Source organism: Caenispirillum bisanense (assembly GCF_039523075.1).
Classification (GTDB): domain Bacteria; phylum Pseudomonadota; class Alphaproteobacteria; order Rhodospirillales; family Rhodospirillaceae; genus Caenispirillum; species Caenispirillum bisanense.
On sequence record NZ_BAAAEP010000002.1, the window covers coordinates 55210 to 165655 of the forward strand.

The window sequence follows — 110446 nt, forward strand, 5'->3', positions numbered from 1 at the left end:
ATGTGGGCGAACTGCGGCGCCTGCCAGCCCATGGCCTGGTACAGCTGGTACTGGCGGAAGGTGTTGGTCAGGTGGTCGTCGCCGCGGATGATGTGGGTGATGCCCATGTCGTGGTCGTCGACCACCACCGACAGCATGTAGGTGGGCGTGCCGTCGGCACGCAGCAGCACCATGTCGTCCAGCTGGCTGTTGGCGACGTGAACCTCGCCCTGCACCATGTCGGGGATGACGGTGGACCCGTCCTGCGGCATCTTCAGGCGGATGACGCCCGGCACGCCGGCCGGCGCCTCGGCCGGGTCGCGGTCGCGCCAGCGGCCGTCATAGCGGATCGGCTGACCGGCGGCGCGCTGCGCGGCGCGCATCTCGTCCAGTTCCTCCGGCGAGGCATAGCAGTAGTAGGCCTTGCCCTCGGCCAGCAGCTGGCGGGCGACTTCGGCATGGCGGGGCGCGCGGGCGAACTGGTGCACCGGCTCCTCGTCCCAATCCAGCCCCAGCCACTCCAGGCCCTGGAAGATCTTGGCGGTGGCATCGTCGGTGGAGCGGGCGCGGTCGGTGTCTTCGATGCGCAGCAGGAACTTGCCGCCGGTGTGGCGGGCATACAGCCAGTTGAACAGCGCGGTGCGCGCGCCGCCGATGTGCAGGTACCCCGTGGGGGACGGGGCGAATCGCGTTACGACCGTCATGAACTCGCTTCTGGCCTATTCTTTAGAGTTGGCGGATCCGACCCGCACCGCCGGGGGAAGCGGACGGTTTCTGTCAGGCGCGCGTCCTTGTATCATACTCCGTGCGCGCTTGCAGCATGAGGAATCTGGTGGAGGCGACGGAGTATCTTCCGCTGCGGCCGGACGGGGCCGCCTCAGCCCTTCCAGATAAACGGAAAATCCGCGATCTGGCAACGCCTTGGCGTGCCTTTTTGCCATCTCCGCTGAACGATCTGGCGGCCGATCGCGAGCGCTGGGTGCTGTGGCTGCCGGTGGCCTTCGGAAGCGGCGTGGGGGGTTATTTCGCCCTCTTTCATGAGCCACCCGCATGGGTGGGATTTGCGGCACTGATCTTAACACTGGCCGCCGTCGCCGCAGCATGGCGCCGGGCACCCGCGGCGGTGGCGCTGCTGCTCGGCCTGGTGGCGGTGACGGGGGGATTCGCGGCGGCACAACTGCGCAGCCATCTGGTGGCGGCGCCGGTGCTGTCGCAGCAGCTGGGGCCGGTCGCGGTGACTGGCACCGTGCGGCTGGTGGAGGACAAGGGCAACGGCCTGCGGCTGACGGTCGCGCCGGTGTCGGTGGAGCGTCTGTCGCCGGCGCGGCTGCCGGCCACGGTGCGGGTGACCCTGCGCGGCGCCGGGCCGGTGCCGGAGGCGGGCGAAACGGTGCGGCTGCGGGCGGTGCTGATGCCGCCGCCGGCCCCCAGCGCGCCGGGCGGCTTCAACTTCCCGCGGCAGGCGTGGTTCGACCGGCTGGGGGCGGTGGGGTACACGGTCGCACCGGCGGAGATTCTGGCCCCGGCCGAAGGCGGCGACGTGGCGGCGGCGGTGCAGCGCCTGCGGGCGGCGGTGGCGGCGCGGCTGGGGGCCGCCATTCCCGGCCCGGAGGGAGACATCGCCGCCGCCCTGGTCACCGGCGCCCGCGCCGCCATCCCCGAGGCGACCCTGCAGGCCTACCGCGACTCCGGTCTGGCGCACCTGCTGTCCATCTCCGGCCTGCACATGACCCTGGCGGCCGGGCTGGTGTTCGTCGGCGTGCGGGCGCTGCTGGCCATGGTACCGGCAGTGGCGCTGCGCTGGGACGTGAAGAAGCTGACCGCGGCCGGCGCGCTGCTGGCGGCGGCGTTCTATGTGGTGCTGTCCGGCGCGGCGGTGCCGAGCCAGCGCGCCTTCATCATGACCGCCATCGTGCTGACGGCGGTGCTGGTGGACCGCACTGCCATCTCGCTGCGCACCCTGGCGTGGGCGGCCCTGGCCGTGCTGCTGACCCAGCCGGAGGTGCTGGTCGGGCCGAGCTTCCAGATGTCCTTCGCCGCCGTCACGGCGCTGGTGGCCGGGTACGAGCTGCTGGCGCCGCGCCTGTCGGCGTGGCGCAGTCGCGGCCGGGCAGGGCGGCGCTGGCTGCGCACGGCGGCGGTCTACGTCGACGGGCTGATGGCTTCGACGGTTCTCGCCTCGCTGGCGACGGCGCCGTTTGCCGCCTATCACTTCAACACCGTCGCGGTGCATTCCCTGGCCGCCAATCTGGCCGCCATGCCGGTGGTGAGCGCGGTGGTCATGCCGGCGGGGATCGTCGGCCTGCTCGCCATGCCGCTGGGGCTGGAGGGAGTGCCGCTGTGGGCGATGGGGCAGGGGCTGGCGGCGGTTTCCTGGGTGGCGGAGACGGTGGCCGCCTGGCCCGGCGCCACCCGGCAGGTGCCGCCGCTGCCCGCCTGGGGTCTGGCCGGAGTGGCCCTCGGCGGCCTGTGGCTGTGTCTGTGGCGGCGACCGTGGCGGCTGGCCGGACTGGTGGCGGCGGCGGTGGCCTTCTCCAGCGCCTGGTGGTGGCCGGGGCCGGACATCCTGGTGAACGACGAGGGATCGGTGATGGCGGTGCGCGGCCCGGGCGGCGGGCTGATCCTCTCCCCCGGCCGCTCCGACGGCTTTGCCCGCGACCTGTGGCAGGAACGGTTCGGCGCCCTCGACCCGGTGCCGTGGCCGAAGAGCGGCGGCGCCACCGGCCCGGCGGTGCCCTTCACCCTCGAAAGCCCGCCGCACCTGGCCTGCGATGCCGCCGGCTGCATCTACCGGGCGCGCGGCCTGGCCACCGCCCTGGTGCGCGACCCGGCGGCGCTGCCGGAGGATTGCTGGGCCGCCGACGTCATCGTCGCCAGCATCAGCGTCACCCGCTGGTGCGACCACGCCCTGGCGGTCATCGACCGCCGCGCCCTGTGGCGCCAGGGCGCCCATGCCATCTGGCTCGGGCCGCAGCCGCGGGTGGAGACGGTGGCGGCCAGCATGGGCGGCCGCCCGTGGTCACCCTTCCGCCACTATCGCGACGGCCTGCGAACGGAGGCCGCCGGAGACAGCGGTGCCGAGCGGCCTCAGTAGTGGCGCAGCAGGCCGACCAGCCGGCCCTGGATCTGCACCCGGTCGGGGCCGAAGACGCGGGTTTCGTACTTGGCGTTGGCCGGCTCCAGCGCGATGGAGGAGCCCTTGCGGCGCAGGCGCTTCAGCGTCGCTTCCTGGGCGTCCACCAGGGCGACGACGATGGCGCCGTTCTCGGCGGTCTCGCAGCGGCGGATGATGACCGTGTCGCCGTCCAGGATGCCGGCTTCGATCATGGAGTCCCCTTCCACCGTCAGGGCGTAATGCTCGCCGCCGGTGATCAGGCTGCCGGGCACCGGCACGGTGGTGGTGGTGTCGCGCAGCGCCTCGATGGGCGTGCCGGCGGCGATCTTGCCGTAGAGCGGCAGATCCACCGCTTCCGCCGTGGTGGTGGCGGTGCCGGGGAGCGGGGCGAAGTGGCCGCGGATGACGTTGGGCTGGAAGCCGCGCGGCTCCTCCGCCGTCGCCGCCGCCAGGGCCAGCTGCGGCGCCGCTGGCTGCGGGGCGGGGACGTCCAGGCCGGCGCGCGGGCCGCCGATGTTCTCCGGCAGGCGCAGCACTTCCAGCGCCCGGGCGCGGTGGGGCAGGCGGCGGATGAAGCCGCGTTCCTCAAGCCCGGTGATCAGCCGGTGGATGCCCGACTTCGACTTGAGGTCGAGGGCATCCTTCATCTCGTCGAAGCTGGGGGAGACGCCGGTGGCGCGCAGCCGTTTCTCGATGAACATCAAGAGTTCGTACTGCTTCCTCGTCAGCATGAGGCAAGACTCCCGGCTCAGGCGGCTGCAGAAAGGGACTGGGAACAAAGACGAAACGATCTTTGGTTGTTCTAGTTTGGTTCGTCCCCTGCCGTCAAGTGAAAAACCTGAAAATCCGCGCGACTCCGCAGCCCGGGCGGCCGCGGCAGGGCCATCAGGGCGCGGCCCAGTCGCCGGATTTGCCGCCGCTCTTGCTGACGAGTCGGATGTCGGTGATGCGCATGCCGCGATCGACCGCCTTGCACATGTCGTAGACCGTCAGGGCGGCGACGGAAACGGCGGTCAGCGCCTCCATCTCCACGCCGGTGCGGCCCTTGAGCTTGCAGGTGGCGGTGATGTCGATGCCGTCGCCGGCCAGCTCCAGGTCGACGGTCACCTTGGTCAGGGCCAGCGGGTGGCAGAGGGGGATGAGGTCGGGCGTGCGCTTGGCGCCCATGATGCCGGCCAGCTGCGCCACCGCCAGCACGTCGCCCTTCTTGACGCCGTGGTCGGCGATCAGCCGGGCGGTTTCCGGCTGCATCTCGATGCGGCCGCGGGCGACCGCCACGCGCTCCGTCTCCGCCTTGTCGGAGACGTCGACCATGACGGCATTGCCGGCGGCGTCGAAGTGGGTGAAGCCGCCCATGCTCACGCCTCGACCGGCTGCAGCAGGGCGCGGGTGGCGGCGGCGACGTCCGGCTGCTTCATCAGACTTTCGCCGATGAGGAAGCGGCGGGCGCCGGCAGCCACCATGCGGGCGAGGTCGCGGTTGGTCTTGAGGCCGCTCTCGGCCACCAGCACGCGGCCCTCGGGCACCATGGCGGCCAGCCGCTCGGTCACCGCGAGGTCGATGGTGAGGGTCTTGAGGTTGCGGTTGTTGACCCCTAGCAGCGGCGAGCGCAGCACCGTCAGCGCCCGCTCCATCTCCGCCTCGTCATGCACCTCGATCAGCACGTCGAGGCCGTGGCGGTCGGCGGCATCCTCCAGTTCGGCGGCCTGGGCGTCGGACAGCGCGGCCATGATGATGAGGATGCAGTCGGCGCCGATGGCGCGGGCCTCGGCCACCTGATAGGGGTCGATGAGGAAGTCCTTGCGCAGCACCGGCAGGCCGCAGGCATCGCGGGCGGCGGCGACGAAGCTGTCGGCGCCCTGGAAGTACTGCTCGTCGGTCAGCACCGACAGGCAGGAGGCGCCGCCGGCCTCGTAGGCGCGGGCAAGGGTGGCGGGATCGAAGTCCGGCCGGATCAGCCCGGCGGAGGGCGACGCCTTCTTGATCTCGCAGATGAGGGCGAGGCGGCCGGCGGCGACGCTGCCGTCGAGGGCGGCGGCAAAGGCGCCGGCCGGCGCCTGCTCGGCGGCCCGCGCCTCGACGGCGGCCAGCGGCGCCGCGGCGCGGCGGGCGGCGACCTCCTCGCGCTTGGTGGCAAGGATCTTCTGCAGCACGTCAGACACCGGCGGTCTCCGTTTCCGTCTGGGGTTCGCCGCGGGTGATGCGGATCATGTGGTCGAGGGTGGCGGCGGCCTTGCCTGTGTCAAGGGCGGCGGCGGCCTGGGCCACGCCGTCGCGCAGGGCGGCGGCGCGGTCGCTCACCACCAGCCCGGCAGCGGCGTTCAGCAGCACGATGTCGCGGTAGGCGCCGGGGCGGCCGGCCAGCACGTCGCGGATGGCGGCGGCGTTGGTTTCGGCATCGCCGCCCTTCAGGTCTTCCGGGGCGCAGCGGCGCAGGCCGGCATCTTCCGGCGTCACCTCGAAGCAGGTGACGCGGCCGTCCTTCAGCTCCGCCACGAAGGAGGCGCCGGTGGTGGTCAGTTCGTCGAGCCCGTCGGAGCCGTGCACCACCCAGGCCCGTTCGCTGCCGAGGCGGCCGAGCACCTGCGCCACCGGCTCCACCCAGCGGTGCGCGAAGACGCCGAGCACCTGCCGTTTCGCCTCCGCCGGATTGGCCAGCGGGCCGAGCAGGTTGAAGATGGTGCGGGTGCCAAGCTCGGTGCGCGTCGGGCCGACGTGGCGCATGGCGGAATGGTGGCGCGGCGCCATCATGAAGCCGATGCCGGCCTCGCGCATGGCCTGTTCCACCCGCTCGTGCGGCGCGTCCAGGTCAACGCCCAGCGCCTGCAGCACGTCGGCCGAGCCCGACTTGGAACTGGCGGCGCGGTTGCCGTGCTTGGCCACCGGCACGCCGCAGGCGGCGATGACGATGGCGGCGCAGGTGGAGATGTTGAAGGTGCCGCTGCTGTCGCCGCCGGTGCCGCAGGTATCAAGGGCGCCGGCCGGGGCCTCCATGCGGGCGGCCTTGGCGCGCATGATGCGGGCGGCGCCGGTGATTTCCTCCACCGTCTCGCCGCGCACCCGCAGCGCCATGAGGAAGGCGCCGATCTGGCTGGGCGTGGCGGCGCCGGACATGATCACCTCGAACGCCCGTTCGGCATCGGCCTCCGACAGGGCGGCGCCGGTGGCGACGGTGGCGATCACCTCCTTCATGAGGTCGCTGGACATCAGGCGGCCTTCCGCGACGGGGTGCCGCCGGCGGCCTCCAGGAAGTTGCGCAGCAGGCGGTGTCCGTGTTCGCTTTCAATGCTTTCCGGGTGGAACTGCACACCGTGGATCGGCAGATCGGCATGCTGCAGGCCCATGATGAGGCCGTCGTCGGTCCAGGCGGTCACGGTCAGGCAGGCGGGCAGGTCGTCGCGGCGCACCACCAGCGAATGGTAGCGGGTGGCCCGGAACGGGCTCGGCAGGCCGGCGAACACGCCGGCGGCGGTGTGGGTGATGTCGGAGACCTTGCCGTGCATGGGCTGCGGCGCCCGCACCACGGTGCCGCCGAAGGCCTGGCCGATGGCCTGGTGGCCGAGGCAGACGCCGAACAGCGGCACCCGGGTCTCGGCGGCGGCGGCGATCAGGCCCAGGCAGACGCCGGCGCGGTCGGGGTCGCACGGGCCGGGCGACAGGATCACCCCCTGCGGCTGCATGGCCAGCGCCTCGGCGGCGGTCAGGGCGTCGTTGCGGCGCACCTCCACCTCGGCTCCCAGCTCGCCCAGGTAGTGCCAGAGGTTGTAGGTGAAGCTGTCGTAGTTGTCGATCAACAGGTACATGCGTCGCCCGCCTTGGTCCCGGTTCGTTCGGGCGAAGATGGCAAGCCCGGCGCGGCGCGTCAAGAAATGCGGGGCGTCGGGGCGGTGCTCAGGCGGCGTTACCGCCCAGCAGCAGCACCAGCATGACGGTGCCGACGGCGATGCGGTACCACGCGAAGGGCGCGAAGCCGTGCCGGCTGATGAAGCCGAGCGCCACCTTGATCACCACCAGCGCCGTCAGAAACGCGGTGATGAAGCCCGTCGCGATCAGGCTCATGTCGCTGAAATCCAGGTCGCCGCGGGCCTTGTACAGCGAATAGACGGTCGCCCCCAGCATGGTGGGGATGGCGAGGAAGAAGGAGAACTCCGCCGCCGTCCGACGCTCCACCCCCACCAGCAGCGACCCCATGATGGTGGCGCCGGAGCGGGACACGCCGGGCACCATGGCGAGGCACTGGAAGATCCCGATTCGCAGCGCCAGCCGCCAGGAAAAATCTTCCACGGCATGGACTTTCGGCACTTTCCTCGCCCGTTCGATGAGCAGGATGGCGACACCGCCCAGGATCAGGGCCACCGCAACCACCACCGGCGCCCCCAGCAGCGCCTTGATGCCCTGGTAGGCGATGGCGCCGATCACCATGGCCGGCAGGAAGGCGATGGTGATGTTGCGCACGAAGGCGCGCTCGCGCGGGCAGACGAACATGCCCGTCGCCGCCCGCCACAGGCGCGGCCAGAACAGCAGGCAGACGGCCAGGATGGCGCCGAGCTGGATCACCACCTCAAAGGTCTTGCCGGGCGGCGAGGGGAACTTCAGCAGGTCCACCAGCAGCACCAGATGGCCGGTGGAGGAGACGGGAATGAACTCGGTCAGCCCCTCCACGAACCCCAGCAGGGCGGCAAGCAGGGTGGTGTCCACGGTGCTGGTCACGATCGGCTCCGGCGGCGGGATCAGGTGGCCGGATGATGCGTCGGCGCCCGCGGGAAAGCAACGCCGCCAAAAGATGCGCCGCCCCCTCGCCGAAAAGGGCAGAAAGCTGCCGTGTTCCACACTGTTTCACGGCCTTGTCTACTAGTAGATGTCCAGCGGAGCGGTAGAGGACAATGGTCCTAGGCTTTTGGTCCGTGAAACACGGGAAACGCAGGAACATAAGGCAGCTAAGCCAGCAATGAAAGGACTCTAGCGGCGCGCGCCCGGCGGCCGGAACCGGCGCCGTCCGCGTCGGAAAAGCGCTTCTACTAGTAGAGAAACCGCCGCCAACCGCCGCCCGTCGGCCACAAGCAGCCCCCGGCAGTAGCCAAAGCGCCACTGCCCCCTTTGTGTCTTGGTGTCTTGGTGGTGAATCCGGCCCCGGCAGGCGGTCAAACCTGGCTCACCGGCGCCGGAGCGTCGGTTTCGGCGGCGAGGTCGACCATGCGCATCAGCACTTCCAGTTCCTGCGCGCCGGCCATGCTGAAGCGGTCGTTGAAGATGAAGCACGGCACGCCGTTGATGCCCATGCGATGGCTGCGGGCGTTGGCGGCGTAGACGGCATTGGCGCCGGATTCCGTCATCAGGCGGCGGTAGATCTCGTCATCGTCCAGACCGTGATCGCCGGCGATGGCGGCCAGTTCGGAGGGGTCGCCGATGTCGCGGCCATAGGTGAAGTAGGCGACGAACAGGGCATCCACCAGCGCCGGCTGCACGCCCACCGGGGTCATCTGGATCAGGCGATGGCTGTTCAGGCTGTTGGGGGTGCGGCGGATGCGGTCGAAGCTGAAGTCGATGCCCTCGATGCGCCCGGCCCCGACCAGGGCGTCATACATGCGGTCCACCCGCTGGCGGCCGCCGAACTTGCGCTCCAGGTACAGCGAGCGGTCCGTCCCCTCCGGCGGCAGTTCGGGGTTGAGCAGGAACGGCTGCCAGCCGAATTCCGGTCGCACCTCCGGCCGGCTGCGCAGCGCCCGCTCCAGCCGGCGCTTGCCGATGAAGCACCACGGGCAGACGGTGTCGAAGACGATGGTGATGCGCATGGGGCCTCGGCGGACGTCCTTGAGCTAGTCGGCAGCGGCTTCCGCGTGCTCCAGCAGGGACGCGGCGGTGTCCGCCTCGCTCCAGGCGGCGGCGCCGACGTGGGGCCAGACCTTCACCACCTGGTATACGTCCTGAACGGCGAAGTCGGTGTAGCCGATCACGCCGGCGATGCGGTGCATGACGATCTGCGCTTCCTCCAGCGGCGTGTCGGGCAGGGCGACGGCGAAGCGGGCGCCGCCCAGGTGGGCGGCCAGATCCTCCGCCCGCACCAGGCTGGTGATCCACTGGCCGAGTTGCTGGCGCAGGTGATTGCCGGCGGCGGAGCCGAACTCTTCCTCGATGCGGGCGACGCCGCCGAAGGCGAAGTGGATGACGGTCAGCGGCTTGCCCTGGCGGCGCGCGGTCTCGATACGGCCGTTGAGGTAGGCGAGCAGGAAGTCGCGGGTGTACAGTTCCGGCAGGTCGGCCGACAGCAGCGCCGGCAAGCGGGTGCGGTCGAAGGCCCGGCGCAGCGCCCAGCGACGCTGCTGCCGGCGCACCAGGGTGGCGAGCGCCCATTCCAGCGCCGCCGCACTCGGCTGCCGCGGCAGTACCAGGCTGGCCCCGAGCAGATAGGCCCGCTCCACGTCCGCCGGCGTCTCGGTCGGCAGCAGCAGGATGACGGGAAGGTTGAACAGGCGCGGGTTGCGGCGGATCTGGGCGCAGATGTCCAGCGCCGGCTCGGGGCTGCCGTCGACGCCGATCACCAGGCAGTCGAAGATGCGGCGCGCCATCAGGTCGTCAGCTTCATAGAGGGTGGCGGCGCTGGTCAGTTCCGCGTCCGTAACGGCGGCGGCGCGCACCTGCGCCTGATCGGCCTCGGTGCCGGCCACCAGGATCTGCGGTCGTTCCGCCGGCGCATCGACATGGTCCGACACCGCGAGCCCGAAGCGGCCGGCGGCGGCGGTGCGATGCTCCAGCTCCGCCCGCATGGTGGACAGGCGCACCAGCGGCCGCAGGCGGGGCCCGAGCACGGCCCGCTCCGACGGCCACGACAGCACGTCATCAACGCCGATCCGCTGCAGCAGCGGCAGGGCCTCCGCCGGCCAGTCGGCACCGACGAGGAACACCGGAATGTCGGCGGTTTCGGGGTGATCCTTGAGGGTCCGGGCGCAGGCCAGCGAGGTCATGTCGGCGGGATGCTCGCCCACCACCACCACGTCGGGACGCAGGGCGCGGGCCTGGGCCAGGGCCTCGGCGCCGGAGGTCACCAGGGGGCCGGCAAAGGACTCCGCCACCAGGGCCGCGTGCAGCGTCCGCGCCGCTTCCGTGTCGGCCATCACCAGCAGAATGTTCGCCAGATGAATCATGGTCAGGTATCCCCCTCGGCTGCCCCGCGCGCCCCCGCGCCGGCCGGCTGCGGCCCAGACTACCGCTGAAAGCGCGCCGCCACCAGCGGGAATGGCAACACTGCGGCAGGGGAGAAGGTGGTGGTGCCGGGATACCAGCGCCCGGCACAAGAAAAGCCGGGGGAGGCACGGTGGCCTCCCCCGGGAGGGGGTCTCGAACAGGGAGCACTCAGGATACTTACAGGTCGCCCTCGGCCATCTGGAGAACGGTGCGCAGGTTGGCGCGGCCGCGGGAGAGGCGGGACTTCATGGTGCCGACCGGCAGGTTGTTCAGCGCGGCGGCGTCCTGGTGGGACATCTCGTCAATGCCCAGCATCTGCACCGCGGCCCGTTCCTGGCTGGAGAGCGCGTCCAGGGCCTCGACCGTTTCCTTCAGGTAGACGCTGTGCATCTGGTTCGGGCGGGCGATCATGGTATCGTCGTGGACGGCCTGCGCCATGTAGCGGCTGGCGACGGCCTCGCGGCGCTTCTGGCTGATGAACACGTTGCGCATCATGGTGAACAGCCAGGAGCGGAGGTTGGTGCCGGTCTTGTAGAGGTGCCATTTCAGAATGGCCCGCTCGACGCAGTCCTGGACCAGGTCGTTGGCGTCGTCTTCGGTGCGGGTAAGAGACCGGGCGTAGCGCTTCAGGTCCGGAATCTGCGCCGCGATCTGGGTACCAGGATCAGCGGTCATGGCGGCCTTGCTGGTCATTCCGAGGACTCCTTCGCGAGTGTCTTTCCGTTGCCGAGCGGGCCGGGTTGCCGTTGCGCCGCTCTCCATGTCTCGCAGCATGCCCCCAGGGCGCGTAAAGCCGCCATGCGGCCTTGTCCGCCGATCCATAAAAAGCGTGTTATTCGCACGGCGGCCCCTCGGGCGCCGGGTGAGGGACGCTGGCAAGGACCGTCCGGGAGGAGGGAAGGCCTTTTTGTTTCAGTTAGTTAGCCATTCTCGCGCGCCGCCTTGGGGCGTCGTCCGCAGCCCGTGTAAAGGCGGCGCGCCGGCCATAAAGAGGGTGTAAGGGTCTCCGACGCCGGGCGGAAAAAACAACGGCCGCCCCAGGGCTGGGGCGGCCGTTGCAAGCCGGCGGAAGACGGCTGAGCGGGGTTATTCGGCGGCCGTCTTGACCGGCGCGGCCATGGCGGCGGACAGCGGCGCCTCCGCCCCGGCTGCCTCCCGCCGGCGCTGGCGCATGGCCATGAGCTTGTGGCGATAGGGCAGCTCCACCTTGTAGTCGAGCGGGTAATGCACCTGACCGCTCGGTCCCGTGAAGGCGCTGTCGATTCCTCCGAATCGAGGCTACGACGACCGGCGCAACAGCCTCCCGCCGGGTGGCGTTGCCCGGGGAGAGCCACCCAGGAGGACGCCGCCGCCATGACCTTTTCCCTCGTCGCCCGCTGTCCGCGCTCCGGCCAGATCGGGGTTGCCGCCGCCACCGCCATGCCGGCTGTCGGCAAGCTGCTGACCCATGCGCGGGCGGGGCTGGGGGCGGTGGCGACACAGGCGCGGCTCAACCCCTACCTCGGCATCGACGGGCTGCGGCATCTGGCGGCCGGGCTGACGGCGGCGGAGGTGGTGGAGCGCCTGTGCCGCGACGATCCGCGCATCGCCACCCGCCAGATGGCGGTGGTGGACGCCGCCGGACGCACCAGCGCCTGGACCGGCCCCGACTGCCCCGACTGGGCCGGATCGCTGGCGGGCGAGGGGTTCAGCGTGCAGGGCAATCGCCTTGCCGGGCCGCACGTGCTGGAGGCCATGGCCGCCGCCTTCCTGGCCGACCGCGCCCTGCCGCTGGCCGAACGTTTCCTGGCGGCGCTGGAGGCGGGGGTGGAGAGCGGTGGCGACACCAAGGGCGAGCAGTCGGCAACCATCTACATCATGGACACCGAGGAGTACCCGCTGTGGGACATCCGGGTCGATCAGCACGAGCGTCCGGTGGTCGAGCTGCATCGCCTGCACGACATCTTCCGCGACCAGTTGCTGCCGCACATCAAAAAGATGCCCACCCGCGCCAACCCGGCCGGCGAGGCGGGAGAGGACGATGCCTGACGACGTCGCCATGGTCGACTGCCGACCGCCCGTAGCCTCGTCAACACCGGCGCCGGTGGTGTTCGACAGCCCCCACAGCGGCCGCCACTACCCCGCTGACTTCCGCCCCGCCCTGCCGCTCCGGCAGTTGCAGGGCGGCGAGGATCGCCATGTCGACCGCCTGATCGCGCGGGCGCCGGAGCATGGGGCGTGGCTCGTCACCGCCGGCTTCGCCCGCACCTACATCGACCCCAACCGCGATATCGCCGACATCGACCCCGACCTGCTCGATGGTCCATGGCCGGGGAGGGTCGACCCCGGCGGTCACAGCCGCCACGGCATCGGGCTGGTCTTCCGGACCCTCGGCGACGGCACGCCGATCTACGACCGCCGGCTGTCGGTGGCGGAGGTGCAGGGGCGCATCGACCGCTGCTGGCGTCCCTATCATACGGCGCTGGAGCAGGCCCTGAGCCGTGCCGGCGAGGGATGGCGCCGGGTCTGGCACCTGAACTGCCATTCCATGCTGCCGGTGGGCGATGCCCTGTCGCCCGATCCCGGCTGCCGGCGCGCCGACATGGTCCTGGGCGACCGCGGCGGGCGCAGCTGCGAGCCCGCCTTCACCGCCCTGGTGGCAACGGTGCTGCGTGACCTGGGATATTCGGTGGCGATCAACGACCCCTACCAGGGGGCCTGGATCGTCGCCCGCCACGGCCGCCCGCAGGAGGGCCGCCACAGCCTGCAGATCGAGATCAACCGGGCCCTCTACATGGACCTGACGACCCTTGCCCCGCACGCCGGCTTCGACCGTCTGCAGGCGGACCTGGGGGATCTGGCGCGGGAAGTATGCGCCCATGCCCGCCGGCACGGCGCCTGAGGCGGCGGAGGCCGGCGGAAACGGCGGCGGACCGTCAGACGTCGACAATCATTTCGAAGCCGCCATAGATCATCCGCTGGCCGTCGAACGGCATGGGGTTGGTGTCGGGATGCAGGCGCGGGTCTTCCATCACCTTCTTGATCCCGGCATCGCGCACCTCGCGCGAGGGCCACAGGATCCACGAGAACACCACCGTCTCGTCGTCGTTGCGCTTCACGGCCATGGGGAAGGAGGTCACCTTGCCCTCCGGCACGTCGTCGCCCCAGCATTCCACCAGCTTCAGGGCGCCATGCTCGCGAAACACCGCCGCCGCCGCCTCGGCATGCTGGCGGTAGACCTCCTTGTTGGCCGTGGGCACGGCCAGCACAAACCCGTCAACGTAGGTCATCGTCCGCATCCTCTCTGTCAGGCGTGGGTTGCTTCGGGGCAGCCGGCTTCGGCGGCCGCCGGGTCCATCCACAGGATCTCCCAGATGTGGCCGTCGGGGTCCTCGACGCTGCGCATGTACATGAAGCCGTAGTCCTGCCTGGGCCCCGGATCGGCCCGGCCGCCGGCCGCTGCGGTGGCGGCCAGGGTGTCGTCGACCATCTGCCGACTGTCGACCGACAGGCAGACGAGGACTTCGGTGCTGCTGCGGGCCTCCGCGACCGCCTTCGGCGTGAAGGTGCGGAATTTCGCCTCGGTCAGCAGCATGACGTGGATGGCCTCGGAAAAAACCATGCAGGCGGCGGTGTCATCGGTGAACTTGGGGTTCAGGGTTGCCCCCATCGCCTCGTAGAATGATATGGCCCGTCCCAGGTCGGAGACGGGCAGGTTCACGAAGATCATCCTCGGCATGGTGTCCTCCTGTGCCGTTTGACCTTGAGCAGGCTGCCACGGTGAGTTACAAAAAACAACCATGAAGTCAGAAAAAGTAACCAACGAAGATGCCGCGGCCTTCCGCCGCCGTTATGATGACGCCTGCGCCGCCGCCCATGCGCTTGATCTGGTGGGGGAGCGGTGGGCGCTTCTGGTGATGCGCGAGCTGATGACCGGACCCAAGCGGTTCAGCGACCTGCGGGCGGGGCTGCCCGGCATCAGCGCCAACGTGCTCACCCAGCGGCTGGAGGGGCTGGAGGCGGTGGGCGTCGTCGAGCGCCGCACCCTGCCGCCGCCGGCCTCCACGCGCGTCTATGCCCTCACGCCGTGGGGGCTGGAGGCGGAGCCGATCTTCCAGGCGCTCGGCCGCTGGGCGGTGCGGTCGCCGCTGCATGATCCGACGGCTCCCTTCAGCACCGCCTCGTTCGTGCTGAGCCTGCGCACCATGTTCGCCGCCACCCGTGCCGCCGGCCGCAGCGGTCGGGTCGGCTTCCGGGTGGGGCGGGAGAGCTATCTCGCCGTCATCGGCCCCGACGGCCTCGACCTGCAGCCGGCCGAGGACCTGGCGACCGCCGATGTGGTGCTGACCGGCGAGGCGCGATCGCTCGCGGCCGCCATCTACGGCGGCCAGCCCTGGGCGGAGCTTGAGCGGGCAGGGGCGGTGACGATCACCGGCGACCGAGGGGTAGCCGACTGGCTCGCCACCCTGTTCCCGCTGCCGCCGAAGGTGGAGGCGGGCTGACAGCCGCCCCACCGGCCCGGCCACTGCCGCGGCTTTGCAACATTTTCGACATGTGCCTGAGAGGCTTTACTCAGTTTTCAGGTTTGCAAATTTTCACATGAAGCGACCTTGCTGTGTGAAATGCTGTGTTGCAACATGACGGCACATCAACACGGAGGGTCACACGGTGAGCAAGGAACTGTACGACATTGGTGAAATGCCGCCCCTCGGCGTTGTTCCGCCGAAGATGCATGCCTGGCTGATCCGCGCCGAGCGGTTCGGCGAGCCGAAGGACGCCTTCAAGCTCGAAGTGGTGGATACCCCCGAGATCGGCGACTACGACGTGCTCGTCTACGTCATGGCGGCCGGCATCAACTACAACAACGTGTGGGCCGGCCTCGGCGTGCCGATCAACGTCATCGCCGCCCGCAACAAGGCCGGCGAACCGGAAGACTTCCACATCGGCGGCTCCGACGCCTCGGGCATCGTCTACAAGGTCGGCCCCAAGGTCACCAACGTGAAGGTCGGCGACGAGGTGGTGGTGCATTGCGGCACCTATGACCCGGAGTGCCCGTCGGTGCAGGCCGGCGTCGACCAGATGTACTCCCCCACCTACCGCATCTGGGGCTACGAGACCAACTACGGCTCCTTCGCGCAGTTCACCCGCGTGAAGGGCACCCAGTGCGTGCCCAAGCCCAAGCACCTGACCTGGGAAGGCGCTGCCGCCTACATGCTGGTGGGCGCCACCGCCTACCGCATGCTGCTCGGCTGGAACGAGCACGCCCTGCGGGCCGGTGACGTGGCGCTCATCTGGGGCGGCGCCGGCGGCCTCGGCTCCATGGCCATCCAGATCGCCCGCGCCAAGGGCGCGACCCCCATCGCCGTCGTCTCCGGCGAGGACAAGTTCGACTACTGCATGCAGCTGGGCGCCAAGGGCTGCATCAACCGCAACAAGTTCGACCACTGGGGCATGCTGCCGCACTGGAAGGACACCGCCGGCTACAACAAGTGGCTGAAGGGCGTGCGGGCGTTCGGCCAGGAAATCTGGAACGTGCTGGGCGAGAAGAAGCAGCCCCGCATCGTGTTCGAACACCCGGGCGAGACCACCATCCCCAGCTCGCTGTTCGTCTGCGACACCGGCGGCATGGTGGTCGTCTGCGCCGGCACCACCGGCTACAACGCGACCGTCGACCTGCGCTACCTGTGGATGCGTCAGAAGCGCGTCCAGGGCTCGCACTTCGCCAACGACGCCCAGTGCTACGCCTTCAACCAGATGGTCATCGACGGCCTGATCGACCCCTGCCTGTCGCGCGGCTTCACCTGGAACGAGATCCCGCACGTCCACCAGCTGATGTACGAAAACAAGCATCCGCACGGCAACATGGGCGTGCTGGTCGGCGCCAAGGAATTCGGCCTCGGCGCCAGCGCGTCGGAGCCGGTGCCCCTGCCGCACCCGCACCTGCCGGAAACCGGCGCCCACGACCTGCCGCGCACCCTGCCGGTGTCGATCCCGCTCGACGATGTCGACAGCGGCGCGGTGGCGGCCTCGGCGGCGGCCAACGACGATGCCGTGGTGCGCGACATCATGGTGCGCGACATGTCCATCGTGGCCCCCACCGACACCGTGGCCACCGCCGCCCACATGATGCTGTCGCGCAACACCACCGCCGTGGTGGTGGCGGACCAAGGCAACCCGGTCGGCATCGTGTCCCACACCGACGTGGTGCTGGCCGGTCAGGGCCGCCCGGTGGAGACGGTGCGCAACCTGCCGGTGCGCGAGGTGATGACGCCCAACCCCTACACCATCGACGCCGGCGTCACGCTGACTGACGCCGTCTCGGTGATGACCGGCAAGCGCATCCACCACCTGGTGGTGACCGAAGGCGGCAAGGCCATCGGCATCATCGCCACCGGCGACGTCATGCGCCGCATGGTGGCGGAGGAAGCCCGCTCGGCCGCCGAGTGAGGCTACCGGATCTGCCGTAAGGCGTAAGAAGTGAGCGTGACGCGGGAGCGCCCTCGACCAGGGGCGCTCCCGTTGCGGTTGGGGGTGTTTGTGCGGTAATGCTGTCCCGCCTGGCGAGAGGATCGAGGGATGGCAAAAGAGTCCAAGGTGATGCTGGGGCACAAGATCCGCCGGCTGCGGCGCGATCTCGACCTGACGCAGGCCCAGATGGCCGAGCGCCTGGGCCTTTCCCCCAGCTACTTCAACCTGATCGAGAACAACCACCGTCCGGTGACGGTGCAGATGCTGCTGAAGCTCAGCCAGGCCTTCGACATCGAGATCCAGGCCTTCGCCGATACCGAGGAGGTGCGGCTGGTGGGGCAGCTGACGGAAGTGTTCTCCGACCCGCTGTTCCGCCTGAGCGACATCAAGAAGCACGACGTGCGCGAACTGGCGTCGGTCGCCCCGGCCCTGGGCGAGGCGGTGCTGGAGCTGTACGACGCCTACCACGAGGCGCAGGAGGCCATCCGGGCGCTGTCGGAGCGCGTTGCCGACCGCGACAAGATGCAGCTGCTGCAGACCAAGGCCTTCCCGCTCGAGGAGGTGCGCGACTTCTTCCAGGCCCACGAGAACCACTTCCCCGACCTGGAAGCCGCCGCCGAAGACCTGTGGCAGCGGGCCGGGCTGGTCCCCGGCGACCTCGGCCGCGGCCTCACCGAGCATCTGCAGCGCGAGCATCACGTCCGCGTCAAGCGCATGCCGGTGGAGGTGATGGGCCATGCCATCCGCCGCTTCGACCACCACAACCGCCGCCTGCTGCTGTCGGAACTGCTGCCGCCGCAGGCCCGCACCTTCCATCTGGCGGCGAAGATCGGCCTGCTGGAGCTGGACGCGCTGCTCGCCCGCATCATCTCCGATGCCGGCCTGTCGAGCGACGAGAGCCGGTCGCTGGCGCGGGTGGGGCTGGTCAACTACTTCGCCGGCGCCGTGCTGCTGCCCTACGACCAGTTCTTCCAGGCGGTGCGCAAGCTGCGTTACGACATTGAACTGCTGCAGCACCGCTTCGACGCCAGTTTCGAGCAGGTGTGCCACCGCCTGACCACCCTGCAGCGGCCCAATGCCCGCGGGGTGCCGTTCTTCCTCATCCGGGTGGACAAGGCCGGCAACGTCTCCAAGCGGTTCAGCGCCACGCCGCTGCAGTTCGCCCGCTTCGGCGGCGCCTGTCCGCTGTGGAACGTCTACGACGCCTTCGCCATGCCCGGGGTGCTGCACACCCAGCTGGCGGAAATGCCCGACGGCAGCCTGTATTTCTTCATTGCCCGCTCGGTGACCAAGACCGGCGGCGGCCACCGCTCGCCGCCGCAGCGTTTCGCCCTGGCCCTTGGCTGCGAGGCCCACCACGCGGCGCAACTGGTTCACGCCGACGGCCTGCAGCTCGACAACCGCGAGGCTGCGGTGCCCATCGGCGTGAACTGCCGCCTGTGCGAGCGCCTGGACTGCAGCCAGCGCGCCTTCCCGCCGCTCAATCACGCGCTGATCGTCGACCAGAACCTGCGCGGCCATTCGGCCTTCTACTTCAAGCCCAATCCGTCGCCATAAGGGGCAGGCGACCTCCGCCGGGTGCGTCGACGGTGCGCCTTCAGGCGTTGATCGGGGAAGAGGCTGCTGCTGCGGCCGCCGAGCGGCACCGCAGGCCGCCACCCCGGAGGAGGACCGTCATGCCGCAAACCTGGACCCTGACCACCGCCGGCCGCCCCCTCGGCCGTCTGCATCGCCAGGGCGACCGCGCCTATGTGCTGACCGCCGCCGGCCCGGCGCTCGACCTCCTGGACGGCACCCGCCACGGCACGCCCGACGAGGCCCTGCAGATCGTCCGCGCCCACCTGGACCGCCGCGACATAACCCTGACCCTCCCGGCCGCCAACGACACCCGCAGCCAGGCGGCGTGAGGGAGTGGGGGCGGGAAATTGGGGGGGGAGACGCATGGCGGATGGGGTGGGACTGGGGAAACCTTGTTCCTACAAAGCCTTACGCTCGCTAACCCGAGACTACCCACCCCAATCATATCAATGGCTTGCGGCCACACCGGCTAACCGGCGACGGCCACAGTTGGGGGTGCGATGCCGGCGCCGTGCGGCGGCGGCTTTCGCTCCACCATGGTGCCTTCATCATGCAGACACCTTGCCCGCGCTGGCGGGCGAGGTGTTGCCATCATGGCAACACCTGTCGACGAGCCTCATGCCTTGGGCGGATGCGCCCAAAGGGGTACGTGTCACACGAACACCTTCACCTGCAAGGGGTGGTCGTCATGACCATACCCGTCGATCGACCAAACCCGCCTCCTCCGGCGGCGCGGCGGCGGCAGTTTCTGGCGCCAAATCAAAGGCTTCCAGGCGGCGGCTCACGCCGAACCCGCCGCCGCCGCGAGGGCTAAACCCTCCTGACCCTCCGTAACTATCCTCCTTATATTTCAGTGCGTTAGGAGGGTTAGGAGGGTTGGAGGGTTTCGCCTATTGCCCGTAATGACCTGCGCGGGAATATGTTTCACCTAGGGTAAACCCTCCAACTATCCTGACCTTCCTTTCATCTTGTTGATTTAATTCAGTAATTCGGCGCGGAGAGTATGCAACGACTACCATCCAAACCCTCCGAACCCTCCTGAGGTTGCTCCGCCGCCTCGGGGGGAAGGGCAACAAGTCTAGAGCAGCTTGGATCAAGGCCAGCGCCACCAAGACGGAGCGCCGCCGAGGGTTCAAGAGGGGGGGGTGGGCCGTCAGGTGCCTTCGGGTCCTTCCCCGCCCCGGACATTACGGGTGGCAGGTCCCCGGGATTTGGCTAGCGGTAGAGATCAAAACATCCTAAAGCCTTAAAAGATAATGGTTTAGGCGGTAAAGTGCAGCGGATGGAGAGGGGTTAAGATGGGGCCGAGTGCGGCTGAGGTGGTGACCAAGTCAGAGTTTGCCCGCCGGATCGGGCGGACGCCGGGCCGCGTGTCGCAGTACGTGGCCGCTGGGATGCCCGTCCGCGACGACGGCAAGCTGAACTTCGCGGAGGCGCTGGCGTGGGTCGAGGGTAACACCGACCCCGCCAAACGCACCGCTGGCGGTGCCCGCCCCACTGACTTCGCCGCCGTTAAGGCGGAGCACGAGACGCTGAAGGCCGAACGCACCCGCCTCCAGGTGGAGCGCGACAAGGGGCTGGTGGTCTACCGCTCCGAGGCAGAGGCAGCCATCTTCGCTCGCGCCCGCATGGAGCGCGACGCCTGGGCCAATTGGGCGGTGCGCACGGCGCCGCTACTGGCAGCGCGCTTCCAGCTCGACGAGCACGCCATCCTGACGACCCTGGAAGACGCGGTGCGCGACCACCTGCAGGAGCTGGCGGAAACCCCCATGGAGTTGGACGCATGACGACGACGGCCGCATGGGCGGATCAGGTCTGGCGCCGCGGTCTGCGGCCGGAGCCGCGCCTGTCCGTCAGCGAGTGGGCCGACCGGCACCGCATCCTCGCCGGCAAGGCATCCTCGGAGCCCGGCCGCTGGCGCACCGCGCGCACGCCATACCTGCGCGCCATCATGGACGCGCTTAGCCCCCACAGCCCCTATGAGCGTGTCGTGTTTATGGCAGGTGCGCAGCTCGGCAAGACCGAGGCCGGCAACAACTGGTTGGCCTTCATCATGCACCACGCCCCCGGCCCCGTGATGGCCGTGCAGCCGACAGTCGAGGGTGCCAAGCGCTGGAGCCGTCAGCGCGTGGATCCGCTGGTCGAGAGCCCGCCGCTGCGCGGCTTGGTGCGCGATCCCCGTGCCCGCGACAGCGGCAACACCACCCTCATGAAGGAATTCCCCGGCGGCGTACTGGTGATCACCGGCGGCAACTCCGCCGTCGGCCTGCGCTCAATGCCGGTGCGCTACCTGTTCCTCGACGAGGTGGACGGCTATCCGGTGGACGCGGACGGGGAGGGCGATCCGGTGGACCTGGCGGTTCAGCGCACCGCCACCTTCGGCCGGCGCAAGAAGATCCTCATGACGAGCACCCCGACCGTGGCGGGCCTGTCGCGGATCGAAGCGGCCTACCTGGAGAGCGACCAGCGGCGCTTCTGGGTGCCGTGCCCGGAGTGCAGGACGTTCCAGGTACTCGCCTGGAAGCATGTCGTGTGGTCCGAGGCGGACCCGCTCGACGCCGCCTATGGGTGCCCGCACTGCGGCTGCCTGCTGCCGAATAGCGCCAAGGCGGAGATGCTGGCGGCGGGGGAATGGCGTGCCGACACCGAGGGCGACGGCCGCACCGCCGGTTTCCACCTGTCGAGCCTCTACAGCCCTCCCGGCTGGCTTTCGTGGGGTGACCTGGCGGACGAGTTCGTGAAAGGCAAGGATAGCCCGTCGCGCCTTCAGGTATTCGTCAACACCAAGCTGGGCGAGACGTGGCAGGAGCGGGGCGAGGCGCCGGACTGGCAGCGCCTGTTCGAGCGTACGGAGCCCTATCGCATCGGAACAGTGCCCGCTGGCGGCCTGGTGCTGACCGCCGGTGCCGACATCCAGCGCGACCGAATCGAGCTGGAAGTGGTCGCCTGGGGGAGGGGCCTGGAAACGTGGTCGGTGGACTACCGCGTTCTTGATGGCGACACCTCGCGGCCTGAGGTATGGAACGCGCTGGCTGCGATCCTCGATGAGCCCTTCGACCGGGAAGGCGGCGGCGCCCTTCGCGTTGAGCGCCTGGCGGTCGACTCCGGTTTTGCCACGCAAGAGGTTTACGGCTTCGTCCGTCGCGTCGGGCGGCGCGCTATGGCCGTGAAGGGCTCCGACCGCGCAACCGTCGCCCTCGGCACTGCCAGCCCCGTTGACGTGAACGTGGCCGGCCGGCGCATCCCCGGCGGCGCCAAGGTATGGCCGCTGGGCGTGTCCATCCTGAAGCGCCAGCTCTACGACCGCCTTGGGCAGGCCCGCAACGAAGATGGTGGGCCGCAGCCCGGCTTCTGCCACTTCCCGAACCACGGGCCGGAGTTCTTCAAGATGCTCACGGCGGAACAGCTCATGCGGCGCACCACGCGCACCGGCTTCGCCCGGCTGGAATGGGTCAAGACCCGCCCGCGCAACGAGGCCCTCGACTGCCGGGTCTACGCGACGGCCGCCGCCCTGGCGTTGGGGGTAGAGCGATGGACGGACTACAGGTGGCGGGAGTTGGAGCAGGCAACGGCGGAAATGCCCCTGGCGGCGCCTCCGAAGGCCGTAGATGCGCCGAAGGCTCCGCCGCCCCCCGCGGCCATACCGACGGTGATCAAGAGCGCGTGGCTGGGGCGGTAGGCGTCAGCCTTCGCGCCCTACGTCCTTGCCTTATGCGGAGGCGCAACGCGCCGTCCATCCACCATGAATACTTAATAAAAAGCCCGATATTCGACCCGAACCTTCCGGATAATAGGACAATAACGATCATCTTGAGCGTAGAATGGAGGAGACTTTGATAAAGAACCCAGGCCACAACAATTGAGTATAAAACCGATATCTTAAAAGCAATATCGTGTTTAAATCTTATATGATCAAGCCATTCATCATGCAATATTATCTTTCTTACAGATAAGACAAATTCATTGTAAATCATCCTTCTGAACTTTTTATATCCGCTCTTTGAGACAAAATATATCTTTCTTGTTAAACGCCAACTCAGGGTGGCCGCGAATACAACGGCAGCAACCATCAAATTAATGATCAGCTCATCTGAGTGGAGCTGCACCCATGAAGTAGCGTCCTCAATCATTTTTCCGCCCCTTCAGTCGGACACCTGGGCCGTCCCCGTTCTCGGGAATGAAGATTACTCCCGCAGCTTCGAGGGTGGCGCGGAGGGTGGCAACGGTGGAGTCCTTGAGGGCTTCGCCACGCTCGAAGCGGGCGACCGTCTGCGTAGAGACGCTGGCTGCCGCAGCTAGATCCCGGACGCCCCAAGACAGGGCGGTGCGGGCCATGCGGCACTGGATGGGAAACACGTATCACCACCATGTTGTGATTTCTCTTGACGTCAGAATGTTAACTATGTTGTGATAAAAATGCAATCGGCCGGACAGGGTGCTGGAACACCCGGCCCGGCCTAACCGAAACCCCGTGAGCATGGAGCACGAGGCATGGCTACCCGTACCTCTACCACCTTCCGCCCGCCGGCGGAATGGCCTGACACGAAGACCGAGAAGGCCCTCGACGCGGCCTATATCAAGCTCGGCACGCTGTGCGACGTGGTGGACCGCACCTACCCGCGCGGCGGCCCCGCGGCAGACCAGAAGCGCAAGGCGCTTGAGCTGATGCGGGAGGCCAAGGCGGCCTTGTTCCAGGCGTACCACTCCGAGATGACCGAACGGCTCGCGCTCTGGCGCGACCTCGGCTATCGCCTGTGAGGGGAGGGGGCGATGATGGAACAAGGCAACTGTCCCGTCTTGCGCGACGGCCGCGAGCTGGCACGGATCAACAATGAGGTAAACCGCGTCATAGAAGAGCGGGACCGCCTCAAGCAGCACTCGCCGGACCATTCCCGGCTTGAGATCGTGGAAGCCCACTTGTTGGACTGCGAAAACGCTCTGCGGAAACGAGTCCTTGACGGCCGCGCTGGAAGCCTTGGTGGCGCCCTGGCGCAACTGGTCGTCATGTTCCACGAAGTGGACATGATTGTCTCGCACCTGTACGGCCCCTGCGTGCCGGCAGACGTGCGGCACAGTATTGAAGAGCGGTTCCGCCGTGTTGAACGGGCCGCATATAGCATCCTTCGCGTTGTCGAGGCAGGCGCGCAGATGGACCGGGATGAGGTGGCGGGGGACACCTTCATGTCGCGGCACCTTGATCCGCATGAGCGTATCCGGGAGTGGCGGACAGGAATCGCCGACGCTGAACCCGGCAAGGGCGGATGAGGCGGCGCCTGACAGCCAAGCGGCGACGAAGCCGCACCCATGGCGGTCGCCGACTTGCACACCACAGGAGCCCAGCCATGCCCTCACATCCGATCCCTTCCGTCAACTTGCGGCTGCCCGGATCCAGGCCGCCGGGACCGCCGCCCGCCGTGACGGCTGAGTCCATCGACGCCGCCCTGCGCACGCTCGCACGGCTGCTGCGCGACCACTCCGACCTGCTCGGTCGCCAGCACCTGCTGCGGATGGCCGAAACCCTCTTTGCGGAACGGGAGCGTCTTCAAGTCCGGGGCAACCTTGAGTCGATGCTCACGGAGATGCTGGAGCCGCCGACCGACTCTCGACGCTGAAGTTCAGTTCGCATACTTTCTTCTTGACCAGCCGGAGCCAGCGGGAGAAAGTAAGGTATGTCTACTGAACTAATCGCCAGCCAAGCCGCTACCGAGATCGTCCAGTTCCTGGACGGACAACGGTTCTCGCCCTCTGAGCTTTGCCATGCGGGTGATCTCAAGACCATGTCGCTACCGAACCTGCTCAACAAGAGCAACCTGGAGCTGGCATCCGCCAACCCCGGACGCGGACGGGCGCGAGAGTTCTGTCTCGTTGACGTCTATGCGCTCGTCCTCATGGATCGTGTCGTAAAGCTGCTGAAGGATTACGGAACGGCCGCGAATATCGTCAACAGCTTTACCTTCTCAGTTGCCCGCATTCTGATGATGGAAGGGAAGCTCCCCTACGGGACCGACCACGAGCTTAAGCAAGCCATTTGTGATTCTCTGCGGCTGGCAACGCCGGAATACTTCCAGCGAGACTTGACGAGGCCCTGGTACATCGTCATTCGCCCTGGCGAAGAGCCTCTTTCTACGAAGGATCCGTTGGAGCATATCCCCTACGCGATGAACGGGATGATCATCTTCAATGTGACGCTCCTCTTTGCCGAAGTGGACAAGAAGCTCGCCAGAATGCGGGGCTTTGACTTCCGGCAACAGTCCGCGCGCCTCAACCGGAAGATGGCCGCTGAAACCGCCGCCGCAATCTTGAGGCCGCCTGCTTATGATGATGGGGACCTCGATGGGGATGCTTAATCGAATTGCCCGCCTCATCTCCCGCCGCTCCCTGGATGCCGCTGCCGGTGGCCGGCGCTGGGACGGGGCGCGGCAGGTGCCGAGTGCGAACGCCGCCGTCACGGCCGGCGCCGGCACCGTCAGCCAGCGGGCGGTTCATGCCTACCTGAACAACCCGGTGATCCGCAACGCCGTGAACACCTATGCGGCGAACGCGGTGGGCACCGGCATATGGCCGAAGTCGCGGCACCCTTCTGAGCCTGAGCGGCGGCGACTGGACGACGCCTTCACCGACGCGGCGGCGGATATCGACGTCGCCGGCCGCCACGACCTGGCGGGTGTGCAGCGCCTGGCGACAGTCGGTGTGATAGTGCATGGCGAGGCTTTCATTCGGCTGCGGATGAGCGGCACGGGTGACCTGCGGGTGCAGATGATCGCCGCAGATCAGGTGGACCGGACCCTTCACCGCGACCTTGCCGAGGGTGGGAACATCCGGTCGGGTATCGAGTTCGATGCCGACGGCCGGCCGGTCGCCTATCACGTGCTTCCGGCGGCGCCGGGCGACATGCTGGCACCACTGAGTTGGAACCACGTGCGGGTGCCGGCCTCCGAAATCCTTCATGTGTTCGAGGCGATGGAGCCGGGGCAGGTGCGGGGCCTGTCGTGGCTTGCCTCCGTCCTGCTGAAGGCCAAGGAGGTGGACGAGTACGAGGACGCGCAGCTCGTGCGGCAGAAAGTGGCGGCGCTGCTGGCGGGATTTCTGGTTGATGCCACCGGGGCGGCTGAAGCCTTTGAGGGCACCCGCTCCGGCTCCATCCTGGAAACCGGCCTGGAGCCCGGTACCCTCAAGGTTCTTCCTCCAGGCTTCGACATCAAATTCAGCGAGCCCGCCGAGATCGGCGAAACCACCGAGTTCCTGAGGACGCAGCTTCGCGCCATCGCGGCGGGCCTTGGCATCACCTACGAACAGCTCACGGGCGACCTGTCGGGTGTGAACTATTCGAGCATCCGGGCGGGCCTGGTCGAGTTCCGCCGCAAGGTCGATGTGTTCCGATGGACGGTGCTGGTGCCGCAGTTGTGCCGGCCCCTGTGGGACCGCTTCATCACCCTGCGCGTGCTGCGCGGGGAGATCCCGGCCGGCGCCTTCGAGCGCGACCGCCGGGCGTGGCTGGCCTGCGACTGGAACCCGCCGGCCTGGGAGTGGGTCGATCCCCTCAAGGACATTCAGGCGGAGACCGCCGCCGTGGAAGCCGGCTTCAAGAGCCGGTCCCAGGTGGTCGCCGCTCTTGGCGAGGATGCCGAGCGCGTGGATGCGCTGCGGGCAGAAGACGAAGCGCGTGCGAAGCGGCTGGGGGTTCCCTCTCCCCGCGCAGCCGCTCCGCGCTCCGGGGTCGGGGTGGTGCAACACCCCGACCCCGTCGAACCCGAACAGGAGGAAGGCAAAGATGCCTGACACCCTTGACCTTCTGGTGCGGCGGCAGTCCACCGCGCCGAAGACACTCGATGAAGCGGCGCGCACCGTGCGCGTCGTGTGGTCGACCGGCGCCGCCGTCCAGCGACGCGACATGGCCGGTCCCTTCCTCGAAACCCTCAGCCTGGACCCCGCTCACGTCGACCTTGCGCGGCTGCGCGGCGCCTCGGTGCTGGATGATCACGCCCGGTTCGGCGTGCGCAGCATCCTCGGCGTCGTGGACGATGCGGGGATTGCGGATGGCGAAGGCTGGGCCGTCGTGAAGTTCAGCCGCCGCCCCGAGGTGGAACCCGTCTGGCAGGACGTGAAGGACGGCATCGTCCGTCACGTCTCGGTCGGGTACTCGGTGGAGGCGTGGCAGGAAACCAACGACCCCGCCACCGGAACGCGCAGCAAGCGCGCCGTGCGGTGGACGCCCCGCGAAATCTCCTTCGTTCCTCTGCCGGCCGATGCCGGCGCCTCCGTGCGGAGCAACCCGATGCCCGATGACCAGACCCTTACGACCGCCGCCGATCCGGCGCCGGTGACCACCCGTGCGGCCGTCAACGCCGAGATCCGCTCCATCGCCCGCGTCGCTGGCCTGGATGCGGCCTTCGCTGATGGCCTGATCGACCGCAACGCCAGCGCCGAAGAAGCGCGGGCGGCAGCCTTCGATGCCATGCGCGAGCGTAGCGCGGCGCCGATCACTACCGTGCGAGCCAGCGTCGGTACCGACCACGACAATCCCGAAGTGCGCGCCGGCTGGATGGGCGAGGCGCTGTACACCCGCGTCAATCCGTCGCACCAGCTCAGCGAGCCGGCCCGCCAGTATGCCGGGATGACGCTGCCCGAGATGGGCCGCGAGATCCTACGGCTGCGCGGCATCTCCACCACCGGCATGGCGGCCGCGAGCGTGATTACCCGTGCCCTGCACACCACGTCGGACTTCTCCATCATCCTGGGCGACACCGTGGGCCGCACGCTGCGGCAGGCTTACGGCGCCGCGCCGGCCGGCGTGAAGATGCTTGCGCGGCAGACCACCGCGCCCGACTTCCGGGCGAAGACCCGCATCCAGCTCTCGGAGGCTCCGACGCTGGAGAAGGTCAACGAGCACGGCGAGTTCAAGTCCGGCACGATGGCGGACAGCAAGGAGTCGTACAAGGTCGACACCTTCGGCCGGATCATCGGCATCACCCGCCAGGCGCTGGTGAACGATGACCTGGGCGCCTTCACCGACCTGTCGCGCCGGTTCGGCGTGGCGGCGGCCGAGTTCGAAGCCGGTTTCCTGGTGGACCTGCTGACGGCCAATGCCGGCGCCGGCCCGGCCATGGAGGATGGCGCGCCCCTCTTCCACGCCAGCCACGGCAACAAGGCATCCACTGCGCAGCAGCTCCTGTCCGCTACCCTGTCTGATGCCCGGCTCGCCATGCGCCTGCAGAAGGGTCTTTCGGGCACGCTGATCAACGTTACCCCGAAGTACCTGTTGGTTCCCGCCGCGCGGGAGACCGAGGCGGAAAAGCTGCTGGCCACCATCGCGGCCACGACGACCGACGACGTGAATACCTTCGCCGGCAAGCTTGAGCTGATCGTCGATCCGCGCCTCGACGGCAAGAGCGACCTGCGCTGGTACGTGGTCGCCGATCCGGCGCAGATCGACGGCCTGGAATACGCCTATCTCGAAGGCGCGCCGGGGCCGCAGATCGAGTCCCAGAACGGCTTCGAGATCGACGGCGTGCGCATCAAGGTGCGGCTCGACTTCGGCGCCGGCTTTGTCGATTGGCGGGGCTGGTACTGCAACGACGGGGCCGCCTGATGAACGTCGCCGAACTCCGCCAGCGCCGCGACGCGCTCCTGACCGCCCTGGCAGCCCCTGAGAAGTCTGTTGCGGACGGCACCAACAGCGCCGAGTACCGCGGCGTCGGGGAACTAAGGGCGGCGCTCGCTGAACTTGACCGCCAGATCCGGGAGGCGGATGGCCGGCCTCCCGTCACCACTGTCCGCTTCTCTTGCTCAAAAGGGCTCTGATCATGCGCAATTTCGTTCAGGCCGGCTCGGTCCTGACCCTTCCGGCCCCCTATGCCGTGGCCAGCGGCACCGGCTTCCTCGTGGGCTCCCTGTTCGCCGTGGCGGCCTCCGACGCCGCCACCGGCGCCGAGGTCGAAGGCTGCACCCAAGGTGTCTACCTGCTGCCGAAGGTGGCGGGCGAGGCGTGGGCCATCGGCGCCAAGGTCTATTGGGACGACGCCGCCAAGACCTGCACCACGGTCGCCACCGACAACACGCTGATCGGCGTTGCTGTGCAGGCCGGCGCTGGCTCGACCGGCACCGTGCGCCTCAACGGCGTCGTGGCCTGACAGGCGCAGCCGGAGAACGAAACATGCCCCGGTATGATGCCCTGCCTCCGTCCCTCCAGCCTCGCGGGTTAAGCCGCGAGGCTGCGGCCGGTTACGTAGGGGTGTCGCCGGGAACATTTGACAAGCTTGTTTCCGAGGGCGCGATGCCGCGACCAAAGCGAGTTGGAGCGCGAAAACTGTGGGATCGCGCCGCCCTCGACATCGCATTTGAAGCGCTGCCTGTCGATGGCGCTTCGTCTGATGTGAACCCGTGGGATGAGGTCGCCTGATGCGAAAGCTTCCCTATGTCCACCGCTACCGCGACCGGCATGGGAGGCTCCGGCATTACTATCGCCGTCCCGGCTGCAAGTCGGTGCCGTTGCCTGGGTCACCGGGCTCCGCCGAGTTCATGGCCGCGTATGAGGCGGCGCTGCGGGGCCAGGACGTCGCGCGGCCGGAGATCGGGCAGGGCCGGACGAAGCCGGGGAGCATCGCCGCCCTCATCGCAAAATACTACCGCTCCGCCGAGTGGGCAGGGCTGAAGGACTCCACCAAGAACACCTACCGGGGCATCCTCGAACGCTTCAAGGCGGCGCACGGCGACAAGCCGGTGAAGCTCCTGGAGAAGAAGCACGTCCGCGCCATGGTGGCGGAGAAGGCGGCAACGCCGGCGGCGGCGAACAACCTCCTGCGCATGCTCCGCCTGCTGATGCGCTTCGCCATTGAGGAGGACTTCCGGGCGGACGACCCAACGGTCGGTGTGAAGAGCGTCCGCTATGTCACTGACGGATTTCACACTTGGACCGAAGATGAGATCGCGCGGTTCGAGCGGACCTATCCCGTCGGCACGCGCGAGCGCTTGGCGCTGGCGCTGGCGCTCTACACTGGGCAACGCCGGTCGGACTTGGTGCGCATGGGCCGCCAGCACGTCCGCGGTGATCGCATCCGCGTGAAGCAGGTTAAGACCGGAAAGGAGCTGTGGATACCGCTACACCCGTCGCTGGCGGAGATCCTGGCGCAGACGCCGGTCGACAACATGACCTTCCTCACGACTGGGCAGGGTAAGCCGTACACGGCGGCCGGCTTCGGCAACTGGTTTGGAGACGCCGCGCGGGCCGCCGGCCTGCAAGGCTGCGCCGTCCACGGCCTTCGCAAGGCGGCGGCTCGACGCCTTGCCGAGGCGGGATGCACGCCGCACGAGATCGCGGCCATCACGGGCCACAAGACGCTGAAGGAGGTGGAGCGTTACACGCTGGCAGCCGATCAAGAACGCCTCGCGGCCTCCGCGATGGAACGGATCGCGCACGGCCAATTGGCTAACCATCCCGAACAGTTAGCCAAACCGAGCCGTAAGCGGATGAAAAGAAAGGGCTCTTAGATGAAGGTGGCGGATGGGGTGGGATTCGAACCCACGGTGGGGCGGAACCCCACGCCGGTTTTCAAGACCGGTGCCTTAAACCGCTCGGCCACCCATCCCGCAAGGGTCCGGCCGGCGGGCGCGAGTGCAGGTGCAGGGCGCAGCGCCGGTTGTGCGGACGGGCCGGACGATAGCGCCCCCTCTGTGCCCTTGCAAGCATGCGGTGGGCAGGCAATGCTGCGGCGTCATGAGCTTCTACCTCTCCAAGATCCTGTGGCTGATCGTGCAGCCGCATTCCCTGCTGGTGCTCGCCCTGCTGGCGGTGCTGGTGTTCGGCCGCATGGGGCGGCGGACGCGGTGGGCGCTGGGGGCGGTGACGGCGGTGGTGGTGGCGGTTGCCGTGCTGCCGCTCGGCACCTGGCTGCTGCGGCCGCTGGATGAACGGTTCCCGCCGCCGACGCCGGAGCAGGTGGAGCAGGCGCCGGGGATCATCCTGCTCGGCGGGGCGATGTCGCTGGCCATGACCTCGGTCCGCCCCGGCTATGCCCTGTCGGCCCGCGCCGAGCGGTATACGGAAACGGCCCTGCTGGCCCATGCCTTCCCGGAGAAACCCATCGCCTTTACAGGCGGTTCCGGCGCAATCCTGGACCAGGAGGTGAGGGAAGGGCCGCTCGCCCGCAGCCTTCTGGAAGGGCTCGGCATTGCTCCCGAACGGCTGATCGTCGAAAGCGACAGCCGCTCCACCGCCGAACACCCGGCCCTGCTGGCGCCGCTGCTGCCGCCGGGGGCGCCGGGTGAGGGGTGGCTGCTGGTCACCTCCGCCTGGCACATGCCGCGCGCCATGGGCGTGTTCCAGGCCGCCGGCTGGCAGGTGGTGCCTTATCCGGTGGATTACGCCACCGCGCCGGCCGGCGGGTGGCTGCCGGGGCTGCTCAACGGGCTGGCGGGGCTCTATTACGGCGTGCATGAGTGGGCGGGGCTGATCTACTATCACGCGATGGGCTACACCGACGAGGTCTTTCCCGCGCCGTAACGATGGTTGCCGCCGGCTGCCGGCCTGTGGCACAACCCCGGATGTGATTGTCCTGACAGGGTGTTTCGCCATGCCGAGCCGTCGTCGCCACGCGCCCTCCCGTTCCGCCGCCGTCGCCGTGCTGAGCGCCCTGGTGGCCTCGGCCGCCCTGCCGGCCTGTTCGGCGACGCCGCTGCCGACGGAGAAGCCGGCCGCTCCCGCCGCGGCTGCGCCGGCCGACACCCCGCCGACCCCGGAGGTGCGGCCGACGCCGCCGGCTCCTGCCGCCGCCGCGCCGCAACGGCCGAGCGTCACCCTCACCGCCGAGGATCGGGCCGCCTTCACCCGCTGGAAGGCCGACATGCGGGCCGAGGCGCAGGCCAGGGGTCTGTCGGCGCGGGCCCTGGCCGCGCTGGATGCGGCGCAGCTGCAGCCGCGGGTGCTGGAACTGGACCGCAGCCAGCCGGAGTTCACGCAGACCTTCTGGGGCTACCTCGGCCGCGCCGTCAATGATCGGCGGGTGGAGGAGGGGCGGGCGCTGATGCAGCGCCACGCCGACCTGCTGGCGGGGCTGGAGGTGCGCTATGGCGTGCCGGGGCGGTTCCTGGTCGCCTTCTGGGGCATGGAGACCAACTACGGCAGCAACTTCGGCGGCTTCCCGGTGGTGGATGCGCTGGCGACCCTGGCGTGGGATGCGCGCCGCAGCGCCTTCTTCCGCAACGAACTGCTGGCCGCCCTGCGCATCATCGATGGCGGCCACATCGAGCCGCAGCGCATGGTCGGATCGTGGGCCGGCGCCATGGGCCACATGCAGTTCATGCCCACCACCTTCGCCGCCCATGCCACCGACGCAACCGGTGACGGCCGCATCGACATCTGGGGCAGCCTGCCCGATGCCCTTGCCTCGGCCGCCAAGTACCTGTCGGACATCGGCTGGAAGCGCGACCAGACGTGGGGCAGGGAGGTCAGCCTGCCGCCCGGCTTCGACTATTCCGTCGCCGACGGCCAGACGCGCAAGAGCCTGCAGGAGTGGGCGGCGCTCGGCATCGGCCGCAGCGACGGCGGCGGGCCGCTGCCGGTGGTGGAAGGGATGCAGGCGACCCTCATCCTGCCCGGCGGCGCCCGCGGCCCGGCCTTCCTGGTCTATGACAACTTCAACGCCATCATGACCTGGAACCGCTCGGTGCTCTATGCCGTGGCGGTGGGGCATCTGGCCGACCGCATCGCCGGCATGCCGCCGCTGGCGACGCCCCGCCCGACCGACGACCGTCCGCTCAGCCGCGACGAGGTGATGCGCCTGCAGGCCCTGCTCAACAGCGCCGGCTTCGATGCCGGGCAGCCGGACGGACTGGTCGGCTCGGGCACCCGCGGGGCGCTGCGCGCCTTCCAGCGCGCCGCCGGCCTGCCGCCCGACGGCTACCCGACGCCGCAGGTGCTGGCGGCTCTGGAAGGCTGGGGCGGCGCCCGCGGCGGGCAGACCCAGGGGCAATGACGCCGCAGCGGTTGCGACCGGCTCGCGGAACCGCTAAGGTCTTGCGACATACGGGGAACGAGCAGGGTAGGGTCCACCACATGTTGCGTCAGCGCGGTTCCTTCCGCCGCTTTGCCGCCCGCGCGGGCGTGCTGGTCGTCGCGAGCCTCGCGCTGTCTGCCTGTGCGGAGACGCAGCTGGCGGTCCATACCGCCAAGCGGATGACCGGCCCGGTCGACCTGCCGCCGCGCGGCATCTACAAGATCGGCAAGCCCTACCAGATCGACGGCACCTGGTATTACCCGAAGGAAGACTTCCGCTACACCGAGGAAGGCGTCGCGTCGTGGTACGGCGCCGATTTCCACGGCAAGCCGACCGCCAACGGCGAAGTCTACGACATGAACGACCTGACGGCCGCCCACCGCACCCTGCCCATGCCGGCGGTGGTGCGGGTGACCAACCAGGACAACGGCCGTTCGCTCATCCTGCGGGTGAACGACCGCGGCCCCTTCGCCAAGAACCGCATCATCGACATCTCGCGCCGCGGCGCCCAGCTGCTCGGCTTCGAGGCCAAGGGCACGACGCGGGTGCGGGTGGAGATCCTGCCCGACGAGAGCATGGCCCTGCGCGAGGCGATGATCGCCGCCGGCCGTGCCGAGGGCGGAGTGGCCGTCGCGTCGGCAACCGGCGCTGAACCGGCCGCCCGTCCGGCGCCAGCGCCGGCCCCTGTGGTTGCCGCCCCGACACCGCCGCCGCCGGTGGTGCAGGCGCCGGCCCCGGCGCCGGTCCGCCAGGCGCAGACGGCGGCGGCGATGGCGGGCGGCTCGTACATCCAGGCCGGTGCGTTCTCGACCATGGAAAATGCCCGTCACCTGGAATTTCAGTTGCAGGATTTCGGCCCCACTGTGATCGTTCCGGTACAGACGGCCTCCAGCACCCTTTACCGGGTGCGCATCGGGCCGCTGGCCGATGCCGGCGAGGCGCAGCGCCTGCTCGCCCAGGTGCGCGGCGCCGGCTATGGCGACGCGGTGGTGGTGACCGACTGACGCGCCGGAAACGGGTGGCGCGCGGGGCGGCAGGTGACGGCCTCCGCCATGATGTCGCCCGTTTCGGGCGCTAGCCTTCCGCCGCCCGCCGGTGCGCGGCGGCACGAAACTGGATCAGATGACAAGGTTCATGGTGTGATGATGGTGATGACGGGCACTCCCCTTCGGTCGACGGCGCGCCAGGCGTCGGTGGCGGCTCTTGCGGCGGTTCTGCTGGCGGTGGCGCTGCCGGGGCAGGCGGGTGCCATCGAGACCAAGGCGCGCGAGGCGCTGCTGCTTGATTTCCATACCGAAACGGTGATGTTCGCCAAGGATGCCGACGTGCCCATGCCGCCGTCGTCCATGAGCAAGCTGATGACCTCCTACGTCATCTTCGACCTGGTGAAGCAGGGCCGGCTGAAGCTGGACGACGTGTTCACGGTGTCGGAAAACGCCTGGCGCAAGGGTGGCGCGGCCTCCGGCGGCTCCACCATGTTCCTGGAGCCCAACAGCCAGGTGGCGGTGCAGGATCTGCTGCGCGGCATCATCATCCAGTCGGGCAACGACGCCTGCATCGTGGCGGCGGAGAACATCGCCGGCAGCGAGGAAGCCTTCGCCGACCTGCTGAACCGCAAGGCGAAGGAGATCGGGCTCACCGGCTCCCACTTCACCAATTCCACCGGCCTGCCCGACCCCGACCACTACATGACGGCGCGCGACCTGGCGACGCTGGCCAAGCGGCTGATCCTGGACTTCCCCGACTTCTACCCGCTCTACAAGCAGACCGAGTTCACCTACAACGGCATCACCCAGCACAACCGCAATCCGCTGCTGTACATGCCCATCGACGCCGATGGCCTGAAGACCGGCCATACCTCGGTTGCCGGCTATGGTCTCACGGCATCGGCGGTGCGCGGCGACCGGCGGCTGATCCTGGTGGTCAACGGCCTCGCCTCCACCAAGGAACGCGGCCAGGAAACCCAGCAGCTGATGGACTGGGGCTTCCGCAGCTTCGAGAACCGCAACCTGTTCAAGGCCGGCGACGTGGTGGAAAACGCCGAGGTGTGGCTGGGCGAGCAGGCCAGCGTGCCGCTGGTGATCGACCAGGACCTGCGCGTCACCATGCCGCGCCGCCCCGGCAGCGACTTCCAGGTCAAGGTGGTCTACGACGGCCCGGTGCCGGCGCCGGTGCAGCGCGGCCAGCAGGTCGCCCGCCTGGTGGTGGACGCGCCGGAGATGGAGCGCCAGGAATACCCGCTCTACGCCGGTGCCGACGTGGCCAAGCTCGGCTTCTTCGGGCGCATGATGGCGGCGGCCAAGAACATGGTGTTCGGCTACGTGCAGCCGGCGGCGGCACCCGCCCCGGCGGCGCCCGCCGCCGCGCCGGCCCAGGCGCAGTAAGGCAGGCCCGGCGGTGCAGCACCCTCACCAGCAGCCACAGCAGCAGCGGACACCGCGCGGGCTCTTCATCACCCTGGAAGGCGGCGAGGGGGCCGGCAAGTCGACGCAGGTGCGGCTGCTGGCCGAGGCCCTGCGCGGCCGCGGCCTCGACCCGGTGCTGACGCGGGAACCCGGCGGCTCGCGCGGGGCGGAGGACATCCGCGCCCTGCTGGTCACCGGCGACCCCGGCCGCTGGGACCCGATGACCGAGGCGCTGCTGCACTACGCCGCCCGCCGCGACCATTGCCGCCGCATCATCGCCCCGGCGCTGGTGAGCGGCCGTTGGGTGGTGTGCGATCGTTTCGCTGACAGCACGATGGCGTACCAGGGTTACGGCCATCAGCTCGGCCGCGAAACGATCCGCCGGCTGGATGCGCTGGTGCTGGACGGCTTCAAGCCGGACCTGACGGTCATCCTCGACCTGCCGGTGGAGGTGGGGCTGGCCCGCGCCGCCGGCCGCGGCGGCGGCGAGGACCGGTACGAACGCATCGACATCGGCTTCCACGAACGCATGCGCGAAGGCTTTCTGGAAATCGCCCGGCGCGACCGCCAGCGCTGCGCGGTGGTGGCCGCCGAGGCGCCGGTGGAGGAGGTCCACGCCGCCATCCTGGCCGCGGTGGCCGAGCGCCTGCCGCTGCCCGAGGTGCCGGCATGAGCCTGCCCGACGCCGCGGCGGCCGACCCCTGGCAGCCGTCCCGCACGCTCGACCTGATCGGGCACGCGGCGGCGGAGCGGGAGGTGCTGGACGCCTGGACGTCGGGACGCATGCACCATGCCTGGCTGATCACCGGCCCGCGCGGCATCGGCAAGGCGACGCTCGCCTATCGCATCGCCCGCTTCGTGCTGGCGCAAGGGGCGGCGGAAGCGGGCGCGGCGGCGGCCGGCCCCGGCCTGTTCGGCGATGCCCTGCCGCCGGCGGTGCCGACCACCCTGGCGCTGCCGCCCGATCATCCGGTGGTGCGGCGGGTGGCGGCGGGCGGCCATGGCGACCTGCGCATCGTCCAGCGCGAGATGGTCGAGGACAAGAAGACCAAGCGACTGCGGCCGCAGGGTGTCATCAACGTCGACAGCGTGCGCGGCATCGGCCACTTCCTGTCCATGACCTCGGCGGAAGGCGGCTGGCGCATCGTGCTCATCGACGGCGCCGAGGACATGAACCGCAACGCCGCCAACGCCGTTCTGAAGGTGCTGGAGGAACCGCCGCGCCGCGCCCTGCTGCTGCTGGTCAGCCACAACCCGGCCCGGCTGCTGCCGACCATCCGCTCCCGCTGCCGCCGCCTGCCGCTGCAGCCGCTGCGCGATGCCGAAGTGCGCGACCTGCTCGCCCGCAGCCGGCCGCAGCTGAGCGAGGCCGACCGCGCCGCCCTGGCCGCCATGGGCGAGGGCAGCATCGGCACCGCCCTGGACCTGGAGGAACAGGGCGGGCTCGACCTTTACCGCGAGCTTCTCGGCCTGCTGCAGGGGCTGCCGCGGCTGGACGTCGCCGGCCTGCATGCCATGGCGGAGCGGCTGGCGCGCGCCGACGACGGGTTCCGGGTGGCCTGCGACCTGTTCACCTGGTGGCTCGGCCGGGTCATCCGGGCCAAGGGCAGGGGGCAGACCGATGCCGAGGTGCTGCCCGGCGAAGCGGCGCTCACCCAAAGGCTTGCGGTGGCGGGCGGCCTTGAACAATGGGTGCAGGTGTGGGAAAAGATCACCCACCTTTTCGACCGGACCAACGCGGTCAATCTCGACAAGAAACAGGCCCTCATCAGCGCCTTCCTTGCGGTCGAGCGGCTGGTCCGGGCCTGAATTACGCCAGCCGGAGGCCCTCGCGATGAGCGGGCAGACGCCCTTTTACATCACCACGCCGATCTACTACGTGAACGACAAGCCGCACATCGGCCATGCGTACACCACGCTGGCCTGCGACGTGATGGCGCGGTTCAAGCGGCTGGATGGCTTCGACGTCAAGTTCCTCACCGGCACCGACGAACACGGCCAGAAGGTGGAGAAGTCGGCCGCCGCCCGCGGCGTGGCGCCCAAGGCCTTCACCGACGAGGTGTCGCAGAACTTCCGCGACCTCGCCAAGGCCATGAACTTCTCCAACGACGACTTCATCCGCACCACCGAACAGCGCCACCTGGAGGCCTGCCAGGCCCTGTGGAACCGGCTGATCGAGAAGGGCGAGATCTACCTCGGCGCCTACAAGGGCTGGTACGCCGTGCGCGATGAAGCGTTCTACGGCGAGGACGAGCTGACGGTGCAGCCCGACGGCAGCCGCATCGCGCCCTCCGGCGCGCCGGTGGAGTGGGTGGAGGAGCCGAGCTACTTCTTCCGCCTGTCCGCCTGGGGCGACCGCCTGCTGAAGTTCTACGAGGACAACCCCGGCTTCATCGCCCCCGACAGCCGCCGCAACGAGGTGATCAGCTTCGTGAAGTCGGGGCTGCAGGATCTGTCGGTGTCGCGCACCACCTTCAAGTGGGGTGTGCCGGTGCCGGGCGACGATGCCCACATCATGTACGTGTGGCTCGACGCCCTCACCAACTACATCACCGCCGTCGGCTTCCCCGAGCAAGACGGCGAGTATGCCAAGTTCTGGCCGGCCGACCTGCACATGGTGGGCAAGGACATCCTGCGCTTCCACGCCATCTACTGGCCGGCCTTCCTGATGGCCGCCGAGCTGGCGCCGCCGAAGCGGGTGTTCGCCCATGGCTGGTGGACCAACGAGGGGCAGAAGATCTCCAAGTCCCTCGGCAACGTCATCGACCCGCTGGCGCTGATCGACACCTATGGCCTCGATCAGGTGCGTTACTTCCTGCTGCGCGAAGTGCCCTTCGGCAACGACGGCGACTTCAGCCATCGGGCCATGGTCAACCGCATGAACGGCGAGCTGGCCAACGACCTCGGCAACCTCGCCCAGCGGGTGCTGTCCATGGTGGCCAAGAACTGCGGCGGCCAGGTGCCGGCCCGCGGCGAGCTGACCGCCGACGACCGCGAGCTGCTCGACGCCGCCGCCGGCCTGCTGGCGCGGGTGCGCGGCATGATCGACCGCCAGGTCTTCCACGAGGCGCTGGAGGCCATCTGGGTTGTCGTGCGCGCCGCCAATGCCTATGTCGACCGTCAGGCGCCGTGGGCCCTGCGCAAGACCGATCCCGACCGCATGGCGACGGTGCTGTGGGTGCTGATGGAGACGGTGCGGCAGGTGGCGGTCCTGATGCAGCCGGTGGTGCCCGACAGCGCCTCCCGCATGCTGGATCAGCTGGCCGTTCCCGCCGACGCCCGCAGCTTCACCGCCCTGGGCGAGGGCGGGGCGCTGGTGCCGGGAACGCCGCTGCCCAAGCCGCAGGGCGTGTTCCCGCGCTTCGTCGACGAGGAGAACCAGGAGACCAAGGGCTGATGCTGGTCGACAGCCACTGCCACCTCGACTTCCCCGATTTCGCGGAAGACCTGGACGCCATCGTCGGCCGCGCCGTCGAGGCCGGCGTCGGCCACATGCTGACCATCTGCACCCACGTCACCAAGTTCGGGCAGGTGCTGGCGGTGGCCGAGCGCTTCCCGCAGGTGACCTGCACCGTCGGCATCCACCCCCACGAGGCGGGGGCGGAACCGGCGGTGACCGCCGCCCAGCTGGTTGAGAAGGCGCAGCACCCGAAGGTGATCGGCTTTGGCGAGACCGGCCTCGATTACTTCTACGACCACAGCCCGCGGGAGGAACAGCAGCGCTCCTTCCGCGCCCACCTGATGGCGGCGCGCGAGGCGCAGCTGCCGGTGGTGGTCCATACCCGCGATGCCGACGACGATACCGTCCGCATCCTGGGCGAGGAAATGGCCGCCGGCGCCTTCCCGGGCCTCATCCACTGCTTCAGCTCCAGCCGAGAACTGGCTGAAAAGGCTGTGGAAATGGGGCTCTATATCTCGCTTTCCGGCATCCTGACCTTCAAGAAGTCGGAAGAGCTGCGGGAGACGGCGCGGGCGGTGCCGCTGGACCGTCTGCTTGTGGAGACGGACGCGCCCTATCTGGCGCCGGTGCCCAAGCGCGGCAAGCGCAACGAGCCGGCCTTCGTCGCCCATACGGCGGCGGTGCTGGCCGAGGTCAAAGGCGTGTCGGTGCGGGAGATCGAGGAAGCGACCACCGCCAACTTCTTCCGCCTGTTCCGCAAGGCGCCGCGTCCCGCCGCGCTGGCGGCGGAATAGGCGAGGGCAGGCGGGTGACGGCGGATCATACGGCGACGGCGGCGGCAGGGGACGGCCCACTGCGGGTGACCCTGCTCGGCACCGGCGCCGCCGGCGGCGTGCCCATGATCTCCGCCGGCTGGGGCGACTGCGACCCGGCCGAGCCGCGCAACCGCCGCCTGCGGTCCTCCATCCTGGTGGAGCAGGGCGACACCCGCATCCTGGTCGACACCGGCCCCGACGTGCGGGAGCAATTGCTGACGGCGGGTGTTTCCCGGCTGACCGGCGTGCTCTACACCCACGCCCATGCTGACCACATCCACGGCCTGGACGAGCTGCGCGAGGTCAACCGCGCCATGCGTGCGCCGCTGCCGGTGTGGGGCGATGAGGCCACCCTCGCCGACCTCAAGCTCCGGTTCAGCTACGCCTTTGAAGGAATTGATCTGGATACACAACCGATCTTCCGGCCGTGGCTGATTCCGCATCTGCTGGAGCCGCAGGTGACGGTCGGCGGGCTGGCCGTGCAGTGCTTCCCGCAGGACCACGGCTGGACCACCAGCTGGGGCTTCCGCATCGGCGACTTCGCCTATTCCACCGATGTGCTGGAACTGGATGAGGCGGCCTTCAGCGTGCTCGCCGGGGTGCGGACCTGGGTGGTCGGCTGCCTGACCACGCACCCCCACAGCACCCACGCCCACGTCGACAAGGTGATCGGCTGGCACCGGCGGGTGAAGCCGCAGCGCACCGTTCTCACCCACATGGGGCCGGGGCTCGATTACCGCACCCTGTGCGACACGCTGCCGGCGGGGATCGAGCCGGGCTATGACGGCATGGTGCTGGAGGTCTGACGCCGGGCCGAAGGCGGGCAGGGTCGGGCAGGGCCACGCGATGCCGGCTCAGCGGAACCAGTCCAGGCACCCGGCCGGCAGCAGTGACTGGCTGACCAGCATCGCCCCATGGCCGTAGAGGCGCGCCGGCCGCGCGCCGGCCGCCGGCTCTATGGCCATAAGCTGACCGCTGGCATCGCTCCAGACGATGCGGCCGTCGATGACGCCGATTGCGGCCGCAGCCTCGGCGAAGCTGGTGCCGGGCCGGAACAGCACCATCACCGGCGCCTCGCCATCGCCCGGCGGCAGCGCCGCCACCGGCCCGCCGATCACCACCAGCGCCACCAGCAGGGAGCGGGCGAGGGCGCCTCGGGAGCCGCGGGGGCCGGATGCCCGCCCGCCTCCACCCCGCAGCAGCCACCAGCCGACGGCCGCCACGACGACGCCGAACAGCACGAACCACAGCAGATCCCAGACCAGGGGATTGTCCACATCCATGCGGATACGGTGGATGCCGAGCAGCCAGTGCGACACGATGCCGTCCAGCATGTGCCAGACGCCGAAGCCGATCAGCGCCAGAGCCAGCAGGCGACGGTCGGCGCCCGGCGAGCCCAGCTCCCGGCGGCCTCGCCACAGCACCCACAGGCCGACGGCGGCAATGACGTACATGAGGGCATGGAACAGCCCGTCGGCGAGGATCTGCACCCGGATATCCTGGATGCGGGCGCTCTCCACGGCGCTCAGCAGGTGGTGCCACTGCAGCACCTGGTGCAGCAGGATGCCATCGAAAAACCCGCCCAGCGCAAAACCGAGCAGAAAGCCCGCAATGGCCGGGCGACGGCCGGCGGTCTCCATGGTGTCCATGCCGGGCTCCTGAGGACAGAGGGTGCCGTGACAACGACCACCAACTGCGGCAGGATGCCAAGCCAAACCGCCCTGCCCTGGATCCTGGTTTTCGTATTCAGAGAGTCCGGTTTCGGGGCGTGTAGTGTGTGAGTGAGTGGGTGCCGACTGCTTGACCACTCGCCGGAACAAGTAGCGCCGGAGATCGGTGATGCCGTGTTTGATGTAGCACGGCCAGAAATCCCGAGATGTAGCCTGTAGCCTGCCGTGGGGGTGCAACATCAGCGAGGCAGGATCGGTCTGCGCTTGGCCCGATGTGGAGCCGGTCGTGTAGCGCGCTCGCAATCGCTTCGTCTCAGGCAAGCCTTGTCGCCGTGCTCGCGCCCATCAAGGACGCGATGCGCCACGGTGCGGTGGCCTGCGGCCATCATGGACAGACGCAGTGCGCGGTGAGCAGCGGGAAGATAGATCGTGCCGGAGGAATGCGATGATATCAGAGGCTCGAATGCCCACAATCTGCGGCGTTTTGCCCGACGAAAGGCATGCATGCGCTTCCACCACCACTTTGGAGTGGTTATACTGCGCTACGAGATGGGTGGATATGCAGCCCAATGGGGATAGGTTGATTCGACGGAGGTGGCAGTGTTTCGGAAATTGTTCGGAGGCGGGAGTTCGCCCAAATCACCGGCGTATGAGGCTGGTCAGCAGCTTTTTCAGCAGGGAATGAAGGCGGCGAGCGAATATCGTACTGCTGAAGCGATAGCTTTGTACACCAAGTCATATGAGACAAATCCAAATCCTGCGCCTTTAATAAACCGGGCGAAACTCTACCGCTGGCGGCTCCTGTTTGCAGAAGCGATCCGAGACCTGGAATCTGCGATGCAAATCGACAAGCAACAGGGTGGTGAGTTCTCAAGGGTTCTGCGTAGCGAATTGGCCGAATGCAAGGCTCTCGCAGAAAAGCGCTTCAATGGCAAAAGAGACTTGTTTATTGCTGACCTGAGAGAAAAAGGTTTTGATTATGTAGCTGGTCGCTTTGCAGATGTAATCTTCAAAGGAGATGGACAACTAGCTGCGTATCACATGGTGAATGAAGTTGATAATGTTAAAAAATTCGAAAACAGAGCGGACTTTCCAGCAGTTAAGACTCTTCTTAATAACTGGATGAAGGATCAGGGGGTTATCGATCAGGTTCTAGCCGATCCAGAACTCAGCGAGAGATACCAAGAAAAGCGCATTATGTTCGAGTCGATGATTTGCGTTTATGATTATCCAGATATGGCAAAATTGCGTGATGAGATTGTTAGAATCATCTGGTGCGTGTTGAACCCGCCAAGTCAAATGCAGGCTATTTGGGAAGTATCTCTGCGCGATCCGGGTGGCTGATTCGCCCAGTATGATTGCGACCACGGCGGCCAGGACGATAGCGGACGATCGGAACGATGGTGTCCAGCCCAGAGGACAGCCAGCGCGTCGGCGGCATTGTGGGCAAGAATTCAGGAGTAGGCTAAGCATGATTGACGATATCTCCATCCGCCCTTCTCAGAAGGCGGGTTTGCCCAGCAAGGAGCAGTACATCGCCACGTTCGGTGGCTTCGTCTGCCTGCGGATCCTGAGCGTCGGGGCCGAGTACGCAGTGGTGACCGCTACAGCTGACGAGGACAACAAGCAGTTCCTGGCGCCCGACAACCAAGCGCTTTTGATGGGACTGGGTCGGAGGACGGCCGAGGAACTCGGCGGCCCACATGCTGAATGCTGCGACAACTACGGCCGCAAGTACGTGCAAATATGCAACATCGAGAACGAGGAGGATGCTGATCGAGTCGTGAAGGTCTTCACCCGACTGCTGTATGAGCACATACAAGCTGGCGAAAAAGCGCAGGCGGACGACGCAGTCGAAAGCGATGCGCGAAGGGAACTGCGCGAGATCTACGACGCGATCGCCCCTGCCGACTCCGGGGAGGACGCCTACCTCGGAGACGGCGTGTGGATCAGTAGGGACGGAGGCTGGTGCGACCGGGGCAGGTGACCACTGGGTTTGGAGGGCTTAACCAAGTGGCATGATGCTCACCACGGGCCGAGGATGGCATTCTATATTTCAGTCTTCGAAATATGCTGCTGAAAGCGAAAAGCCAAGGGGCTTTGCCCCTCTGCCGGGCCAGAGGCCCGGCATTCACCCCAGGATATTTCAACTCGGTGAATGGAAGATTATTCTTCGCATGTGCTATCCTGTGTGGGCGGTACAGGGAGGGATCCCGATGACCGCCGACGTGAATGGGGGCGGCTCAGGTTGCTGAGCCGCCTTCTTCGCTCGGCCGTATGAGGGTCGGGGAGCAGGTGACGATGCATTCAAGGTCCAATCGGCGCAGCGCGGCCTTGGAAGTCATTATGGCATGCCCGCTTGCGGAACTGGGCAAAGGCACTTGCTTGTTTCAGGGGAAGGCTGACCGCGATCACAACATCGCTTTCCGTCACTGGACACCCGGCAAGTTGGATGGACGGGACAATGAACCCGCCGTGCGCCTCAGTGCGGCGGGCATGCCGGTCTGGCGCCGCGATGAGGACGGTGGCTGACGCACGGCGGCCTCGAAGGCGGTGCGGTCGCCGACCAGCGCCACCCGCCGCTTTGCACGGGTGATTGCGGTATAGAGCAGGGTGCGATCGAGGATGCGGCTCCGGGTGACCGGGATCACCACCGTGTCGAACTGGCTGCCCTGCGCCTTGTGGGCGGTGATGGCCCAAGCGTGTTCAAGGTTGCCCAATGCACTGACCGGAACGTGCCGCTGTTCGCCGTCGAAGTCGACCACAAGGACTTCCTGGCCGTCGTCGACCGCATGCCTGACGACAGTTCCGAGGCTGCCGTTCATGATCCGCAGGTCGTAATCGTTGACCGTCCAGATCACCGGCTCGCCGACGGCAAAATCGCCGGGCAGCAGAGGGCGGCCATGTGCATAGACGGCGTGCAGGGCGTTGTTGATGGCGCGGATGCCGCCGTCCGCCTCGACGCCGGTTCCCTTGACCGAGCCGATGATCTGATGGCTCCGCCCCGCAAGGTCGGCGGCGATCTCTTTGACTGTGGCGACGATCTCATCGCGGGGGCAGGCGCGGAAGGAAACTCCGATGTCGTCGGCAGGGTCGTAAGCGCGCAGGTCCGGGAGCTGTCCTGCCCGCACGGCAGCTGCGGCGGCGGGGATGCCGGTCTCGGCGGATTGGCGCATAACCTCGACGAGTTCGATCTTGGGCACGAGATCGTTGTCGGCCAAGGCATGCAGAGTGATGCCGAAGGAAACCGGTGGCAGCTGACCGGGGTCGCCGACCAGCAGGAAACGACAGCCTGGCGGGCAGGCACGGAGAATCCGGTACAACGAGGTCAGGTCGACCATTGAGGCTTCGTCCACGACCAGCAGCGGTTCGTCGTCCAGCGCTAGGTCTCCGGCCTCGGCCCGCTGGAGGAAGCCAGCGATGGTGCGCGCCGGTCGGTCGGTGGCTTCGGTCATGCGCAAGGCCGCCCGCCCGCTCAATGCCATCAGGTGGACGGTGACGCCAACCTCGTGGGCGAAGTCGCAGATGGCGCGCAAGACGGTGGTCTTGCCGACGCCTGCTCCTCCGAGCAGCAAGGAGAACGAGCAGGTGAGGGCGCTCCCCACCGCCTCCCTCTGCCGCTGGTTCAACCTCATGCCGTGGGCACCCTGCCAGCGGTCGAGCCAGCCCTCGGTCAGTGTGTCCGCCGGGCGACGGTGAAACAGCTGCGGCTGCGAGGCTTGGGCGTCGGCCCCGCTAACCAGAGCAGCGATGCGCTCAGCGACGGCGCACTCCATCGCCAGCGGTCCCAACGGCTGCCAGCCGGTGTCGACCCCGACGATGGCGCCGTCCTCCACGGCGAGGTCAATGGCTGTGTTGATGGCGGTGCTGCGGCCCAGCTGACGCCCCAGGAGTCGCCGGAAGGTCGCGTCAGGGGTCCAGGTGTGGGATTGGTCCAAACGGCCGTACAAGGCCGCTTGGCAAGCCGCCACGAGCCGCCGCTCGTCAGCCGGGCCGATGCCCATGGACCGGGCGGCGCGATCAACCGCAGACCACGGCGCGAAAGCGATCAGGCGATAGGGATCCTGTACCAGCTTCGCGATGGCTTCGCCGCCATAGCATCCGATCACCTTGTGGGCGAGGCGGGGGGGAAAGCCGTGGCGATCGAGCCAAGCTAACACCGTTGGCTCGGCGGCGATCTCGGGCCAGACCGACACCAGGACTTCGGCCTGTTCTCGGGCGCGGGTGCTGTCGCCCAAGGCGGCGAGGATGGCAGTGAGGTCGCCTTTATCGAGCACCTGGTAGAGCGTCTCGCCGTGGTGCTCCCACAGCAGGTGGGCAGTGACCGCGCCGATGCCGGGGAAGCGCGGTCCTGCCAGCAGGCCCTGGATCAGCCGCCCGGATGGGCGTAGCAGAGCAGCGGTCTCGACATGGACCTGCGGACCATATTTCGGATGGCGGCGGACGATGCCGGAGATCTGCCAGGCTTCGCCCGCCACCGGGGGGCGCGGCAGATCGTTAGCGAGAAAGCGCCGTAATTCACCGTCCGGGCAGCGACCACTGAAGATGGCGCCGTTCCAGCGGGCATGCAGCACAGTCTCGATGACCACGGTCTGCGCCATCAGCGGGCCAACCTGCCAGTTTCGATCAAATGGACCTCAATATGGCCGTAGCGCCGCAGCTTGGCCCGCAACGCGGCGTTTTCCGCCAGCAAGGCGACGTTGGCCCGTTCCAGGTCCGCGACCCGCCGTTCCAGCCTCACCCGGCCCTCGTCCACGGTCTGCACCGGGCGTTCCTTGACACCGCGCAGACCCTTGGCGGCGACGGCCTCCTCTAGCAAGCGGCGGCACTCGGGGTTCTTGTAGAGCACTTGGCGGTCGATCCCGGCCGCCAGCGCGATGGCGCTGACATGGACCTGTTCGCCCCGGGCGGGCAGGGACGCCACCGACGCCAGATAGCGCCGCAGCTTCTCGACATTGGCGGCGCCGACCTCCGCCCCACTCAGTCGCTTCGCCATCAGCGCTCCTCGTCGTTGGTGGGCGCAAAGGCAAAGACATCGGCGCTTGGCATGGCGCCGAGGGCCGCCAATTCCTCGATGCAGCCCTGGTAATGCTGGAAGAACCGCAGCCACGCTTGTCGGCCGCGCATCTCGCTGACCGCCAGGATCATCGCCTTGTGGGAAGCAATGAGTAGGTCCCGCTGGCGCGCCAGCGCTGCGATCTCGCGGTCCTTGCGCTCGACGGCGAGCGACAGGTTGGACTTCGACTGCTTGTTGACCTTCTCGATCAATGACCGCAGTTCAGCTTGGCGGCACTGGTAAGCCTCCAGCAATTGCCGCCGTTCTGCGTGCCGGGTGATGTCAGTGGCATATTTGAGCGTGCCACCGAGGTGGCGGACGGCACCACGGGCGGAGATATCCTCGTTGTCGAGCAGCATGGCGTCGAGGGCGTCTGCCAGCCGCCGGGTCTTCTCGTCAGCGTAGGTCATCGGGGGACCTCCTTGGAGCGTGGCCGTCGAGCACCGAGCCGCCTAGCTTAGCCTCGACCGGCGTGAAAAGATCGCGCCCGCCCGGGAACGGCTTGGTGCCCGGCGCGGCGGCAATTGCCTTGTCGATATTGGCCAGCCGCTCCTTGGCATGGCGCAGCTGGTTGTCGCGGCCGATGCCGCCCTTGGTCCGCTCGATCTTCGCCACCGCCCGCTGCATGCGGTTGCGCAACTGTTCCAGGTTTTTGCGTTCCTCCGGCACCTCGGAGCGGGTTAGATGATGGCAGCCGTTGAAGCATTCGAGATGCTTCGGGCAGGGGTCCACCGTGAATGAATTGAGGCAGAAGCCGTAGGGGGTGACATGCAGGCCGTCGGCCTCGGCATCGAGGTAGTCGAAGGCCGCGTCGTCGCCATGCTCCCGCTGGACGCGGAGGAATTCCGCGACGATCGGGCCGCTGACCTTTTTGGCCATGATCATCCGCATGGCCTCCTGGGCGCGCGGTCCGAGCTTTTCCTCGGCAATCGGCGGCAGATCGATGTCGTGGAGGTCCTCGGCCAGGCTGCGGTGATCGTACTCGTAGCTCTGCTGGACGCTGGTGCGGTTGAACCGCTTGGTGATGATGGTGTCAGCGACGCCAAGGCGGAACAATTCGGCGTTCTGTAGGTGGCGCAGGCTGTGGTTGTTGATCGTGTAGTTGCGATCCTCGTCCGTCTCGCCATAGCGGGCGAACAGATTGTCAGCCTGACCGCCCAGGTGCATTTGTAGGTCGCTGCCGCTGATCCGGCCGCAGGCAAAGTACCAGTTGACGTCGGTCAGCCCGTGATTGCGGTTCTCCGCCAAGGCCCTGATCGGCATCAGAAACAGCAGATCGTAGGGGTAGAGCTTCCTGCCGTCGGCCAAGGTGAACGGCTCGATGTCGGGCAGTTTGGTCGGCATGCAGCGGTGGATCAGCGCCTCGACATCGCCGACTTCGAAATAGGCTTCGCGCCAGCTGATCCGCCCGCCAAGCACAATGCCATCGGCGTCGCGGACCGTGATCAAGTTGTCCTTGATGTGGCGGTGCCAGTATTTCTTCATAGCCGCGATGAAGTCGGGCGTCAGAAGGTCCAACTGGTGCGACCGCAAGGCGTCGAGAATGGCTGGGTCATAGCCGTAGCGGTACTGCTGCATGAGGTCTCGGGTTCTCTCGTCTTCGGCCAGGGGAAGGGAGCCGGACACCCGGATATACATCTCGGCCGCCGATACCACCTCGTCCTTCTCGAACTCGGGAAACAGCCGTCCGGTCTCGGTCTGGCGCCTCAGCCGCTCGCGCATGGGACGGGTGATCTCGGCGGTGCGCCGGAGGATGTCGAGCACCTCCTGTTCGAAGATCTGCGGGATGTGTTGGGCCGTCTCGTAGAGCACGACGCCTTCGGGACCCTCGTCGTCGACTTGCTTCTCGGCGAAATGGCGCAGCATCAGGGAGCGGGAGATACCGCCGCGTTCGCCCGCCGGTCGGCCCTGGGCATCGGCATATTCCCTCCAGCGCTCCCAGTCGAACGGAATTGTGGCGTTCTCGCCGATGCGAAACCCGGTCAGCACTCCGATCTTTCCCTGGGCGAACCGAATGTGGTCGGCCAGGGTCACGGGCTTCTCGGTCCACAAGATGCGGACCAGTTCCCAAAACGCCTTGCCTTCTGGCAGCTTTTCGGCCGCCTTGCGCTGGCTGAGTTCCGTCCGCACCTTATCGACGTCTCGATAGGTGTTCTGCCTCCGCTGAAGCTCATCGACCCGGGTCTGCGCCGACCGCGCATCTTCAGTCGGGTAGGGAACACAGAAGCGGGCGAGGGGGCTGCGATCGGCGAGATGCTGGCCGTCGATGACAATCCGCATCACCATGGCGAAGTTGGCTGCGATCTTGCCCGAGGTGCCGATGGCGAGGGCGGCGTTGTAGGCCAGTTGCACGTCTTCGCCCGTGATATCCCACGGGTCGCGGTCGTCGGCGCAGGCGGCGAGAAGACGGATGTGTCGGCCGATGTTGTCGAGTGCGTGCCGCGGCTTGTTCTTCTTGATCAAGACCTCGGTCAGCACCGCCGCCTGGAAGATATCGCGCCACCGCGACGGCATCGCCGTGGCAGGCACCGGGATGAGACCATTGCGCTTCCTGATCTCGTTCAAGGCGGCGAGTCCGGAGGAGTCGAAGCCGAGGTCGGTCAGCCGGAAGAATGGCGGCGGCACAACGCCTGCCAGGGCGCCGAGGTCCCACGCCTTGCCCCTCGGCACTTTTCCGGCGCCGTCGCACGGCAACGCCCAGGGGAGGCCCCGCGCGGCAGCCAGTGCTTGGGCGGTCTCGACGAAGGTTTGATAGAACTCATTCATCGGTGCCAGGCTCCTCAATGCCCGCGACCACAACCTCCACCGCCGTCAGCATGCGGCGCAGCTGAGTGTAGGCGGGCGATTCGGTGTTGGCGCGGGATGCCGTGGCAAACTCCAGCACCACCGGGCGGAGTTCTTCGGCGACATGCCGGTGGATGGAGGCGTCGCTGACCGGCATGAACTTGCGGCAGGTGTAACAGCTGAGCACGGGATTTTTGACGCAGAGCGACTGGCCGATCGAGCAGCCGCCGATGCCCGCTATGGGAATACCGTGCGGTACGCCGCCAATCTGCTTGCCCGGTGGCAACCGCAGCAACGCCGCCTTGTCTATCGTCTTGGTCCGCGCCACCTTCGCTACTTCGGCGTAGACCGGCGAGATGGCCAGCGCCTGGTTGACCCGCTGAGCCTGAGTCGGTGAGGTGTCGATGTAGATGTTGGCGGTGTCCAGGCTGGAATGGCCGAGAAACTCGGACACGGTGATGTGCGACGCCCCCCCGTCGACCAGCCGCTGTGCTGCGGTGTGGCGCAAGTCGGTGGCGGCCCATCTTTCGCCGGTCAGCCGTTCGGTGCCCTGGAGAATGGACTGGCCAACCCCGGCGGGGGTCAGACCAAAATAGGACTCCTTTGGCACGTCGGCGTCGAACGCCGAGTGGCTGCGCCGCCGACTGTATTCAATGAACAACGAGCACCACTCGCGTTTGATGCGCCGGGTCACTCGTCGGCCGCGATCTTGGCCGCGCTTCTTGGTTAGCATCGTGCTGAAATGGACGGCGCCCGTGCTGTAAATGCGGACATCGGTTGTCTTCAGTCGGGCGATCTGTCCGGGGCGAAAGGCATGCTGGAAGACGACGATGAGGATGCAGGCGTCACGTAGTTCTTGGTTACCGACACTCGGCAACTTGTCCGTCCGCGCAAGCTCGTCAAAATAGTCGATCAGCAAGGATTGGTGGTCCAGCGGTACGAAGCAGTCGCCGGTACGAACGACACGATATTTGTCAGATCTTGGAAGGGGAAGCTGCGCAACGTAGTCGCGGTGGTCAGGTGCCCATGTTCCCAAGCGGAGATCACACATCGCGTATAGAAAGGTTTTCAAAGAAGCGGATTCGATTGCCGTAAGAGACGCGATCTCTTTTGCCCATTTCTGACGGAATTCGAATGGCTTGAGCACTAGCATCGCGTAAAGGATGTCTTCTCTCCGGCCATGAGATATCCGCTTGTAGCTCTCATAGCGCAACACAACTGTCGTAGGATCGAGGTTCACCAACTGCCAAAGCACCAGATGCTTCATCAGCAAGCTGAGTCCGCCAAAGATCGAGAAGTCGATTAGGTGCGTTTCTCCATCGGTGGTGATCTCCCACTGGTCCTTGGTGCCGGGGTGGCGGATGGACCGTTGGGTGTCGAAATAGTCGTCGTAGTAGCGCACCGCCGAGGGCAGGGGCGGCAGGGCGGAGATGATCGCCGTCACCTGCTGATGGGAAGCCGCCGTCGTTGCCATCATTCCTCCTCGTCGGGGTGTTCGCGTCAGTCCTCTCCAGCGAGGTCGCGCAAAGTGTCCACGAAGGTATCGAAGCTCTCGTTCCATACCTCGGCCAACGTTGTCTCGAAGTAGGCGGCGGCGTAGCGCATCGGCATGGTCGAGGTCACCGACCAGCCAAAGAAGCGCCGCAGCTTGCCAATCGCCGTGTCAAGGTCATAACCGGCAGCGGTGTAGCGGGCGAGGCGGACGACGGCGGCGGTATGACGGAGATCGTGGCCTTCTACGCCGTCCTTGCCCCGGTCGGCCAGCGCCTTGCGGGCGCGCGGCGCCAGGCAACGGGTGACGGCGGCGAAAATATCGGCCATGGTCTGCGCCGCAAGCGGCGCGCCCTTCTGGAATTGAATAGGAAGGAGTGCGACGGGCGGCCTCGGTAATTTTGGACGTAGAGATCGGCCAGGTGGACGAGTTCCTGCGACAGCGGCAGTTGGCGGCACGACGGCAAGGTTTTCAGGCTCGGCGCCTGCGATCGCGGGTCCGTGTCCGCGTAGGGATTGCGAGCGACGTTGATCCAGTAGCGGATCCCCCCGGAGGCCGGGTCAAAATCCTCTTTGACCGCATCGGCAGGCAAGATCAGAACCTCTCCGCGCCGCAACCCCATGTGCAGCATCAGCAGGAAAATCAGGTAGTTGCGCCACCGTGCTGCTGCCGAACGGAAGGGATTGCGTTCCGACTCGGGATGGAAGATCTGGTAGAGATCCTCGACCACCACAGCCGGGAGGGCGCGAACCGGCGCGGGCGGCCGATCGGCGCTTGGCGCCAGTTGGCCATAGAGGGCGTTGAGCCTGAGCAGCCGGACCTGGACGTCGGCGAAGGCGGCGCCGTCGGCGCGGCCGATATGGTTCACGATGTCATGGACGAACTTGAGGGCCGAGTCCCAGGTCTGGGCGCGGTCAATGCCTTTGATCGCGCTCTCATTGCGCAGCCGGGCGAGAAACCCACCAAGGACAGCTTCCAACTCGTCGAAATCGAGCGCGGCAAGGATGGCATCCAGGCGGTCGCCGTTGACCTGTTCGGTGACCGACTCATAGAGCTTTTCCACGGCCGCCAGATGGGCGCCTCGGGTGGCCTCGGCGACGCGGCCCATCAGGATGTCAGCCCAGATCGTCGCCCAAAGCCTTGGCAGGCCGAGGTCGTTGACAGCGACCCAGCCGGTCAGCGGTGCGGGAAGTTCGGCGTGGCGAAGTCGAAAGCGCGGCATGCAGCAACAATGGAATGTAACGCGAACATGGCGCAACGGTCTAAACCGGATATCGCGTCCGACCTGTAGTGGTACCTAGCTCACCGGTGCACCGGAAAACGCTACACTCCCAGAACCGGCTATGATATTCATAATATACATTATGCGACAAACGGATGTGGCGGCAGTGAATTGCCTCATGACGGCAGTGAACGAATCTTTCACACTCGTTGCTCTGCGACACCAACCTGCAGAGGAACGCATGGCAGGGGTTTTAATTCGGCTGTTAGGAAAGATGCTCGCTGCGGCAGCCTTTGCCGTGATCTCCCTCCGTGGCCTCCGGACGATTTCACCCGGCGACATGGGTGATGCCGTAGGAATTGGCGCCATTCTGAACCCAGCACTGGATATGCTCCACCACGTGGTATTCCACATGGTCGCGGGAACGGTGGCGGCCGCCGTGATCTACTTCGTATCTCACATCGTCGCAAAGACCTTCGAGCAGGCTTAGGTTCGGATGAGACCACGCTCGCCCGGTAACCGCCCAAGATAAAACCCCTGCCCTTGCGCCGCCGGCTGCGGCGGGCCATGATCCGGCTCGTCCACCCTTCGCCCCGGCCAGCAAGCGAGCGAGCATCCGGCCATGTCCGACGACGACCTCGACCGCCGCTTTGGCCAGCACTGGCTGCGCATGAGCGAACGGCTGCTCGCCGAACTGCAGAAGCGGGAGTTGCTCGACACCCCCGAGGCGCAGGCCTTCCTGTCCGCTCGCCGTCGGGTGCGGCGCCTGGAAAATGCCGCCGCCAGCCGCAAGGCCCTGCCCAAGAAGGCCGGCGAAACGAAATGGGAAGCTTTTCTGCGCAAGATCGGCAAGCCGCCCAAGCGGTGATGCCCGCCCTGCCACCCTCACCCGCTCCGTGAACTGCGACCGCAGTTGTCGCGACGAGGCAGAATGACCGACGATTTCCGTCCCCGACCCATTGACGACCTGCTCGCCATCATGGCCCGCCTGCGCGATCCCGCTGGCGGCTGCCCGTGGGACCGCGAGCAGACCTTCGCCACCATCGCGCCCTACACCATCGAGGAAGCCTACGAGGTTGCCGACGCCATCGAACGCGGCGACCTGCCCGACCTGCAGGACGAACTGGGCGACCTGCTGCTGCAGGTAGTGTTTCACAGCCGCATGGCCGAGGAAGCCGGCGCCTTCGCCTTCGCCGACGTGGTCGGGTCCATCTGCAGCAAGATGATCCGCCGCCACCCCGGCGTGTTCGGCGATGCCGAGGTGGCCGACGCCGCCGCCCAGACGGTGGCGTGGGAAGACCACAAGGCGCGGGAACGCGCCTCCAAGGCGAAGGCGTCGGACTCCGCCGGCAGCGCCGCCGGCCGTGCTTCGGTGGTGGACGGTGTGCCGGTGGCCCTGCCCGCCCTGACGCGGGCTGTGAAGATCCAGAAGCGGGTCGGCCGCGTCGGCTTCGACTGGCCGGAGGCGGCGCAGGTGATCGACAAGATCGAGGAAGAGCTGGAGGAAGTGCGGGTCGAACTCGCCGCCGCCCCACGGGACGAGGCCCGCGTGGTGGAGGAAATCGGCGATCTGCTGTTCGCCGTCGCCAATCTCGCCCGCAAGGCCGGTGTCGATCCCGAGTCCGCCCTCCGCCACGCCAATGCAAAGTTCGAACGACGCTTCCGGGCGGTGGAGGATCTCCTTGAAAAGCAGGGGAAATCGCCGGAGAATTCGAGCCTTGACGAAATGGAGGCCCTGTGGGGCCGCGTGAAGAGAGACCTTCGGGGATGACTGCCGCCGCCGCTGCCGCCCTGCCCGCCTTCGCCCGCCGCGCGCTGCGGGCCCTGGGCGCCATTGTCCTGGTGCTGCCGCTGCTGTCCGGCTGCTACCTGCCGGATCGCTTCCAGTCGGAAATCCGCCTCGCCCGCACCGGCGAGTACGGCGTCTACTACAAGGGCGACCTGACCTGGCTGCCGCTGGTGAAGGACCTGCGGGAAGGCCGGGTGACCCAGGCGGAACTGCCCGAGAAGATGGCGGTGCTGGAGCGCGACCTGGCCCGCGACGGCAGCTTCTCCACCGTCCGCGCCATCGGCCCCGGCGCCTTCACCGTGGAATACAACCGCATCGGCAAGCTGGCGCGGCCGGATCTGGTGACCTTCGTGCGGCGCAACGCCCGCATCATCTCCCTGCAGACCGACGAGCAGGGCGTGGTCAGCATGACCGCCAGCCAGGCGATCAAGCTGATCCCGCCGGAAGCCATCGAGCAGGCGGGGCTCAACAGCCGCGGGCTGCTGCGCGTCACCACCAATGCCCGAGTGCTGGACCACAACGCCGATTCGGTGCGGCCGGGACCGCAGGGCTTCATGCTCTACGACTGGAAGATCAACGGCGTGCGCGGCCAGGAGCCGCGCCTGAAGGCGCAGCTGGACTGATCCCCTCGCGCGGCCGCCGGCCCGTCGGGGTCGGTCGGGTCAGGCCCGGCCCTCGATGTGCGGCCGCAGGATGTCCCGCAACTCCCGCCACAGGGCTTCGCTGGGGGCGAGGATGATGTGGTCGCCGTCGGTGTCGCCGGGGCGATAGGGGCGGCCGTCCGACATGCGGCAGAACCCGCCCGCCTCGGTGAAGATGAGCGCGCCGGCGGCGTGGTCCCAGGGGTTCAGGCGGCGCCGGAAGACGGCGAAGTCGGCCCGCCCGTCGCTCGCCTGCATATAGTCGTGGGCGGCGCTGCCGCTTTGGCGGGTGCGGATGCCGTGGGGCTTGAACAGCTTGGCATGGCCGAAGCCGGCCGCCCCGGCCAGCGCATGCAGCGGCGCCGGCGCCGCCACCTGCAGCCGGCGGCCATCGCACCAGCTGCCGCCGCCGCGACGGGCGGCATAGAGGGTGTCGGCCACCGGGTCGAGAATCCACCCCGCCACCGTATCGCCACCCTGCACCAGCGCCACCATGACCGCGAAGCGCGGTACACCGGTGGCGAAGTTGCGGGTGCCGTCGACCGGGTCGAGCACCCACACCGGCGCATCCTGCTGCAGCGTGGCGAGGATCGCCGGGTCGGCATGGGCCGCTTCCTCCCCCACCACGGCGGACCCCGGCAGCAGCGCCGTCAGGCGCTCGCTCAGGGCCTTTTCGGCGGCCACGTCGGCGGCGGTGACCAGATCGCCGGGATGGCTCTTCTGGTGGATCTCGTGGCGGCCGAGGGTGCGGAACCGGGGCAGGATCTCCGCCCGCGCCACCTCCCGCATGATGGCGGCGACCTGCATGAGGTCGATGGCGTCGGCGGCAGGGGCGGCGGCAGGGGGTGTGGTCATGGCATCTTCTTCTACGGCAAGCTCCGCCCGGCGGCAACCGGGCGCCATAGGGGACTACGCCTGTCAGGGGGCATACAGCTCACGGTCGGCGTGATAGGCGGCGGACAGCAGCTCCAGCAGGCGCGCCGCCTCGCCGTTATGGGCGGACTGCTGCATCAGCCATTGCACCACGAAGGCGGAGAAGGCCACCGCCTCCCCCTTGCCGCGCAGGGCGAAGCGGTCGCCCACGTCCTCCAGCCAGCCGTGGACCTGACCACGGGCCATGACGTTCAGCTGCTTCTTCACAAAGCGGTTCTTGCGCCGCCAGCGGGTCTGCGATTCGGTGGTGGCCATGCGGGCGCCCTCCTCCGCCGTTCTACTAGTAGAAGAGTCTCACGTCCGCCGCCGAGGGTCCAGCCGTGTTTCACGCCTTTCCCGGCCTGCAGTCTACTAGTAGATCCCTGGCGCGGCCGTCAGTCCGCCGGCAGGCTGCCATCGCCATCGCCCAAGGGGCGCTGCATGAGCACGCTGTCGACCCAGCGGCCGAACTTGAACCCCACCGACGGCAGCAGCCCGACGCGGCGGAACCCCAGGCTCTCGTGCAGGCCGATGGAGCCGGCATTGCCGCTATCGCCGATGACGGCGATCATCTGGCGCAAGCCCAGGGCCTCGCAGCGGGCGATGACGGCGGCCAGCAGGTCGCGGCCGATGCCCCGCCTGCCCTGCCCCGGCGCCACGTAGACCGAATCCTCCACCGTATGGCGGTAGGCCGGACGCGGCCGATAGAGCCCGGCATAGGCATAGCCGACCACCGGCCCGCCGGCGCCATCCGTCGCCACCAGATACGGCAGGCCGCGGCCGGCGATGTCGGCGCGGCGGCGTTCCATCTCCGCCACCGTCGGCGGCTCGGTCTCGAAGGAGGCGATGCCGGTGAGCACGTGGTGGGCATAGATCGCCTGCACCTGCGCCATGTCGGCGGCAGTGGCGGGGCGGAGGACGATGGGGGACGGCGGCATGGACAGGCAGGCTCCGCAAGGGGTATCGGCGGCGGTTCATACGCCCGCGCGGGCCGCGTCACAAGGGCCTATGCAAGCCCCTTGGCGGCCAGCCATTGCAGCAGAACGGCATCGAAGGCGGCCGGTTCCTCCAGCTGCGGCGTATGGCCACTGCGCTCGAACACCCGCACCGTCAGGTCGCGGAACAGCGGCCGGCGGGGCGCCCAGGCCTCTACCGGCGCCACCAGATGGTCGAAGCGGCCCATGGCCAGCAGCACCGGCCGGTCGAGGTCCGGCAGCCCGGCGGTTATGTCGATGTCGCGGAAGGTCTCGCCCCACAGGTGGTCGATCACCGGCAGGTTGACCGTCACCCCCTGCCACAGCGGCGCCGCGTCGAAGGCCGGGTCAAACCACGACCGCGCCGCCATGCGCAGGCAGAAGGTGACGAAGCGGTTGTCCGGGTCGGCGGCGATGGCGTCAGCCAGGCCGCTCATGTCGGCGTCGTAACGAGCCTTGCGCTCCGGGCACACCGCCTCCGCCCAGGCCCGTTCGGCCAGGGCCATGTCGGCGGCGCCGTGGCTCGGTCCGGTGCCGACCATCACCACCCCGGCCACATGCTGCGGATACCGTTTGGCATACTCCAGCGCCATGTAGCCGTGGCCGGAATGACCCAGCACCACGACACGCTCGTCCAGATCAAGGTGGCGGCGCAGCGCCTCCATATCCTCGATGACGCGGTCGAGGGTGATGTCGTCGGCACCGTAGCCGCCTGTCGTGCCGCCGTATCCCCGGTGGTCGACGAAGGCCAGCCGCAGATGGCGGCGCAAATCGGCGGAGAAGGTGCGCGGATAGTAGACGGCGCTGCCGATCACCAGCGTCGGCACGCCCTGCCCTTCCACCCCGAAGGACAGGGAGAACGGACCCCGTTGCAGAGCCCCGCACAGCGGCGCGACGGCTTCGCCCACGGCGTCAGTCCCGGCCGTTGGCCCCGCCGTTGCGCAGACGTTCGGCATCGGCGGGGTCGAGGCGCACCACCATGTGGGCGTTCTCCTCGTCGTCCGTGCGCGAGACCACGTCACCCTTGCGGTAGAGCCAGGCAATCAGGCCGCCGTCGGAGAGCGGCACGTCCACTTCCACCGTCTCGCGATTGCGCAGCAGCAGTTCCTCGATCCGCCGCAGCAGGGCTTCGGTGCCCTCGCCGGTCACGGCCGACAGCGCCACCATGTGCTCCGACCGGCCGGTCTGGCTCAGCAGTTCGGCGCGGGCGTCGTCGGGCAGCAGGTCGATCTTGTTGAGGGCCTCCAGCAGGCCTTCGTCCACCTCGTCGCCGAGATCAAGCTCGACCCGCAGCACCTTCTCCACATCGGCCTTCTGGGCCTCGGTGTCCGGGCTGGCGGCGTCGCGCACATGGACGATGACGTCGGCCTCCAGCACCTCTTCCAGCGTCGCGTGGAAGGCGGCGACCAGTTCGTGCGGCAGGTCGGAGACGAAACCCACGGTGTCGGACAGGATCGCCTTGGTGCCCGACGGCAGCACGAGGCCGCGCATGGTCGGGTCGAGGGTCGCGAACAGCTGGTCCTGGGCGTAGACCTCGGCCCGCGTCAGGCGGTTGAACAGGGTCGACTTGCCGGCGTTGGTGTAGCCGACCAGGGCGATGATGGGGTACGGCACGCGCCGCCGCGCCTCGCGGTGGAGGTTGCGGGTGCGCTTGACCTCCTCCAGTTCCTTCTTCAGCTTGGCGATGCGCTCGCCAATGAGCCGGCGGTCGATTTCGATCTGGGTTTCACCGGGGCCGCCGAGGAAGCCGAAGCCGCCGCGCTGGCGCTCCAGGTGGGTCCACGACCGGACAAGGCGGGAGCGCTGATAGCTGAGGTGGGCAAGTTCCACCTGCAGCATGCCCTCGCGGGTGCGGGCGCGTTCGCCGAAGATTTCCAGGATCAGGCCGGTGCGGTCGATGACCTTGCACTTCCACGCCCGTTCCAGGTTGCGCTGCTGCACCGGCGTCACGGCGCAGTCCATGACCGCCACCTCGACGCCGTTGTCCTCGACGATCTTCGCCAGCCGCTCCACCTGCCCTTCGCCGAGGTAGGTGGAGGGTTTCGGCTTGCTGACCGGCACCACCTCGCCGTGGACGATGTTCAGGTCGATGGCAAGCGCCAGGCCCTTCGCTTCGTCCAGGCGGGCCTGCGGGTCGCGCGCATCGTCGCCACCGCCCCGCTTGAGCGCGGGGTGGACGACCATGCAGCGGGCGGGTGCGCGTTCGCGGTTGTGTTTGTCTGTTTCTGTCACGCTTGCGGCGCGGCCTCGTCGGTCAGGACTGAGCCTCGCCCTCCTCCTTCGTCTGCTCGAACAGCGATATCGGCGAGGTCGGCATGACGGTGGAGATGGCGTGCTTGTAGACCAGCTGGGTGTGGCCGTCGCGGCGCAGCAGCAGGGAGAAGTTGTCGAACCACGTGACGATGCCCTGAAGCTTCACGCCGTTCACGAGGAAGACGGTGACCGGAGCCTTGTTCTTGCGGATGTGGTTCAGGAACACGTCCTGAACATTCTGGCTCTTTTCAGCAGACATATGTCGGCCCTTTAAGTTTGTTATTCTTGCCCCCGCGCGGGTTCGGCCCGCGTCGGATCATTCACCAGCCCTGGTTACCATCAATCCGCGGCGTTGGGAACCGTCTCATCACGAAACAGTTGGAGAAGGCCATGCGCCGAGGTCAGATGCACCTCCGGCGCGCAGCCCTCGAACTCGTCCTCCGCAGCCGCCATCGGGCGCAGAAGGACCCGCCGGCAGCCGGAGTCGCGGGCGCACTGCATGTCCACCGCCATGTCACCCACGAACCAAACGCTGTGGCGGCCCGGTTCGATGCCGCTTTCGGCCAGCGCCAGATGAACCACGTCCACCGCCGGTTTGTCGCGGGGCGCATCGCCGGCGCCGATCAGCCGGTGGAAGTGCGGCGTCCAGCCCAGGTGGTCCGCCTCCGCCCGCAGATAGCGGCCGGTCTTGTTGGAGACGACGCCCAGCATCACGCCGGCGTCGCGGAAGGCGGCCAGCATCTCCGCGGTGCCGGGCAAGGGCCGCAGCATCTCCAGGTGCACCTCGCCGAAGGTGCGGTAGAAGATCTGCGCCGCCTCCTGCCACCGCTCGCCGAACAGGTCGGGGAACGCCTCACGCAGGGAACGGGCGATGCGCCGCTGGGCCTCCTCCTCCGTCCACGGGTCATGGCCCATGGCATCCAGGGTGGCGTTCATGGCGCGGATGATGCAGGGCCAGGTGTCGACCAGGGTGTTGTCCCAGTCGAACAGGATGGCGTCAGGTCGCGGCAGTCCAGGCATCGGCCGGCAAGTCCTTCAGGTAATCCATGTACAGGGCGCGCAGGGCGCCGGAGACCGATCCCGGCCGGCCGTTGCCGATGACCGCATCGTCGACCTGCACCACCGGCATGACGAAGTTGGTGGTGCTGGAGAAGAAGCTTTCCCGCGCCCGTTTCGCCTCGTCCAGGCTGAAGGGGCGCTCCACCACCTCCATGCCGGCGGCGCGGGCGAGCACGATCAGCCGCTGGCGGGTGATGCCGGGCAGGATCTCGTGCCCGAGCGGCCGGGTGATCAGGCGCCCGTCGGCATCCACCATCCAGGCGTTGGACGACCCGGCCTCGGTGACCATGCCGTCGTCGTCGACCTGATAGACCTCCGGGCAGCCGGCCTCGTGCGCCTGCTGCTTGGCCAGCACGTTGGCGAGCAGGCCGACGGTCTTGATGTCGCGCCGCTTCCAGCGAATGTCGGGGACGGAGATGACCTTCACCCCCTCCTCGATGGTCGGCCGGGCCAGCGACGCCATGCGGCGGGCGGTGACGATGACGCTCGGCGACAGGTCATCGCCCCAGGTGTGCAGGCGCGGCGCGACGCCGCGGTTGATCTGCAGGTAGACGATGCCGGTGCGGATGCCGTTGCGGCGCACCGTCTCCCGCAGCACCAGCGCCAGCGCCCGGCGGCTCATGGGCATGGGGATGCGCAGGTAGGCAAGGCCGGTTTCCAGGCGGTCGAGGTGCGGGCCGAGGTCCACCGGCAGCCCGCGCCAGAGGGCGACCACCTCGTAGACGCCATCGGCGAACTGCAGGCCGCGGTCCTCCACATGGACCGTCGCCTGGGAATGCGGCACGTAGCGCCCGTTGACGTAGGCGATGCGAGACATGGCGGGGATTCCCCTTCTTCCGTGCAGGATCGTAACGAACGGCGCAGGGCGTCAGAAGTACTCCAGCCGCACCGAGAACATCTTCTCCACCCGCTTCACCGCTTCCTTGGCGGCGAACAGGATCACGCGGTCGCCACCCTGGACGACCGTGTTGCCGCGCGGGCTGATGACCTCCTTGCCGCCGCGCACCACGGCACCGAGCATGACGCCGTTGGGCAGCTTCACGTCGCGCAGCGGCTTGCCGACGATGGAGCTGGTTTCCAGCGCATCGGCCTCGATCATCTCGCCGAAGCCCTCGTGCAGGGAGTGGACGGCATGGATGCGGCCGCGGCGCACGTGCTGCAGGATGTTGGAGACGGTGATGGCGCGCGGGTTCACCACCACGTCGATGCCGAGCGGGCTGACCAGGGCGTTGTAGGTGGTCTTGTTCAGCAGCGCGATGGCGCGCTGGGCGCCGGACCGCTTGGCCAGCAGCGAGGCGAGGATGTTGACCTCGTCGTCCTCGGTCACCGCCACCACCGTTTCCACCGTGCCGATGGCTGCTTCGTCGAGGATTTCGGGGTCGAGCACGTCGCCGTTCAGCACGATGGTGCGGTTCAGCGTCTTGGCCACGAACTCCGCCCGTTCCTTGTCGATCTCGATGACCTTGGCGCTGATTTCCGGGTGTTCGGTTTCCAGCTGCTGGGCCAGGAACAGGCCGATGTTGCCGCCGCCGAAGATGAGCACGCGGCGGGTTTCCTTCTCCTCGTGCCCGAAGGCCGAGAGGGCACGGCCCATGTGGTCGCGGGACACGACGAAGTAGACCTCGTCGCCGGGCAGCATCTGGTCGTCGGGCGACGGCACCATGGCGCGGCCGTCGCGGACGATGCCGACGATGACGATCTGCAGGTCGGGGAACAGCTGCGTCAGCTGGCGCAGCGGCGTGTGGACCACCGGCGTCGCCTCGGTGCAGCGCACGCCCAGCACCTGCACCTTCCCTTCCGCCAGCGGAATGATGTCGATGGCGCCCGGCACCCGCAGGCGACGGGTGACGGCGCGGGCGACCTCGATCTCCGGCGAGATGATGACGTCGATGGGCATGTTCTCGCGCGAGAACAGGTTGGCCCAGATCGGCTGCAGGTAGGACTGGTTGCGCACGCGGGCGATCTTGGTCGGCACCGAGAACAGGCTGTGCGCCACCTGGCAGGCGACCATGTTCACTTCGTCGTAGGCGGTGACGGCGATGATCATGTCGGCGTCGGCGATGCCCGCCTGCTCCAGCACGTTGGGGTGCGAGGCGTAGCCCAGCACCGCCTTGACGTCCAGGCTGTCGGCGATCTTGCGGATCAGGTCCGGCCGCTGGTCGATGACGGTGATGTCGTTGTTTTCCACCGCCAGATAGCGGGCGATGTTGAAGCCGACCTGGCCGGCACCGCAGATGATGACTTTCATGCTCGGTCCTCCAGCCGCAGCCGACGGCGGTGCGGCACGATGAAGAAGGTCACCGCTTGGCCTCGTCCGGCCCGCCGCCCGAGCCGGTGACGCCGAGCGCCTTCAGCTTGCGGTGCAGGGCCGAGCGTTCCATGCCGACGAATTCGGCGGTGCGCGAGATGTTGCCGTTGAAGCGGGTCATCTGGCTGATGAGGTATTCCCGTTCGAACAGCTCGCGCGCCTCACGCAGGGGCAGCGACATGATCTGGCTGGAGTTTTCCAGCCGCAGCACTTCCGGCGTGATGGAGCCGATCTCGGCCGGCAGGTTTTCCGCCGTTATCGGCTCGCGCGGGTCGCCCGGCGCCATGATCAGCAGCCAGTCGACCACGTTGCGCAGCTGGCGCACGTTACCCGGCCATTCATAGCTCTGCAGGGCCGCCATGGCGTCGTCGCCGATCACCCGCGGCGCCATGCCGGCTACCTGGGCGGCGCGCTCCATGAAGTGGCGGGCGAGCACCGGAATGTCCTCGCGGCGGTCGCGCAGCGGCGGGATGCGGATGGGCACCACGCTCAGGCGGTAGTAAAGATCCTCGCGGAAGGCGCCGTCGGAGATGACGTGCTGCAGGTCGCGGTTGGAGGTGGCGATGACGCGCACGTCCACCTCCACCTTCTTGGTGCCGCCGATGCGCTCGAAGGTCTGTTCCTGCAGGGCGCGGACGATCTTGCCCTGGGTTTCAAGCGGCATGTCGGCCACTTCGTCCAGCAGCAGGGTGCCGCCGTGGGCCTGCTCGAACATGCCGACCTTGCGGGTCGCCTGCCCGTCCACCGGCTGCTCGGTGCCGAACAGCTCGATCTCCATGCGGTCGGGGTGCATGGCGGCGCAGTTGACCACCACGAAGGGTCCGGCGGCGCGCTTGGACTTGCTGTGGATCAGGCGGGCCGCCACTTCCTTGCCCGCCCCCGGCGCGCCGGAGATGAGAACGCGGGAGCCGGTCGGCGCCACCCGGTCGATGGCCTGGCGCACCTGCCCGACGGTGGCGGAAATGCCCACCAGTTCCGGCGGGCCGCCGGCGCGCAGGCGCAGTTCCTCGTTCTCGCGCCGCAGGTCGGCGGCTTCCATGGCCCGCTGGATGATCAGCAGCAGGCGGTCGGACTTGAACGGCTTCTCGATGAAATCGTAGGCGCCCATCTTGATGGCGGAGACCGCCGTCTCGATGGTGCCGTGGCCGGAGATCATCACCACCGGCACCTGGGGGTGCTCGGCCTTGATGGCCTCCAGCACCTGCAGGCCGTCCAGGCGGCTGCCTTCCAGCCAGATGTCGAGCACCACCATGGACGGCGCGCGGGCACGGATCTGCTCCAGCGCACTGTCGCCATCGGCGGCTTCCCGCGGCTCATAGCCTTCATCCTCCAGGATGCCGGCGATCAGCATGCGGATGTCGGATTCGTCGTCGACGATGAGAATGTCACGCGCCATGGTTGGATCGAACGTCTGACGAAGGAAGAGGATCGGACTTCGACGGGTCGACCGCGGCGTCACCGGGCGCGGATCGCGAGGGCGGGAACACAAGCGAAATGCGAGCGCCGCCGTCCCCGGCATCCTCCAATACCAATTCGCCCCCGTGGTCTTCCAGGATTTTCTTGACGATGGCGAGGCCGAGGCCGGTGCCCTTGGCCCGGGTGGTGACGTAAGGCTCGGTCAGGCGCTGGCGATCCTCGCCGGCCGGCAGGCCCTTGCCGTTGTCTTCCACCGTCACCGTGGTGGGGCCGCCGCCGGGGGTTTCCGGGGCCGTCACCTGCACCCGCACGCGACCGCGCGGCAGCTCTTCACCATCCTCCGCCGCGGCCCGGCCGTCAATGGCTTCCACCGCGTTCTTCATCAGGTTGGTGAGCGCCTGCCCGACCTGGCGGGCATCGCAATCCAGCCCCACCCGGCCCTGCGGCAGGTCCAGCTCGAAGGTGATCTGCGGATAGGCCGTGCGTTGCAGGAAGGCCGCCTGCCGCACCAGTTCGTTCAGGTTCTCCCGCTTCATCACCGGCTGCGGCATGCGGGCGAAGGCGGAGAACTCGTCGACCATCTGGCCGATGTCGCCGACGTGGCGGACGATGGTGTCGGTCAGCTTGACGAAGGTGTCGCTGTCCTCGTCGATCTGCTTCAGGTACTTGCGCTTCAGGCGCTCCGCCGACAGCTGGATCGGGGTGAGCGGGTTCTTGATCTCGTGGGCGATGCGGCGGGCGACGTCGGCCCAGGCGGCCTTGCGTTGCGCCGACTGCAGTTCGGTGATGTCGTCGAAGGTCAGCACGTGGCCGATTACCTGCCCCTCCAGGTTTTCCGCCGTCACCCGCATGAGCAGGGTGAGCGAGCGGCCGCCGCGCTGGATGACGATGTCGCGCTGCAGGGTGCGGTCGGGGCGCTGCGCCACTTCCTCCATCACCTCGGCGAATTCCGGCACCGCGTCGGCCACCGGCCAGCCGACCCAGGCGTGCAGGTCGGTTTCCAGCAGCGTGCAGGCGGATCGGTTGGGCAGGGTGATGCGGCCGAGCGCGTCGGTGCCGATGACGCCGGCCGACACCCCTTCCAGCACCGTTTCGGTGAAGCGGCGGCGTTCGTCCAGTTCGCGGTTGGTGGCGACCAGACGTTCGTGCTGGCTCGACAGCTGGCTGGTCATGCGGTTGAAGGCACGGCCGAGGGAGGCCACCTCGTCGCTGGCGACGATCTCCCGCACCCGCACCGACAGGTCGCCCGCCCTCACCCGTTCCGCCGCGTCGATGAGGGCGACGATGGGGCTCGCCAGCCGGGTCGCCAGCGTCAGCCCGACCCACACCGCCGCCAGCAGCAGCAGCAGGGCGACGATGATGAACATGAGCGAGAAGGTGATCTCCAGCCCGGAGCGCTGCCCCTCCAGCCGCTGGTATTCGGAAACCGCCTCCTCCGTCCGCTCCATGTGGTTGATGACCTTGGGATCGACGAAGCGGCCGACGTAGAGGAAGCTCGGCGGCATGGTGTCGAGCCGCACCAGCGCCCGCACGCGGTCGTCGGTCTCGCCGGTCAGCACCGCCACCTCGCCGTTGTTGGCGCGCTCGATGGCCCAGAACGGCACGTCCTCGAACTGCAGGGCGAAGGTGAAGCCGGCGCGGGCGAAGACCTTGCCGTCGGTGGTGAACATCAGGGCTTCGGACAGGCCGCGGATGGACGCCTGCGCCTCCAGGAAGCGTTCCAGCGCCTGGGTGGAGCGGGCCAGCTGCGGCCACTGGCGCAGGATGTCGTTGGCCACCGCCAGCACCTCGCCGGCGATGGCCTGCTGGTGCTCCACCATGTAAGCGCGGGCGACTTCGCGGCTTTCCTGCAGGGCGGTCTTCACCCGCTCGCCGAACCACGCCTGGACGCCCAGGTTGAAGAACAGGGCGGAGAAGATGGCGACCGCCACCGTCGGCGTGATCGCCACCGCCGAGAACAGCAGCACCAGCCGCACATGCAGCCGCGACCCGGCCGAGCCGGTGCGCCGCTCCATCCACAGGGCCACGATGCGGCGGGTGACCACCACCGTCAGCATCAGCAGCAGCACCAGGTCCAGCTGCAGCAGCAGGAACAGCGGCGTGCTTTCGGTCGCCGTGCCGCCCTGGTCCGTCATCACCACGTAGGTGGCGGCGCCGGAGGCGATGGCGGCCAGCGTCAGCAGGATGGCGAGCTTGCGCCCGAGGTTGATGTGGCGCGCCCACAGGCCGAGGCGCATGAAGGAGCGCCGCAGCGAAACGGGTGTACCGGCAGTGGGCGTCGGGGTGTCGCTCAACGGCGTTGGTCCGTCACTTCATGCCGCGCACGACGGAAATGTCGAGGTCGCGGATCTTCTTGCGCAGGGTGTTGCGGTTCAGACCCAGCACCTGCGCGGCGCGGATCTGGTTGCCGCGGGTGCTTTCCAGCGTCAGCGCCAGCAGCGGCCGTTCGATCTCGCGCAGCACCCGGTCGTAGAGGCCGGGCGGCGGCAGCCCGTCCGCATGGGCAGAGAAATAGTCGCGCAGGTGGCGTTCCACCATATCCGACAGCCCCTCGCCTTCCGTCCCCGCCGGCGCCGCCGGGGCGGCGGTGGCCGAGGCCAGTTCCAGCTCGATCACCTCGACGCCGATGACTTCCTGCGCATAAAGCGCCGCCAGCCGCCGCATGAGGTTTTCCAGCTCGCGCACGTTGCCGGGCCAGCGGTGACGCTTAAGGCGGTCCATGGCGGCGGGGTCGAGGGTCTTGGGCGGCAGGCCCTCCTCGGTCGCCACGGTCAGGAAGTGGCTGGCCAGTTCGGGGATGTCCTCGGCCCGTTCGCGCAGCGGCGGCAGGCGGATCGGCACCACGTTCAGGCGGTAGAACAGGTCTTCGCGGAACAGGCCCTGGCGGATCAGCTGGCTGAGGTCGCGGTGGGTGGCGGCGACGATGCGCACGTTGGCACGGATGGGCGTGCGGCCGCCGACGGTGGTGTATTCCCCTTCCTGCAGCACGCGCAACAGGCGGGTCTGCGCCTCCGGCGGCATGTCGCCGATTTCGTCCAGGAACAGGGTGCCGCCCTCGGCCTGCTCGAACCGGCCCTGCGCGCGGGCGTGGGCGCCGGTGAAGGCACCCTTCTCGTGGCCGAACAGCTCGCTCTCGATCAGCTCGCGCGGGATGGCGGCCATGTTGACGGCGACGAAGGGGCCGTTGCGGCGCTTGCCGTAATCGTGAAGGGCGCGCGCCACCAGTTCCTTGCCGGTGCCGGACTCGCCGTTGATCATCACCGTCAGGTCGGTGTTCATCAGCCGCGCGAGGGTGCGGTAGATCTCCTGCATGGCCGGCGAGCGGCCGATGAGCGGCAACCGCTCGTCGTCCTCGATCTCGGCGACGGCGCGGGCGCCGGTGCTCTTGGGCAGGCTGAGGGCGCGCTTGACGACGTTGACCAGCTCGGTCAGGTCGAAGGGCTTGGGCATGTACTCGAAGGCGCCGCGCTCGGTCGCCTTCACCGCCGTCAGCAGGGTGTTCTGCGCCGACATGACGATGATGCGCATGTCGGGGCGGATCTTCTTGATGCGCGGGATGAGGTCGAGGCCGCTTTCGTCCGGCATCACCACGTCGGTGATCACCAGGTCGCCCTCGCCGTCCGACACCCAGCGCCACAGGGTGGCGGCGTTGCCGGTGGTGCGGACGTCGTAGCCGGCGCGGCCGAGGGCCTGGCTGAGAACGGTGCGGATGCCGTGGTCGTCGTCGGCCACGAGGATGGTGGAGGTGGTCATCGGGACTTTCTCTCTCGGCCCCCGGTACGCACGATCGGGAGCATCACCTTGAAGACGGTGCGGCGCGGCTGGCTGTCGAACTCGATGATGCCGCCGTGGTCGTTGACGATTTTCGCCACCAGCGCGAGGCCGAGGCCGGAGCCCTTGGGCTTGGTGGTGACGAAGGGGTCGAACAGGTGCGGCCGCAGGTCGTCGGGGATGCCCTCGCCATTGTCCTGCACCGACACCACCAGCGGCAGGTTCATGCGGGTGCGCGAGCCCGGCACGGCGACGCGGACGCCATGCTGGTAGGCGGTCGACAGCACCACCTCGCCACCCTGCTCGGGCGCCGCCTCGACGGCGTTCTTCACCAGGTTCAGGAACACCTGGATCAGCTGGTCGCGGTCGCCCGGCACCGGCGGCAGCGAGGGGTCGTAATGCTCGATGAAGCGCACATGGCGGCCGAAGCCGGTTTCGGCGATGCGCCGCACATGCTCCATCACCTGGTGGATGTTCACCGGCTCGCGCACCGGCGGGCGGGTGTCGGAAAACACCTCCATGCGCTCCACCAGTTTCACGATGCGGTCGGTCTCGTCCATGATCAGGCGGGTGAGGACGCGGTCTTCCTCGCCGGTGCTCTGCTCCAGCAGCTGGGCGGCGCCGCGGATGCCCGACAGCGGGTTCTTGATCTCGTGGCACAGCAGCGCCGACATGGCGGTGACCGAGCGGGCGGCGTTGCGGTGGCCCATCTGCTGGCCGATGCGGATGGCCAGCGTCTGCTCCACCAGCGCCAGCACCACCCAGCCGCGACGCTCCGCCATGGGCGTCGCCTGCACCGTCACGGTGCGCAGGCCGGTGCGCGGGCTGTCGAGCGTAAGGCCATGTTCGGCAACACCATAGGCTTCGGCGCTCACCTGCTGCACGAGGCCGACCACCGGGCTGTCGGGTGGCAGCAGGTCGGTCAGCGCCATGCCGCACAGGTGGCCGGAGCCCAGCTCGAACAGGTGTTCGCAGGCGGTATTCACCTCGCGGATGATGCCGGCATCGTCAAGCACCATGACGGCGGTCGGCAGGGTGTTGAGCACCGCCGCCGGGTCGGGAGCGGTGCCCCCCCGCGCGGCGGGAATGGAAGTGGAAGACGACGAAGACGAGGATGTGCGCACGGTGGACCCGGTCATCAGGCGGCCGCCCTGCGGTCGGCGGCGGCGGCGTAAAGGGAATGGATCTCGGCCCGCACCGCGGCGGCATCCTCCAGGCGGTTGATGCGCTCGCGGAAGGCGTTGCCGTCGGGCAGGCCGCAGGTGTACCAGGCGATGTGCTTGCGGGCGACCCGCAGGCCCTTGTAGGCGCCGTAGTGAGACAGCAGCGCCTCCAGGTGTTCCAGCAGCACGTCGCGCTGCTCGGCCAGGGTCGGGTCGGGCCGCCGCTCGCCGGTGGCGAGGTAGTGCGCCACCTGCCCGAGGAACCACGGCCGCCCCTGGCTGCCGCGGCCGATCATGACGCCGACGGCGCCCGACTGGCGCAGCATGTCGGCGGCGTCGGCTTCGCTGGCGATGTCGCCGTTGCCGGTCACCGGCAGGCTCACCGCCTCGGTCACCGCCCGGATGGCGCTCCAGTCGGCGGTGCCGGTGTACATCTGCTGGCGGGTGCGGCCGTGGACGGTGACCATGGCGAGGCCGCTGTCCTCGGCGATGCGGGCGAGGCGCGGCGCGTTCAGGCAGTCGGTATCCCAGCCCAGGCGCATCTTCACCGTCACCGGCACCGTGTCCGGCACCGCCGCCCGCACCGCCGCCATGATGCGGCCGGCCAGCACCTCGTCGCGCATGAGGGCGGAGCCGGCGTAGCCCTTGACCACCTTCTTCACCGGGCAGCCCATGTTGATGTCGATGAGCGCGGCGCCGCGGTCGATGTTCATGCGCGCCGCCTCGGCCATGATCTCCGGCTCGTTGCCCGCCAGCTGGACGGCCATGGGCCATTCCTCGTCGCAGGCGGTGGACATGCGCAGGGTGTCGCTGTGGGCGCGCACCATCTGGCCGCTGGCGATCATCTCGGAAAACACCAGCCCGGCGCCGAACCGCCGCACCAGCCGGCGGAACGGCTGGTCCGTCACGCCCGACATGGGGGCGAGCAGCACCGGGTTGGCAAGCGCCAGCGGACCGATCCGCAGGGGCGGACACAATGGGATCATGCGTCTCCTCCGGCGGGGGGACCGGATCAGGATTGTAACACAGGCTGCATAGTAAGTAGGCAGTGGGGCCGCCGCAAGGGCGTTTCGCCGGCCGCCCTGCCTAAGCGCTGGCCGGCGGTGCCTAAGCGAGAATCACGTCGGTGACGAACTTGACGCCGGGATAGGCAAGGGTGAGCAGAAGATAGGCGACCAGGATGCCGCGAGCCGCCGCCCGCCCCCGCAGCCCCCACAGCCGCCGCGACGCCAGCAGCGCCAGGATCAGCGCGAAGGCCAGCAGCGCCAGCAGCGACTTGTGATCGAGCACCAGCAGCCGCGCCGTCTCCAGGTACTGCACCGCCATGCCGCTGAGGATGCCGACGCCCAGCACCACCTCCGACGCCACCAGCAGGCGGCCGGACAGGCCCTCGCTTTCGGCCACGGCGGGCAGCATCATGGTCAGCGGCGTGCGCTGCTTGCGCTTCAGCGCCCGTTCCTGCAGGAAGGCCCCCAGCGCCGCCACGGCCGCCAGGGTGAGCAGGCCGTAGGTGACAACGGACACGCCGATGTGCAATTCCACCCAGCCCAGCGGAATGGGCGCCGACAGCCGCGGTCCCACCGCCGTGCGCCAGATGGCCGCCAGCAGGCCGAGGGCGATGAGGTAAGGCGCCAGCAGCGGCGCCAGCCGCCAGGCGCTGCGGCTCACCGCCGCCAGGCCGGCGAACAGCAGCACCGACACGGCAACCGCCATCCACATGGCCATGGCAAAGCCGGTGTGCCACGGGCCGAATATCTGCCCCAGGGCGTGCATGGCGGGACCGGCCACGGCCAGGGCGGTGGCAAGCCAGAACATGCGGTCGCGCCCGGCGGTGACGCGGCGGTTCACCAGCGCCAGCGGCAGCAGCGACACGGCGGCGCCCAGATCGTAGACAATCCCTTGGATCATGCGCGGACTATAGGCACAGGCTCCGGCGAAAAACAATCGCGCCGAGGGCCGCCGGCTGCTACCGTCCGGCGCCGGAACGACCGGCCGGCGGCCGGCGGTGAACAAGGCCTGAAGGCAGGAGGAACGGCATGGTGCGGGTGGTGGCGCTGGTGGTGGCGGCGGGTCGCGGCGCCCGCATGGGCGAGGGCCTGCCCAAGCAGTACCGCCGCCTCGGCGGCCGGCCCCTGCTGCGCCACAGCCTGGCGGCGCTGGCGGCGCATCCGTCCGTCGATGCGGTGCTGACCGTCATCCACCCCGACGACCGCCGCCTCTATGACGAAGCCGCCGCCGGCCTCGGCCTGCCCGATCCGGTGCCGGGCGGGGCGGAGCGGCAGGAGTCCGTCCGCCTCGGCCTGGAGGCGGCAGCGGCGCTGGCGCCGGACCTGGTGCTCATCCACGACGGCGCCCGCCCCTTCCTGGAAGCAGGCCTGGTCGACCGGGTGATCGCCGCCCTGGCCGATCATCCCGGCGCCATCCCTGCCCTGCCCGTCGCCGACACCCTGAAGCGCGGCGACGGCGGCCGCATCGTCGCCACCGTGCCGCGCGACGGCCTGTGGCGGGCGCAGACGCCGCAGGGCTTCCGCTTCGCCGACATCCTGGCCGCCCATCGCGCCGCCGCCGGCCGGGTGCTGACCGACGACGCCGCGGTGCTGGAGGCGGCCGGCGGCACCGTCGCCCTCGTCCCCGGCGCCGAGGCCAACGTCAAGGTCACCACGCCGGAGGATCTGGCCCGCGCCGAGCGCCTGTTCGACCTGCCGGCCGAGCCGCGCACCGGCACCGGCTTCGATGTCCACCGCTTCGCCGCCGACGGCGACGGCGTGTGGCTGTGCGGGGTCAAGGTGCCGCACGGCTGCCGGCTGGAGGGGCATTCCGACGCCGATGTCGCCCTGCACGCCATCACCGACGCCCTGCTCGGCGCCATCGGCGCGGCGGACATCGGCCGTCACTTCCCGCCCACCGACCCGCGCTGGAAGGGCGCCGACTCCGCCATGTTCCTGGCCCATGCGGCGCGGCTGGCGGAAGGGCGCGGCGGCCGCATCGCCCATGTGGACGTGACGATCATCTGCGAACGACCCAAGGTCGGGCCGCACCGCGCCGCCATGCGGCTGCGGGTGGCGGAGATCCTCGGCATCGCGGCGGAGCGGATAAACGTCAAGGGCACCACCACCGAGGGCCTCGGCTTCACCGGCCGCGGCGAAGGCATCGCCGCCCAGGCCTCGGTGACGGTGATGATGCCGGCGCTGTTCTGATCCGGCCTGAGGACAGCCGCCTAATCTTTTGGCGGAGAAGGCTTTGCCGTCTGCTCGTCGATCCACTGCAGGAAGGCCGGGTTGCCGCCGGTGACCGGCAGGACGACGATGCAGGGGCAGTCGTAGCTGTGCAGCGCCTTCACCCGGGCAATGACGGCCTCGGCCAGATCCTGCCGGGTCTTGGCCAGGAACGGCACTTCCTGCTCCTGCTGCACGGCATCATTCCACCAGTACAACGAGGTCATGGGCGCCAGCACGTTGACGCAGGCGGCCAGCCGTTCCTCCACCAGCACGCGGCCGATGCGGGTGGCCTCGTCGTGGGAGGCGGCGGTCATGTAGAGGATCACGGGGCTGGACATGGACTCGCCTCCCTCTCATCCGTAGGATTGGCCGCGACGTCAGCAGGCAGGGGAAACGCCGTCGATGGGCCGGGGGAAAAAGGTGCGCGAACAGGGTGTTGAGGTCAACGCCGGGGGTGAGGCGGCGGCTCCGACTCCGGTGGCGTTGAGCGCCGCCCAGCGGGCGTGGCTGCAACGGGGCCTCGATCAGCCGGGCGGCAAGCTGCCGCTGTTCGATGCCGAGGGACGCCGGGTATCGGCGCAGACGGTGCAGGCCTGCCTCGACAAGGGGGTGGCGGAACCGTGGTTCGCCAACCCGCTGAAGCCCGACTGGCTGGTGTGCAAGCTCACCCCGCTCGGCCGCCTGTCGCTCGCCGCTGCCGGCGATCACAGATAGCGGTTCAGGATGGCGGCCGCCTCCGCCGCCCCTGACGGCCGCGCCGGACGACGCTCCCGCGCCTGCAACAACGTTTGCAGTTTATCAGCAAAATCACCGGCTTGGTACTCGTCTGCCGCCACTTCGGCGACCGGCACGTGGGCCCCTGCCCAGGTCATCATGTGGGGAGTCTCCGGCCAGTCGTTGCGCTCCCGGTACAGAATCGCGGTGCCGGCGCAGGCGGCTTCGGTGACGGTGCCGTAGCCCGGCTTAGTCAGCACCACGTCGGCCGAGGCCACCAGTTCGGTGAAGCTGAACGGCAGGCCGTCGCCGCGCACCACGTCGGGATGCGGGCCGGCGCGGTCGGGGCCGCAGGTGACCAGCGTCCAGCCGGGAAAGCGCGGCCACCGGGCCACCGGCAGCTCACCGCCGAAGCCGCCCATGGCCACCAGTACCACCGGCGCGTCGGGCGCGCGACCGAGTGCCGCCCGCAGCTCCGCCCGCCGGGGCGCGGCGGTGGCGCAGATGGGGCCGACCGGGATGGTGTTGCCGAGGTCCGGCATGGGAACGAAGGGGCTGGTCTGCAGGAAGGCCTCGGCGCCGGCATAGATCGCCTGCAGGCGCTCCAGGATGTCCGGCGCCTGGCAGTAGGCGCCGAGGATCTGCCCCCAATGGAAGGGCGCCAGCGCCACGGCGGGGATGCCGAGCCGGCGGGCCGCCTCCAGCGGCACGAAGCCGACGTTGGACACCACCAGATCGGGCCGGAACGAGCGCTGCCGCGCCATTTCCTCCGCCACGGCCGCCTCGAAGCGGTCGAACAGGCGGCGGTAGGCAGTCAGGCTGTCGGCCGGCAGCACGGTGTTGCTGTCGGCATTGACCATGCCGGGGTCGTCGATGCGGCAGTCATGCAGGGCGAGCGGCAGGCGCAGGCGCTGCCCCACCCACGCTTCTGGCGGGCCGCCGACCAGGGCGAGGCGCAGGTCCGGCCGCAGGGTGCCGAGGGCATTCAGCACCGCCACGGTGATGGCGCCGTGGCCGTAGCCGTGGGGCGTGACGGCGGCATAGAGGGCGGCGGCGGGCATGGCGCGGGCGAACCTCCGGCTGAAACGACGAAGGGCGCCCCTGGGGGCGCCCTGTCGGTCCTGGATTTGGAGAGAATGGTCGGAGCGACAGGATTCGAACCTGCGACCCCTTGACCCCCAGTCAAGTGCGCTACCAGGCTGCGCCACGCTCCGACCGTCTCTGCTCCGGGGTTTCCCCCGAAGAGGCGCGCACTATACCCACCACCCGACGGCTTGGCAACGCCTCATTTGTAGAAAAATCCTCGCCGTGGGAGGGACTTGCGGGACACTGTCTCACCGCCGCCGGAGCAGCGGCCGCCGCCCGTCACGCCGCCTGCTGACGCCGCAGTTCCGCCGCCAGTTCATCGCGCAGCGCCACAAGGTCGGCCAGCGCCGCCTCGATCTCCGCCCGCGCCTCGGCCGGCAGGGCGCGCGACAGGGTGGCAGGAGCCGCCGCCGTCACCTCGTCCGATGCCGGAGCGGATACGGTTGCGATTGCGGCTGCGGTCGCCGGCGGCGCGGCCGGGGCATCGAAGGGCAGCGACGGCGAGCGGTCGTCGTCCGCCGCGGCGGCGGACTCCAGGCTGGCCGGCAGCGGCGCCACGTCGCCCACCAGCGCCTTCACGCCCTTCTCGCGCAGCAGCTTCTGCACGCCCTTGATGGTCAGGCCGTCGTCATAGAGCAGCGCCCGGATGCGCTGCAGCAGCACCACGTCTTCCGGGCGGTAATAGCGGCGGCCGCCGCCCCGCTTCATGGGGCGGATCTGGGTGAACTTGGTTTCCCAGAAGCGCAGCACGTGCTGCGGCACGTCCAGTTCCTCGGCGACTTCGCTGATGGTGCGAAACGCAGCTTCGGACTTCCCGCCGTTGCGAGTCCCGCCCGTCGAGTCGGTCATGTCGTCGTTCCCTGCCGGCGGCGTTCCCGTCAATGGGCGGTGCCGTCCTTCACGCTGGCGTTGATCTGGCTCTTGAGGAGCTGGGACGGGCGGAAGACCAGAACCCGACGCGGCAGGATGGGCACTTCCTCGCCGGTCTTCGGGTTGCGGCCGACGCGCTGGCCCTTCTGCCGCACGGAGAAACTGCCGAAGGAGGAGATCTTCACCACCTCCCCCTGGGCCAGCGCCGTGGAGATCTCCTCCAGCACCATTTCCAGCAGATCGGCCGACTCGTTGCGCGACAGCCCCACCTCCTGGTAGACGGCTTCGCTGAGCTGGGCCCGCGTTATGGTTCTCCCGGACATGGCATCGCCCCATTCCCAAGGTTAGGGATCAACGGTAACCCCCTAAGGGGAAACCCGTCAATATCAACATCTTGGAAGACGACGTTGCAGCGCCCTTCGGAACGGACCGGTGGGGTAGCGCAACACCTCCTTGGAGGTAGCGCGCAGTTACATGCGGACCAGCGCCGATCCCCAGGTGAAACCGCCGCCCATGGCCTCCAGCAGCACCAGCTGGCCGGGCCGGATGCGGCCGTCCTTCACCGCCTCGTTCAGCGCCAGCGGGATGGAGGCGGCCGACGTATTGGCATGGCGTTCCACCGTCACCACCACCCGGTCGGTGGACATCTGCAGCTTGCGGGCGGTGCCGTCGATGATGCGCTTGTTGGCCTGGTGGGGCACCAGCCAGTCGATGTCGGCCGGCGTCAGGCCGTTGGCGACGATGGCTTCCTCCACCACCTGCGCCAGGTTGACGACGGCATGGCGGAAGACTTCCTTGCCGGTCATGCGCAGGTGGCCGACGGTCTGGGTGGAGGACGGACCGCCGTCGACGTACAGCAGGTCGTGCTGACGGCCGTCGGAATGCAGGTGGGTCGACAGGATGCCGCGGTCGGCGTTGGTGCCGGCGCCGTCCTCGCGCCGCAGCACCACGGCCCCGGCGCCGTCGCCGAACAGCACGCAGGTGGTGCGGTCGCTCCAGTCCAGGATGCGGCTGAAGGTCTCGGCGCCGATCACCACGGCGGTGCGCACCTGGCCGGCCTTGATGAAGTTGTCGGCCACCGCCAGGGCGTAGACGAAGCCCGAGCACACGGCCTGAACGTCGAACGCCGGCCCGCCGGGGCAGCCGAGCCGCGCCTGCACCTTGGCGGCGGTGGCCGGGAAGGTGTTGTCCGGCGTCGCGGTGGCGACGATGACCAGATCCACCTCCGACGGGTCGACGCCGGCATGGCGCAGGGCATCCAGCGCTGCATGGGTGGCGAGATCGCCGGTGGTCTCGCCGTCGGCGGCGATGTGCCGGCTGCGGATGCCGGTGCGCTCGACGATCCAGTCGTCGGTGGTCTCGACCCTTGCCGCGAGTTCCGCGTTCGTGACGACCTTCTGCGGCAGATAGGCGCCGCAACCGACGATGACGGACCGATAGACCATGCTCATCCCGAAACGACTGATGATGGGGCGACTGCCGGCACGGGGTCCGGCTGGGCGGCGAGGCGCGTACACTCCTCGCGGATACGGTCGTTCAGGCGGTTGCGGATGAGGTCGACCGCCACGCCGATGGCGTTGGCGAAGCCGACGGCATCCGTGCCGCCATGGCTTTTCACGCAGATGCCATTCAGGCCGATCAGCATGGCGCCGTTGTAGCGCCGCGGATCGGTGCGCTGCCGCACCTTGGCAAGCGCGCCCTTGGCCAGCAGGTAGCCGATGCGGGCCAGCAGCGAACTGCCGAAGGCATCCTTCAGGAACTTGGTATAGAGCTTGGCGGTGCCCTCCGCCGTCTTCAGGGCGACGTTGCCCGTGAAGCCGTCGGTGACCACCACATCCACGGTGCCGGCGCCGATGTCATCGCCCTCCACGAAGCCGTGGAAGCGCATGTTCAGCGGATGCTCGCGCAGGATGCGGTGGGCCTCGCGCAGGGCATCGGTGCCCTTCAGGTCTTCCGAACCGATGTTCAGCAGCCCGATGGACGGCTGCACATGGCCGAGCAGACAGCGCGCGAACACCTCGCCCATGATGGCGAATTCGACCAGGTTGTTGGCCTGCACCTCCGTGTTGGCGCCGAGGTCGAGCATGATGCTCTCGCCCCGCACCGTCGGGATCATGGTGGCGATGGCCGGCCGGTCGATGCCGGGGAGCGTGCGCAGCATGAGCTTGGCCATGGCCATCAGCGCGCCCGTGTTGCCCGCCGAGACGACACCCGCCGCCTCGCCGTCCTTCACGGCCTTGATGGCCAGACCCATGCTGGAGGTCCGCCCGGTCCGCACCGCCTGCGACGGCTTGGCGTCGCCGGAGATGACCTGGTCGGTATGCCGCAGGGTGACGCGGTCCTGCATCTCCTGCGGCACGAGCGGGGCGATGCGCCGCTCGTCGCCGAACAGAAGATAATGGACCTCGGGATAACGCTTCCGCGCTATCTGCATCCCCTCGATAACCATATGAGGGGCGTGATCGCCCCCCATGGCATCAAGAGACAGGGTGAGCCGCTCGCTCACTTGTGTCGCACCTTCCGTGGCTTCCACAACGCACGCCGCGAGGCGCTCAAGCCTCGGCGTTCGCGACGACCTCACGGCCGTCGTAGTGGCCGCAGGAGGTGCACACGTGGTGCGGACGCTTCAGCTCGCCGCAGTTGGCGCACTCATGAGCGTTGGCGGCACCCAGGCTGTGGTGGGCGCGGCGCATGTCGCGGCGGGACTTGGAGGTCTTCTTCTTGGGAACGGCCATTTTCTGCTAACTCCAGTTAAGGGGCCACGGGAAAGCCAGCTTATTTAGCGGAAAAGAGTCCGGGCGGCAAGCCGTGGGGCACTTCTGTTTCAGTGGCTTTTTTTCTGCAGCGCGGCGAGCGCCGAGAACGGGGTGTTGGGCAGCGTGTCCGGGCCGTCCAGCTCCACCCCCTTCGGGGCGGTCACGGCGGCGCCGGGCTTGCGCGGGAAGGGATCGAGGGCCAGGGCCAGATGTTCCGCCACCGCCTCGCCCACATCCACCATGCCGGCGGCGTCGAAGGGCTCGGGCGGGTCGCTGGCCTCCACATCCAGGTGGATTTCCTGGCCGGGTCGATACTCATCCGCGGCCGGACCGTACAGCATCTCGAAACTGTCTTCCACCCGGGCGGCGAAGGGATCGAGCGTGACGACGCAGGTCTGGGTCACGTCGGCTGCAAAGCTCGCGGTCAGCCGCACCAGCGGGCCGCCGGCCACCAGCTTGAGGTGATACTCGGCGGTCAGGGACTCGATGGAGGGCAGGCCGAACCGTTCCGCCAGGGCGGCGCGCTCGGCCTCGGTCGCCTCCACGGTGCCGATGAAGCCGTCCGGCGGCAGGCGGTCGGGGGCGTGCTGGCGGCTGAACTCCGGCATGCCGGCTTCGGTGGTCATGGCTGCATCTCTTTGTCGGCGACGGGCGGGAACGGCCCGGTTTCGGCGGTCAGGGCTTCCAGCGGCTGCGAGTCCAGGCGGGCGGCGAGCGTCTCCATATAGGACGCCAGCGCATCCACCGCAGCATCGGAGGGTTCGGTATTGCGGTAAACGTTTTCGCGCAGCGCCCGTCGCAGCACGTCGCGCCCGCCGGTCAGCCCCTCCTCATAGGCGCCGCCGCGGCCGTAGAAGGCGCGCGCCATGCCCTTGACGTGCTTGCCGACCGACAGGTCGCCGACCCCCATCTCGCGCAGGGAGCGGTCCATGTCGCGGAACATGACGTCGAAGATGTCCTGCGCCAGATCCTGCCCTTCGCCGGGAATGGCGCCCATGCGGCGGAACAGCAGGTGGGCATGGATGACGATCATGTCGAAACGGCCGTCCACCGTATCGGGCACCTCGGCCGTGTCGTAGAACCAGCCGTCGCGGGCCCGGTTCACCAGCCGCATGTAGACATCCTCGGCGAGGCGTCGGCGGCGGCGCCGGGCGGCGGAAAAGCGGTCGAAGATCATGCGGGCAGCGTCCGGGTGGCAGGGAATGGTCGGCGGATGTTCCGTCCGACCGCCAATGTGTGATACATGCAGCGGGTCAGAGGACGACGCAAGGGCCGCCGCCGGTTCTCTAGCAGGGATCGGCCGCCCGCGACAAGATTTGGGTGAAAGCCGCATGACCAACCTTCCCCGCCCTGCCCGCCCCACGGCCCGCCTGCTGCTGGCGGCGGCCGCGCTGGTCGGCCTCGCGGCCTGTTCCGCCGACATCTCGCCGCGCGGCAACGAACCGCCGGCCGAGATGCTGGCCCAGGTGAAGCCCGGCGAGCAGACCCGCGGCGACGTCCGCGCCATGCTCGGGTCGCCGTCGACGGTGTCGGCCTTCGGCGACGAAACCTGGTACTACATCAGCGCCCAGACCACCCAGTGGGCCTATCAGGCGACCGAGGAACTGGACCGTCAGGTGGTGGCCATTTCCTTCGACGAGCGCGGCATCGTCAAGGACGTGCAGGTGCGCGGCAAGGACTCCGGCCGCGAGGTGGAGATCGTCGACCGCACGACGCCGACTCCGGGCCGCGACGAAACCATCATCCAGCAGCTGCTCGGCAACCTCGGCCGCTTCAACAAGGAAATGGGCCGCTGATTTAGGCGCCTGACTGGCTGCACGAAAAGAAGGCTCCGCCGCCTGTCCGGCCGCGGAGCCTTTTCCGTCTGCACCGTCCCGCAGGGTCAGCCGGCGATGAGGGCCAGCAGCAGGATCGCCACGATGTTGGTGATCTTGATCATCGGGTTGACCGCCGGGCCGGCGGTGTCCTTGTACGGATCGCCGACGGTGTCGCCGGTGACGGCGGCCTTGTGCGCCTCCGACCCCTTGCCGCCGTAGTGGCCGTCCTCGATGTACTTCTTGGCGTTGTCCCAGGCGCCGCCGCCGGAGGTCATGGAGATGGCGACGAACAGCCCGGTGACGATGGTGCCGAGCAGCATGGCGCCGAGCGCGGTGAAGGCCTGCGCCTGCCCCGCGAACATCCACACCAGCAGGTACAGCACCAGCGGCGACAGCACCGGCAGCAGCGACGGCACCACCATTTCCTTGATCGCCGCCTTGGTCAGCATGTCGACGCAGCGGCCGTACTCCGGCTTGCCGGTGCCGTCCATGATGCCGGGGATCTCGCGGAACTGGCGCCGCACCTCCACCACCACGGCGCCGGCCGCCCGGCCCACCGCCTGCATCCCCAGGGCCCCGAACAGGTAGGGCATGAGGCCGCCGACGAACAGGCCGACGACCACGAAGGGATCGGACAGGGCGAAGCTGACCGCCAGATCGGGGAAGTAGTGGCCGAGATCCTCCACATAGGCGGCGAACAGCACCAGCGCCGCCAGCCCGGCCGAGCCGATGGCATAGCCCTTGGTGACCGCCTTGGTGGTATTGCCGACGGCGTCGAGGGCATCGGTGGTCTTGCGCACCTCCGCCGGCAGGTCGGCCATCTCGGCGATGCCGCCGGCGTTGTCGGTGACCGGGCCGTAGGCGTCCAGCGCCACCACCATGCCGGCCAGCGCCAGCATGGTCGTCGCCGCCACGCCGATGCCGTAGAGGCCGGCCAGGGAGTAGGACAGCAGGATGCCGACGACGATCACGATCACCGGCGCCGCCGTGGCTTCCATGGAGACGGCGAGGCCCTGGATCACGTTGGTGCCGTGGCCGGTCTGCGAGGCGGCGGCGACACTGCGCACCGGCCGGTAGGCGGTGCTGGTGTAATACTCGGTGATCCATACGATCAGGCCGGTGACCGCCAGCCCGACCACGGCGCAGCCGATGAGGTCGAGGTCCGTCACCACCCGCCCCGCCGAGTCCTGGATGCCGCCGGAGAATCCGAACAGGAAGCCGGTGGCCATGGCGATCAGCAGCACGGAGAACAGCCCGGTGGCGATCAGCCCCTTGTAGAGGGCCTTCATGATGTTGGTGTCGCCGGTACCCAGCTTGACGAAATAGGTACCGAGCACCGAGGCCAGGATGCACACGCCGCCGATCAGCAGCGGGTACACCATGGTCGCCATCTGGGCTTCGCCGGTAAAGAAGATGGAGCCGAGCAGCATGGTCGCGACCACGGTGACGGCGTAAGTCTCGAACAGGTCGGCGGCCATGCCGGCGCAGTCGCCGACGTTGTCGCCCACGTTGTCGGCGATGACGGCGGGGTTGCGCGGATCGTCCTCGGGGATGCCGGCTTCCACCTTGCCGACCAGATCGGCGCCGACGTCGGCGCCCTTGGTGAAGATGCCGCCGCCCAGGCGGGCGAAGATGGAGATAAGCGAGGCGCCGAAGGACAGCGCCACCAGGGCCTCCAGCACCGCCCGGCTCTCCAGCCCGAACAGCAGCAGGATGCCGAAGTAGACGGCGACGCCCAGCAGCCCCAGCCCGACCACCAGCATGCCGGTGACGGCGCCGGAGCGGAAGGCCACCGACAATGCCTGGTCGAGCCCGCCGGAGCGCGCTGCCTCGGTGGTGCGCACGTTGGCGCGCACCGAGATCAGCATGCCGATGAAGCCGGCGGCGCCGGACAGGATCGCCCCCAGGAAATACCCGACGGCGACATGAAAGCCGAGCCGCAGCCCGAGCAGGATGCCGATGATGACGCCGACGATGGCGATGGTGCGGTACTGGCGGTTGAGGTAGGCCTGGGCGCCTTCCTGGACTGCCCGGGCGATCTCCACCATGCGCTCGGTTCCCGTCGGCAGGGCGAGGATGGCGCGACTCGAATAGGCGCCGTAGGCGACCGCGACAATTCCGCAAAGAATGACGAAAATAATGGTACCGGCCATTGAAAGACCCTCCCCTTTTCCGCTTGGGCGAAAAGGTCAGGCCCGCTCCGGCCCGCGGTGCGGCGTGTCGCCGGAATGGCGAATCGTCGGGGCCGCGCGGACACCGGAAGCCTGCCAGAGCCGGCAAGCGGTTGCAATGGCGGATAAATCCGGCACCGGGTCACGGCGGGGAAATATTTGCGTAAGGAATGTTGCCGCAGTGTCGCGGCAGGATACTCAACTTCGGGATTACTGCACCACGTCTGCGACCTATCCTTCCGCAGGCGCGGCAGGGGTGCTGCCGGACCCGCGAAAGACCTTCCGTGTCAGCGGCTTAGGTGGCGCGGTCGAAGACGGCGATGAACAGCACGTCCTGCACCACACCGGGACCAACCACCCGTTCGGCCACCGCCTTCAACCGCACCTTGGTCTCCGGCAGATCGATGTCGGAATGGTCGCGCATCCACAGGGGGTACCACTGGTGAAGGTAGCGCATGAAGGCATCGTGCAGCACCGGCATGCGGCGGGTGACCTGGCCGCCGGTGCCGGGCGTCACCTCCAGCCGCAGGTCGAAGTAGAGCTGGCGGTGGAGCGTGCCGTCTTCGAGGATGATGGGCACCACGAAGGGGGCGATGTTCACATAGTCCAGGCGCGGCGGCGGCGGCTCGACCGGAGCGGCCTGCTGCTGCTGCTGCTCCATCGGCGCCGGGCCGATGCCGAGGCCGAGCACGTCGGGCGCCAGCCCGAAGGCGACCAGCCCGACGAACGAGGCGCCGCCCAGCAGCACCAGCGCGAAGACCACCAGAAGCAACCGCTTCATGACCGCTGTCCCCCTCCCCTGCGGGCCCCCGTGCCGTGCCGGCGGGCTAGAAATGCCGCCAGCTGGCGCCGTCGCCGGCGGCTTCCGGCGGACCGCCGGCGTACCGGACCGCCACGCCCTCGCCGGCGACCATAGCGCCGATCGCCGTCACCGTCACGCCCGCCTGCCGCGCCGCCGCCTCGGCTTCGGCGACCCGGTCGGGGGGGACGGTGAACAGCAGCTCGTAATCGTCGCCGCCGCACAGCACGGCGGAGCGCAGCAGCGACTCGTCGGCCGCCACGGCCGCCCGCGCCGCCGCCGACAGCGGCACCGCGTCCGCCTCCACCTCCGCCCCGAGTCCCGAGGCGCGGCAGATGTGGCCGAGGTCGCCCAGCAGCCCGTCGGACACATCCAGGCAGGCCCGCGCCACCCCGGACAGGGCGGCGCCGAGCGTCACCCGCGGCTGTGGCAGGCGGTAGCGGTCGATGAGGGCGTCGCGCAGGGCGGGCTCCAGCCCGGCGCAGCGGCCGCGCTGAACCGCCAGCCCGAGGGCGCCGTCGCCGATGGTGCCGGAGACCATCAGTACATCCCCCTCCCGTGCCGCGTCGCGCCGCAGCTCCGCCCCGGTTGCCACCTGGCCGAGGGCGGTGACGGTGATGGTGGCCGGGCCCGGCGTCGCCACCGTGTCGCCGCCGATCACCGGCACGCCGAATTCCGCCACGTCGGCGGCCAGGCCGGCGGCGAAGAGTTCCACCCAGGCGGTGCCGCCGTCGCGCGGGAAGCAGGCGGCGACCAGCAGGCCGACCGGCCGCGCCCCCATGGCGGCGACGTCCGACAGGTTGACGCGCACCGCCTTGCGGGCCACCAGATCGGGCGGATCGTCAGGCAGGAAGTGGACGCCGGCCACCAGGGCGTCGGTGGTGATCACCAGTCGGTGGCCGGCGGGCAGGTCGACCAGCGCGGCATCGTCGCGCAGGTTCAGGGCGCCGGAATAGCCGGCGGCAAGCGGCGCAAACAGGTCGGCGATGAGGTCGAACTCACCCCTGCCGGCCATGACCACCGCCGTCGCGGCCGCGCTCCATCTCGTCCGGCCGGATCACCCGCGCCAGACGGTCGAGCACGGCATTGACCAGCCGCGTTTCCGGTCCGGCATAGAAGGCGTGCGCCACGTCGACATATTCGTTGATGGCGACGCGCGGCGGCACGTCGGTCCGCTCCTGGATCTCGAAGCAGCCGCAGCGCAGGATCTCGCGCACGGTGTTCTCCATGCGGTCCCAGTGCCAGCCGGAGGTCAGCGACTGGCTGAGGATGCCGTCGATCTCGTCCGACCGCGCCAGCACGCCCCGCACCAGCGACACGAACAGTTCGTGGTCGAAGTCGATCAGGCTGGTGACGCGCTCTTCCTCGGTGTCGGGATCGACCTCCACCGCCTCGCCGCCCATGCGCCCTTCCAGGAAGTCGCGGATGACGTCGTTGGGGTCCTGCTCGCCGACATGGATCATGTACAGCGCCTGCACGGAGGCCAGGCGCGCGGCCGAGCGGCGACGGGCGCCGCCACCGGGCAGGCGCACCTTTCGCAGCTTCGGGGTTTCGGGCTTGTTCACGGGGCTGTCGGACATCCGTTCCGGGCTCACAGGCCCATCTCGCGTTTCACCTGGATCATGCGCATGGCCGCACGGGCCGCCTGACCCCCGAAGTTACGCCCGTCGACCCGGGCGCGCTCCCACGCCTGATCGCGGGTGCGGCAGGTCAGGATACCATTGCCGAGGGCCAGCGAATACTGCAGCACCAGGTCGCTGACGCCGCGCATGGACTCGGTGCAGACATGCTCGTAGTGGTCGGTCTCGCCCTTGATGGAGCAGCCGAGCACCACATAGCCCGAGAACCGGAAGTCGGTCGCCCGCAGTTCCATGGCGCGCACGGCGAAGCGGATCACCGCCGGGATCTCCAGGATGCCCGGCACGATGATGCGCTTGTAGCCGGCGCCCTGGGCGGTCAGCTCCTGCACCGCGCCCTTCACCAGCTGGTCGGCGATGTCTTCGTAGAAGCGCGATTCGACGATGAGGATGCGCGGTCCGGTAGCCATTACTCTGTTTCCTCGTGCGCGGGGATCGGCCGTTGTTCCACCACCCGCAGGCCATACCCGTCAAGTCCGATGATGTGCTTCGGGGTGTTCGACAGAAGGATCATGTCCTTGACACCGAGATCGAGCAAGATCTGTGCGCCGACGCCATAATCAACCAGCCGCGCCGACTCGCCCTTGCCGGACAGGCGCTCGCGCACCCGGTCGGACAGGCTGGTGGGCAGCGGCTCGCGCACCAGCACCACCACGCCGCGGCCGTGCTCGGCCACCTGGCGCATGGCGGTGTGCAGCTGGCGGCCCTTGCCGGCGTGGCTGTCGCCCAGCACGTCGTCGAGCACGTTGAGGGCGTGCATGCGCACCATCACCGGCTCGTGCCCGGTGATGTCGCCCTTCACCAGGGCGATATGTTCCGCATAGGCAACGGTGTTGACGTAGACGATCATCCGCCAGTCGCCGCCCCACACGCTCTGGAACGCCATCTCGGCGTCACGGCGGACGATCTTGTCCTTGCGGCGGCGGTAGGCGATCAGGTCGGCGATGGTGGCGATCTTCAGCCCGTGCAGCTGGGCGAACTGCACCAGGTCCGGCATGCGGGCCATGGAGCCGTCGTCGTTCATGATCTCGCAGATCACGCCAGCCGGGTTGAGGCCGGCCAGCCGCGCCACGTCCACCGCCGCCTCGGTATGGCCGGCGCGCACCAGCACGCCGCCGTCGCGGGCGCGCAGCGGGAAGATGTGGCCGGGCATGGCGATGTCTTCCTTGCCCTTGGTCGGGTCGATGGCGACGGCGACGGTGCGGGCGCGGTCGCTGGCGGAAATGCCTGTGGTCACCCCTTCCTTCGCCTCGATGGAGACGGTGAAGGCGGTGGCCAGCCGCGACTGGTTGTGGCTCTGCATCATCGGCAGGCCCAGTTCGTCGCAGCGGTCGCTGGTCAGCGTCAGGCAGATCAGGCCGCGGCCGTGCTTGGCCATGAAGTTGATGGCATCGGGGGTGGCCATCTGCGCCGGGATCACCAGGTCGCCCTCGTTCTCCCGGTCCTCGTCGTCCACCAGGATGAACATGCGGCCGTTGCGGGCGTCTTCGATGATCTCCTCGATGGAGGAGAGATACTCGGTGTAGGGCACGGTCAGTCCTTTTCGAGAAGCCGGGCGACGTAGCGCGCCAGCATGTCGATTTCCATGTTCACCTCGTCGCCCACGCGGTAGGCGCCGAAGGTGGTGACCTCTTGCGTATGCGGAATGATGTTGACGCCGAAACGGGCGCCCTCGACCTCGTTCACCGTCAGCGACACACCATCAAGCGCCACCGAGCCCTTGGGGGCAACGAACTTGCGCAGCGCCGCCGGCACCTCGAAGACATAGCGCTTGCTTTCGTTCTCGTCACGAATGTCGACCACCCGCGCCACGCCGTCGACATGGCCGGACACGATATGGCCGCCCAGCTCGTCGCCGATCTTCATGGCGCGCTCGAAGTTGACCTTGCGGCCCGGCTGCCAGCCGCCGAGCGTGGTCTTCGACAGGGTCTCGTCACTGGCCTGCACCACGAACCAGTCGGCGCCCTTGTCGATGACCGTCAGGCAGACGCCGTTGCAGGCGATGGAAGCGCCCATGTCGACCGTGGACAGGTCATAGCGGGTGGCAAAGGTGAAGCGGGTATCGCCGCCCGGCTGGCGGTGCACCTCGCGCACGGCGCCGAGGTCGGTGATGATGCCGGTGAACATGGTCAGCGTCTCCCCAGGACTTCCAGAACATCGTCGCCGATGCGGGTGAGCGAAACGGGGGCAAAATCGGGGGCATCGGCCAGCCGGTCAAGGGCCAAGTCGCCCACCGCCGCCCGTCCGTCGCCGCCGATCACCCGGCCGGCGCGAAACCAGGCGAGGCGATCCACCATGCCGGCCCGCAGAAGGCTAGCCGCCACCTGCCCGCCGCCTTCGGCCAGCACCCGCGTGATGCCGCGCGCCGCCAGCCCGTGCAGGGCGGCCTCCGCCGAGGGATGGCCGCTGTCGTCGCAGGCCACCTCCAGCACCTCCACCCCCAAGTCGCGCAGGCGGGCGAGCGCGGCCGGCGCGTGGCCTTCCCGCGTCACCAGCCACAGCGGCACCTGCCGCGCCGACTGCACCAGCCGGCTGTCGGCGGACAGGCGCAGGGCGCCGTCCAGCACCACCCGCACCGGCGACCGCTCGATCAGCCCCGGCAGGCGGCAGGTGAGTTCGGGATCGTCCGCCAGCGCCGTGCCGGAGCCGATGAGGATCGCGTCGTGCTCCGCCCGCAGCAGATGGCCGCGCAGGCGGGCCTCGCCGCCGGTGATCCACTTGCTGTCGCCGTTGGCGAGCGCGATGCGGCCGTCCAGCGTGGTGGCGCACTTCAGCGTCACCAGCGGGCGGCCCTGCCGCACCCGCAGGAAGAAGCCGGCGTTCAGCGCCTCCGCCTCGTCGCGCAGGACGCCCTCGATCACCTCCACCCCCGCCTCGCGCAGCCGGGCCAGGCCGCGGCCGGAGACGCGCGGATCGGGGTCGACGGCCGCCGCCACCACCCGCGCCACCCCCGCCTTCACCAGGGCATCGGCGCAGGGCGGCGTCTTGCCGTAGTGGCTGCACGGTTCCAGCGAGACATAGGCGGTGGCGCCCGCCGCCGCGGCGCCGGCCATGGCCAGAGCCACCGGCTCGGCATGGGGACGGCCGCCCGGCTGGGTGACGCCGCGCCCGACGACGCGGCCGTGGCGGACGAGGACGCAACCGACCGTCGGGTTCGGCCACACCCGGCCGAGACCACGGCGCGCCAGGGCCAGCGCCGCCCGCATGTGGCGGTGCATCTCCTCCGGCGGCGGCGCCGGATCGGCCGGGGTGACGGCGGAACCGGCGGTCACGGCCTCATTCGCCTCCCAGCTTTTCCACGAAGTCTTCGAAGTCCTTGGCTTCGCGGAAGTTCTTGTAGACCGACGCGAAGCGCACATAGGCCACCTGGTCGAGCCCCTGCAGGGCTTCCATGACCATCTCGCCGATCATGCTCGACGGGATCTCGGTCTCGCCGGAGCTTTCCAGGCGGCGCTGGATGCCGTTGACGATGCGCTCGATACGCTCCTCGTCCACCGCCCGCTTGCGGCAGGCGATGCGGATGGAGCGCGCGAGCTTCTCCCGCTCGAAGGGGATGCGCTGGCCGTTGCGCTTCACCACCGTCAGCTCGCGCAGCTGCACGCGCTCGAAGGTGGTGAAGCGGGACTCGCAGGAGGGGCAGTACCGGCGCCGACGGATGGCCGAATTGTCCTCCGTCGGACGCGAGTCCTTCACCTGGGTGTCGTCGTGGCCGCAGAACGGACAGCGCATGTCGGTCTTCCCCCTCTAGCCCCGGCGGCGCTCCGGCCTCACAGCCCCTGGTAGATGGGGAAGCGGCGGCACAGGTCTTCCACCCGTTCCCGCACCGAGTTCTCGACCGCCGAGTTGTCGTCGCGGTTGGCGGCCAGGCCGTCCAGCACCTCGACGATCATCTCGCCCACCTGGGTGAACTCGGCGACGCCGAAGCCGCGGGTGGTGCCGGCCGGGGTGCCGAGGCGCACGCCCGAGGTCACCGTCGGCTTTTCCGGGTCGAAGGGGATGCCGTTCTTGTTGCAGGTGATGCCGGCGCGCTCCAGGCTGTGCTCGGCGACGTTGCCGGTCAGCGCCTTGGGCCGCAGGTCCACCAGCATGAGGTGGGTGTCGGTGCCGCCGGAGACGATCTCCAGCCCGCCGCGCACCAGGGTGTCGGCCAGCGCACGGGCGTTGTCGACGATGCTGGCGGCGTACTGCTTGAACTCCGGCTTCAGCGCCTCGCCGAAGGCCACGGCCTTGCCGGCGATGACGTGCATCAGCGGGCCGCCCTGCAGGCCGGGGAACACCGCCGAGTTGATCTTCTTGCCGATGTCCGGGTTGTTGGACAGGATCATGCCGCCGCGCGGGCCGCGCAGGGTCTTGTGGGTGGTGGTGGTCACCACGTCGGCATAGGGCAGCGGGCTCGGGTGCGCGCCGCCGGCCACCAGACCGGCGAAGTGCGCCATGTCGACCATGAACAGCGCGCCCACCTTGTCGGCGATCTCGCGGAAGCGCTTGAAGTCGATCACCCGCGGATAGGCGGAGCCGCCGGCGATGATGAGCTTCGGCTTGTGCTCGACGGCCAGGCGCTCGACCTCGTCGAAGTCGATGCGGGCGTCCTGGCGGCGCACGCCGTACTGCACGGCGTTGAACCACTTGCCCGACTGCGCCGGGGCGGCGCCGTGGGTGAGGTGGCCGCCGGCGGCGAGGCTCATGCCCATGATGGTGTCGCCGGGCTTCACCAGCGCCATCATGACGGCGCCGTTGGCCTGGGCACCGGCGTGCGGCTGGACGTTGACGTACTCGCACTCGAACAGCTTCTTGGCGCGTTCGATGGCGAGGCTTTCGGCGATGTCGACGAACTCGCAGCCGCCGTAGTAGCGCTTGCCGGGGTAACCCTCGGCATACTTGTTGGTCAGCACCGAGCCCTGGGCTTCCAGCACGGCGCGGGAGACGATGTTCTCCGACGCGATCAGCTCGATCTGGTTCTGCTGACGGCCGAGTTCGAGGTCGAGGGCCTTCTTGATGTCGGGATCGGCCTCGGCCAGCGAGGCGCCGAAGAAGCTGGTGGCGGACATCGGTGCGATCATCCTTACGTGGGAAAGCGGGAAGTGCTGCGCGGTGCCGCCGATTTAACCCGGCCGGCTCATCTTTTCAACGCGACGGGCGTGACGGCCCCCTTCGAACGCAGTGTCGAGGAAAAGCCCCAGGCAGTCGCGGGCCACTTCCGGCCCCATGGTGCGGCCGCCCAGCACCAGCACGTTGGCATCGTTGTGCTGACGGGCCATGCGGGTGGTGAAGGCGTCGTGCACCAGGGCCGCCCGCACATGGGCGTGGCGGTTGGCGGCGATGGAGATGCCGATGCCGGTGCCGCAGATCAGCACGCCGCGGGCGGCGCGGCCCTCCTTCAGGGCCGCCGCCATGGCATCGGCGAAGTCCGGGTAATCCACCGAATCCGTCGAGTTGGTGCCGAGGTCGAGGACGGTCAGGCCCCGATCCTCCAGGTCCTTCTTGAGAAGGGTCTTCAGCTCCAGGCCGCCGTGGTCGGAGGCGATGGCGATGGGGTCGGACATGGCGTGTCGCTTCTGTCGGGGGAAAGGGTTGCGGGACTGTTACCATATGTCGGCCGGCCATGCCAGCACGGCCACGACATCATGCGGCCGACCGGGCGCGCCGCCCGGGACTCCCTGCCCCGAGACAGCATCGGCAAAGGGTGCGGCAGTTCTCTTGACCCAGACTAAAGTACAGGTATTGCCTGAATCGCCCCCTGCCGGCCGGACAGGGTATTATTTCCATTGGCCGAGCCTCCGGCGCCGGCCCCACGGCGTGCAGGCCTATTCGCGGCATGGCGCTGACGTCGCGGAAATCGCTTTTACTGCGCCCGACCGCCAGTTCAAGTAATTATTTATTTCGCCGCGGCCCTTAACCAATTGACAGAATGATAGAAAGCAACAAGTATGTCTCCACTGGCCATCCCGGACGGGGGAACCGGTGAATTCGGCGGCGCCGGAAGTTGCGGCGCAGGCCGGTCGGGAAACCGAAACTGCCGCTACGAGCAGAGAAAATGGAACTGGTGACAAGATGACTGAAAGCCGGATTGAGGATGCCAACCGCGACGACATGCTGCGCATGGCGGTGGACGTGGTCGCCGCCTACGTGAGCAAGAACAGCATGCCGGGGGCGCAGATTCCCGAGCTGATCCAGACCGTCTACTCCGCCCTGGCGGCGCTGTCGCGTCCGGAGGCTCCCGCGGCCGAGGCCCCGAGGCCGGCCGTGAACCCGCGCAAGTCGATCACGCCCGAGTACATCATCTGCCTGGAAGACGGCAAGAAACTGAAGATGCTCAAGCGGCACCTGCGCACCAACTACAACATGACGCCGGACGAATACCGTCTGAAGTGGGGCCTGCCGCCCGACTATCCGATGGTCGCGCCCAACTACGCGCAGCAGCGGTCGGCCTTCGCCAAGAAGATCGGCCTCGGCCGCAAGCCGTCGGACGACGACGGGCGCCGCCGCGCCAGCAAGTGACCGGCCCCTGCCGCGGCGCCCGCCGCGGCAGCGCCTGCACCGCATGAAAAACGGCCGCATCGAACCCGATGCGGCCGTTGGACTTTCCGGGATGGAACAGCGCCGGCCCCTCAGCGGCGGCGCTTTTCCTCCAGTTCCGCCAGCTTGCGGTTCAGCTTGCGCAGGGCGTTCTGCTGCAGGGTGAACCGCGAGTAATTGGCCGGCGCCACGATGGAGACCTCGACGTTGGTCGCCACATCAATGGCCGAACAGCGCGCGACGGTGCCGTGGATGGTGATCTCGAACAGAACGTCGCCGGCACGCCGCTCGGCCATGGTGGTCCTCAAGGGTGGTCAGATCTCGCCGTCAATCATCTTGATGATGGCGGAGAAGTCCAGCCCGCCGTTGCCCTTGCTGGACATCAGCTGGTAGAGCGCTTCCGCCTGGCTGCCGAGCAGGGTGGCGGCGCCGGCGCGGGAGGCGGCTTCCTGGGCCAGCTTCAGGTCCTTCAGCATCATGTCGGCGGCGAAGCCCGGCTTGTAGTCGCGGTTGGCCGGCGAGGTCGGCACCGGACCGGGCACCGGGCAGTAGGAGGTCAGCGACCAGCACTGGCCCGACGCCTTGGAGGAGATGTCGAACAGCTTCTGGGCGTCCAGGCCGAGGCGCTTGGCGAGCACGAAGGCTTCCGCCACCGACAGCATCTGGATGCCGAGCATCATGTTGTTGCAGATCTTCGCCGCCTGGCCGTTGCCGGGGCCGCCGGCGTGGATGATGGCCTTGCCCATCTTTTCCAGGAACGGGCGGGCCTTTTCCACCGCATCGTCGCTGCCGCCGACCATGAAGGTCAGGGTGCCGGCCTCGGCCCCGCCGACGCCGCCGGACACCGGCGCATCGACCATCAGGAAGCCCTGCTTCTCGGCCATGGCGGTGACGGCGCGGGAGGTATCGACGTCGATGGTCGAGCAGTCGATCATCAGCGTGCCGGGGCGGGCGGTGGCGAACACGCCGTCGGTGCCTTCATAGACGTGCGACACATGCTTGCCGGCCGGCAGCATGGTCACCACCACGTCGACGTCGCGGGCGGCGTCGGTCACCGTCTCGGCGGCGGTGCAGCCGGCGGCCACGGCGCGGTCCACCGACTCCCTGCTGAGATCGAAAGCCTTCACCGTGTGGCCGGCCTTGGCCAGGTTGGCCGCCATCGGGCCGCCCATGTTGCCGACACCGATGAAACCGATGGTCGCCATGACGTCTCTCCTCCTGAACGTGTTCTTGTGGGTTGGGGCGGCGGCCTCCCCTGCCCCGTAGGATCAGGGTCGGCCGCCAAATTATTGAAACAACTGCCTTAATCGACCTTCAAGTCGTCCTGAGACAGGGGCGCGAAGAAGGCATCCACCGCGTCCTGGGCGACGGCGTCCAGCGTCGCCGGGCTCCACTTCGGGGCGTTGTCCTTGTCCACCAGCAGGGCGCGCACGCCTTCGAAGAAGTCCGGCCCCTGCATGAAGCGCTGCGACAGGCGGAACTCGATCTGCATGGCGCGGTCGAAGTCCACCTGGGCGCCCACCTGCATCTGGCGGAAGGCGACCTTGGTGGCGGTCGGGCTCTTGGCCAGGATGGTGTCGCGGGTCTGCACCGCCCACTCCGAGCCGTCGGCCGCGAGGCGATCCAGGATGTCGTCCACCGATTCGCCGGCGAAGCAGCTGTCGATCTGGTCGCGCACCTTGGCGAGCGGTGCCGGGCCCGGTTCCTCGTTGTACATGTCGAGCACGACGGTCACCGCCTGCTGCATCTCGTCCGGCGTGCGGGTGCCGGTTTCCGCCTCGCTCAGCGCCTGCAGCAGGTCGTTCAGGCGGTTGGCCGGCACGTAGTGGGTAGCGACGCCGGCATAGACGCAGTCGGCGGCGCGCAGGCGGGCACCGGTGAGCGCCAGATACATGCCGAGCTTGCCCGGCAGCCGCGGCAGGAAGTAGGTGCCGCCGACGTCGGGGAACATGCCGATGCCGGTTTCCGGCATGGCGAACAGGGTGCGTTCGGTCGCCACCCGGTGCGAGCCGTGGACGGAGACGCCGACGCCGCCGCCCATCACCACGCCGTCAAGCAGCGCCACATAGGGCTTGGCGTAGGTCTTGATGAGGCGGTTGAGGCGGTATTCCTCGCCGTAGAAGCGGGACAGGTAGGCCTCGTCCTTGGCCTGCCCGGCCTTCCACAGCGCCACCACGTCGCCGCCGGCGCAGAACGCCTTGTCGCCGGCGCCCTGGATGACGACGCAGTGCACGCCATCGTCCCCCGCCCAGGCCCGCAGCTGCGGGTCCATCTGCTCGATCTGCGCCAGCGTCAGCGCGTTCATGGCCTTCGGGCGGTTCAGCGTGATGGTCGCGATGCCGTCCTTGACCGCGAACAGGATCTCGTCGTCGGACATCCGGTCCCTCTTTTCCTTCGGCGACCGTCGCGGCAAGCGCGCCGGCGGCGTGGTGAGCCTGGTCGTGCGCCGATCACCCGGCGATCATCTTGCGGGAGATGATGAGGCGCATGATCTCGTTCGTCCCTTCGAGAATCTGATGCACCCGGAGGTCGCGCAGGTAGCGCTCGATGGGATATTCCCGGATGTAGCCGTAACCGCCGTGCAGCTGCAAGGCTTCGTTGGTCACCGAGAAGCCGGTGTCGGTCGCCAGCCGCTTGGCCATGGCGCACAGCTGCGTCGCATCCGGGCTCTTGCGGTCGAGCGCCGAGGCGGCCTTGTGCAGCAGCAGGCGGGCGGCCTCCAGCTCGGTCGCCATGTCGGCCAGCTTGAACTGCAGCGCCTGGAACTCCGCCAGCGCCTTGCCGAACTGCTTGCGGACGGTGACGTACTCAAGCGCCGCCTCCAACGACGCCCGCGCCCCGCCGAGGGAGCAGGCGCCGATGTTCAGGCGGCCGCCATCCAGGCCCATCATGGCGATCTTGAAGCCCATGCCCTCGTCCGACAGGCGGTTGGCCACCGGCACCCGGCAGTTCTCGAAGATCACGGCGCTGGTCGGCTGGCTGTGCCAGCCGAGCTTTTCTTCCTGCTTGCCGAACGACAGGCCCGGCGTGCCCTTTTCCACCACCACCGTGGAGATGCCCTTCGGCCCCGGCTCGCCGGTGCGCACCATGACGACGTAGATGTCGGAGCGACCGCCGCCGGAAATGAACGCCTTCTCGCCGTTCAGCACGTAATGGTCGCCGTCGCGCTCGGCCCGCGTCTTCAGCGAGGCGGCGTCGGAGCCGGCGCCCGGCTCGGTCAGGCAGTAGCTGGCGAAGTGCTCCATGGTGCAGAGCTTCGGCAGGAACCGGTGGCGCTGTTCATCATTGCCGAAGCGGTCGATCATCCACGACGCCATGTTGTGGATGGAGATGTAGGCCGCCGTCGACGGGCAGGCCGCCGCCAGTTCCTCGAAGATCAGCGCCGCATCGAGACGGGTGAGGCCGGAGCCGCCCACGTCGTCCTGCACGTAGATGCCGGCGAAGCCCAGTTCGGCCGCCGCCCGCAGCGTCTCCTCGGGGAAGACATGGTCGGCATCCCAGCGCGCCGCATTGGGCAGCATCTCGTTCTGGGCGAAGGAGCGCGCCGCGTCCTGGAAGGCGGCCTGATCCTCGGTCAGCAGGAAGTCCATGGAGCTTCTCCCGGGCGTTTTCGTTCTTGCATACAATTTTTGCCGAAGATCATACACAGTCGGCGGCGGCTGTAAAGGCGTCGGTTTCCCGAAACGGAATGACGATTTACTGCTGTGAAATCATCCTATTTTACACCACAACCCGCCGTGCCGTATTGACAGACGCCTCCCGCTCGGGTTTGCTGCACCCCACGTCCGTTCCAGCCCCAGGGGGAGTTGTCACATGGATCTCAAGAACGCGCGCCCGGAAACCCTTGTCCTTCATGCCGGCTATCGCCGTGACGAGGCGACCAAGGCGGTGGCGGTGCCCATCTACCAGACCACCAGCTACCAGTTCGATTCGACGGACCATGCGGCCAATCTCTTCGCCCTGAAGGAATTCGGCAACATCTACAGCCGCATCATGAACCCGACGGTGGACGTGCTGGAACAGCGTCTGGCAGCGCTGGAAGGCGGCGTCGCGGCGCTGGGCGTCGCCTCGGGCCAGGCCGCTTCCACCTTCGCGGTCATGAACCTGTGCCAGGCCGGCGACAACATCGTGTCGTCCACCGACCTTTACGGCGGTACCTGGAACCTGTTTGCCAACACGCTGAAGCAGTTCGGCATCGAGGTCCGCTTCGTCGACCCGAGCGACCCGGAGAACTTCCGCCGCGCCACCGACGAGCGCACCCGCGCCTACTACGCCGAGACGCTGCCGAACCCCAAGCTGCACGTCTTCCCCATCGCCGAGGTGGCGAAGATCGGCCGTGAGATCGGCGTGCCGCTGATCATGGACAACACCGCCGCCCCCCTGCTCGCCAGGCCCTTCGACCATGGCGCCGCGGTGGTCGTCTACTCGACCACCAAGTTCATCGGCGGCCACGGCACCTCCATCGGCGGCATGATCATCGACGGCGGCAACTTCGACTGGGAAGCCCAGGGCGACCGCTTCCCGACCCTGAACAAGCCGGACGACAGCTACCACGGCGCGGTGTGGACCGAGGCGGTGAAGCCGCTCGGCCCCATCGCCTACATCATCCGCGCCCGCGTCATCCTGCTGCGCGACCTGGGCTCGGCGATGTCGCCGTTCAACGCCTTCCAGATCATCCAGGGCCTGGAGACGCTGCCGCTGCGCATCCGCGCCCATTCCGAGAACGCCCAGAAGGTGGCCGAGTACCTGTCCAAGCACCCCAAGGTCAGCCGCGTGATCTACCCCGGCCTGTCGGAAGGCGTGCAGCGCCAGCGGGCCGACGCCGTGCTGAAGGGCGGCTACTCCGGCCTGCTCGGGTTCGAGCTGAAGGGCGGCCTGCAGGCCGGCAAGGCCTTCATTGACTCCCTCGGCCTGTTCTACCATGTCGCCAATATCGGCGATGCCCGTTCGCTGGCCATTCATCCGGCGTCCACCACCCATTCCCAGCTGTCGGTGGAAGACCAGGTTGCAACCGGCGTCAGTGAGGGGTATGTCCGTCTGTCGATCGGCATCGAGCACATCGACGACATTCTGGCCGACCTCGAACAGGCTCTGGAGAAAGCGTGAGCAGCGACCCTGGCATCGCCCGTCCGACCGCCGCATTCGGCTCCTACCCTCGCACGCGGCTGCGCCGCCTCCGCCGGGATGACTTCACCCGGCGGCTGGTGGCGGAGAACCGACTGACGCCCGATGACCTCATCTGGCCGGTCTTCGTCATCGAGGGCACCAACGAGCGGCAGCCGGTCGCGTCCATGCCGGGGGTGGACCGCCTGTCCATCGACCTGCTGGTCGACGCCTGCGGGGAGGCCCGGGAGCTGGGCATCCCCGCCGTCGCCCTGTTCCCCGCGGTCGATCCGGCGCTGAAGACGCCGGACGGCCGCGAGGCGACCAACCCGGAAAATCTGGTCTGCCGCGCCGTGCGCGCCATCAAGGCCGCCTTCCCCGACCTCGGCGTGCTGTGCGACGTGGCGCTCGACCCGTTCAATTCCGACGGCCACGACGGCATCTGCCGCGACGGATACGTGGTGAACGACGAGACGGTGGCGGTGCTGGTGCGTCAGGCCATCGTGCAGGCCCAGGCCGGCTGCGACATCGTGGCGCCGTCGGACATGATGGACGGCCGCGTCGGCGCCATCCGCGACGGCCTGGACGCCGCCGGCTTCCACGACGTGCGCATCTGCTCCTACGCCGCCAAGTACGCCAGCGCCTTCTATGGCCCGTTCCGCGATGCCGTCGGCTCCGGCGGGGCGCTGAAGGGCGACAAGAAGACCTACCAGATGGACCCCGCCAATTCGGCCGAGGCGCTGCGCGAAGTGGGGCTCGACCTGCAGGAAGGCGCCGATCTGGTGATGGTCAAGCCGGGCATGCCCTACCTCGACATCATCCGCCGGGTGAAGGAAACCTTCGCCGTGCCGACCTTCGCCTATCAGGTGAGCGGCGAGTATGCCATGCTGAAGGCTGCCGTTCACAACGGCTGGCTCAACAACGATGCCGCCGTGCTGGAAAGCCTGCTGGCCTTCCGTCGCGCCGGCGCCGACGCGGTGCTCACCTATACGGCGGTGGAGGCGGCGCGGCTGCTGAAGAAGGGCTGACGCCATGACCAACGGAGCGGGCAACGGCTTCGTCACCATTGCCGAGTTCAACCCCACCACCGGCGGCGAAACCGGCGTGGTGCTGCACATCCGCCCGGACAAGGTGACGGCGGTGCGCAGCGTGCCGGGCACGCGGGCGGCGTTCGTCTACCTCGACAACGGCATGGAATTCTGCGTCGTGGGCGCGGCGGAGCAGGTGGCGGCGCGCTTCGCCACGTCCTGACCCCGCCGCCCTGCCCGCCTTCGCTCGGCCCGCCTTCGCTCGGCCGGGAGGCCGGCGTCAGCCGTGGCCCTTGAGGAACTCAAGCACCGGCGCCATCTGGTCGGGCGTCATCAGCCAGGGGGCGTGGCCGGCCTCGGGCACCTCCACCACCTGACAGCCGGGGCCGCGCCCCTGCATCTCCGCCACCACCTCGGCCGGCAACAGGTCGGAGCGGGCGCCGCGGATCACCAGCACCGGCACCGTCACCCGATCCCACACCGCCCACAGGTCGATGGGCTGGTCCGGCTGCACCGCCTGGAAGGCGAGCGCAATGGCCGGGTCGTAGGCGAGCCGCCAGCCCTTGCCGTCCGGGTCCGGGCGCGTCGAATGGCGCACCACCGCCTCCCACCGCTCCGCCGGCAGCGGGCCGTAGGTGGCGGTGCGCTCGCGCAGGCGGGCCGACGCCGCCTCCAGGTCGGGAAACAGCGGGTCTTCGCCGACGTAGGTGCCGATGCGCAGCAACCCCTCGGCCGGCACCAGCGGGCCGATGTCGTTGATCACCAGCCGGCGGATCGAGCTACCGGGGGTGGCGGCCAGGAACAGGCCGATCAGGCCGCCCATGGACGTCCCCACCCAGTCCACCGCCTCCGCCCCGCTGCGGGCCAGCAGGGTCGCCATGTCGGCGAGATACTGCGGATAGGCGTAGCCGCCCTTGTCCCCCAGCCAGTCGCTGGCGCCGCGCCCCAGCACATCCGGGCACAGCACCCGCCGCCCCTGCCCGGCCAGCACCTCCGCCAGCGCATCGAAGTCACGCCCCTGGCGGGTGAGGCCGTGGACGCAGACCACCGTTCCCGAGGTCTCCGCCGCCGGGGCCGCCCACTCGACATAGGCCATGCGGCGGAATCCCTCCGGCCGCAGGACCGGAACGTGGTGCGAGGTCATGGTGATCATGGGGCTCTCCGTGGCCTGCGGGCGATGGGCAGACAGCGTCGGGCAAAAGCGCCGCCGCCGCAACCCTGCCCTTTCCGCATAGGGAAAGTGCTGGATACGCGAAGGTGCGTTGATGTATACAAGATGGGCACAGGGAGAAAACGTCCGGCGCCGAGCGCCGTGCAGAGACCGCCGTTCGCCCGTCAGAGGCGCTGATGCAAGGCGGCAGCGCGGGGAGCGGGCCGACAGGGAAGCAAAGGCGCATCCATGCCGAGAAGAACGCCGACGCGCGCGGACCAACTGCGCCGCGCCCTCGAAGAAGATATTTTCGCCGGCCGGCTGAAGCCCGGCGACCGCCTCGACGAACAAAGCATCGCCCAACGGTTCGACGTTTCACGCACGCCGGTGCGTGAAGCCTTGCGCCAGTTGTCCGCCTCCGGCCTCATCGAGGTGCGGCCGCGCCAGGGCGCCGTGGTGGCGGTGATCACCCTGCCCCGGCTGGTGGAGATGTTCGAGGTGATGGCGGAGCTGGAGGCCATGTGCGCCCGCCTCGCCGCCCGCCGCATGAACCCCGCCGAGCGCGAGGCGCTGAAGCGCGTGGTGCGCGACTGCGAAGGCTTCGAGAAGAAGATCGACCTGGAGGGCTATTACGCCGCCAACAAGGTCTTCCACGACGCCATCTACGACGGCAGCCACAACGAGGTGCTGGCCGACATGACCCGCAGCCTGCACCGCCGCACCGCCCCCTATCGCCGCCACCAGCTCAACCGCCCCGGCCGCATCAGCGAGTCGCTGGCCGAGCACAAGGCGGTGGTGGACGCCATCCTGGCCTATGACGCCGACGAGGCAAGCCGCCTGATGGCCCGCCACGTCAACGTCCAGGGGGATGTGTTCACCGACTTCATCTCGACGCTACCGCAGGGCTACGTCGCGTAATTTCAATACCTTGCAGTCCGTTTCTCAGCCTTAGCCATAACCAGAACTTCGTCCAAGGGGCAAAGAAGACGCCATGAACATGGTCAGCAAGATCACCCAGAACACCGATCCGTTCTCCCTCGCCAAGGAACTGTCAGGCTTCCACCTGATCGACGGCGAGATGGTGCGCGCCGCCTCCGGCAAGACCTTCGACGTGGTCAACCCGGCCACCGGCGAAAAGGTGGGCGAGGCCGCCGCCGGCGATGCCGCCGACGTTGATCGCGCCGCCACTGCCGCCGCCCGCGCCCAGAAGGCGTGGAAGGCCATGCCGGCCCGCGAACGCGGCAAGCTGGTCACCGAATGCGGCCGCCGCCTGATGGAGCGGGTGGAGGAACTGGGCCGTCTGGTGGCGCTGGAAACCGGCAAGGCCCTGCGCACGGAAAGCCGTGTCGAGGCCTCGGTGCTGGCCGACGCCTTCGTGTTCTACGGCGGCCTGGCGAGCGAGCTGAAGGGCGAGACGGTGCCCTTCAACCCCGACATGCTGACAGTGACCGTGCGCGAGCCCATCGGCGTGGTCGGCGCCATCATCCCGTGGAACGTGCCGCTGATGCTGATGGCGCTGAAGGTGGCGCCGGCGCTGGTGGCCGGCAACACCGTCGTCGTCAAGTCGGCGGAAGAGGCGCCGCTGACCGTGCTGCGCGTCTGCCAGATCATGAACGAGGTGCTGCCGCCGGGCGTGTTCAACATCCTGTCCGGCTTCGGCCCGGAATGCGGCGCGCCCCTGGTGTCGCATCCGGCGGTCGGCAAGATCACCTTCACCGGCTCGGTCGAGACCGGCAAGATCGTCTCCAAGGCCGCCGCCGACAAGCTGATCCCGGTGACCCTGGAACTGGGCGGCAAGAGCCCGATGATCGTGTTCGCCGACGCCGATCTGGACAAGGCGGTGGCCGGTGCCGTCGCCGGCGTGCGCTTCACCCGCCAGGGCCAGAGCTGCACCGCCTCCAGCCGCATCTACGTCCATGCCGACATCCATGACGAGTTCGTCGCCCGCCTGAAGGCCAAGGCCGACGCCATGAAGATGGGCAACCCGCTGGACGAGTCGACCGACATCGGCACCATCATCTCCACCGACCAGCTGGAGAAAGTGCGCGGCTACATCCAGAAGGGCGTCGACGCCGGCGGCACCGCCAATCACTGCTCGCAGCTGCCGGACGACCCGGCCCTGAAGAAGGGCCTGTTCATCCAGCCGGTGATCTTCACCGACATCTCCGCCGACGCCCCGCCGAGCCGCGAGGAAATCTTCGGCCCGGTGACCTGCGTGTTCAAGTTCACCGACTACGAGGAAGTGATCGCCGCCGCCAACAACAGCGAGTACGGCCTTGCGGCGACCGTGTGGACGAATGATCTGAAGACGGCGATGGATGCCACCCGCCGCCTGGAAGCCGGCTTCGTGCAGGTGAACCAGAACCTGGTGGTGCAGCCCAACCTGTCCTACGGCGGCATCAAGCATTCGGGCCTGGGCAAGGAAGCCACCCTGGAAGCCATGCTGGAGCACTTCACCCACAAAAAGACCATCATCTTCAACATGAAGTAAGCTCCGGCCGACAGTCTGGATGAACAGGGCGTCCGGCTATGGCCGGGCGCCCTGTCTGCATTCGGAGGACCGAGCCATCACCCGCCGCCGAACCCGCCGCTGGCTGATCGCCGCGCCCATCACCCTGCTGCTGCTGGCGGTGGTCGCCGCCGGGGCGGTGTGGGGTGCCTTCCAGGCCTCCCGCCCGCAGGTGGACGGCACCCTCACCCTGCCCGGCCTGCAAGGGCCGGCGACGGTGGTGCGGGATCGCTGGGGCATTCCCACCATCACCGCCGGCACCACCGCCGACGCCTACTTCCTGCTCGGCTTCGTCCACGCCCAGGACCGCTTCCTGCAGATGGAGACCATGCGCCGCCTGGGCGCCGGCCGGCTGGCGGAGGTGCTGGGCGAACGCGCCCTGCCGACCGACCGCTGGGCCCGCACCCTCGGGCTCTACCGGCTCGCCACATCGACCCTGGCGGCGCTGGATGCGGAGACGCTGGCCGCCCTGGATGCCTATGCCGCCGGGGTCAATGCCTGGCTGGCCGACGATGGCCAATGGCTGCCGCCCGCCCTGCTCGCCCTCGGCGTCACGCCGGAGCCGTGGCGGCTCGCCGACAGCCTGGTGTGGCAGCGGCTGATGGCGCTGCGGCTGGCCGGCAACTGGCCGGACGAGATCCTGCGCCTGCGCCTGCTCGATGCCGGCCTGCCGGCGGAGCGGGTGGCGGCGCTGTGGCCGGAAGGCCCGCCGGGGGCGCCGGTAAGCCTGCCAGCCGCCGTGCGCGAGGCCGCGCTGCCGCCGCCTCCGCCCGCCGAGTTCACCCCCACCACCGCCTCCAACGCCTGGGTGCTGGCGCCGGAGCGCACCAGCACCGGCGGCGCCATCCTCGCCAACGACCCGCATCTGGGCTTCGAGGCGCCCATCCTGTGGTATCTGGCGACCGTGCAGACGCCGGAATGGGAACTGTCCGGCGCCACCGTGCCGGGGGTGCCGTTCCACCTCATCGGGCGCAACGCCAGCCTCGGCTGGGGCATCACCACCACCCACGCCGACACCATGGACCTGGTGGCGGAAACCCTGGCCGACGGAGCGGACTCGGACTACCTGACGCCGGACGGCCCGCGCCCCTTCCGTAGCCGCGACGACGTGATCGCCGTGCGCGGCGGCGACAGCGTCACCCTGACGGTGCGCGAGACGCGCCACGGGCCGGTGGTGTCCGACCTCGCCGCCTTCGCCGGCGCTCCCGCCGGGCCGCGGCAGGTGACGGCCCTGGCGGCGACCGCCCTGCGGCCGGAGGACCGCACCGCCGCCGGCCTCTACCACCTCAACCACGCCCGCGATGCCGCCGCCGCGCGGCAGGCCCTGCGCCTGTTCGAGGCGCCGGTGCAGAACATGGTCTATGCCGATGCCGACGGGCGCATCGGCATGGTCACCGCCGGGCTGATCCCGCTGCGCAGCCGGGGCGACGGCACCCTGCCGGTCGCCGGGGCCGACCTGGAGACCCTGTGGCACGGCTTCATCCCCTTCGAGGCGCTGCCGCAGTCCGAGTCGCCGCCCGGCGGGGTGCTGATGAACGCCAACAACCGGGTGGTGGACGACAGCTATCCCCACCTCATCGCCGCCACCTGGCCGGCGCCGTGGCGGGCCATGCGGGCGGAGTCGCTGCTGGCGGCCCACGACCGCCACGACATCGCCGGCAGCATCGCCATGCAGGTGGACACCCGCAGCGAGATGGCGCTGGCCCTGCTGCCGCTGCTGCTGGCGACGGTGGAGCCGACGCCGGCCACCGCCGAGGCCCGCCGCCTGCTCGCCGCCTGGGACTACCGCGAGACCGCGGACCGGCCGGAACCGCTGCTGTTTGCCACCTGGATGGCCCACATCGAACAGGCGCTGTTCGCCGAGGCGCTGGGCGACCTGTTCCCCCTGTGGCGGGGAGAGCGCGACCGTGTGCTGCTGGCCGCCCTGCAAGGGGACGGCGAGTGGTGCCGGGCCGGCTGCGGCGCCCCCCTGGCGGCGGCGCTGGAGGCGGCGGTGGCCGACCTCACCGCCCGCCACGGCAGCCGCATGGCCGACTGGCGCTGGGGCGAGGCGCACCGGGCCGAGCTGGTGAACCGCCTCTACGGCAGCCTGCCGGTGGTCGGCGCCCTCGCCCATCGCCGGCCGCCCATGGACGGCGGCGCCCACACCCTGCTGCGGGCCGGCTGGCGCGGCGGCGGCAGTGGCGCCCAGCCGTTCGAGGCGGTGCATGGCGCCGGCCTGCGGGCGGTGCTGGACCTGGCGGCGCCGGACAACTCCCGCTTCATCATCGCCACCGGCCAGTCGGAGAATCCCCTGTCGCCCCACTACGATGATCAAATGCCACTGTGGTTAAAAGGGGAATTACTGGATCTGGACGGAGAACCCGTTTCCGTGCTTCGATTCAACCATGACCGCTGATTCCTCCCGCGCCCCCGCCCCCGCGGCGGCTGCGGACGTGGCCGTCGCCGGCCCGGCCGCGCCCACCCTCGACGACATCCGCGCCGCCGCCGAGGCGCTTGCCGGCGCCGTGGTGCGCACGCCCACCGTCGATGCCATGGCGCTGTCGCGCCTGTGCAGCTGCGACCTGACGCTGAAGCTGGAGAACCTGCAGGTCACCGGCTCGTTCAAGGCCCGCGGCGCCCTCATCAAGCTGCTGACGCTGACCGCCGAGCAGCGGGCGCGCGGCGTGGTGGCCATGTCGGCCGGCAACCATGCCCAGGGGGTGGCCTACCACGCCGGACGCCTCGGCATTCCGGCCACCATCGTCATGCCGCTGGAAACCCCCTTCACCAAGGTACGCCTGACCGAGCAATGGGGCGCCACGGTGGTGCTGCATGGCGAGACGCTGGAAGGCGCCCGCGAGCACGCCCGCGTGCTGGCGCAGGAACACGGCCTGACCTTCGTCCACCCCTTCGACGACCCCGCCATCGTCGCCGGCCAGGGCACCGTGGGGCTGGAGATGATGGCCGACCGGCCGCCGCCGCAGGATGTGGTGGTGCCCATCGGCGGCGGCGGGCTGATGTCCGGCATCGCCACCGTCGTCAAGGCGCTGGCGCCGCAGACCCGCATCATTGGCGTGCAGGTGTCGACCTACGCCGGCTATGGCACCCACCGCGCCGGCGGCACCCCGCCGGGCGGCGGCCAGACGCTGGCGGAAGGCATCGCGGTCAAGGCGCCGGGCGCCCTCACCCTCGGCATCATGGACCGGCTGGTGGACGAGCTGGTGATCGTCGAGGAACCGGCCCTGGAACGGGCCGTGCAACTGCTGATGGAAGAACAGCATGTGGTGGCGGAAGGCGCCGGCGCGGCGCCCCTCGCTGCAGTGCTGAGCCGGCCGGAGCTGTTCGCCGGCCGCTCCGTCTGCCTGGTGCTGTCGGGCGGCAATATCGACAGCCAGCTGCTGGCATCCATCCTGCTGCGCGGCATGGCGCGGGCCGGCCGCATGGTGCGGCTGCGGGTGGAGATTCCCGACCGCCCGGGCGTGCTGGCGCGGGTGGCGGAGGTCATCGGCCGCGGCGGCGGCAACATCATCGAGATCTACCACCACCGCCTGTTCCTGGACGTGCCGCTGAAGCGCACCGACATCGACGCGGTGATCGAGGCGACCGACGCGCCGCATGTGCGCCGCATCATAGACCAGCTGATCGCCGCCGGCTTCCCGACTCGCCTGCTCAGCACCATGGGCCAGGACAGGTAGCGACCAGGCTCACCCCCACCCCCACCTCCGTGGCAGCCATGCATGCGCCGATCAGCCGATCGGCGTTTGCTGAAAGTCGTGCCGTCTTAACGGAAGATTAGGGCGCAGGTGTCAGGACTCTATGCGGGCATAGGCACCGCGGAAGTACAGCAGCGGCTGCCCGCCCGTCTGGTACTCCATGTGCTCGACCCTGCCGATGATGATCTCGTGGTCGCCGCCGTCGGCCACTCGCTCCGTCGAACATTCGAGCACCGCCAGGCAGTTGGGAAGCAGCGGCGCCCCGGTGGCGCCGGTGCGGCACTCGATGCCGGCGAACTTGTCGTCGCGGCGGCTGGCGAAGCGGATGGAAAGCTCGCGCTGGTCTTCGCGCAGGATGTTGACGGCGAAGGGACCGGTCCTGAAAACCTCAAGCCCTGTGGTGCGGCGGTCGAGGCAGAACAGGACCAGAGGTGGGGACAGGGACAGGGATGAGAAGGCGCTGACGGTCACGCCGACGGGCCGCCCGGCCGGATCGGTCGTGGTCATGACGGCCACGCCGCTGGCGAAGCAACCGAGGGCTTTTCTGAAGGACCGTTCGTCGATGCTCATCTGCCTGACCCGAGTATCCGTAACGAGAGCGGGGGCGCGACCTTGCCTCCGACCTAGCACGATTGCCGCAAGGGCGCAAAGGTGAGTTTCGCTTAACCCTCGGATGGATGAGACTTCCCTTTCGATCCAGGCCATCGCTATAATCTCGCCGCTCTTTGGTGCGCTGCGTCATGAGCAGGTAGTCGCTGGTTTTTCAGACGTATGACGCCGTTTCGGCAGAACGCCCGCAGGCAGTGACCGGACATTTAGGACCCTAGAATGCTCATCATCATCGGTTCGATCGTCGTCATCGTCAGCGTGCTGGGCGGCTATGCCGCCCACGGCGGCAACCTTGGGGTTCTGTGGCAGCCGTTCGAGTTCATCATCATCTTCGGCGCCGCCTTCGGCTCCTTCGTGATCGGCGCGCCCAAGCCGGTGCTGACCGGGTCGCTGAAGGCCATCGGGCCGATGCTGAAGGGGCCGAAGCACAACAAGGCCAGCTTTCTCGAACTGCTGTCGCTGCTGTATTCGGTGTTCAAGCTGGCCAAGACCAAGGGCGACCTGGCCCTTGAAAGCCATGTGGAAAAGCCCGACGACAGCCCCCTGTTCCAGCGCTTCCCCAAGTTCTCGGCCGACCACCACAACCTGGCCTTCCTGTGCGATTACCTCCGCCTGCTGACGCTGGGCACCAACAACGCCCACGAGGTCGAGGCCATCATCGACGCCGAGATCGAGGCCCACCACCACCACAACCACGAGATTTCCGGCAGCGTCATCACCATGGCGGACGGCATGCCGGCGCTGGGTATCGTCGCCGCGGTGCTGGGCGTCATCAACACCATGGGCTCGATCACCGAGCCGCCGGAGGTGCTGGGCCGCCTCATTGGCGCGGCGCTGGTCGGCACCTTCTCGGGCGTGCTGCTGTCCTACGGCTTCTTCGCGCCCTACGGCCGCGCCATGCAGGCGGTGTTCGACAACGAAACCCTTTACCTGCAGTGCATGAAGGCCGGGCTGCTGGCCCACATGCAGGGTTATGCCCCGCAGGTCTCCATCGAATTCGCCCGCAAGATCCTCCCGGACCATCTGCGCCCGACCTTCCAGGAACTGGAAGAAACCGTCACCAACCTGCCGACTGAATAACGGGACGAGAGACGGCGCTCGCGCCGGCCGAAGGAGCCGCGATGGCGGAAGACCGCAACGTCACAATCATCAAGCGCGTCAAGAAGGGCGGAGCCGCACACCACGGCGGCGCCTGGAAGGTGGCCTATGCCGACTTCGTGACCGCCATGATGGCGTTCTTCCTGCTGCTGTGGCTGCTGAACGCGGTGACCGAGGAACAGCTGCAGGGCGTTTCCAACTACTTCAGCCCCGCCACCGTGTCGCAGAGCCCGTCGGGCGCCGGCGGCATGCTGGGCGGCATGGTGGTGGGCGAAGGCGCCTCCACCAACCATGCCGGCTCGCCCATCCAGGTGATGCTGCCGCCGCCCACCGTCGGCCAGGGCGGCGAGGATTTCACCGACCCCAAGGAAGGCATGACCGACCGCGACATGGACGACGTGGTCTCCGGCTCCAAGGCGTCGAAGGAAGAGGAAGAGCGCCGCAAGGCCGAGGAACTGGGGAAGGTGGAGGACGAGTTGCGGGCGGCCATGGAGTCGGTGCCCGACCTCGCCAAGATGGCCCCCAACCTGGTGGTCGACCAGACGCCCGAAGGCCTGCGCATCCAGATCGTCGACAACGAAGGGCGCAGCATGTTCCCGCCCGGCGCCGCCGGCATGTACCCGCAGACCAAGGCGCTGCTGGAGATGGTGGCGCGGGTGATCCGCCGCCTGCCCTATGAGATCGCCGTCGACGGCCATACCGACGGCGTGCCCTTCGCCGACCAGGGCGGCTACGGCAACTGGGAACTGTCGGCCGACCGCGCCCTGGCGGCGCGCCGGGTGCTGGCCAACGCCGGCGTCAAGGACGATCAGGTGAACCGGGTGACCGGCAAGGCGTCGTCGGAACTGCTGGTGGAGAACGAGCCGGACAACCCGCGCAACCGCCGCATCAGCATCATCCTGCTGCGCGACCACCCGACGGAGGCGCCGGAGACCGACCCCATGGCCACCGGCGGCCGCATCCCCAGCATCATCCGCGGCCGCTGACGGCGGCCCGCGGGCGGCGCCGGTCCGTGGCCGGCATCGCCCCCCTGGCATTCAACCGCGCCACCCCCCAAGTCGTTGGTCGATGCGGGGGGCTTGGCAGACGAAAGCGCCATACCCCATAGTGATGCCTGGGGCCGCCGGCAGGTGCCGCCGGACCCGACGCAGGGAGCGGCTCACCCCTATGGTAATGGACCACCAGTCAGTCAAGCGGCCGCAGTTCTTCTTCACGACCGCCCCCATGCCCTGCCCCTACCTGCCCGGCCGCATGGAACGGAAGATCGTGACCGAGCTGACGCCGCCGGGCGCCGATGCGCTGCACGACGTGCTGTCGCGGGCCGGCTTCCGCCGCAGCCACTCCATCGCCTATGCCCCTGCCTGTTCCGGCTGCAATGCCTGCGTGCCGGTGCGCATCGTGGCGGCGGAGTTCACGCCCTCGCGCAATCACCGCAAGGTGTGGAACGCCAACACCGACCTCTCCGTCACCCCGGTTCCCGCCCGCGCCACGGCGGAGCAGTACGCCCTGTTCAGCCGCTATCAGGCGGAGCGCCACACCGGCAGCGACATGGCGCTGATGGGCTTCTACGACTACCGCTCCATGGTCGACGAAAGCCCCATCGACACCTGCCTGCTGGAATTCCGTGACGACGAGGGCGCCCTGCGCGCCGTATGCCTGACCGACCGCATGAGCGACGGCCTGTCGGCGGTCTACAGCTTCTACGACCCGCGTCTGGGCGACCGCAGCCTGGGCACCCACATGGTGCTGTGGCTGGTGCAGGAGGCGCGGCGGATGGGGCTGCCGTACATCTATCTCGGCTACTGGATCCGCGACAGCCGCAAGATGGCCTACAAGATCCGCTTCCGGCCGCTGGAAGGCTTCACCAGCCACGGCTGGCGGCCGATCGATGAAACGTTCGTGCCAGAGCCCTCGGCGGTCCGTTAGCAAAACCCGAGCCTCGCCGTTGCACATCTCTCGAAATGGCATATACTTCCGCAACTTGATTGCGCTTTCCGTCGCCCAGGGGACTTGAACGGCGGCTGCGGAATACCACCTTTGCCCGGCTGGGGCCGCGGCTGCGGTGGAGCAATCAGTTCAATCAATGCGTCCGAGAGGAAACTCCCTATGAAGCGTCGCGAATTCATCAAAGGCGTGGTGCCCGCTGCCGCCGGCCTTGCTGCTGCCTCCTCGCTTGCCGCTCCGGCCATTGCGCAGAACAAGCGCGAGCTGAAGATGGTCACCAGCTGGCCGAAGAACTTCCCGGGCATGGGCACCGGCGCCGAGCGCCTGGCGAAGCGCATCTCCGAGGCCACCGACGGCCAGATCACCGTGCGCGTGTTCTCCGCCGGCGAACTGGTGCCGGCGTTTGAGGTGTTCGACGCCGTTTCCTCCGGCACCGCCGAGATGTACCACAGCGCCGAGTACTACTGGCCCGGCAAGTCCCCCGCCTTCAACTTCTTCTCCGCCGTGCCGTTCGGCCTGACCGCGGCCGAGAACAACGCCTGGATCTACCACGGCGGCGGCCAGCAGGTGTGGGACGAGCTGTCGGCCAAGTTCAACGTCAAGGCCATGCTGGTCGGCAACACCGGCGTCCAGATGGGCGGCTGGTTCAACAAGGAAATCAATACGCTGGACGACCTGAAGGGTCTGAAGATGCGTATTCCGGGCCTCGGCGGCGAAGTGCTGCGCCGCCTCGGCGCCTCCACCCTGTCGCTGCCGGGCGGCGAGATCTACCCGGCGCTGCAGTCGGGCGCCATTGACGCCACCGAGTGGGTCGGCCCCTGGAACGACCTCGCCTTCGGCTTCTACAAGGTCGCCAAGTTCTACTACTACCCCGGCTTCCACGAGCCCGGCACCTCGTTCTCGGTCGGCTTCAACCTGGGCGTCTGGGACGGCTTCACCCCGGCCCAGAAGCAGATCATGCAGGCCTGCGCCGGCGCCGAGAACGACTACATGCTGGCCGAGTTCAACGCCCGCAACGGCGATGCGCTGAACACCCTGGTCACCAAGCACAACGTCCAGCTGAAGCGCTTCTCCGACGACGTCATGAAGGAAGTCGGCCGCGTGTCCGGCGAGACCATCGCCGAACTGGCCGCCGGCAATGCCGACGTGAAGAAGGTCTACGACAGCTTCATCGACTTCCGTACCAACGCCAAGGAATGGGCCAACCTGGCCGAGAACGCCTACTACCACGTCCGTAACCTGGACTACCCGTACACGAAGTAAGCCCGTCGCGGCTGACGCCGGCCTGCGCCCCTTCCGGGTGGCGCAGGCCGGTCTTTTTCCGAGTGCCGCGCTCGGCCACTATAAAAAGATCATCCCCCGGGGTAGACTGCGGCCGTCCGTCCAAGGACCCTTTCCACCGCCCTCCGCGAGAGTCCCACCGTGCAGGCATTGTATCTAGTGGCGCGGGCCATCGACCGCACCAACAGTATCACCGGCAAGATCATCGCCTGGCTGACGCTCGGCATGGTCCTGGTGCAGTTCGCCGTCGTCGTGCTGCGCTATGTCTTCGGCCTCGGCTTCATCTGGATGCAGGAGAGCATCCTGTACATGCACTCGCTGGTGTTCCTGGTGGGCGCCGGCTTCACGCTGCTGCGGGAGGGGCATGTGCGGGTGGACATTTTCTACCGCGGCGCCACCGGCCGCAAGAAGGCGCTGATCGACATCTGCGGCGTCGTGCTGCTGCTGATCCCCTTCTGCATCCTGGTCTGGCATGTGTCGCTGCCATACGTGATGAACTCGTGGGCGGTGCTGGAAGGCTCGCGCGAGACCAGCGGCATCCCCGGCATCTTCCTGCTGAAGACGCTGATCCTGGTGTTCACCGTTCTGGTCGGACTGCAGGGCCTTTCCCTGGCGATCAAGTCGCTGCTGGTGCTGGCGGGCCTGATCGACGATTCGGGTGATACCACCGTCCCCGCATCCGAACGTACCGGCGGAGCCCACTGACCATGGCGACCATGCTTGAAAAGGAAATCTTCGCCGGACTGATGTTCGTCGCCACCGTGGTGGTGCTGCTGTTCGGCTTCCCGGTGGCCTTCACGCTGGGCGGCGTCGCCCTGCTGTTCGGCATTCTCGGCTGGTTCTACGGCGCCTTCGACATGGCCTTCGTCGCCGCCATGCCGCAGCGCATCTACGGCAGCATGACCAACGACGTGCTGATCGCCGTGCCGCTGTTCGTGTTCATGGGCATCATGCTCGAACGCTCCAAGGTGGCGGAAGAGCTGCTGGAGAGCATGGGCAAGCTGTTCGGCCCCATGCGCGGCGGCCTCGGCATTTCGGTGACCATCGTCGGCGCCCTGCTGGCGGCCTCCACCGGCATCGTCGGCGCCACCGTGGTGACCATGGGCCTGCTGTCGCTGCCGACCATGATGCGCCGCGGCTATGACCCCAAGCTGGCCTGCGGCACCATCTGCGCCTCGGGCACGCTCGGGCAGATCATCCCGCCGTCCATTGTGCTGGTGCTGCTGGGCGACCAGATCTCCAACGCCTACCAGGATGCCCAGCGGTCGCTCGGCAACTGGTCGCCGGAGCCGGTGTCGGTAGGCGACCTGTTCGCCGGCGCGCTGATCCCCGGCGTCATGCTGGTGGGCCTCTACATCGTCTATCAGCTGATCATCGCCGTGGTGCGCCCCAACGCCAGCCCGGCCATTCCCGCCGACGAGCGGGTGGGCGCCGGCGGCTGGGGCACCCTGCTGCACGCCCTGATCCCGCCGGTGGTGCTGATCGTCGCCGTGCTCGGCTCCATCCTGGGCGGCGTCGCCACGCCGACCGAGGCGGCCGCCGTGGGCGCCATCGGCTCCATCCTGCTGGCCGGCCAGCGGCTGAGCAATGGCCCGGCGTGGTCGATCTATGCCTCCGCCGCGGCGCTGGTGGCGGTGCTGGTGCTGACCGCCTTCATGGACCTGCGCGTCGCTCGCAGCGTGATCCCGACCGCCGACATGGTGGGCATCGTGCTGGCCGCCGTGTTCTGCATCATCATCGCCTGGGGCCTGTTCTACAGCCTCTACAAGGTCTGGCAGTCGGGCACCCTGTCGGAGGTGATGACCTCCACCCTGTCGGTCACCAGCATGGTGTTCATCATCATCATCGGTGCCGGCCTGTTCTCGCTGGTGTTCCGCGGCTTCGGCGGCGACGACATGGTGCACGAGTTCCTCACCAACCTGCCGGGTGGCGTGTTCACCGCCATGCTGGTGGTGATGCTGGTGATGTTCGTGCTGGGCTTCTTCCTCGACTTCATCGAGATCGTCTTCGTGGTGGTGCCCATCGTCGGCCCCATCCTGCTGAAGATGGACATCCACCCGGTGTGGCTGGGCGTGATGATGGCGATGAACCTGCAGACGTCGTTCCTGACGCCGCCCTTCGGCTTCGCCCTCTTCTACCTGCGCGGCGTCGCCCCGCCGAGCGTCACCACCGGGCACATCTACAAGGGCATCATTCCCTTCGTGTTCATCCAGATCCTGGCGCTGACCATCCTGGCCGCCTTCCCGGAACTGGCCACCTGGCTGCCCAAGGTCATCTTCGGCTGACGGGCACCGCAGGCAGCACATGAAAAAGGGCCCCGGGGCAGAACGCCCCGGGGCCCTTTCTACGTCGCTCGCCTGCATCGACGTCAGTACCAGAAGATGCGCCCGGTGCGGCGGGTATAGGCCATGGCGTGCAGCACGGCGAGCCCGGCGAGGGATACGCTCACCCCCGCCAGCAGTCCGCCAGGCAGCGAGCCGAGGGCGGCATCCAGCAGCATGCCGAGCCCCTTGTCGGCCATCACCTCGCGGCAGGGGCCGGAGGCGCAGGGCAGCCGGCCGCTCCACGCTCCCCAGCCGAGCAGCCCCAGCAGGCCGAGGGCGCAGAGGGCGAACAGCCGGGCGCGCCGCTGGTCCCGCGCCGCCAGGGCGGCCAGATCGGCGGCATCGCGGCTGGTGCGGAAGGGGCCCGTCACCGCCGCCGCCTCAGCCGGAGAAGCGGCCGGAGCGCGGGAAACCGGCCGGCGGCAGCTTGCCGCCGGTGGCGCGCTTGCCGATCCACGGCGTCAGGTCGGTTTCCGTGCGGGTCTTCTCGCCCAGGCGCCACGACAGGCCCTCGGCGGCCTTGAACAGCATCACGTCGCGCAGGCCGCCGTCCTTGTACTTCTGCAGGATGACGCCGCGGCCGCGGGCCATCTCCGGCACCTCCTCCAGCGCGAAGACCAGCAGCTTGCGATTGTCGCCGACCACCGCGACGCTGTCCTGGCCTTCCTCCACCGGCAATACGTGGGTGGCGCGTTCCTT

At 68.5% G+C, this 110446-nt stretch carries 114 protein-coding genes and 2 tRNA genes (2 of these 116 running past the window's edge); 50 read left to right on the forward strand and 66 right to left on the reverse strand.

Features of this window, described 5'->3' with window-relative positions; all coding sequences use genetic code 11:
- Positions 1-683, reverse strand: partial view of a glutamate--tRNA ligase gene (gltX, locus tag ABD056_RS01875; protein WP_343863847.1) — the 5' end (the start) only. Its footprint begins 727 nt before the window's first position; the window shows 683 of its 1410 coding nt (coding positions 1-683); the start codon lies at positions 681-683; its stop codon lies beyond the left edge, outside the window.
- Positions 684-1033: 350 nt separating this feature from the next.
- Between gltX and ABD056_RS01880 the strand changes: the two genes are divergently transcribed.
- Positions 1034-3073, forward strand: a complete 2040-nt coding sequence (locus ABD056_RS01880) for a ComEC/Rec2 family competence protein (RefSeq protein WP_343863849.1) — start codon at positions 1034-1036, stop codon at positions 3071-3073.
- On the opposite strand, the gene lexA is transcribed toward ABD056_RS01880, so the two are convergent.
- The 10 genes from lexA to ABD056_RS01930 form a co-directional block, all read right to left on the reverse strand.
- On the reverse strand, positions 3067-3825 hold the full coding sequence (lexA, locus tag ABD056_RS01885) for a transcriptional repressor LexA (protein WP_343863851.1): 759 nt from the start codon (positions 3823-3825) through the stop codon (positions 3067-3069). The genes ABD056_RS01880 and lexA overlap by 7 nt on opposite strands.
- 154 nt (positions 3826-3979) lie before the next feature.
- Complete coding sequence (moaC, locus tag ABD056_RS01890) at positions 3980-4450, reverse strand: cyclic pyranopterin monophosphate synthase MoaC (protein WP_343863852.1); 471 nt, start codon at positions 4448-4450, stop codon at positions 3980-3982.
- 2 nt (positions 4451-4452) lie between these two features.
- A complete protein-coding gene (gene trpC / locus ABD056_RS01895; RefSeq protein WP_343863854.1) occupies positions 4453-5256 on the reverse strand; it encodes an indole-3-glycerol phosphate synthase TrpC in 804 nt (267 codons plus the stop codon).
- Positions 5249-6301: an anthranilate phosphoribosyltransferase gene (gene trpD, locus ABD056_RS01900; protein ID WP_343863856.1), complete on the reverse strand. Its 1053-nt coding sequence runs from the start codon at positions 6299-6301 to the stop codon at positions 5249-5251. Before trpD ends, trpC begins: the two co-directional genes overlap by 8 nt.
- On the reverse strand, positions 6301-6897 hold the full coding sequence (locus ABD056_RS01905) for an anthranilate synthase component II (protein WP_343863858.1): 597 nt from the start codon (positions 6895-6897) through the stop codon (positions 6301-6303). The genes trpD and ABD056_RS01905 overlap by 1 nt, the downstream gene beginning before the upstream one ends.
- Before the next feature lie 88 nt (positions 6898-6985).
- A complete protein-coding gene (locus ABD056_RS01910; protein WP_343863860.1) occupies positions 6986-7804 on the reverse strand; it encodes an undecaprenyl-diphosphate phosphatase in 819 nt (272 codons plus the stop codon).
- Positions 7805-8235: 431 nt separating this feature from the next.
- Complete coding sequence (locus ABD056_RS01915; RefSeq protein WP_343863862.1) at positions 8236-8886, reverse strand: DsbA family oxidoreductase; 651 nt, start codon at positions 8884-8886, stop codon at positions 8236-8238.
- A gap of 24 nt (positions 8887-8910) precedes the next feature.
- Positions 8911-10236 (reverse strand): diguanylate cyclase domain-containing protein, encoded by a 1326-nt coding sequence (locus ABD056_RS01920; RefSeq protein ID WP_343863864.1) that lies wholly within the window; start codon positions 10234-10236, stop codon positions 8911-8913.
- Between the two features lie 217 nt (positions 10237-10453).
- Complete coding sequence (locus ABD056_RS01925) at positions 10454-10969, reverse strand: sigma-70 family RNA polymerase sigma factor (protein WP_343863866.1); 516 nt, start codon at positions 10967-10969, stop codon at positions 10454-10456.
- A 393-nt stretch (positions 10970-11362) separates the two neighbouring features.
- On the reverse strand, positions 11363-11506 hold the full coding sequence (locus ABD056_RS01930; RefSeq protein WP_343863868.1) for a hypothetical protein: 144 nt from the start codon (positions 11504-11506) through the stop codon (positions 11363-11365).
- 123 nt (positions 11507-11629) lie between these two features.
- Here ABD056_RS01930 and ABD056_RS01935 point away from each other — a divergent pair, with 123 nt between their 5' ends.
- Together ABD056_RS01935 and ABD056_RS01940 are read left to right on the forward strand one after the other, a co-directional pair.
- A complete protein-coding gene (locus ABD056_RS01935; protein WP_343863870.1) occupies positions 11630-12304 on the forward strand; it encodes a DUF1028 domain-containing protein in 675 nt (224 codons plus the stop codon).
- Positions 12297-13157 carry an N-formylglutamate amidohydrolase gene (locus ABD056_RS01940; RefSeq protein WP_343863872.1) on the forward strand — a complete coding sequence of 287 codons (861 nt, stop codon included), beginning with the start codon at positions 12297-12299 and terminating at the stop codon, positions 13155-13157. The genes ABD056_RS01935 and ABD056_RS01940 overlap by 8 nt, the downstream gene beginning before the upstream one ends.
- 34 nt (positions 13158-13191) lie before the next feature.
- Here the strand turns inward: ABD056_RS01940 and ABD056_RS01945 are convergent, their stop codons facing one another.
- The gene (locus ABD056_RS01945) at positions 13192-13545 is read right to left on the reverse strand and encodes a DUF1428 domain-containing protein (protein ID WP_343863874.1); all 354 of its coding nucleotides are present in this window, start codon (positions 13543-13545) and stop codon (positions 13192-13194) included.
- Between the two features lie 17 nt (positions 13546-13562).
- On the reverse strand, positions 13563-13994 hold the full coding sequence (locus ABD056_RS01950) for a VOC family protein (protein ID WP_343863876.1): 432 nt from the start codon (positions 13992-13994) through the stop codon (positions 13563-13565).
- A gap of 61 nt (positions 13995-14055) precedes the next feature.
- On the opposite strand from ABD056_RS01950, the gene ABD056_RS01955 reads away from it, so the two are divergent.
- From ABD056_RS01955 to ABD056_RS02030, 15 genes are all read left to right on the forward strand, one after another.
- Entirely contained in the window at positions 14056-14757 is a 702-nt protein-coding gene (locus ABD056_RS01955; protein ID WP_343863878.1) for a winged helix-turn-helix transcriptional regulator, read from the forward strand.
- Between the two features lie 166 nt (positions 14758-14923).
- Positions 14924-16702, forward strand: coding sequence for a crotonyl-CoA carboxylase/reductase (gene ccrA, locus ABD056_RS01960; RefSeq protein WP_343863880.1), 1779 nt, complete (start codon positions 14924-14926; stop codon positions 16700-16702).
- A gap of 129 nt (positions 16703-16831) precedes the next feature.
- The gene (locus ABD056_RS01965) at positions 16832-18280 is read left to right on the forward strand and encodes a helix-turn-helix domain-containing protein (RefSeq protein WP_343863882.1); all 1449 of its coding nucleotides are present in this window, start codon (positions 16832-16834) and stop codon (positions 18278-18280) included.
- A 119-nt stretch (positions 18281-18399) separates the two neighbouring features.
- The gene (locus ABD056_RS01970) at positions 18400-18630 is read left to right on the forward strand and encodes a hypothetical protein (RefSeq protein WP_343863884.1); all 231 of its coding nucleotides are present in this window, start codon (positions 18400-18402) and stop codon (positions 18628-18630) included.
- 1041 nt (positions 18631-19671) lie between these two features.
- On the forward strand, positions 19672-20088 hold the full coding sequence (locus ABD056_RS01975; RefSeq protein ID WP_343863886.1) for a hypothetical protein: 417 nt from the start codon (positions 19672-19674) through the stop codon (positions 20086-20088).
- Entirely contained in the window at positions 20085-21980 is a 1896-nt protein-coding gene (locus ABD056_RS01980) for a phage terminase large subunit family protein (protein WP_343863888.1), read from the forward strand. Before ABD056_RS01975 ends, ABD056_RS01980 begins: the two co-directional genes overlap by 4 nt.
- 812 nt (positions 21981-22792) lie before the next feature.
- Positions 22793-23059, forward strand: coding sequence for a hypothetical protein (locus ABD056_RS01990; RefSeq protein WP_343863892.1), 267 nt, complete (start codon positions 22793-22795; stop codon positions 23057-23059).
- A gap of 12 nt (positions 23060-23071) precedes the next feature.
- Entirely contained in the window at positions 23072-23566 is a 495-nt protein-coding gene (locus ABD056_RS01995) for a hypothetical protein (protein ID WP_343863894.1), read from the forward strand.
- A 77-nt stretch (positions 23567-23643) separates the two neighbouring features.
- Positions 23644-23913: a hypothetical protein gene (locus tag ABD056_RS02000; RefSeq protein ID WP_343863896.1), complete on the forward strand. Its 270-nt coding sequence runs from the start codon at positions 23644-23646 to the stop codon at positions 23911-23913.
- Positions 23914-23970: 57 nt separating this feature from the next.
- Complete coding sequence (locus ABD056_RS02005; protein WP_343863898.1) at positions 23971-24648, forward strand: hypothetical protein; 678 nt, start codon at positions 23971-23973, stop codon at positions 24646-24648.
- A complete protein-coding gene (locus ABD056_RS02010) occupies positions 24617-26080 on the forward strand; it encodes a phage portal protein (RefSeq protein WP_343863900.1) in 1464 nt (487 codons plus the stop codon). The genes ABD056_RS02005 and ABD056_RS02010 overlap by 32 nt, the downstream gene beginning before the upstream one ends.
- On the forward strand, positions 26073-27890 hold the full coding sequence (locus ABD056_RS02015) for a prohead protease/major capsid protein fusion protein (protein ID WP_343863902.1): 1818 nt from the start codon (positions 26073-26075) through the stop codon (positions 27888-27890). The genes ABD056_RS02010 and ABD056_RS02015 overlap by 8 nt, the downstream gene beginning before the upstream one ends.
- The gene (locus ABD056_RS02020; RefSeq protein ID WP_343863904.1) at positions 27890-28102 is read left to right on the forward strand and encodes a phage head-tail joining protein; all 213 of its coding nucleotides are present in this window, start codon (positions 27890-27892) and stop codon (positions 28100-28102) included. The genes ABD056_RS02015 and ABD056_RS02020 overlap by 1 nt, the downstream gene beginning before the upstream one ends.
- A gap of 2 nt (positions 28103-28104) precedes the next feature.
- Positions 28105-28431 (forward strand): DUF2190 family protein, encoded by a 327-nt coding sequence (locus tag ABD056_RS02025; RefSeq protein ID WP_343863906.1) that lies wholly within the window; start codon positions 28105-28107, stop codon positions 28429-28431.
- A 268-nt stretch (positions 28432-28699) separates the two neighbouring features.
- Positions 28700-29788 carry a tyrosine-type recombinase/integrase gene (locus ABD056_RS02030; protein ID WP_343863908.1) on the forward strand — a complete coding sequence of 363 codons (1089 nt, stop codon included), beginning with the start codon at positions 28700-28702 and terminating at the stop codon, positions 29786-29788.
- Positions 29789-29795: 7 nt separating this feature from the next.
- Here the strand turns inward: ABD056_RS02030 and ABD056_RS02035 are convergent.
- A tRNA-Ser gene (locus tag ABD056_RS02035) sits at positions 29796-29886 on the reverse strand.
- 128 nt (positions 29887-30014) lie between these two features.
- On the opposite strand from ABD056_RS02035, the gene ABD056_RS02040 reads away from it, so the two are divergent.
- From ABD056_RS02040 to ABD056_RS02080, 9 genes are all read left to right on the forward strand, one after another.
- Positions 30015-30800 (forward strand): YdcF family protein, encoded by a 786-nt coding sequence (locus ABD056_RS02040; RefSeq protein ID WP_343863910.1) that lies wholly within the window; start codon positions 30015-30017, stop codon positions 30798-30800.
- Between the two features lie 70 nt (positions 30801-30870).
- Positions 30871-32271 carry a lytic murein transglycosylase gene (locus tag ABD056_RS02045; protein WP_343863912.1) on the forward strand — a complete coding sequence of 467 codons (1401 nt, stop codon included), beginning with the start codon at positions 30871-30873 and terminating at the stop codon, positions 32269-32271.
- 80 nt (positions 32272-32351) lie between these two features.
- Complete coding sequence (locus tag ABD056_RS02050) at positions 32352-33296, forward strand: septal ring lytic transglycosylase RlpA family protein (protein ID WP_343863914.1); 945 nt, start codon at positions 32352-32354, stop codon at positions 33294-33296.
- A gap of 138 nt (positions 33297-33434) precedes the next feature.
- A complete protein-coding gene (locus tag ABD056_RS02055; protein ID WP_343863916.1) occupies positions 33435-34676 on the forward strand; it encodes a D-alanyl-D-alanine carboxypeptidase family protein in 1242 nt (413 codons plus the stop codon).
- Positions 34677-34689: 13 nt separating this feature from the next.
- Entirely contained in the window at positions 34690-35370 is a 681-nt protein-coding gene (gene tmk / locus ABD056_RS02060) for a dTMP kinase (RefSeq protein ID WP_343863918.1), read from the forward strand.
- Complete coding sequence (locus tag ABD056_RS02065) at positions 35367-36506, forward strand: DNA polymerase III subunit delta' (protein WP_343863920.1); 1140 nt, start codon at positions 35367-35369, stop codon at positions 36504-36506. The genes tmk and ABD056_RS02065 overlap by 4 nt, the downstream gene beginning before the upstream one ends.
- A gap of 25 nt (positions 36507-36531) precedes the next feature.
- Positions 36532-38094 (forward strand): methionine--tRNA ligase, encoded by a 1563-nt coding sequence (gene metG, locus ABD056_RS02070; protein WP_343863922.1) that lies wholly within the window; start codon positions 36532-36534, stop codon positions 38092-38094.
- Entirely contained in the window at positions 38094-38891 is a 798-nt protein-coding gene (locus tag ABD056_RS02075; RefSeq protein ID WP_343863924.1) for a TatD family hydrolase, read from the forward strand. Before metG ends, ABD056_RS02075 begins: the two co-directional genes overlap by 1 nt.
- A 14-nt stretch (positions 38892-38905) precedes the next feature.
- A complete protein-coding gene (locus tag ABD056_RS02080) occupies positions 38906-39718 on the forward strand; it encodes an MBL fold metallo-hydrolase (RefSeq protein WP_343863926.1) in 813 nt (270 codons plus the stop codon).
- 48 nt (positions 39719-39766) lie between these two features.
- Here ABD056_RS02080 and ABD056_RS02085 read toward each other — a convergent pair whose 3' ends face one another.
- On the reverse strand, positions 39767-40561 hold the full coding sequence (locus ABD056_RS02085) for a DUF2243 domain-containing protein (RefSeq protein WP_343863928.1): 795 nt from the start codon (positions 40559-40561) through the stop codon (positions 39767-39769).
- A 615-nt stretch (positions 40562-41176) separates the two neighbouring features.
- Between ABD056_RS02085 and ABD056_RS02090 the strand changes: the two genes are divergently transcribed.
- The gene (locus tag ABD056_RS02090) at positions 41177-41926 is read left to right on the forward strand and encodes a tetratricopeptide repeat protein (protein WP_343863930.1); all 750 of its coding nucleotides are present in this window, start codon (positions 41177-41179) and stop codon (positions 41924-41926) included.
- Between the two features lie 127 nt (positions 41927-42053).
- Positions 42054-42569 (forward strand): hypothetical protein, encoded by a 516-nt coding sequence (locus ABD056_RS02095; RefSeq protein ID WP_343863932.1) that lies wholly within the window; start codon positions 42054-42056, stop codon positions 42567-42569.
- 442 nt (positions 42570-43011) lie between these two features.
- On the opposite strand, the gene ABD056_RS02100 is transcribed toward ABD056_RS02095, so the two are convergent.
- Genes ABD056_RS02100 through ABD056_RS02130 form a run of 7 tightly spaced genes read right to left on the reverse strand, consistent with a single transcriptional unit; the run spans position 43012 to position 51136 of the window.
- A complete protein-coding gene (locus ABD056_RS02100) occupies positions 43012-45183 on the reverse strand; it encodes an AAA family ATPase (RefSeq protein WP_343863934.1) in 2172 nt (723 codons plus the stop codon).
- Complete coding sequence (locus ABD056_RS02105) at positions 45183-45578, reverse strand: DUF6262 family protein (RefSeq protein ID WP_343863935.1); 396 nt, start codon at positions 45576-45578, stop codon at positions 45183-45185. The genes ABD056_RS02100 and ABD056_RS02105 overlap by 1 nt, the downstream gene beginning before the upstream one ends.
- Positions 45578-46048 (reverse strand): hypothetical protein, encoded by a 471-nt coding sequence (locus ABD056_RS02110; RefSeq protein WP_343863937.1) that lies wholly within the window; start codon positions 46046-46048, stop codon positions 45578-45580. The genes ABD056_RS02105 and ABD056_RS02110 overlap by 1 nt, the downstream gene beginning before the upstream one ends.
- The gene (locus ABD056_RS02115) at positions 46035-48404 is read right to left on the reverse strand and encodes a hypothetical protein (RefSeq protein WP_343863939.1); all 2370 of its coding nucleotides are present in this window, start codon (positions 48402-48404) and stop codon (positions 46035-46037) included. The genes ABD056_RS02110 and ABD056_RS02115 overlap by 14 nt, the downstream gene beginning before the upstream one ends.
- Positions 48397-49899, reverse strand: coding sequence for a tyrosine-type recombinase/integrase (locus ABD056_RS02120; RefSeq protein WP_343863941.1), 1503 nt, complete (start codon positions 49897-49899; stop codon positions 48397-48399). Before ABD056_RS02120 ends, ABD056_RS02115 begins: the two co-directional genes overlap by 8 nt.
- 23 nt (positions 49900-49922) lie before the next feature.
- Positions 49923-50243: a hypothetical protein gene (locus ABD056_RS02125; protein WP_343863943.1), complete on the reverse strand. Its 321-nt coding sequence runs from the start codon at positions 50241-50243 to the stop codon at positions 49923-49925.
- Complete coding sequence (locus ABD056_RS02130) at positions 50159-51136, reverse strand: site-specific integrase (RefSeq protein WP_343863945.1); 978 nt, start codon at positions 51134-51136, stop codon at positions 50159-50161. The genes ABD056_RS02125 and ABD056_RS02130 overlap by 85 nt, the downstream gene beginning before the upstream one ends.
- Positions 51137-51314: 178 nt before the next feature.
- Here ABD056_RS02130 and ABD056_RS02135 point away from each other — a divergent pair, with 178 nt between their 5' ends.
- From ABD056_RS02135 to ABD056_RS02150, 4 genes are all read left to right on the forward strand, one after another.
- Positions 51315-51626 carry a hypothetical protein gene (locus tag ABD056_RS02135; protein WP_343863947.1) on the forward strand — a complete coding sequence of 104 codons (312 nt, stop codon included), beginning with the start codon at positions 51315-51317 and terminating at the stop codon, positions 51624-51626.
- Positions 51627-51758: 132 nt separating this feature from the next.
- Positions 51759-52004: a hypothetical protein gene (locus ABD056_RS02140; protein WP_343863949.1), complete on the forward strand. Its 246-nt coding sequence runs from the start codon at positions 51759-51761 to the stop codon at positions 52002-52004.
- Between the two features lie 63 nt (positions 52005-52067).
- Positions 52068-52907, forward strand: coding sequence for a nucleoside triphosphate pyrophosphohydrolase (gene mazG, locus ABD056_RS02145; protein ID WP_343863951.1), 840 nt, complete (start codon positions 52068-52070; stop codon positions 52905-52907).
- Positions 52904-53548, forward strand: a complete 645-nt coding sequence (locus ABD056_RS02150; protein WP_343863953.1) for a hypothetical protein — start codon at positions 52904-52906, stop codon at positions 53546-53548. Before mazG ends, ABD056_RS02150 begins: the two co-directional genes overlap by 4 nt.
- Before the next feature lie 39 nt (positions 53549-53587).
- Here the strand turns inward: ABD056_RS02150 and ABD056_RS02155 are convergent, their stop codons facing one another.
- The 15 genes from ABD056_RS02155 to ccsA all read right to left on the reverse strand — a co-directional run bounded on the left by ABD056_RS02155 (position 53588) and on the right by ccsA (position 69330).
- A complete protein-coding gene (locus tag ABD056_RS02155) occupies positions 53588-54421 on the reverse strand; it encodes an inositol monophosphatase family protein (RefSeq protein WP_343863955.1) in 834 nt (277 codons plus the stop codon).
- Positions 54422-54484: 63 nt separating this feature from the next.
- Positions 54485-54754 (reverse strand): hypothetical protein, encoded by a 270-nt coding sequence (locus ABD056_RS02160; protein ID WP_343863957.1) that lies wholly within the window; start codon positions 54752-54754, stop codon positions 54485-54487.
- A gap of 119 nt (positions 54755-54873) precedes the next feature.
- Positions 54874-55416 (reverse strand): GNAT family N-acetyltransferase, encoded by a 543-nt coding sequence (locus ABD056_RS02165; protein ID WP_343863959.1) that lies wholly within the window; start codon positions 55414-55416, stop codon positions 54874-54876.
- 68 nt (positions 55417-55484) lie between these two features.
- On the reverse strand, positions 55485-56360 hold the full coding sequence (locus ABD056_RS02170) for an alpha/beta fold hydrolase (protein ID WP_343863960.1): 876 nt from the start codon (positions 56358-56360) through the stop codon (positions 55485-55487).
- Positions 56361-56364: 4 nt separating this feature from the next.
- Entirely contained in the window at positions 56365-57636 is a 1272-nt protein-coding gene (hflX, locus tag ABD056_RS02175; RefSeq protein ID WP_343863961.1) for a GTPase HflX, read from the reverse strand.
- 70 nt (positions 57637-57706) lie between these two features.
- Positions 57707-57964 (reverse strand): RNA chaperone Hfq, encoded by a 258-nt coding sequence (gene hfq / locus ABD056_RS02180; protein WP_343863963.1) that lies wholly within the window; start codon positions 57962-57964, stop codon positions 57707-57709.
- An 80-nt stretch (positions 57965-58044) separates the two neighbouring features.
- The gene (locus ABD056_RS02185; RefSeq protein ID WP_343863965.1) at positions 58045-58725 is read right to left on the reverse strand and encodes an HAD family hydrolase; all 681 of its coding nucleotides are present in this window, start codon (positions 58723-58725) and stop codon (positions 58045-58047) included.
- Positions 58703-59581: a D-amino-acid transaminase gene (locus ABD056_RS02190; protein ID WP_343863967.1), complete on the reverse strand. Its 879-nt coding sequence runs from the start codon at positions 59579-59581 to the stop codon at positions 58703-58705. Before ABD056_RS02190 ends, ABD056_RS02185 begins: the two co-directional genes overlap by 23 nt.
- 51 nt (positions 59582-59632) lie before the next feature.
- The gene (trkA, locus tag ABD056_RS02195; protein WP_343863969.1) at positions 59633-61012 is read right to left on the reverse strand and encodes a Trk system potassium transporter TrkA; all 1380 of its coding nucleotides are present in this window, start codon (positions 61010-61012) and stop codon (positions 59633-59635) included.
- 49 nt (positions 61013-61061) lie between these two features.
- On the reverse strand, positions 61062-62468 hold the full coding sequence (ntrX, locus tag ABD056_RS02200) for a nitrogen assimilation response regulator NtrX (RefSeq protein WP_343863971.1): 1407 nt from the start codon (positions 62466-62468) through the stop codon (positions 61062-61064).
- Positions 62458-64725 (reverse strand): sensor histidine kinase NtrY-like, encoded by a 2268-nt coding sequence (locus tag ABD056_RS02205; RefSeq protein ID WP_425545000.1) that lies wholly within the window; start codon positions 64723-64725, stop codon positions 62458-62460. The genes ntrX and ABD056_RS02205 overlap by 11 nt, the downstream gene beginning before the upstream one ends.
- Positions 64726-64795: 70 nt before the next feature.
- Positions 64796-66241: a nitrogen regulation protein NR(I) gene (ntrC, locus tag ABD056_RS02210; RefSeq protein ID WP_343863975.1), complete on the reverse strand. Its 1446-nt coding sequence runs from the start codon at positions 66239-66241 to the stop codon at positions 64796-64798.
- Positions 66238-67398 carry a two-component system sensor histidine kinase NtrB gene (locus tag ABD056_RS02215; protein ID WP_343863977.1) on the reverse strand — a complete coding sequence of 387 codons (1161 nt, stop codon included), beginning with the start codon at positions 67396-67398 and terminating at the stop codon, positions 66238-66240. The genes ntrC and ABD056_RS02215 overlap by 4 nt, the downstream gene beginning before the upstream one ends.
- Positions 67398-68408, reverse strand: a complete 1011-nt coding sequence (gene dusB / locus ABD056_RS02220; protein ID WP_343863979.1) for a tRNA dihydrouridine synthase DusB — start codon at positions 68406-68408, stop codon at positions 67398-67400. Before dusB ends, ABD056_RS02215 begins: the two co-directional genes overlap by 1 nt.
- 121 nt (positions 68409-68529) lie before the next feature.
- A complete protein-coding gene (gene ccsA / locus ABD056_RS02225; protein WP_343863981.1) occupies positions 68530-69330 on the reverse strand; it encodes a cytochrome c biogenesis protein CcsA in 801 nt (266 codons plus the stop codon).
- A gap of 128 nt (positions 69331-69458) precedes the next feature.
- On the opposite strand from ccsA, the gene ABD056_RS02230 reads away from it, so the two are divergent.
- On the forward strand, positions 69459-70619 hold the full coding sequence (locus ABD056_RS02230) for a bifunctional 2-C-methyl-D-erythritol 4-phosphate cytidylyltransferase/2-C-methyl-D-erythritol 2,4-cyclodiphosphate synthase (protein WP_343863983.1): 1161 nt from the start codon (positions 69459-69461) through the stop codon (positions 70617-70619).
- A 20-nt stretch (positions 70620-70639) separates the two neighbouring features.
- Here ABD056_RS02230 and cutA read toward each other — a convergent pair whose 3' ends face one another.
- Entirely contained in the window at positions 70640-70978 is a 339-nt protein-coding gene (gene cutA, locus ABD056_RS02235; protein WP_343863985.1) for a divalent-cation tolerance protein CutA, read from the reverse strand.
- Positions 70979-71042: 64 nt separating this feature from the next.
- On the opposite strand from cutA, the gene ABD056_RS02240 reads away from it, so the two are divergent.
- Complete coding sequence (locus ABD056_RS02240; protein ID WP_343863987.1) at positions 71043-71354, forward strand: hypothetical protein; 312 nt, start codon at positions 71043-71045, stop codon at positions 71352-71354.
- On the opposite strand, the gene ABD056_RS02245 is transcribed toward ABD056_RS02240, so the two are convergent.
- From ABD056_RS02245 to ABD056_RS02285, 9 genes are all read right to left on the reverse strand, one after another.
- A complete protein-coding gene (locus tag ABD056_RS02245) occupies positions 71345-72415 on the reverse strand; it encodes a glycosyltransferase family protein (RefSeq protein ID WP_343863989.1) in 1071 nt (356 codons plus the stop codon). The two genes, ABD056_RS02240 and ABD056_RS02245, sit on opposite strands and share 10 nt — an antisense overlap.
- A 76-nt stretch (positions 72416-72491) precedes the next feature.
- Positions 72492-72568: transfer RNA gene (locus ABD056_RS02250), tRNA-Pro, on the reverse strand.
- A gap of 151 nt (positions 72569-72719) precedes the next feature.
- The gene (locus ABD056_RS02255) at positions 72720-73289 is read right to left on the reverse strand and encodes a MerR family transcriptional regulator (protein ID WP_343863991.1); all 570 of its coding nucleotides are present in this window, start codon (positions 73287-73289) and stop codon (positions 72720-72722) included.
- 29 nt (positions 73290-73318) lie between these two features.
- Positions 73319-73633 carry an integration host factor subunit alpha gene (locus ABD056_RS02260; RefSeq protein WP_343863993.1) on the reverse strand — a complete coding sequence of 105 codons (315 nt, stop codon included), beginning with the start codon at positions 73631-73633 and terminating at the stop codon, positions 73319-73321.
- Between the two features lie 147 nt (positions 73634-73780).
- Positions 73781-74755: a beta-ketoacyl-ACP synthase III gene (locus ABD056_RS02265; protein WP_343863995.1), complete on the reverse strand. Its 975-nt coding sequence runs from the start codon at positions 74753-74755 to the stop codon at positions 73781-73783.
- 2 nt (positions 74756-74757) lie between these two features.
- Positions 74758-75816, reverse strand: a complete 1059-nt coding sequence (gene plsX, locus ABD056_RS02270) for a phosphate acyltransferase PlsX (protein ID WP_343863997.1) — start codon at positions 75814-75816, stop codon at positions 74758-74760.
- Between the two features lie 46 nt (positions 75817-75862).
- Positions 75863-76045 (reverse strand): 50S ribosomal protein L32, encoded by a 183-nt coding sequence (gene rpmF / locus ABD056_RS02275; RefSeq protein ID WP_343863999.1) that lies wholly within the window; start codon positions 76043-76045, stop codon positions 75863-75865.
- Between the two features lie 89 nt (positions 76046-76134).
- A complete protein-coding gene (locus ABD056_RS02280) occupies positions 76135-76692 on the reverse strand; it encodes a YceD family protein (RefSeq protein ID WP_343864001.1) in 558 nt (185 codons plus the stop codon).
- Positions 76689-77243, reverse strand: a complete 555-nt coding sequence (locus tag ABD056_RS02285; RefSeq protein WP_343864003.1) for a ubiquinol-cytochrome C chaperone family protein — start codon at positions 77241-77243, stop codon at positions 76689-76691. The genes ABD056_RS02280 and ABD056_RS02285 overlap by 4 nt, the downstream gene beginning before the upstream one ends.
- Before the next feature lie 154 nt (positions 77244-77397).
- On the opposite strand from ABD056_RS02285, the gene ABD056_RS02290 reads away from it, so the two are divergent.
- A complete protein-coding gene (locus ABD056_RS02290; RefSeq protein WP_343864005.1) occupies positions 77398-77862 on the forward strand; it encodes an outer membrane protein assembly factor BamE in 465 nt (154 codons plus the stop codon).
- Positions 77863-77948: 86 nt separating this feature from the next.
- Here ABD056_RS02290 and ABD056_RS02295 read toward each other — a convergent pair whose 3' ends face one another.
- The 11 genes from ABD056_RS02295 to rpiB form a co-directional block, all read right to left on the reverse strand.
- A complete protein-coding gene (locus ABD056_RS02295) occupies positions 77949-80036 on the reverse strand; it encodes a sodium-translocating pyrophosphatase (protein ID WP_343864007.1) in 2088 nt (695 codons plus the stop codon).
- A 313-nt stretch (positions 80037-80349) separates the two neighbouring features.
- Complete coding sequence (locus ABD056_RS02300; protein WP_343864009.1) at positions 80350-80835, reverse strand: flagellar basal body-associated FliL family protein; 486 nt, start codon at positions 80833-80835, stop codon at positions 80350-80352.
- Positions 80836-80881: 46 nt separating this feature from the next.
- On the reverse strand, positions 80882-81868 hold the full coding sequence (gene thiL / locus ABD056_RS02305) for a thiamine-phosphate kinase (protein WP_343864011.1): 987 nt from the start codon (positions 81866-81868) through the stop codon (positions 80882-80884).
- On the reverse strand, positions 81852-82433 hold the full coding sequence (nusB, locus tag ABD056_RS02310; protein ID WP_343864013.1) for a transcription antitermination factor NusB: 582 nt from the start codon (positions 82431-82433) through the stop codon (positions 81852-81854). Before nusB ends, thiL begins: the two co-directional genes overlap by 17 nt.
- An 11-nt stretch (positions 82434-82444) precedes the next feature.
- The gene (ribH, locus tag ABD056_RS02315) at positions 82445-82900 is read right to left on the reverse strand and encodes a 6,7-dimethyl-8-ribityllumazine synthase (RefSeq protein WP_343864015.1); all 456 of its coding nucleotides are present in this window, start codon (positions 82898-82900) and stop codon (positions 82445-82447) included.
- The gene (gene ribB, locus ABD056_RS02320) at positions 82900-84021 is read right to left on the reverse strand and encodes a 3,4-dihydroxy-2-butanone-4-phosphate synthase (protein WP_343864017.1); all 1122 of its coding nucleotides are present in this window, start codon (positions 84019-84021) and stop codon (positions 82900-82902) included. Before ribB ends, ribH begins: the two co-directional genes overlap by 1 nt.
- A 2-nt stretch (positions 84022-84023) precedes the next feature.
- Entirely contained in the window at positions 84024-84617 is a 594-nt protein-coding gene (locus tag ABD056_RS02325; RefSeq protein WP_343864018.1) for a riboflavin synthase, read from the reverse strand.
- Positions 84618-84619: 2 nt separating this feature from the next.
- The gene (ribD, locus tag ABD056_RS02330) at positions 84620-85708 is read right to left on the reverse strand and encodes a bifunctional diaminohydroxyphosphoribosylaminopyrimidine deaminase/5-amino-6-(5-phosphoribosylamino)uracil reductase RibD (protein ID WP_343864184.1); all 1089 of its coding nucleotides are present in this window, start codon (positions 85706-85708) and stop codon (positions 84620-84622) included.
- Positions 85709-85766: 58 nt separating this feature from the next.
- The gene (nrdR, locus tag ABD056_RS02335; RefSeq protein WP_343864020.1) at positions 85767-86219 is read right to left on the reverse strand and encodes a transcriptional regulator NrdR; all 453 of its coding nucleotides are present in this window, start codon (positions 86217-86219) and stop codon (positions 85767-85769) included.
- A 38-nt stretch (positions 86220-86257) separates the two neighbouring features.
- Positions 86258-87538, reverse strand: coding sequence for a serine hydroxymethyltransferase (gene glyA / locus ABD056_RS02340; RefSeq protein ID WP_343864022.1), 1281 nt, complete (start codon positions 87536-87538; stop codon positions 86258-86260).
- A gap of 54 nt (positions 87539-87592) precedes the next feature.
- Entirely contained in the window at positions 87593-88033 is a 441-nt protein-coding gene (gene rpiB, locus ABD056_RS02345; protein ID WP_343864024.1) for a ribose 5-phosphate isomerase B, read from the reverse strand.
- 508 nt (positions 88034-88541) lie between these two features.
- Between rpiB and ABD056_RS02350 the strand changes: the two genes are divergently transcribed.
- Complete coding sequence (locus tag ABD056_RS02350; RefSeq protein WP_343864026.1) at positions 88542-88988, forward strand: Ros/MucR family transcriptional regulator; 447 nt, start codon at positions 88542-88544, stop codon at positions 88986-88988.
- Positions 88989-89098: 110 nt separating this feature from the next.
- On the opposite strand, the gene ABD056_RS02355 is transcribed toward ABD056_RS02350, so the two are convergent.
- The 4 genes from ABD056_RS02355 to ABD056_RS02370 all read right to left on the reverse strand — a co-directional run bounded on the left by ABD056_RS02355 (position 89099) and on the right by ABD056_RS02370 (position 92596).
- Positions 89099-89302 carry a DUF6898 family protein gene (locus ABD056_RS02355; protein ID WP_343864028.1) on the reverse strand — a complete coding sequence of 68 codons (204 nt, stop codon included), beginning with the start codon at positions 89300-89302 and terminating at the stop codon, positions 89099-89101.
- 18 nt (positions 89303-89320) lie between these two features.
- The gene (gene mmsB, locus ABD056_RS02360) at positions 89321-90211 is read right to left on the reverse strand and encodes a 3-hydroxyisobutyrate dehydrogenase (RefSeq protein WP_343864030.1); all 891 of its coding nucleotides are present in this window, start codon (positions 90209-90211) and stop codon (positions 89321-89323) included.
- A 98-nt stretch (positions 90212-90309) separates the two neighbouring features.
- Positions 90310-91383 carry an enoyl-CoA hydratase/isomerase family protein gene (locus ABD056_RS02365; protein ID WP_343864031.1) on the reverse strand — a complete coding sequence of 358 codons (1074 nt, stop codon included), beginning with the start codon at positions 91381-91383 and terminating at the stop codon, positions 90310-90312.
- A 73-nt stretch (positions 91384-91456) separates the two neighbouring features.
- On the reverse strand, positions 91457-92596 hold the full coding sequence (locus tag ABD056_RS02370; protein ID WP_343864033.1) for an isobutyryl-CoA dehydrogenase: 1140 nt from the start codon (positions 92594-92596) through the stop codon (positions 91457-91459).
- A 223-nt stretch (positions 92597-92819) separates the two neighbouring features.
- Here ABD056_RS02370 and ABD056_RS02375 point away from each other — a divergent pair, with 223 nt between their 5' ends.
- From ABD056_RS02375 to ABD056_RS02385, 3 genes are read left to right on the forward strand one after another with little or no spacing between them, the layout of a single operon-like run.
- On the forward strand, positions 92820-94112 hold the full coding sequence (locus ABD056_RS02375) for an O-acetylhomoserine aminocarboxypropyltransferase/cysteine synthase family protein (RefSeq protein WP_343864035.1): 1293 nt from the start codon (positions 92820-92822) through the stop codon (positions 94110-94112).
- Complete coding sequence (gene hemB, locus ABD056_RS02380) at positions 94109-95137, forward strand: porphobilinogen synthase (RefSeq protein ID WP_343864037.1); 1029 nt, start codon at positions 94109-94111, stop codon at positions 95135-95137. The genes ABD056_RS02375 and hemB overlap by 4 nt, the downstream gene beginning before the upstream one ends.
- Positions 95138-95141: 4 nt before the next feature.
- Positions 95142-95360 carry a hypothetical protein gene (locus ABD056_RS02385; RefSeq protein WP_343864039.1) on the forward strand — a complete coding sequence of 73 codons (219 nt, stop codon included), beginning with the start codon at positions 95142-95144 and terminating at the stop codon, positions 95358-95360.
- A 57-nt stretch (positions 95361-95417) separates the two neighbouring features.
- On the opposite strand, the gene ABD056_RS02390 is transcribed toward ABD056_RS02385, so the two are convergent.
- Complete coding sequence (locus ABD056_RS02390) at positions 95418-96290, reverse strand: alpha/beta fold hydrolase (protein ID WP_343864041.1); 873 nt, start codon at positions 96288-96290, stop codon at positions 95418-95420.
- Between the two features lie 246 nt (positions 96291-96536).
- Here ABD056_RS02390 and ABD056_RS02395 point away from each other — a divergent pair, with 246 nt between their 5' ends.
- The 4 genes from ABD056_RS02395 (at position 96537) to ABD056_RS02410 (ending at position 102473) form a co-directional block, all read left to right on the forward strand.
- Entirely contained in the window at positions 96537-97205 is a 669-nt protein-coding gene (locus tag ABD056_RS02395) for a GntR family transcriptional regulator (protein ID WP_343864043.1), read from the forward strand.
- 73 nt (positions 97206-97278) lie between these two features.
- Positions 97279-98778 (forward strand): aldehyde dehydrogenase family protein, encoded by a 1500-nt coding sequence (locus tag ABD056_RS02400; RefSeq protein WP_425544997.1) that lies wholly within the window; start codon positions 97279-97281, stop codon positions 98776-98778.
- A 19-nt stretch (positions 98779-98797) separates the two neighbouring features.
- Positions 98798-101194 carry a penicillin acylase family protein gene (locus ABD056_RS02405; RefSeq protein WP_343864045.1) on the forward strand — a complete coding sequence of 799 codons (2397 nt, stop codon included), beginning with the start codon at positions 98798-98800 and terminating at the stop codon, positions 101192-101194.
- A gap of 37 nt (positions 101195-101231) precedes the next feature.
- Positions 101232-102473, forward strand: coding sequence for a threonine ammonia-lyase (locus ABD056_RS02410; RefSeq protein ID WP_343864047.1), 1242 nt, complete (start codon positions 101232-101234; stop codon positions 102471-102473).
- Positions 102474-102584: 111 nt separating this feature from the next.
- Here ABD056_RS02410 and ABD056_RS02415 read toward each other — a convergent pair whose 3' ends face one another.
- The gene (locus tag ABD056_RS02415; protein ID WP_343864049.1) at positions 102585-103061 is read right to left on the reverse strand and encodes a flavin reductase family protein; all 477 of its coding nucleotides are present in this window, start codon (positions 103059-103061) and stop codon (positions 102585-102587) included.
- 258 nt (positions 103062-103319) lie between these two features.
- Between ABD056_RS02415 and motA the strand changes: the two genes are divergently transcribed.
- The 6 genes from motA to ABD056_RS02445 all read left to right on the forward strand — a co-directional run bounded on the left by motA (position 103320) and on the right by ABD056_RS02445 (position 109708).
- On the forward strand, positions 103320-104180 hold the full coding sequence (gene motA / locus ABD056_RS02420; protein WP_343864051.1) for a flagellar motor stator protein MotA: 861 nt from the start codon (positions 103320-103322) through the stop codon (positions 104178-104180).
- Between the two features lie 41 nt (positions 104181-104221).
- The gene (locus ABD056_RS02425) at positions 104222-105184 is read left to right on the forward strand and encodes a flagellar motor protein MotB (RefSeq protein WP_343864053.1); all 963 of its coding nucleotides are present in this window, start codon (positions 104222-104224) and stop codon (positions 105182-105184) included.
- Positions 105185-105371: 187 nt separating this feature from the next.
- Positions 105372-106124 carry an arginyltransferase gene (locus ABD056_RS02430; protein ID WP_343864055.1) on the forward strand — a complete coding sequence of 251 codons (753 nt, stop codon included), beginning with the start codon at positions 105372-105374 and terminating at the stop codon, positions 106122-106124.
- Between the two features lie 180 nt (positions 106125-106304).
- Positions 106305-107405, forward strand: coding sequence for a TRAP transporter substrate-binding protein (locus ABD056_RS02435; protein ID WP_343864057.1), 1101 nt, complete (start codon positions 106305-106307; stop codon positions 107403-107405).
- A gap of 159 nt (positions 107406-107564) precedes the next feature.
- Entirely contained in the window at positions 107565-108128 is a 564-nt protein-coding gene (locus ABD056_RS02440) for a TRAP transporter small permease subunit (protein ID WP_343864059.1), read from the forward strand.
- Positions 108129-108130: 2 nt separating this feature from the next.
- Entirely contained in the window at positions 108131-109708 is a 1578-nt protein-coding gene (locus tag ABD056_RS02445; RefSeq protein ID WP_343864061.1) for a TRAP transporter large permease, read from the forward strand.
- 83 nt (positions 109709-109791) lie between these two features.
- Here the strand turns inward: ABD056_RS02445 and ABD056_RS02450 are convergent, their stop codons facing one another.
- Positions 109792-110118: a hypothetical protein gene (locus tag ABD056_RS02450; RefSeq protein WP_343864063.1), complete on the reverse strand. Its 327-nt coding sequence runs from the start codon at positions 110116-110118 to the stop codon at positions 109792-109794.
- A gap of 10 nt (positions 110119-110128) precedes the next feature.
- Positions 110129-110446 carry the 3' portion of a DNA topoisomerase IV subunit A gene (parC, locus tag ABD056_RS02455; protein ID WP_343864065.1) on the reverse strand. The gene runs 1920 nt beyond the window's last position, so 318 of the gene's 2238 nt are visible here — the last part of the coding sequence; the start codon falls outside the window, past its right edge; its stop codon occupies positions 110129-110131.

Excerpts from the sequence above, each read along its gene's own strand:
- lexA (WP_343863851.1), bottom strand. The coding sequence starts at position 3,825 with ATGCTGACGAGGAAGCAGTACGAACTCTTGATGTTCATCGAGAAACGG.
- moaC (WP_343863852.1), bottom strand. The coding sequence starts at position 4,450 with ATGGGCGGCTTCACCCACTTCGACGCCGCCGGCAATGCCGTCATGGTC.
- trpD (WP_343863856.1), bottom strand. The coding sequence starts at position 6,301 with ATGTCCAGCGACCTCATGAAGGAGGTGATCGCCACCGTCGCCACCGGC.
- ABD056_RS01905 (WP_343863858.1), bottom strand. The coding sequence starts at position 6,897 with ATGTACCTGTTGATCGACAACTACGACAGCTTCACCTACAACCTCTGG.
- ABD056_RS01915 (WP_343863862.1), bottom strand. The coding sequence starts at position 8,886 with ATGCGCATCACCATCGTCTTCGACACCGTCTGCCCGTGGTGCTTCATC.
- ABD056_RS01920 (WP_343863864.1), bottom strand. The coding sequence starts at position 10,236 with ATGATTCATCTGGCGAACATTCTGCTGGTGATGGCCGACACGGAAGCG.
- ABD056_RS01925 (WP_343863866.1), bottom strand. The coding sequence starts at position 10,969 with ATGACCAGCAAGGCCGCCATGACCGCTGATCCTGGTACCCAGATCGCG.
- ABD056_RS01935 (WP_343863870.1), top strand. The coding sequence starts at position 11,630 with ATGACCTTTTCCCTCGTCGCCCGCTGTCCGCGCTCCGGCCAGATCGGG.
- ABD056_RS01940 (WP_343863872.1), top strand. The coding sequence starts at position 12,297 with ATGCCTGACGACGTCGCCATGGTCGACTGCCGACCGCCCGTAGCCTCG.
- ABD056_RS01945 (WP_343863874.1), bottom strand. The coding sequence starts at position 13,545 with ATGACCTACGTTGACGGGTTTGTGCTGGCCGTGCCCACGGCCAACAAG.
- ABD056_RS01950 (WP_343863876.1), bottom strand. The coding sequence starts at position 13,994 with ATGCCGAGGATGATCTTCGTGAACCTGCCCGTCTCCGACCTGGGACGG.
- ABD056_RS01955 (WP_343863878.1), top strand. The coding sequence starts at position 14,056 with ATGAAGTCAGAAAAAGTAACCAACGAAGATGCCGCGGCCTTCCGCCGC.
- ABD056_RS01965 (WP_343863882.1), top strand. The coding sequence starts at position 16,832 with ATGGCAAAAGAGTCCAAGGTGATGCTGGGGCACAAGATCCGCCGGCTG.
- ABD056_RS01970 (WP_343863884.1), top strand. The coding sequence starts at position 18,400 with ATGCCGCAAACCTGGACCCTGACCACCGCCGGCCGCCCCCTCGGCCGT.
- ABD056_RS01980 (WP_343863888.1), top strand. The coding sequence starts at position 20,085 with ATGACGACGACGGCCGCATGGGCGGATCAGGTCTGGCGCCGCGGTCTG.
- ABD056_RS01990 (WP_343863892.1), top strand. The coding sequence starts at position 22,793 with ATGGCTACCCGTACCTCTACCACCTTCCGCCCGCCGGCGGAATGGCCT.
- ABD056_RS01995 (WP_343863894.1), top strand. The coding sequence starts at position 23,072 with ATGATGGAACAAGGCAACTGTCCCGTCTTGCGCGACGGCCGCGAGCTG.
- ABD056_RS02000 (WP_343863896.1), top strand. The coding sequence starts at position 23,644 with ATGCCCTCACATCCGATCCCTTCCGTCAACTTGCGGCTGCCCGGATCC.
- ABD056_RS02005 (WP_343863898.1), top strand. The coding sequence starts at position 23,971 with ATGTCTACTGAACTAATCGCCAGCCAAGCCGCTACCGAGATCGTCCAG.
- ABD056_RS02010 (WP_343863900.1), top strand. The coding sequence starts at position 24,617 with ATGATGATGGGGACCTCGATGGGGATGCTTAATCGAATTGCCCGCCTC.
- ABD056_RS02015 (WP_343863902.1), top strand. The coding sequence starts at position 26,073 with ATGCCTGACACCCTTGACCTTCTGGTGCGGCGGCAGTCCACCGCGCCG.
- ABD056_RS02020 (WP_343863904.1), top strand. The coding sequence starts at position 27,890 with ATGAACGTCGCCGAACTCCGCCAGCGCCGCGACGCGCTCCTGACCGCC.
- ABD056_RS02025 (WP_343863906.1), top strand. The coding sequence starts at position 28,105 with ATGCGCAATTTCGTTCAGGCCGGCTCGGTCCTGACCCTTCCGGCCCCC.
- ABD056_RS02030 (WP_343863908.1), top strand. The coding sequence starts at position 28,700 with ATGCGAAAGCTTCCCTATGTCCACCGCTACCGCGACCGGCATGGGAGG.
- ABD056_RS02040 (WP_343863910.1), top strand. The coding sequence starts at position 30,015 with ATGAGCTTCTACCTCTCCAAGATCCTGTGGCTGATCGTGCAGCCGCAT.
- ABD056_RS02045 (WP_343863912.1), top strand. The coding sequence starts at position 30,871 with ATGCCGAGCCGTCGTCGCCACGCGCCCTCCCGTTCCGCCGCCGTCGCC.
- ABD056_RS02050 (WP_343863914.1), top strand. The coding sequence starts at position 32,352 with ATGTTGCGTCAGCGCGGTTCCTTCCGCCGCTTTGCCGCCCGCGCGGGC.
- ABD056_RS02055 (WP_343863916.1), top strand. The coding sequence starts at position 33,435 with ATGATGGTGATGACGGGCACTCCCCTTCGGTCGACGGCGCGCCAGGCG.
- ABD056_RS02065 (WP_343863920.1), top strand. The coding sequence starts at position 35,367 with ATGAGCCTGCCCGACGCCGCGGCGGCCGACCCCTGGCAGCCGTCCCGC.
- metG (WP_343863922.1), top strand. The coding sequence starts at position 36,532 with ATGAGCGGGCAGACGCCCTTTTACATCACCACGCCGATCTACTACGTG.
- ABD056_RS02075 (WP_343863924.1), top strand. The coding sequence starts at position 38,094 with ATGCTGGTCGACAGCCACTGCCACCTCGACTTCCCCGATTTCGCGGAA.
- ABD056_RS02085 (WP_343863928.1), bottom strand. The coding sequence starts at position 40,561 with ATGGACACCATGGAGACCGCCGGCCGTCGCCCGGCCATTGCGGGCTTT.
- ABD056_RS02095 (WP_343863932.1), top strand. The coding sequence starts at position 42,054 with ATGATTGACGATATCTCCATCCGCCCTTCTCAGAAGGCGGGTTTGCCC.
- ABD056_RS02100 (WP_343863934.1), bottom strand. The coding sequence starts at position 45,183 with ATGGCGCAGACCGTGGTCATCGAGACTGTGCTGCATGCCCGCTGGAAC.
- ABD056_RS02105 (WP_343863935.1), bottom strand. The coding sequence starts at position 45,578 with ATGGCGAAGCGACTGAGTGGGGCGGAGGTCGGCGCCGCCAATGTCGAG.
- ABD056_RS02110 (WP_343863937.1), bottom strand. The coding sequence starts at position 46,048 with ATGACCTACGCTGACGAGAAGACCCGGCGGCTGGCAGACGCCCTCGAC.
- ABD056_RS02115 (WP_343863939.1), bottom strand. The coding sequence starts at position 48,404 with ATGAATGAGTTCTATCAAACCTTCGTCGAGACCGCCCAAGCACTGGCT.
- ABD056_RS02120 (WP_343863941.1), bottom strand. The coding sequence starts at position 49,899 with ATGATGGCAACGACGGCGGCTTCCCATCAGCAGGTGACGGCGATCATC.
- ABD056_RS02125 (WP_343863943.1), bottom strand. The coding sequence starts at position 50,243 with ATGGCCGATATTTTCGCCGCCGTCACCCGTTGCCTGGCGCCGCGCGCC.
- ABD056_RS02130 (WP_343863945.1), bottom strand. The coding sequence starts at position 51,136 with ATGCCGCGCTTTCGACTTCGCCACGCCGAACTTCCCGCACCGCTGACC.
- ABD056_RS02135 (WP_343863947.1), top strand. The coding sequence starts at position 51,315 with ATGACGGCAGTGAACGAATCTTTCACACTCGTTGCTCTGCGACACCAA.
- ABD056_RS02140 (WP_343863949.1), top strand. The coding sequence starts at position 51,759 with ATGTCCGACGACGACCTCGACCGCCGCTTTGGCCAGCACTGGCTGCGC.
- mazG (WP_343863951.1), top strand. The coding sequence starts at position 52,068 with ATGACCGACGATTTCCGTCCCCGACCCATTGACGACCTGCTCGCCATC.
- ABD056_RS02150 (WP_343863953.1), top strand. The coding sequence starts at position 52,904 with ATGACTGCCGCCGCCGCTGCCGCCCTGCCCGCCTTCGCCCGCCGCGCG.
- ABD056_RS02155 (WP_343863955.1), bottom strand. The coding sequence starts at position 54,421 with ATGACCACACCCCCTGCCGCCGCCCCTGCCGCCGACGCCATCGACCTC.
- ABD056_RS02160 (WP_343863957.1), bottom strand. The coding sequence starts at position 54,754 with ATGGCCACCACCGAATCGCAGACCCGCTGGCGGCGCAAGAACCGCTTT.
- ABD056_RS02165 (WP_343863959.1), bottom strand. The coding sequence starts at position 55,416 with ATGCCGCCGTCCCCCATCGTCCTCCGCCCCGCCACTGCCGCCGACATG.
- hflX (WP_343863961.1), bottom strand. The coding sequence starts at position 57,636 with ATGGTCGTCCACCCCGCGCTCAAGCGGGGCGGTGGCGACGATGCGCGC.
- hfq (WP_343863963.1), bottom strand. The coding sequence starts at position 57,964 with ATGTCTGCTGAAAAGAGCCAGAATGTTCAGGACGTGTTCCTGAACCAC.
- ABD056_RS02185 (WP_343863965.1), bottom strand. The coding sequence starts at position 58,725 with ATGCCTGGACTGCCGCGACCTGACGCCATCCTGTTCGACTGGGACAAC.
- ABD056_RS02190 (WP_343863967.1), bottom strand. The coding sequence starts at position 59,581 with ATGTCTCGCATCGCCTACGTCAACGGGCGCTACGTGCCGCATTCCCAG.
- trkA (WP_343863969.1), bottom strand. The coding sequence starts at position 61,012 with ATGAAAGTCATCATCTGCGGTGCCGGCCAGGTCGGCTTCAACATCGCC.
- ntrX (WP_343863971.1), bottom strand. The coding sequence starts at position 62,468 with ATGGCGCGTGACATTCTCATCGTCGACGACGAATCCGACATCCGCATG.
- ABD056_RS02205 (WP_425545000.1), bottom strand. The coding sequence starts at position 64,725 with ATGCGCCTCGGCCTGTGGGCGCGCCACATCAACCTCGGGCGCAAGCTC.
- ntrC (WP_343863975.1), bottom strand. The coding sequence starts at position 66,241 with ATGACCACCTCCACCATCCTCGTGGCCGACGACGACCACGGCATCCGC.
- ABD056_RS02215 (WP_343863977.1), bottom strand. The coding sequence starts at position 67,398 with ATGACCGGGTCCACCGTGCGCACATCCTCGTCTTCGTCGTCTTCCACT.
- dusB (WP_343863979.1), bottom strand. The coding sequence starts at position 68,408 with ATGATCCCATTGTGTCCGCCCCTGCGGATCGGTCCGCTGGCGCTTGCC.
- ccsA (WP_343863981.1), bottom strand. The coding sequence starts at position 69,330 with ATGATCCAAGGGATTGTCTACGATCTGGGCGCCGCCGTGTCGCTGCTG.
- ABD056_RS02230 (WP_343863983.1), top strand. The coding sequence starts at position 69,459 with ATGGTGCGGGTGGTGGCGCTGGTGGTGGCGGCGGGTCGCGGCGCCCGC.
- cutA (WP_343863985.1), bottom strand. The coding sequence starts at position 70,978 with ATGTCCAGCCCCGTGATCCTCTACATGACCGCCGCCTCCCACGACGAG.
- ABD056_RS02240 (WP_343863987.1), top strand. The coding sequence starts at position 71,043 with ATGGGCCGGGGGAAAAAGGTGCGCGAACAGGGTGTTGAGGTCAACGCC.
- ABD056_RS02245 (WP_343863989.1), bottom strand. The coding sequence starts at position 72,415 with ATGCCCGCCGCCGCCCTCTATGCCGCCGTCACGCCCCACGGCTACGGC.
- ABD056_RS02255 (WP_343863991.1), bottom strand. The coding sequence starts at position 73,289 with ATGACCGACTCGACGGGCGGGACTCGCAACGGCGGGAAGTCCGAAGCT.
- ABD056_RS02260 (WP_343863993.1), bottom strand. The coding sequence starts at position 73,633 with ATGTCCGGGAGAACCATAACGCGGGCCCAGCTCAGCGAAGCCGTCTAC.
- ABD056_RS02265 (WP_343863995.1), bottom strand. The coding sequence starts at position 74,755 with ATGGTCTATCGGTCCGTCATCGTCGGTTGCGGCGCCTATCTGCCGCAG.
- rpmF (WP_343863999.1), bottom strand. The coding sequence starts at position 76,045 with ATGGCCGTTCCCAAGAAGAAGACCTCCAAGTCCCGCCGCGACATGCGC.
- ABD056_RS02280 (WP_343864001.1), bottom strand. The coding sequence starts at position 76,692 with ATGACCACCGAAGCCGGCATGCCGGAGTTCAGCCGCCAGCACGCCCCC.
- ABD056_RS02285 (WP_343864003.1), bottom strand. The coding sequence starts at position 77,243 with ATGATCTTCGACCGCTTTTCCGCCGCCCGGCGCCGCCGCCGACGCCTC.
- ABD056_RS02290 (WP_343864005.1), top strand. The coding sequence starts at position 77,398 with ATGACCAACCTTCCCCGCCCTGCCCGCCCCACGGCCCGCCTGCTGCTG.
- ABD056_RS02295 (WP_343864007.1), bottom strand. The coding sequence starts at position 80,036 with ATGGCCGGTACCATTATTTTCGTCATTCTTTGCGGAATTGTCGCGGTC.
- ABD056_RS02300 (WP_343864009.1), bottom strand. The coding sequence starts at position 80,835 with ATGAAGCGGTTGCTTCTGGTGGTCTTCGCGCTGGTGCTGCTGGGCGGC.
- thiL (WP_343864011.1), bottom strand. The coding sequence starts at position 81,868 with ATGGCCGGCAGGGGTGAGTTCGACCTCATCGCCGACCTGTTTGCGCCG.
- nusB (WP_343864013.1), bottom strand. The coding sequence starts at position 82,433 with ATGTCCGACAGCCCCGTGAACAAGCCCGAAACCCCGAAGCTGCGAAAG.
- ribH (WP_343864015.1), bottom strand. The coding sequence starts at position 82,900 with ATGGCTACCGGACCGCGCATCCTCATCGTCGAATCGCGCTTCTACGAA.
- ABD056_RS02325 (WP_343864018.1), bottom strand. The coding sequence starts at position 84,617 with ATGTTCACCGGCATCATCACCGACCTCGGCGCCGTGCGCGAGGTGCAC.
- ribD (WP_343864184.1), bottom strand. The coding sequence starts at position 85,708 with ATGCACCGCCACATGCGGGCGGCGCTGGCCCTGGCGCGCCGTGGTCTC.
- nrdR (WP_343864020.1), bottom strand. The coding sequence starts at position 86,219 with ATGCGCTGTCCGTTCTGCGGCCACGACGACACCCAGGTGAAGGACTCG.
- glyA (WP_343864022.1), bottom strand. The coding sequence starts at position 87,538 with ATGTCCGCCACCAGCTTCTTCGGCGCCTCGCTGGCCGAGGCCGATCCC.
- rpiB (WP_343864024.1), bottom strand. The coding sequence starts at position 88,033 with ATGTCCGACCCCATCGCCATCGCCTCCGACCACGGCGGCCTGGAGCTG.
- ABD056_RS02350 (WP_343864026.1), top strand. The coding sequence starts at position 88,542 with ATGACTGAAAGCCGGATTGAGGATGCCAACCGCGACGACATGCTGCGC.
- ABD056_RS02355 (WP_343864028.1), bottom strand. The coding sequence starts at position 89,302 with ATGGCCGAGCGGCGTGCCGGCGACGTTCTGTTCGAGATCACCATCCAC.
- mmsB (WP_343864030.1), bottom strand. The coding sequence starts at position 90,211 with ATGGCGACCATCGGTTTCATCGGTGTCGGCAACATGGGCGGCCCGATG.
- ABD056_RS02365 (WP_343864031.1), bottom strand. The coding sequence starts at position 91,383 with ATGTCCGACGACGAGATCCTGTTCGCGGTCAAGGACGGCATCGCGACC.
- ABD056_RS02370 (WP_343864033.1), bottom strand. The coding sequence starts at position 92,596 with ATGGACTTCCTGCTGACCGAGGATCAGGCCGCCTTCCAGGACGCGGCG.
- ABD056_RS02375 (WP_343864035.1), top strand. The coding sequence starts at position 92,820 with ATGGATCTCAAGAACGCGCGCCCGGAAACCCTTGTCCTTCATGCCGGC.
- ABD056_RS02385 (WP_343864039.1), top strand. The coding sequence starts at position 95,142 with ATGACCAACGGAGCGGGCAACGGCTTCGTCACCATTGCCGAGTTCAAC.
- ABD056_RS02390 (WP_343864041.1), bottom strand. The coding sequence starts at position 96,290 with ATGATCACCATGACCTCGCACCACGTTCCGGTCCTGCGGCCGGAGGGA.
- ABD056_RS02395 (WP_343864043.1), top strand. The coding sequence starts at position 96,537 with ATGCCGAGAAGAACGCCGACGCGCGCGGACCAACTGCGCCGCGCCCTC.
- ABD056_RS02400 (WP_425544997.1), top strand. The coding sequence starts at position 97,279 with ATGAACATGGTCAGCAAGATCACCCAGAACACCGATCCGTTCTCCCTC.
- ABD056_RS02405 (WP_343864045.1), top strand. The coding sequence starts at position 98,798 with ATGAACAGGGCGTCCGGCTATGGCCGGGCGCCCTGTCTGCATTCGGAG.
- ABD056_RS02415 (WP_343864049.1), bottom strand. The coding sequence starts at position 103,061 with ATGAGCATCGACGAACGGTCCTTCAGAAAAGCCCTCGGTTGCTTCGCC.
- motA (WP_343864051.1), top strand. The coding sequence starts at position 103,320 with ATGCTCATCATCATCGGTTCGATCGTCGTCATCGTCAGCGTGCTGGGC.
- ABD056_RS02425 (WP_343864053.1), top strand. The coding sequence starts at position 104,222 with ATGGCGGAAGACCGCAACGTCACAATCATCAAGCGCGTCAAGAAGGGC.
- ABD056_RS02430 (WP_343864055.1), top strand. The coding sequence starts at position 105,372 with ATGGACCACCAGTCAGTCAAGCGGCCGCAGTTCTTCTTCACGACCGCC.
- ABD056_RS02435 (WP_343864057.1), top strand. The coding sequence starts at position 106,305 with ATGAAGCGTCGCGAATTCATCAAAGGCGTGGTGCCCGCTGCCGCCGGC.
- ABD056_RS02445 (WP_343864061.1), top strand. The coding sequence starts at position 108,131 with ATGGCGACCATGCTTGAAAAGGAAATCTTCGCCGGACTGATGTTCGTC.